Here is a 111,910-nt window from a genome sequence, read left to right on the forward strand (position 1 = left end):
AAGACCCGAAGTCAGTCCGTCGTAGGGTCAGACCCCCGACGGGAGGTGCTCACAAACATCATCTCTGTCCGTCGTGGTCCAGACCGCCGCTCCCGCGGCCTCACCCATCCGCTGTTGGTCGCGCCCACCCCGCCGGCTGCGCCGGCCCGGCCCGCGCCCCCATCCGGGCGGACGGGGGCAAATATGCCTGAAGATCTTTGGCTAGCGCTCCAGCGTCCAGCCGGACGGGGTGCCGTCGGTCAGTGAGCCGTCGTTGAAGCGTCGCGTCGCCGGCGCGGGCCAGGCGCGGTCCGGGAAGGCCTCGTGGTCGAGCAGGCGGTGGCGGATGGTGGTGATGGCGTCGCTGACCCACTCGACCAGGGCGGCCAGCGCGGCCGCCCCGCCCGCCACCGCGGCGCAGGCCGTCGCCACGCTCGTCGTGGCCAGGACGAGGCCGGCGGGGGTGCCGACGCCGGTGGCGGTGGCGATCGCGGCGCCGACGAGCTGGATCACGGCGGAGCAGAGGGCGGCCGCGATCGCCGCCCACAGGCCGCAGATGCCGATCGCCAGGCGGGCCAGGGCGGTGTCCACCTCGGTGCCGATGGCCTGGAGCGCGCTGAGCGCGCCGCGCTGGCGGGCGGCGGCGTCGAGGTAGGCGTCGGCGGCGCGGCCCTCCCACTCGTAGCCGGCGGCGAGGTGGTCGGGGTCGACCTTGCCGACCTTTTCGCTGAGCGGGCCGCCGAAGTCGTGCACCCAGCGGCGGCCGGTCTCCCACACGCGGACCGGGTTGCCATACGGCGCGAGCAGGTCGCCGACCAGGTCGAGCAGCCGGCGGACGATCGCCACGAACTCGTCGAGCAGCCGGACCACCTGCCCGGCGAGAAACGAGGGCAGCCCGCGCGCGACGCGCAGCGCGCCCTCGATGATGCGGTCGGCGGTGTCGCCGACCCGGTCGAGCAGGCGGAGCACGCGCGCGATCAGGGCATCGAAGCCGGCGGCGTCGATCGGCAGGGGCAGGGGCAGCGGGGCCGTCACGGCTACCACACCCCGCGCAGGCGGTGGACCGCGTCGCGCTCGTCGCGCTCGTAGCCGTCGGCGGCCTCGGCCAGCGCGTCGGCCACCTCGGCGAAGCGCAGCGAGCCCTGCACGGCCAGCATGTGGGCGTGGTGCCGGAGCGTGGCATACGCCTCCGGGAGGCCGACCACCGCGCTCAGCGCGCACATGTCGCTGACCGAGAGGCCCAGCTCGTCGACCACAGTGGAGGCTCGGGCCAGCGTGCCGGCCCACTCGCGCCAGTCGTCGGCGTCGGAACGGAGAGCCGCTATCGCGACCCGGATCTCCTCATCGGTAGGCGGCACGCGACGACGCTACAAACCAACCCCGAACCCGGCAACCCCATCGACGCCGATCAAGGAATGGTCAGTGTGTCGTGAACTCCGCGATCCGCGCCAGCATGCCGTTGAGGAAGCGGGGCGAGTCGTCCGTGGACATCTGCCGGGCCAGCTCGACCGCCTCCGTGATGGCCACCGCGTCGTCGATCTCGTCGACGTAGAGCAGCTCGTAGACGGCGATGCGGGCCAGGTTGCGGTCGACCACCGGCATGCGGTCGAGGGTCCAGCCCTCGGCGTAGCTGGCGATCAGCTCGTCGATCCGGTCGAGGTGGGCGTTTACCCCCTCGATCAGGCCGATCGCGTAACCGAGGTGCTCGGGGCGCGGCTGCTCGAGCCGCTTGATGTACGCCTGGAGCACCTCGTCGACCGGCAGGTCGCGCAGGTCGGCCTCGAAGAGCACGTCGAGCGCCCGCTTACGCGCCTTGCGGCGCGCGGGCATCTGCGACTTGGGCGCCTCAGCCATGCCCGTGCGCCCCACAAGCGGAAAGGGACATCACGCGCGGCCGAGGTAACGGCCGTCGCGCGTGTCGACCTTGATCTTTTCGCCGGTGGTGATGAAGAGCGGCACCTGCACCGTCGCGCCGGTCTCCACCGTCGCCGGCTTGTTGCCGCCCGTGGAGCGGTCGCCCTGAAGGCCCGGCTCCGTGTAGGTCACCTCGAGCACCACGCTGGTCGGCAGCTCGATGTACAGCGGGACACCCTCGTGCGTCGCCACCGTCGCCTCGGCCTCGGGGAGCAGGTAGTTGGCCGCTTCGCCCACCGTGCCGCCGGCGACGTGGATCTGGTCGTAGGTGTCCAGATCCATGAAGACGTAGTCTTCGCCATCCGCGTAGAGGTATTGCATCGTGCGCTTGTCGACGGTCGCGGTGTCGACCTTGGTGCCCGCGTTGAACGTCTTGTCGACCACCTTGCCGGAGAGCACGTTCTTCAGCGTGGTGCGCACGAACGCGCCGCCCTTGCCGGGCTTGACGTGCTGGAACTCCACGACGGACCACAGCTCGCCGTCGAGGTTGAGCACCAGTCCGTTCTTCAGGTCGTTCGTGGTGGCCATGTCCTGCCTTGATCTTCATCCGAATGATTGACCCACCAAGTCTACTGGTACGCCCGGCGCGCGGCAGAGCACGCCCTGGGGCTGGAGACGTAACGAAGACGTCAACCGATGTCTGTTTCCAGGACACCAATCGCTGACACCCTGCACCCGTGTTGACCAACTGCCGCGCACTGGGACTGGGGGGCTCGGTTCTCCTCGCGGCGGGCGGCCTGGCCGCCGGCGCGCTGCCGGCGCAGGACCCGTTCGGGCTGGCGATCCTGCGACGCCACCCGGGGTGGGGAGTCGTCGTCGCGTACGCCGGACTGGTCCTGCTCATCGCGGCCTGGTGGCGCCTCGGGCACGTGGTGCGCGCCGCCGACGACAAGCCGAGCCCGCGGCAGCTCATGATCACGCTCGCCATCTGGTCGGCCCCGCTGCTCCTCGCTCCCCCGCTCTTCAGCCGCGACGTGTACAGCTACCTCGCGCAGGGCGCGATGGTCGGCTCCGGCCTCGACGTCTACGAGCACGGGCCGGCCTACTACGGTGGGCCGGTGGCCGCGGAGGTGCCGGCGATCTGGCAGCACACCCCTACGCCGTACGGGCCGTTCTTCCTGCTGGTCGCCACCGGCGTGACCGCGGCCGCGGGGGCGCACCTGGCCGCCGGGGTGCTCGGCATGCGGCTCGTCGCGGTGCTCGGCGTGGTGCTGCTGACCGCCGCCCTGCCCGGACTCGCGCGCAGCTGCGGCGTCGACCCGGCCGCCGCCCTGTGGCTCGGCGCGCTCAACCCGCTGGTCCTCGCCCACCTCGTCGCCGGCGCGCACAACGACGCGATCATGGTGGGCCTGCTGGTCGCCGGCCTGGCCGCCTCGGTCGCCCGCCACCCGGCCGCGGGCGCCGCGCTCGTCGCGCTCGCCGCGCTGGTCAAGGCGCCGGCGGCGGTCGCGCTCCTCTTCGTGGCGTCCATCTGGGCGGAACAGTCCACCGGGCGCTGGCGCCGCGCCCGCACCATGCTCTACGCGGCCGCCGTCGCCGCGGCCACCACCGTCGTGGTCACGGCCGTCGCCGGCACCGGGTACGGGTGGGTGCGCGCCCTCGACACCCCCGTCTCCACCGGCAACTGGTCACCGATGAGCGTGCTCGGCCGCCTCACGGGCGCGATCCTGGGCACCGCGCACGCTGTTCCGATGTGGCGGTGGATCGGCCTCGCGGCGGCCATGGCCGTCGGGGTGGTGCTGTGGCTGCGCCGCACGCACATCGGCCCGGTGTACGCGGTCGGCCTCGGCCTCAGCGCGATCGTCCTCTTCGGACCGGCGCTGCGCCCGTGGTACCTGCTGTGGGGCCTGGTCCCCCTCGCCGCCGCGGCGACCGACGGGCGGGTGCGGCGCGTGGCGGCCGTGTCCTGCGCGGCGCTCGCGGTGGTGGTGCTGCCGAGCGGCTTCGCCTTCGGCGCCGAGCAGGTGGCGCAGGCGGTCTTCGGGTGCGTGCTCGCCGCCGGCCTCGCCGCCGCGCTCCTCACGCCCAGCCAGGCGCCGGTGGTCGCACGGTGAAGGACCTGGACCGCCGGTGGTACATCATCGCCGGGCTGGCCGTCGCCACGGCCGTCTTCCTCGCGTACGTGCCGGCCCACCGCGGCTTCTTCGACGTCGGTGTCTACCACGGTGCCGTGCACTACTGGCTGCGCGACGGCGGCCAGCTGTACGACTTCCTGCGCCCGCCGACGAACTACGGCTTCACCTACCCGCCGTTCGCCGCGCTGGTGCTCAGCCCGCTCGCGCTGCTGCCGTGGCACCCCGCGATCGCGCTCAGCCTCGTGATCAACACGGCCGCCGGCGCCGCGCTGCTCGGCCTGCTGATCGACCCGATCGCGAAGCGGCAGGGCTGGCACCGCGGCCTCACATTCGGGCTGGCGGCGTGCGCGGTGGCGGTGTTCGAGCCGGTGCGCGACACGTTCAGCTTCGGGCAGGTCAACCTCGTGCTGCTCCTGCTCGTCGTGGCCGACACCCGGCTGCTGCGGCAGACCCGGTGGTCCGGCGTGGGCATCGGGCTGGCCACCGCGATCAAGCTGACGCCGGGCATCTTCATCGTGTACCTGCTGGTCACCGGCCAGCGCCGGGCCGCCGCGGTGGCGGGCGGCACGGCCGGCGCGGCGACGCTGGTGGGGCTGGCGATCGCGCCGGACGCCTCGCGCACGTTCTGGACCGAGGCGCTGTGGGACACCAACCGGATCGGCAACCTCGCCTACGTGTCCAACCAGTCGCTCCAGGGCGTCGTCGCCCGCCTCGACCCGACCGAGCCGAGCAAGCTGGGGTGGCTGCTGCTGGTAGTCGCCGCGCTGGCCGTGTGGGTCTACCGGATCCGCCGCGTCGACCCGCTCACCGGCGCCGCGCTCACCGGCGTGGTCGGCTGCCTGGTCAGCCCGATCACCTGGGTGCACCACCTCGTGTGGGTGCTGCCCGCGCTGGTGCTGCTCGCCGACTCGCGCCACCGCCGCTACGCGGCCGCCGCCTACGTGGTGCTGTGCAGCAGCTTCGTGTGGCTGTGGTGGGACGGGCGGGCACCGGGCGAGTTCGTCGGCGCCAACGCCTACGTGTGGATCTGCGTCGCGCTATTGGTCGGCCTGCCGGCGCGCCAGATGGTGGAGGGCGAGCCGGTAGCCGTCGACGCCGAGGCCGCAGATGACTCCGGTCGCTACGGCGGACACGACCGAGTGGTGACGAAACTCCTCGCGCGCGTGGATATTCGAGATGTGGACCTCGACCAGCGGCGCGCGGAGGAGCGCGCAGGCGTCGCGCACCGCGTACGAGTAATGTGACCACCCCGCGGGGTTGAGCACCACGGCCGCCTGCTCGTCGGCGGCCGCGTGGATCCAGCCCAGCATCTCGTGCTCGGCGTCGGTCTGCCGCACCTCGACGTCGAGGCCGAGCTCCTTGCCGGTCGCCTCGCAGAGCTCGACAAGCCCCGCGTACGACGTCAGCCCGTAGACGTCGACCTGGCGGGTGCCGAGCCGGCCGAGGTTGGGTCCATTGAGGACGTACACCTTCATGCCTCGACCTCCTCGTAGGCGGCGCGCAACAGCTCGTCACTCGGGCCGTCCAGGATGGACGGTTTGGCGAGCCCGTCGAGCACCACGAAGCGCAGCCGCGAGCCGCGCGCCTTCTTGTCGACCCGCATCGTGGCGAGAAGATCCGGCCAGGCCTTCCTGGCGTATGCGGTGGGCAACCCGAGCGCGTCGAGCACGTCGCGGTGCCGCTTCGCCGTCGCCTCGTCGAGCCGCCCGGCGAGCCGCCCGAGCGCCGCCGCGTAGACCAGGCCGACGGAGACCGCGTGGCCGTGGCGCCACGTGTATCCCTCGACCTTTTCGATCGCGTGGGCGAGCGTGTGCCCGTAGTTGAGCACCTCGCGCACCCCACCCTCGCGCAGGTCGGCGCCGACGACGTCGGCCTTGACCCGCACCGCCCGCTCGACGAGCTCGCGCAGGCTGCCCTCGTCGGCGCCCTTGGCCTCGATGAGGTCGAGGATCGCGGGGTCGGCGATGAACCCGCACTTGACCACCTCGGCCAGCCCGGCCACGAGGTCGACGGGCGGCAGCGTGTCGAGCAGCGCCAGGTCGCAGAGCACGCCGGCCGGCGGGTGGAACGCGCCGACAAGGTTCTTACCCGCGGCCGTGTTGACGCCGGTCTTGCCGCCCACGGCCGCGTCGACCATGCCGAGCAGGCTCGTCGACACCGGCACCCACCGCACACCGCGCAGCCAGCACGCCGCGACGAAGCCGGCCAGGTCGGTCACCGCACCACCGCCGACCCCGACCACCGCGTCGGTACGCGTGAAGCCCGCCGCCCCCAACTGGTCCCAGCAGTGCGCGGCCACGTCGATGCTCTTGCCCGCCTCCGCGTCCGGCACGTCGACGGCGAGCGGCTCGACGCCCACGTCCGCGAGGGCGGCGGCGATCGCGTCGGCGTGCGGCTTGAGCGGTGGCGCGTAGAGGACCGCGGCACGCGCGGCCCCGTCGATCAGGCGCGGGAGGTGGCCGAGAAGGTCTCGCCCCACGAGCACGTCGTAGGGACGCTCACCCCCGACCGCAATGGTGGTCACATCGTCCATCGCCGAGCAGCCTAGCCCCGCACCCCACCCGCCCTGCCGCGCCCCTCGCCCGCATCCCACGCCGATTTGGCGTCCGTGGCGAAATGTTGCCCCCATAGGGGCGCGTTCTCGCCACGGACACTCGTGCCCGGTACGGCAGCGCGGTGACCGCGACAAGCAGCGGGCCACGCGGCCTCGGCGGCGAGGCGTCGGGTCCAGCGTGCCCGCCGGTGGGTCAGGCGGAGGTGTGGGCCGGGTGGCGGGTGGCCATCTCGGCGAGGTGCTTCGCGTAGTCGCCGACCGCGTCGCGGAGGTCGTCGGGGCGGAGGACGGTGAAGGGCCAGCCCAGGCCGGCCAGCATGTGGGCCATGCCGTCGAGGCGGTTGGCGCGGCAGCGCAGCAGCACCCCGTCGGCGGTCTCGGTCAGCTCGGCCACGCTCGGGGGGATGCGGCGGCGGGCCTGGTCGAGGTCGGTCTCGAGGAGGACCTCGACCTCCCAGGTGTACGGCACGCCGGCCAGCGAGCGGGTCACGTGGCCGACCGCGTCGAAGCCCTCCGGCACCGCGAAGGTCTCCGTGCCGGCCTCCACCGCGCTGATCCGGTCGAGCCGGAAGGTCCGCACCTCGCCGCGGCGGTGGTCGTGGCCGGTCAGGTACCAGCGGCCGGCGTGGAAGACCAGGCCGTACGGGTCGACCTGGCGCAGCGATACACCGCCCCGCCACGAGCGGTAGGTGAGGCTGACCCGGCGGCGGGAACGGGTGGCGGCGCCGAGCGCCAGCAGCGTGGCGGTGGCGGGGCGGGCGGTGCCCTCCTGGCGGGGGCGGAGCGTGAAGCCGAGCGACTCGCGCACCGCGCCCAGCCGCTCGGCCAGCGCGCGTGGGAGTACCCGCTCGATCTTCGCCAGCGCGACGCCGGTGGCCGGCGCCTCGGTGGTGAGGCCGAGCTGCTCGGCGGCGAGGAGGCCGAGCACGACGGCGGCCGCCTCGTCGTCGGTGAGCATGAGCGGGGGCAGCTTGTAGCCGGGGCTCAGCCGGTAGCCGCCGTACCGCCCGCGGTTGGCGGTGACCGGGATGCCCAGGTCGGCGAGGGTGCCCGCGTACCGCCGCACGGTGCGCTCGTCCACGCCCAGCCGCGCGCCGAGGTCGGCGCCGGTGAGGCGGTGGTGGGTCTGGAGAAGCTCCAGCATGCCCAGTACGCGTGAGGCAGGATGTGACACAGGTCACGCTCCTTAATCGGGCGGTATGCGTCCGGATTCGATCCTAACGTTGCTCGCATGACGACATTTGTGCTGGTACCCGGGTTTTGGATCGGTGGCTGGGCGTGGGACGGGGTGGCCGCCCCGCTGCGCGCCGCCGGACACCAGGTCCACTCGATCACTTTGACCGGTGTTGCGGAGAAGGCGCACCTCGCCACGCCCGAGACCAACCTCGACACCCACACGGACGACATCGTGCGGCTGATCGAAGACGAGGACCTGCGCGACGTGGTGCTGGTCGGCCACTCCGGTGGCGGCATGCCGGTCACCCAGGCGGCCGACCGCGTGCCGGAGCGGATCAAGCGCGTCGTGTACGTCGAGAGCGGCCCGCTACCCGAGGGCGTCTCGCAGTTCGACACCAACGAGCCGGCGGAGCAGGAGCGACTGCGCGCGGAGATCGGCGACGGCCACCTGCTGCCCGCCCGCGACTGGGACGCGGCCGCCGACCCGGTGCTGCTCGCCGGCCTCGACGAGGCGACGCTGGCGATGCTGCGCGAGCGTTCGACGCCGCACCCGCTGGGCGCGGCCACCCAGCCGGTCCGGCGCACCGGTGCCGGTGACGCGCTGCCGGTCGCGCTCGTCGCGTGCGTGTTTCCGCTCGATCAGGTGAAGGCGATGGTGGCCGAGGGCCACCCGTTCTTCGCGGCCTTCCAGGGCGGCGAGATCCGCGGCCTGCCGACCGGCCACTGGCCGATGCTGAGCGAGCCCAAGCGCCTGGCCGAGATCCTCGCCGAGCTGGGCTAGGCCGGCTTCAACAACCCGGCGATCTCCTCGACGATCTGCTCGGGCTCGCGGCCGTCGGTCGCGACGGTGAAGGTCGCGACCTCCTCGTACAGCGGGCGGCGCTGGTCCATCAGGTGCTTCAGCGTCGCCCGCGGGTTTATCGCCAGCAGCGGCCGGCCGGCGCCGAGCCCCACCCGGCTCACCGCGTCGGCCAGGCCGACCGACAGGAAGACCACCGCGTGCCCGGCCAACTCCGCGCGGGTGCGCTCGGAGAGGATCGCGCCGCCGCCGAGGGCGAGCACCCCGTCGAAGGCAGCCAGCGCCGCTTTCACCGCCGCCTCCTCCAGGGAACGGAAGTGCGGCTCGCCCTCGTCGATGAAGATCTCGGAGATGGGCTTGCCCGCGGCGGCCTCGATGTCGGCGTCGGTGTCCCGGAACGTGACGCCCAGCCGCGCGGCGAGCAGCTCGCCCACGGTCGTCTTGCCGGCGCCCATCACGCCCACGAGGACGCAGGCCGGGCGGGTCACCTGATGACCAGGTGTTCGAGGTAGCCGGCGAGGTTGCGGCGGATCTCCGCCACCGAGTCGCCGCCGAACTTCTCGGTCGCCGCCTCCGCCAGTACCAGCGCGACCATGGCCTCGGCCACGACGGCGGCCGCGGGGACCGCGCAGACGTCGGAACGCTGGTTGATCGCGGTGGCCGCCTCGCCGGTGCTCACGTCGACGGTGGAGAGCGCGCGGTTGAGCGAGGAGATGGGCTTCATCGCGGCCTTGACCCGCAGCGGCTCGCCGGTGGTGATGCCGCCCTCCAGGCCGCCGGCGCGGTCGGTCACCCGCCGCACGCCGCTCGCGGTGGGGATGATCTCGTCGTGGGCCACCGAGCCGCGCGAACGGGCCTGTAGCCACGCGTCGCCCATCTCCACGCCCTTGATGGCCTGGATCGACATGAGCGCGGTGGCGAGGCGGGCGTCGAGCTTGCGGTCCCACTGCACGTGGCTGCCGAGGCCCGGCGGCACACCGTAGGCGAGCACCTCGACGATGCCGCCGAGCGTGTCGGCGTCCTTCTTGGCGGCGTCGACCTCGGCGACCATGCGCGCGCTCGCCTCCGGATCGAGGCAGCGCAGCGGGTCGGCGTCGACCCGCTCGGCGTCTTCGGGCCGGGGAGCGAGGCCGGGCTTGGCGGCCACCGAGCCGAGCTCCACCACGTGCGAGACGATCTCGATGCCGAGCGCCTGCTTGACCAGCGCCTTGGCGACCGTGCCGACGGCCACCCGGGCGGCGGTCTCCCGCGCGCTGGCCCGCTCGAGGATCGGGCGGGCGTCGGTGTGCCCGTACTTCTGCATGCCGGCGAGATCCGCGTGGCCGGGCCGCGGGCGGGTCAGCGGCGCGTTGCGGGCCTGCGCGGCGAGCAACTCGGGATCGACCGGGTCGGCGGCCATGACCGTCTCCCACTTGGGCCACTCGGAGTTGCCCACGCGGATGGCCACCGGACTGCCGAGCGTGACGCCGTGGCGGATGCCGCCGATCACCTCGATGACGTCCTGCTCGAACGCCATCCGGGCGCCCCGCCCGTAGCCGAGCCGCCGCCGGGCCAGCTCCCGCCCGATTTCGGCACTCGTCACCTCTACCCCGGCGGGCACGCCCTCCAGGAGAGCGACGAGCGCGGGGCCATGCGACTCACCGGCAGTCAACCAACGCAACACGCTGGAAAGTCTGCCACGAGCCCCGCGGCGGGCTTGCCGCCAGGTCCCTGGTCAACCGCGGGCGGCGGCCAGGGCGGCGCGCATCGCCTCCCGTGGGGCAGGCGCGACGCCCGTGAACTGCTCCCACTGGCCGATCGCCTGGGCGAGCAGGAGGTCGAGGCCGGAGACCACGTGGCAGCCGGCCGCGCTGGCCGACGCCGCGAGCGGGGTGGGCCACGGGTCGTAGAGCGCGTCGAAGAGCACAGTGGACGGTCGCCACGCCACCTCGGCGGCCAGCGGGTCGGCCACGCCCTTCGGCACGGTCGAGATCACCACGTCGGCGGCCGCCACCCACGCCGCCGCGTCGGCCCAACCCGCTCCCTCGAAGGGCACGCCGACCGCCTCGGCGACCGGGCGCAGCTCGGCCACCGCCTCCGGGCGCCGCGCCACCACCGTCACCGCCGCGCCGCCCGCCTGGGCCGCCGCCGCGATCGCCGCGCGCGCCGTGCCGCCCGCACCCAGCACCGTGAACGTCGCGCCGGTGGGCACGCCGCCCAGCGCGTCGACCATCCCCGGGATATCGGTGTTGTCCGCGTGCCAGCCGCCCGCAGCCCGTACCAAAGTGTTGGCGGCACCCACCGCGGCCGCGACCGGGGAGACGTGGGTGGCCACCGACAAGGCCACTTCTTTCAAGGGCATCGTGAGCGACAGGCCGGCCCACTCCGGACCGAGGCCGGCCACGATGCCGGCGAGCTCGGACTCGGCGCACTCGATGGCGGTGTAGGACCACCCGGTCAGGCCGGCCGCGGCGTAGCCGGCGTTGTGGATGACCGGGGAGAGCGAGTGGGCGACCGGCTTACCCAGCACGGCCGCCCGGTGAATCGTGTCGGTCAAAGGACGCCGTTTTCGCGTGCGGTCTGCTGGTTTTTCTGATGCTGGCTGAAATCGTTGGTGAAAGCCGACTTGCCCGACTTGTCGATCGCCACGAAATAGAGCCAGTTGCCCTGCGGCGGCGCCATCGCGCCCTCGAGCGCCTGCTTTCCCGGGTTGTTGATCGGCGTGGGGATGATGCCCTTGAGCTTGCGGTTGTACGGGTTTTTCGGGTCGTCCAGCTCCGACACCGTCATGTCCTTGGACGGCTTGATGGGCAGGCCCTTCAGCTCGCGCCAGTAGTTGACGGTCACGTCCATCTCGAGGCAGCCGCACGGGAAGTCGCCGTAGAGCCGGTTGTAGGCGACCCGGGACACCTTGCCCAGATCCTCCTTGATGCCCGCCTCCGCCTGGGAGAGCGAGGCGACGATCAGGACGTCGTACGGCGCGAGGTTGAGCGCCTGCGCCTTCTCGTCGAACTTCAGCTCGCCGGTCACCGTCAGGAAGCGGTCGACCATCGTGCGCACGATTTCCTTCGCCGTCCACTTAGGATCGATCTCGTACGTGTCCGGGAAAAGGAAGCCCTCGATCGTCGGCGTCTTGACCTGCTTGCCGTCGCTCCGCTTGAACCACCAGTCGGGGATGCCCAGCTCGATCGGGTCCTTGGCCGCCGCTTCGAAGTCCTTCACCGGGATCTTCGTCTTCTCCGACAGGAGCTTGAACGTCGCCTTCGCCGACAGCCCCTCGCGGACCAGCACGCCGTTGACGACCTTGTTCTTCAGGTCGAGCAACGCGGTGAGCGCCGCGGCGCCGCTCATCTGGAGCCGCAGCTTGTACGTGCCCGGCTGGATGTTCTGGCTGCGCGAGTTTTCCTTCGCCGCCTCGGTGAACGCCTTGGCGCTCTTCACCACGTCGGCCGTCACCAGCGCGTTCGCGATGTCTGTCGCGGTGTCGCCCTGCTTGATCTGGATGTTTACCGTGCCCTGGCCGGCGCCCTCGTAGTCGGGGGTGGTGAAGAAGCCCTGCACGCGGTCGTAGCCGTACCACACGCCGGCGCCGAGGCCGCCGAGCAACAGCACCACCACCAGCAACGCGACGACGCTCTTACCAGCGCCGCCACGCTTCTTCTGGCCCCGCTTACGCCCCCGACGATGTCGCCACCGTTCGACGGGTTCGTCGTCGAACGCAAGCTCCAGCTCGTCGATCATCACGCTCGCCTCCGCTGCGCGTCTAGCCAGCCCTGTAGGATCTCCACCGCGGCCGCCTGGTCGACCACCGCACGTTGGCGCTTTCCCCGCACGCCACGTTCGGCCAGCCTACGGGTTGCCGCGACGGTGGACATCCTCTCGTCGGCCAGCCGCACCGGCACCGGTGCGATCGCCCTGCTCAGGCGCTCGGCATATGCCCTGGCCTGCACTGCCGCGGGTCCTTCTTTCCCGGCGAGTGTCACCGGCAACCCGACCACAACCTCTACGGTTTGATACGCATCTACGAGTCGCGCAAGTTCAAAGATATCGGAAGGAATAGCATCAACTTCCGCATTCAGGTCGCGACTCAGGGTGGCCAATGGGGTCGCGAGAATGCCATCGGGGTCGCTCAACGCGACACCCACACGCACCTGCCCCACATCGACACCGAGGCGGGTGCCGCGTACAAACTCGCCCATATGCTCCCTTTGCTCGCGCACGCCTGATCTACTCATCGTCGCGTATGAAGAGGGTGCTCGTGGGGCGGGGGCATGCGTATTTTTCGAGCTACCGCGATGTTCGTCGTGGTTGCTCTCCGTTGCTCCCGCGGCCTTACCCGTCCGCTGTGGGTTGCGGTTACTTCGGCGCCTCCGGCGGGGCCTCGGGCTCCGGCCGGGCCGTCCCCGGCTAGTGCGCTGTTGGTGGGGTGGTTGCGGTGGGAGCGCAGCGTCACCAGCCCCGGGGTAGAGCTTTGAGATCTAGGAGGTTTAGGGCTGAAGCCGAAAGCCCTACGACTCCGTCGCCAATGCCTGCTCCACCGACGCCAGCAGGCGAGGGGCCTCCGTCGCCGGCAGGCCGCCGCCCTGGGCGAGATCGGGACTGCCGCCGCCGCGGCCGGAGAGGGCGCCCTTCACCAGGTCGGAGGCGGACACACCGCGGCCGCGCGCGGCCTGGTTGACCGCGACCACAAGGGACGCCTTGCCGCCGGCGCGGGCGGCTACCGCGACCACCGCGGGGCGGGCCGGGTCGATTTTGCCGCGGATTTCCTGGGCCAGGGTGCGCACGTCGTTGCCGCCGGCGCCCTCCGGGGCCTCGGTGCCCACGTAGGCGATGCCGCCCACCTCGCGGGCCGACGACGCCAGCGACGCCGCGCCGCCGAGCACGAGCTGGGCGCGGAGCTTCTCCAGCTCCTTCTCCGCGTCGCGTAGCTGGGTCACGGTCTGCTCGACGCGCTCGGCGACCTGGTCGTTGGGGACGCGGTAGAGCTCGGCCAGGCGGGACACGAGCAGGTGCTCGCGCGCCAGGTAGCCGAACGCGTCGATGCCGACCAGCGCCTCGACCCGGCGTACGCCCGAGCCGATCGACGCCTCGGACAGGATCTTGACCAGGCCCAGCTGGCCGGAGCGGGACACGTGGGTGCCGCCGCACAGCTCGCGGGCGTAGTCGCCGACCTCGACGACGCGTACCTCGTCGCCATACTTTTCGCCGAACAGTGCCATCGCGCCCAGGCGCCGCGCCTCCTCCTGGGAGGTGATGAACGCGTGCACCTCCAGGTCGCCGAGCAGCACCTCGTTGACCTGTTGCTCGACGTCGTGCAGCACGCTGGGCGGCACCGCGCCGGGCGTGTTGAAGTCGAAGCGGAGCCGGCCCGGCGCGTTGAGCGAGCCCGCCTGGGTCGCCGACTCGCCGAGGAAGTTGCGCATCGTCTGGTGTACCAGGTGGGTCGCGGTGTGTGACCGGGAGATGGCCTTGCGGCGGGTGACGTCGATCTCCGCGTACCCGGTGTCGCCCGGACGGACCTCGCCGCGCACGACGCGGGCCTTGTGGACGATCAGGCCGGGCAGCGGCTGCTGGACGTCGAGCACCTCGACCTGGCCGCCCCCGACGGTGATCAGGCCCTGGTCGGCCTGCTGGCCGCCGCCTTCGGCGTAGAACGGGGTGGCGTCGAGCACCAGCTCGATCGTCTCGCCCTCGCCCGCCGCGGGCAGCGCCACGCCGCCCGAGCTGAGCACGGAGCGCACCCGCGACTCGCGCGTCACCTCGTGGTACCCGGTGAACTCGACCGGGCCGCCGGAGTCGAACGCCGCGCGGTACGACGAGAGGTCGGCGTGGCCGGTCTTGCGCGCCTGCGCGTCCGCCTTCGCCCGCGCCCGCTGGTCGGCCATCAGCCGGCGGAAGCCCTCCTGGTCGACCGAGAGGCCCTGCTCCGCCGCGATCTCGAGAGTGAGGTCGATCGGGAAGCCGTACGTGTCGTGGAGCTGGAAAGCCTTGTCTCCGGAGAGGGACGCCTGACCGGCGCCGCGCGCGTCCGAGATGGCCGTGTCCAGGATCGTCGTGCCCGCCCGCAACGTCGACAGGAACGCGTCCTCCTCCGCGTACGCGTACTGCGAGATGCGGTCGAAGTCGGTCGCCAGCTCGGGGTAGGACGGCGCCATGCAGTCGCGCGCCACCGGCAGCAGCAGCGGCAGCGCCGGCTCCTGCCACCCGAGCAGCCGCATCGCCCGGATCGCGCGGCGCATGATGCGACGCAGCACGTAGCCACGGCCCTCGTTGGAGGGGGTCACGCCGTCGCCGATCAGCATCAGCGCGGTGCGCACGTGGTCGGCGATCACGCGCAGCCGCACGTCGTCGGGGTGCGACTCGCCCGCCACGTGGCCGGACTTCGCGCCGTACTGCCGGCCGGTCAGCTCCGCCGCGAGCGAGAGGATCGGGCGTACCTCGTCGATCTCGTAGAGGTTGTCGACGCCCTGGAGGATCGACGCGATCCGCTCCAGGCCCATGCCGGTGTCGATGTTTTTGCTCGGCAGCTCGCGGACCACCCGGAAGTCTTCCTTGCTGCGTACGTCCGCGATCTCGTACTGCATGAAGACGAGGTTCCAGAACTCGAGGAACCGGTCTTCGTCGACGTCCGGGCCGCCCTCGGGGCCGTAGTCGGAACCGCGGTCGTAGTAGAGCTCCGAGCACGGGCCCGCCGGCCCGGGGATCCCCATCGACCAGTAGTTGTCCTTCTTGCCGCGGCGCACGATGCGGTCGAGCGGGAGGCCGACCGTCTTATGCCAGATCTCGATCGCCTCGTCGTCGTCGAGGTAGACGGTCGCCCAGATCTTGTCGCCGTCGAGGCCGAAGCCGCCCTCGGACACCGGCTTGGTCGACAGCTCCCACGCCAGCGGGATGGCCCCCGCCTTGAAGTAGTCGCCGAACGAGAAGTTGCCGTTCATCTGGAAGAACGTGCCGTGCCTGCTGGTTTTCCCGACCTCGTCGATGTCGGGCGTGCGGATGCACTTCTGCACGCTGGCCGCGCGGTCGTAGGGTGGGGTGCGCTGGCCGAGGAAGTACGGCACGAACTGCACCATGCCCGCGTTGATGAACAGCAGGTTGGGGTCTTCGATGGCGGGCAGCGGAGCGGAGGGCACGACCGTGTGCCCGTTGGCCGCGAAATGGGCCAGGAACCGCCGCTTGATCTCCGCCGTCTTCATCGATTGCCTTCCCGTGTCATGAACTCGTCGCCGGTGAGCTCGTCGTCCTCGAAGTGGACGCCCGCCTCGATCGCCTCGTGGATCTGCTGCTCGCGCTCGGCCATGCCTTCACGGACGTCGTCCACGAAGCTACGCACGGACTCCACGAGCCCGCCAGCGGATTCCGAGAGCGAGGCGGCGATGCCGCCCGGTGTGTACGACTGGGCTTTCTGCGAGACCTTGCGCACGACGAGCGCGCCGACCGCCAGTCCGATACCCAACCAGAGCAACCGCCTCATGGCCTTCATCCTTCCCGTTCCGCCAACCGCGCCCGCGCCCGGGGTCTGTGCCGGCTGGCTCGCTCCGCTCGCCTCGAACCCGGGGGGTCAACCGGTGGCCTGTCCTGCCTTGCGGGCCGCGCGGGCCGCCTTGCGCCGCTGCTTGAGGGTGGTGCGCACCTCGCGCTCCTCGTCCGCGTGGCGGCGGGCGGAGGCGGCGCGACGCACCCCGTATCCGAACGCGGCCACCTTGACGAGCGGGTTGGCCGCGGCGGCGGCCACGACCGTGGCGAGGTTGGCCACGTTGGCCGTGACGCTCTGCGCGTGGCCGGTGATGGTGTCCACCTTGGCCAGTTGGAGGTTTACACCGTCCAACGTGGTGTGCACCTGCCCCAGCGCCGTGTTGACTTCCTCGATCGTGGTGTTGACGTTGCCCAGCAGGGGCGCGGTGCGGTCGTTGATGTCGTTGATGGCGCGGGTCGCCGCGTCCACTGTGTGCCGCAGGCGCAGGATCGGCACCGCCAGCACCAGCACGAGCATCAGAAACGCACCGGCCGCCACCAGCGCCGCGATCTCTCCACCCGACACGCCGTCCTCCTCCGCCCGGAGTCACCCAATCCGCCAACGTGCAGACCCTACCGTCAGTGACGGGTGGCCGCCGGGTCAGGAGGGTGTCGGCGTCGGTTCGTCCAGGAGCGGATCGTCGGTGTACACCGGATCGGGGTCCTCACCGGTCAGCGACGGGTCGGTGCTCGGCCCGGACCGGACCCGGTCGTCGTCGATGGCGTTGCGCACCTTCACCGACACCACCGAGCCTTCACACGTCCCACCCGGCGCGGCCGGCGGCGGCGTGGCACCCTCGGTCTGCTGCTGGTTGGCGCACGAGGGCGGCCGCACCCACAGGTCGAGCGTGAGCTCGTCGCGCGTCCAGCACGTGTAGTGGCCGGCCACCGGCTGCTCGGGGCACAGCTTCGCGGCCTCCCACCGCCGCCAGCCCGCCTCGACGAGCGCCGCCTCGTACACCGACGTGGTCTGCTCGGGCCCCTGCCGCGACTGCGCGGTCCGCTCCCGGAAACGGCAGTCCACAAGGCACCACCGGCTGCCGCTGACCGCGTCCTGGGCGTTCTCCTGGGCCCAGCCCGGGACGTTGAGGGCGTTCAGCGAGTTGAGGACCGGGTCGCGGGTGGCGGTGCGGATGCCGAAGTACAGCGGCAGCGCCCCCAACACGATCAAGCTCGCGACCACAAGAGCGACAAGCCGCCACGTCCGCTGCTCCCGAGCCTCCGCCGGCCCGGCACCACCGTCGTGGTCCAGCTTCTCCTCTGGTACGGAATCAGGTCCGTCCCCGGCCTGGCTGAGCGGCGCCGCCGGCCGCGTCGCCCGCACACCCGGCTCGGGCGGGGGCGCCACCGAGGCGCGCGCGACAGCGACCGGCTCGGGGTCGCCCGCCACCGGACTTCCGGTCGGCGCGACGGGACTGCCAGGCGGCACGACCCGCCCACCGGGTGGCGCGGCACGACCGGCGCGCGCTCCCGCGCCAGGCACAGCCGGCCCCCCGCCCGGCAGCGGAACACCAGCCCGCCCCGGCACGGCGGCGGCTCCAGCCACGCCGGCGGCCCCCGCCGCCACTCCGGGCGGAACGACAGGTGCGGCCGCGGCGGCCCGCACCGGCTGCGCGGCTCCGCGCGCACCGTCGGTGGCTTGGCTCGACCCCGGTGGGCCCCCGGCGGTACCCCGCGCACGTGGCCCTCCGGACCCGCGCGGGCCCGGTCCGTCGAGCCCGCGCCCGTTGACGCCGGGTCCGCCACGCCCGTCAGGCCCTGGTCCCCCGCGGACGTCCTGCCCTGGCGCGCCGCGGACGTCCTGTCCTGGCCCGCCGCGCACATCCGGCCCTGGACCGCGCACGTCCGGGCCTGGACCGCGCACGTCCGGGCCTGGACCGCGCACGTCCGGGCCTGGTCCGCGCATGTCCGGGCCTGGTCCGCTGTGGGGGTCTAGGCCTGGTCCGCCGGGGCCGCCTCTTCCGTCTGGGCCTGGTACGCCGGGGCGGCCGCGTCCGTCCGGCCCGGGGCCTGTCGGGCCGCGTCCGCCGGGGCCGCGTCCCGGTCCACCGGGGCCGGGGACGCTCGCCATCCCGGCGCCGTCCGGTCCAGGGCGATCCGCTGCCGGCCCACGCGGGCCGGCCGGCCGGTTGGCGCCGCCGCCGGGCACCCGCGCCCCGCCCGCGACGCCGGGTCCGCTCGCGACGCCCGGTCCGCCAGGGACGCCGGGTCCGCCGGGAACGGCTGGGCTACCGGGCATTCCGGGCCCGCCGGGCACTCCCGCCGCGCCTGCCACCGCACGGCCGCCGGGCCTACCATCTGCTGGGCCGCCCGATCCGGCCGGAGCTTCACCACCCGATCGGGGCCCGCCCGGCCGTCCCGGTCCGCCCATCGGCGGGCCGTCGGGCATGCCCGGCCGGCCTTGCGGGGCGTCGGATCCGAGCGGTCCCCGGGGCCCTGGCGGGACATCCGGCCCGAAAGGCGGGCGCGACCCGGACTGCCCCTCCGGCCCGAAGCGGGCTCCGGGGCCGGCCTGGTCCATCGGCGGGCGTCCACCACCCGGACGGCCGCCGCCACGGCCGCGTGCGCCACCCGGCGGTGTCGCTCCCTGCCGGCCCGGGACCACGGGTGGCGCGACGGGCGCGGCGCGACCCGCCGGTGCGCCCGGCCCGCCGTCCGAAACGGGGGCGACGCCCGGCCCGCGAGCACCACGCGGGCCAGGTCCGAGATCTGGCCCCGCCTGGCCCATGGGCGCACGGGGCCGGCCTACCCCACGGCTGCCGCGCGGGCGGCCGCCAGGTCCGGCGAAGCCTTCCAGGTCGTCGTCATCCGCCGGCGCCCGCTGGCCACCCCGCCTGCGCCCACCGTCGGGGTCGGCGATGTCGCCGGTGTCGTGGCCACGTGTCCTGCGGCGGCCACCGTCGGGGCCCGCTACATCGCCGGTGTCGTAGCCGGCCGCGCCCCGACGCCCGGCGCCCGGGTCGGCGACGTCGCCCGTGTCGTAGCCCGCGGCACCGCGACGCGGGGCGGCCGGGTCGGCGATGTCGCCGGTGTCGTGGCCGCGCGTCCGGCGGTGACCGCTGTCGTGGCCGGCCACGTCGCCGGTGTCGTAGCCGGCGGGTCCGCCCTGGGCACGGCGGCGGCCGCCTTCCGGGCCGTCGACGAACGCTGGTGGCGGCGAGTCGGGCATCGGCGGGCGCGCGACCGGTGGGCCCGACTGCGCCGCGCGTGCCGGGCCGCGGGTGTCTGGCTCGGCCCAGCCGTTCGTGTCGGCTGGCTGGTCGGGCAGGCGCTGGCCGCCGGTGGCTTCCTGGTCGACCCAGCGCGAGCGGGCGCCTCCGCCCGCTCGGTCGCCGCGCGGGACCGTGCGCTGCCCGCCGCCGCGGGTACGGCCGCGCGGCGGCATGACCGGCTCGGTGGGGGCGTCCTGGACCGGGCCGGCCGGGGGCGCGGCCTGGTTGTCGGCGTGGCGGGACGCGCGGGTGCCCGGCAGCGGCACCTGGGGGCCGTCGATGCGGCCGCCGCCGTCGCGCGGTGGCTCGGTGATGCCGTCGCGGCGGCCGGGTGTGCCGCCACGCGGGAGGTCGGTGGTCTCGCGGGCGGACGGTGGAACGTCGGGCGCGTTGCCGGACTCAGGGACCAGAGTCTCCGCCGGCCGCCCGTGGTCGGAGGCAGCCGGCCGGGCCGCCGCCGCGGCGCCCATCGCCTGGAAGCCGCCGGTGTTGGGCTCACCGTGTGGCGACGGGCCGGAACCCTGCCGGACCGGGACCGGCTCGCCGTGCCGCGGCCCGTCCGCAAAGCGCCCCGGTGCCACCTCGTCGAAGCGACCCGGTGGCACCGGCTCGCCACGGCGGCCCGGCACGGCGGCGGTGCCGTGACGGGGTGGTGCCGCGTCACCGTAAAGCGGCGGGGAGCCGTCGCCGTGGCGTGCTGGGGGCGCTTCGCCAGGGTGGGCGCCACGAGGTGGGGGTGCTTCGCCCGGCCGGGTGGCTTCGTCGTAGCGGGGCGGGACGCTGTCGCCGTGGCGGCCGGGGCCATCGAAGCGGCCGCGCGCGCCGTCGGGGCGTCGCGTCTCGGGCTCGCCCGGGCGGGCGACGGGCGGGACGGCCGCGAAGCCGCCGGTGTCGCTCAGCCGCCCCGGACCGGGACCGCCGCCGTGACGACCGCCGCCCGCGATGTCGCCAGTGGCGCCATGACGACCGCCACCGGTGATGTCACCCGTGCCGCCGTGACGACCACCGCCCATGACGTCACCCGTGCCACCGTGACGACCACCGCCCATGACGTCACCCGTGCCACCGTGACGACCACCGCCCATGACGTCACCCGTGCCACCGTGACGACCACCGCCCATGACGTCACCCGTGCCACCGTGACGACCACCGCCCATGACGTCACCCGTGCCACCGTGACGACCACCGCCCATGACGTCACCCGTGCCGCCATGACGGCCACCGCCTGTGACGTCACCGGTGCCGCCGTGACGGGCGCCGCCCATGACGTCACCGGTGCCGCCATGACGGCCGCCGCCGGTGATGTCGCCCGTGTCGCCGTGACGGCCAGGGCCGCCGCGGCTGCCGGAGCTGGTGATGTCGCCTGTGTCGCCACGCCGGCCGGCGGCGGCTACGTCACCCGTGTCGCCGTGGCGGCCTGGGCCGCCGGCGCCGTCGGGGCCGGGCGCGGGCAGGACCTGATGGAAGCCGCCGGAGTCGCCGTGTCGGGGTGGGCCGGCGGTGCGGGCGCCGGTGGCGGGTTCGTCGAAGCGGCCGCGGGCGCCGCCCTCGCCCCGGCGGCCTACCGGCTCGTCGTAGCGGGCCGGATCGCCGTGACGGGCGGGCGGGGGCGGATCACCGTATCCGCCGGGCGGCATCGGGTCGGCGTGACGGGAGCGGGGCGGCTCACCGCCGGGCATCGGGCCGGCCACGACCGGAGGGCCGGCCGGCGGCGGAACCTCGCGGCCACCCGGACCGCTCCCCCGCCGCACGGTGGACCGGTCGGCGGCACGCGGTGGGACGCCCGCGCCCGGCACGCCAGGACCGGGACCCCCATGACCCCGGCCGCCCGGACCGCCCTGGCCGGGACCCGGACCGCCCTGGCCGGGACCCGGACCGCCCTGGCCGGGACCCGGACCACCTTGGCCGGGCATGCCGGGGCCTGCACCGCCTGGGCCGGGCATGCCAGGACCGGAGCCACCTCGGCCGGGAACGCCAGGGCCCGAGCCACCGTGGCCGGGCGTGCCGGGACCCGGACGGCCGGGACCGGCCATGCCAGGACCTGGGCCGCCTGGGCCACCCGGGCCGGGTGTGCCAGGACCGGAGCTGCCGGGACCAGGACCCGGACCAGGTCCCCCGGGGCCAGCGGGGCCGAAGGGGGCACGTTGGGCGCTGGGCAGCGGCACCGCGGGGCCGGCCGGCTCGTCGGGGCGGCGGGGTGGGTGCGGAGGCCAGCCGTCCTCGTCGGCTTCGTCTTCGTCGCCGGTCGGGAGCTTCGCGTACGCCGACGCGCCGGCCGCGCCTGGGCCGATCGCGGCGCCCTCCTGCTTGGCCGTGCGCAGGTCGTCGAGCCAGCCGGTCTCCTCGCCGCTGACCGGCTCGTCGACGGGCTCCTCGCCCTTTCCGCGGCCCCAGCGCCCCCTAGGCATCCTCACCTCGCACGATCCGGCGCAGCGCGGGCAGGCGGGCCGCCACCGCACGCTCCGAGCCGTGGTCGCTCGGTCGGTAGTAGTCGGTGCCCGCCAGGTCGTCCGGGGCGTACTGCTGGGTGGCCACGCCGCGCGGGTCGTCGTGCGGGTACTTGTAGCCGATGCCGTGGCCCAGCCCCCGCGAGCCCTGGTAGTGGGCGTCGCGCAGGTGCTTGGGGACGGCGCCGCCGCGCCCGGCGCGTACGTCGGCCATCGCCTTGCCGATCGCGACCGTGGCGGAGTTGGACTTTGGGGCGGTGGCCAGGTGGATGACGGCGTGGGCGAGGTTGAGCTGCACCTCGGGAAGCCCCACGTACTCGACCGCGTGGGCGGCCGCCGTCGCCACCGACAGCGCGGTCGGGTCGGCCATGCCCACGTCTTCGCTGGCGAAGATGACCATGCGGCGGGCGATGAAGCGCGCGTCTTCCCCGGCGACCAGCATGCGGGCCAGCCAGTGCAGGGCGGCGTCGACGTCGGAGCCGCGCATGCTCTTGATGAACGCGCTGGTCACGTCGTAGTGCGCGTCGCCGTCGCGGTCGTAGCGGACCGCGGCCACGTCGACCGCCTGCTCGGCCGTGGCCAGGTCGATCGTCGCCGAGCCACGGGCCGACGCGGACGACGCGGCCGCCTCCAGGGCGGTCAGGGCCTTGCGCACGTCGCCGCCCGCGAGCCGTACCAGATGGTCCTCGGCCTCTTGATCAAGGGTGACGGCCCCGCCCAGCCCGCGCTCGTCGGTGGTCGCGCGGCGGATGAGCCCGCGCACCGCGTCGTCGTCGAGGGGCTGGAGGGTGAGCAGCACACACCGGGACAGGAGCGGGGAGATCACGGAAAAATACGGGTTTTCCGTCGTGGCGGCGAGAAGCGTGACAGTGCGGTCTTCGACGGCCGCGAGCAGCGAATCCTGCTGAGTCTTGCTGAAGCGGTGCACCTCGTCGATGAAGAGCACGGTGGGCGGCCCGCCGGCGCGCCGCTCGCGCCGGGCCGTGTCGATCACCGCGCGCACGTCCTTGACGCCGGCCGAGAGAGCCGACATCGCCACGAACCGCCGATCGGTGGCCGCCGCCACCAGGTGCGCGATCGTGGTCTTGCCGCTGCCCGGCGGCCCCCACAGGATCACCGACATCGGCGTCGAGCCGCCGACCAGCTGCCGCAGGGGCGCGCCGGGCGCCAGCAGGTGATCCTGACCGACCAGCTCGTCGAGCGACGCGGGGCGCATCCGCACGGGCAGCGGGGAGTCGGCCCCGGGCGGGGTGAACCCACCCGTGGCGCCACTCCCGGCGGGCGGCGTGCGCACGCCGGTGGCCGCGAGGGGGAACAGGCCGTCGGTCTCCATCACCCACAGACAGTACCGGCCGATCGTCAACCGCGGCCCGGACGCCGACCGCGGTACCACCGTCCGCCGCCGCCGCCACCGGCCGGGCCGCGGCCGATACCGGCGAAGTACAAGGCCAGCAGGAACAGGCCGATGAGGACAAGGGTGTTCCAGTTGAAGAGATCCGGTGCACCCAGATCGGAGTCGAGCAGGTCGAGAAGCAGGGCGAAGCCGAACACCGCGGCAGCAGCGATGGCGAACATGAATCCTCCTTGAGGGGGGTTTTGTGCACGCCTCATGTACCCCGCGCCACAACCGGCCAAGCGTCCACCGTGGACATTTCTCGGCCCGCCTAGGCTGCGCGCATGGAGATGATCACGGGCCGTGAGGCGGTGCTGGCCGCGACCGGTGACTCGCCGTACGCGCGTCTGAACACCCACGGTCAGGTGACCGGGTACCTCCTGCCCGGTACCACGGCATGGGTGGATCGTGGATCGACGGTCCTGATGGCCTGCGCGATGGGTGACCCCGCGCGGGCGGTGGAGATCTTGGCCGGCGCCGGTGCGGAGTGGCTGCACCTTCCCCGCGCCACCGCCGCCGACCTGGGCCCGCTGAGGGTCGCCCACCAGGACGACTAGGAGTTTCTGTGGACCGCCGCCGCCCCGCCGCCGCAGCCCGGCGAGGAGAGCGTGACGCACCTCACGCCCGCCGACTCACCCTGATCGGTTGGTCGCGGTAGCACAACGGGTCGCGGCCCAGCATCTGGGCCGACCATGATCGTTAGCCCTACAGCCGTGTGACACGCCGGGAAGAATGCGGATTTCGGGCTAACGATCATCGCGGCACAGTGCGCGCCCGGCGCCCGCCGAAAGGCGGGGGTCGGGGTTTGGTCGTGAAGCGCGGCGGGCGAGGCTAGTTGCCGTGCTCGACCGGAGCGGCGACGCCGGCGGTGCCGGGCTTGTCTCCAGGGGCCTTGGGCTTGGCGTCGACGCCGGCCTCGGTGCGCTGCTGGGGCGTGATCGGGGTGGGCGCGCCGGTCAGCGGGTCGTAGCCGCCCCGCGTCTTCGGGAAGGCGATCACCTCGCGGATCGAGTCGGCGCCGGCCAGCAGCATGCAGACCCGGTCCCAGCCGAACGCGATCCCGGCGTGCGGCGGCGGGCCGTACTTGAACGCCTCCAGCAGGAAGCCGAACTTGTCGTTGGCCTCCTCCGGCGTGATGCCGAGCAGGTCGAAGACGCGGCGCTGCACGTCGGCCCGGTGGATACGGACGGAGCCGCCGCCGATCTCGTTGCCGTTGCACACGATGTCGTACGCGTACGCCAGCGCGCGGTCGGGCGCCTCCTCGAAACGGTCCATCCAGGTGGAGTTGGGCGAGGTGAAGGGGTGGTGCACGGCCGTCCACCCGCCTTCCTCGGTCGGCTCGAACATCGGGGCGTCGACCACCCAGCAGAACGCCCACGCGTCCTCGTCGACGAGCCCGGAGCGGCGGGCGATCTCGATGCGCGCGGCGCCGAGCAGCTCCTGCGCCTCGCGGCGGTCGGCGGCGGCCGCGAAGAAGATCGCGTCGCCGGGCTTGGCGCCCACGGCGTCGGCCAGGCCGGCCAGGTGGGCCTCGCTCAGGTTCTTCGCGACCGGGCCGCGGGGCTCGCCGGTCTCCGCGTCGAGCACCACGTACGCCAGGCCGCGGGCGCCGCGCGCCTTGGCCCAGTCCTGCCAGCCGTCGAGCTCCTTGCGGGTCTGCGCGGCGCCACCCGGCATGACGACCGCGCCCACGTACCCGCCCGCGTCGATCGCGCCGGCGAACACCCGGAACTCGGTGCCGCGCAGGTAGTCGGTCAGCTCGGTCAGCTCGACGCCGTAGCGCAGGTCGGGCTTGTCCGAGCCGTACCGCGCCATCGCGTCGTGCCAGGTGATCCGCGGGATCGGCGCGGTGATCTCGTGGCCGGCCAGCTCACGCCAGAGCGCGCCGACGATCGTCTCGCCCAGGTCGATCACGTCGTCCTGCGTCACGAAGGACATCTCGATGTCGAGCTGCGTGAACTCCGGCTGCCGGTCGGCCCGGAAGTCTTCGTCGCGGTAGCAGCGGGCGATCTGGTAGTAGCGCTCCATCCCGCCGACCATCAGCAGCTGCTTGAAGAGCTGGGGCGACTGCGGCAACGCGTACCAGGTGCCGGGCTGAAGGCGCACCGGCACCAGGAAGTCGCGCGCGCCCTCGGGCGTGGAACGGGTCAGCGTCGGCGTCTCGATCTCCACGAACTCGCGGTCGTGCAGCACCGTGCGGGCGATCTGGTTGGCCCGCGAACGCAGCCGGATCGCCCGCGCCGGCCCGCCGCGGCGCAGGTCGATGTAGCGGTACTTGAGCCGGATGTCGTCGCCCGCGTCCACGTTGTCGTCGACCGGCAGCGGCAGCGGTGCCGCCTCGGAGAGGATCTCCAGCGCCGAGACGTTGACCTCGATCTCACCGGTGGGCAGCTCCGGGTTGTCGTTGCCCTCGGGGCGGCGCTCGACCGCGCCGGTCACCTTCACGCAGAACTCGTTGCGCAGCGCGTGCGCGAGCTCCATCTCCTCCCGGAACACCACCTGCACCACGCCCGACGCGTCGCGCAGGTCGACGAAGATGACACCCCCGTGGTCGCGCCGGCGGGCCACCCAGCCAGCGAGCGTCACCGTCGTGCCGGCGTCCGCGGCGCGCAGGCTGCCGGCGTCATGGGTACGGATCACGGGTGCATCTCCTTCGCAATGGGTATCCGCGGACATTCTGTCAGGGATACCCGGAGTGACCCGGAGGCACCCGCCCGTCAGCGCGGCTTATCCCAGGCGGCCGCCTTGATCGTCACCGCCCCGCACAACTGAAACGTGCTGGAAACGTTGAGGTGTCAGTGTGACGCTGTGTTTCTGACCCGGCACGAGCAGGACCGGCTGCTGATCCACGTGGCGGCCGACGTGGCCTGGCGGCGGCGCGAGCGCGGCCTCCGGCTCAACCACCCGGAGGCGACCGCGATCATCACCGCTTTCCTGCTGGAGGCGGCCCGGGACGGCCGCACCGTCGGCGAGCTGATGGAGGCGGGCCGACAGGTGCTCACCCGGGAAGACGTGCTCGACGGCGTGCCGGAGATGCTGCCGGAGGTGCAGGTCGAGGCGACGTTCCCGGACGGCACGAAGCTCGTCACCGTCCACGAACCGATCCCATGATCCCCGGGGAGGTCATTCCCGGCGACGGGGATGTGGAGATCAATGTCGGGCGGCCCGTGCTGTCGCTCGCGGTGACCAACACCGGCGATCGCCCGATCCAGGTGGGCTCGCACTACCACTTCGCCGACGCCAACCCGGCACTCGACTTCGACCGCGCGGCCGCACGGGGTCACCGGCTCGCGGTGCCGGCGGGCACGAGCGTCCGCTTCGAGCCCGGCGTGCCGCGCGACGTCGACCTCGTGCCACTCGCCGGCCGCCGGATCGTGCCCGGCCTCCGCGGCGGAGGCCCGCATGAATAGGCAGCGCTACATCTCCCTCTACGGGCCCACCACCGGCGACCGCATCCGGCTCGCCGACACCAACCTGCTGATCGAGGTCGAAGAGGACCGCTGCGCCGGCGGCGACGAGGTGGTCTTCGGCGGCGGCAAGGTGATCCGCGAGTCGATGGGCCAGTCCCGGGCGACCCGCGCCGAGGGCACCCCGGACACCGTGATCACCGGCGCGGTCGTGCTCGACCACTGGGGCGTGGTGAAGGCCGACGTCGGCATCCGCGACGGGCGGATCGTCGCGCTGGGCAAGGCCGGCAACCCGGACACCATGGACGGCGTCCACCCCGACCTGGTGATCGGGCCGGGCACCGAGGTGATCTCCGGCAACGGCAAGATCCTCACGGCCGGCGCGATCGACTCGCACGTCCACTTCATCTGCCCGCAGATCCTCGAAGAGGCCCTCGCCAGCGGCATCACCACGGTGATCGGCGGCGGCACCGGGCCGGCCGAGGGCACCAAGGCCACCACCGTCACGCCGAACTCCTGGCACCTGGCCCGCATGTTCGAGGCGATCGACCCGTGGCCGGTCAACGTGCTGCTGCTCGGCAAGGGCAACACGGTCAGCGCCGAGTCGATGTGGGAGCAGCTGCGCGGCGGGGCGGGCGGCTTCAAGCTGCACGAAGACTGGGGCACCACGCCGGCCGCGATCGACGCCTGCCTCACCGTCGCCGACGCGGCCGGGGTGCAGGTCAACATCCACACCGACACGCTGAACGAGGCCGGCTTCGTCGAGGACACGCTGCGGGCGATCGGCGGGCGCGCCATCCACGCGTACCACACGGAGGGTGCCGGCGGCGGCCACGCGCCCGACATCATCACGGTCGCGTCGCACCCCAACGTGCTGCCGTCCTCGACCAACCCGACCCGGCCGTACACGCGCAACACGCTCGACGAGCACCTCGACATGCTGATGGTCTGCCACCACCTCAACCCGTCGGTGCCGGAAGACCTGGCGTTCGCGGAAAGTCGCATCCGGCCGAGCACGATGGCGGCCGAAGACGTGTTGCACGACCTCGGCGCGATCTCGATGATCGGCTCCGACTCGCAGGCGATGGGTCGGGTCGGCGAGGTCGTGCTGCGCACCTGGCAGACCGCGCACGTGATGAAGGACCGCCGGGGCGCGCTGCCCGGCGACGGCGCGGCCGACAACCACCGCGCCCGCCGCTACGTCGCCAAGTACACGATCTGCCCCGCCGTCGCGCACGGCATCGAGGGCGAGGTGGGCAGCGTCGAGGCGGGCAAGCTGGCCGACCTCGTGCTGTGGGACCCGGTGTTCTTCGGCGTGCGGCCCCACCTGGTGATCAAGGGCGGCATGATCGCGTGGGCGCAGATGGGTGACGCGAACGCCTCGATACCCACGCCCCAGCCGGTGCTCCCCCGCCCGATGTTCGGCGCGTACGGCCGCGTGCCGGCCGCGACGAGCCTCGCGTTCGTGGCGCCGGCCGCGGTCGAAGACGGCCTGGCGTCCCGGCTCGCCGTGGCGCGCGAGCTCAAACCGGTCGCGGACGTGCGCGCCCGCGGCAAGGCCGACCTCCCGCTCAACGACGCCACCCCGCGCATCGAGGTGGAGGCGGACACGTTCACGGTGCGGATCGACGGCGAGGTGGTCGAGCCCCAGCCGGTGACCGAGCTGCCGATGGCCCAGCGCTACTTCCTGTTCTGATGAGCGGCGCGACCCTGCTCCTGCTCGCCGACGGGCGCTTCCCCGCCGGCGGTCACGCCCACTCGGGCGGCCTGGAGGCGGCGGTCACGGCGGGCCGGGTGCGCGACCTGGAGACGCTGGCCGCCTTCCTGAGGGGGCGCCTCGCGACCGCGGGAGTGGTGAGCGCGGCGTTCGCCACGGCCGCCTGCCGCGGCGACGGCCTGCACACGCTCGAAGAGGAGCTCGACGCCCGCACCCCGTCTCCCGCGCTGCGCAAGGCGTCGCGGGCGCAGGGGCGGGCGCTGCTGCGCGCCGGCCGTACACTGTGGACTCTCTCCACAGTGGAGCGCGAGCTGCACCACCCGGTCGCGCTCGGCGTGGTGGCCGCCGCCGCGGGGCTCACGCCCGCCGAGGCCGCGCTCACCGCCGCGTACGGCACGGTCACCGGCCCGGCCGGCGCGGCCGTGCGCCTGCTGGGGCTCGACCCGTACGCGACACACGCGCTCGTCGCCCGGCTCGCGCCCGCGTGCGACGCCGTCGCCGCGCGAGCCACCACAGTGGACGACCTGCCCGCGTGTTCGGCACCGCTGCTGGACATCGGGGCAGAGGCACACGCCACCTGGGAGGTGCGTCTCTTTGCATCCTGAAGCCCACACCCATCCCGATCCGCACGCACCGCGAAACGCCGGCGGCGGGCGGGCGCTGCGGATCGGCATCGGCGGCCCGGTCGGCTCGGGCAAGACCGCGCTGGTCGCCGCGCTGTGCCGTACGCTCGCCGCCGACCTGCGGCTCGCCGTCGTCACCAACGACATCTACACCACCGAGGACGCCGACTTCCTGCTCCGCAACGGGGTGCTGCCGGCCGACCGCATCCGCGCCGTGGAGACCGGCTGCTGCCCGCACACGGCGATCCGCGACGACATCTCCGCCAACCTCGACGCCTGCGAAGACCTGGAGGCCGACCTCGGCCCGCTCGACCTGGTGCTCCTGGAGAGCGGCGGCGACAACCTGACCGCCACGTTCAGCAAAGGGCTCGTCGACCGGCAGATCTTCGTGGTCGACGTGGCCGGCGGCGACAAGGTGCCGCGCAAGGGTGGCCCCGGCGTCACCACCGCCGACCTGCTGGTCGTCAACAAGACCGACCTTGCCCCGCTGGTCGGCGCCGACCTGTCCGTCATGGCCCGCGACGCCGGCGCCCGCCGCGGCGACCTGCCGACCGTCTTCCTCTCGCTGGTGGAGGACCCCGCCGCGACACCGGTGGCCGACTGGGTGCGCGGCCTCGTCAAGGGATGAAGGCCACCGCCCGCATCACCGCGGTCGCGGACGGCCGGCGCACGCGCCTGGTCGCCCTCCGCTCGGAGCCACCGATTCTGGTACGGAGGACAAGTCCACGCCACGCGGACGGTGAGGTCGAGGTGCACCTGGTCGGCGGGGCCGCCGGCCCGCTCGGCGGCGACCGGCTGCGCATCGAGGTGGCTGTCGGGCCCGGCGCCCAGCTGTGCGTGCGCGCGGTCGCGGCCTCGCTCGCCCTGCCCGGCCCGGACGGCGCGCGGTCCACGCTGGACATCCACGCGTCCGTGGCGGCCGGCGGCTCGCTGCGCTGGCTGCCCGAGCCGCTCATCGCCGCCGGGAGCTGCGACCACCTTTCACGATCCCTTGTGGACCTGGAGCCGGACGCCGCCCTCACCTGGCGGGAGGAGCTGGTCTGCGGGCGCCACGCCGAAGAGCCCGGAGACGCCTCGCTGGAGTGCACCGTGCGCCTCGCCGGCCGTACCCTCCTGCGCCAGGACCTGGCGGTCGGACCGCGCGCGGCGGGATGGGCCGGCTCCGCGGTGCTGGGTGGCGGCCGGGCGACCGGCACGCTGCTCGTCGTGGATCCTCTGTGGACGGAAAAGCCGCCGGAGGCGGCGGTGCTCGGGCCGGGCGCGGCGCGGATGCCGCTCGCCGGCGGGCCGGCCGCGCTCGCCCAGGCGGTGGGCCGCGACCTGCGCGAGGTGCGGGAGGCACTCGACCGCGCCTTTGCATAGATGAACATGGATGAGCAGGGCTACACTCTCCGCATGAATCCCGCACGCATGCCCGCGAGGGCCCGGCGCGCTCTCGGCGCGCTGACGCTGGCCGGCGCGCTCCTGCTCGTCGGCACACCGGCCGCGACGGCGAGCGCCGCCGGCGACACCGAGTTCGAGATCTACAGCGTGTCCGGCACGGTGACGATCACCTGTGACCCGGTCGGCGGCACCCACCCGCACGCCAAGGAGGCCTGCGCCGAGATCGACGCGGCCGGCGGCGACATCGCGGCCGTGCCCCGGTACCCCGGCGTCGGCTGCGTCGACGAGTGGGACCCGGTGCTGATCGGCGTGACCGGCACGTGGCGCGGCAAGGAGGTGCTGTACAGCTCCTTCGAGTCCAACCGCTGCTACGGCGCGATCCGCCACGGCCACATCTTCTGGTACTGACACTGCCTGAAACCATTTCGAGTCCGGTTGGGATCGCGGGGTCGGCGGCGACTTATACTGATGCCCGACGATCTATGAAGACACACGTTCGCAACAACCGGGCAAAACGCGGGCAACGGTCGGCGGTTCTACTGCCTCTGACTCACCACCGGTGAGGCGCGCCTAGGGTTCCGCCGCCCGTTCGCGTGGGCGGGGCTGGTCCGAGAGACGCAGGCGCGTGCGTCGCGACACCGCGGCGCGCGCGTTCCACGGCGGGACAAAAGCCCGGGAGACAGCCGGTCCTGGCTGTGCTCCAGCCAGGCCTCCCTCGCCTGGAGGTGCCCGTGGCCCACATCCATGACAACTACGGTCCCGAAGCGCGCTACGCCGTGGAACGCGAGGCGGAGCTGCCCACGACCAAGTGGGACGAGGAGGTCGCGCGCGGCCTCGAGCTCGGCCTGCCCGGCGCGGACTCCATCGTGGACCGTCGCATCCCCACGTTCAGCCGCGGCGAGCTGCCGCACTTCGCCGGCATCAACACGTTCCTGAAGGCGCCCTACCTGGAAGACGTGCGCCGCTGCGGGGAGTACGACGTGGCGGTGCTCGGCGCGCCCTTCGACGGCGGCACGACGTACCGCTCGGGCACCCGCTTCGGGCCGCAGGGCATCCGCAAGATCTCGGCGCTCTACGGGCCGTACTCGTTCGAGCTCGGCGTCGACCTGCGCGAGTCGATCACGATCGCCGACCTCGGCGACGTCTTCACGATCCCGGCCAACATCGAGAAGACGTTCGACCAGATCTCCAAGGCGGTCGGCCACGTCTACGCCTCGGGCGCCTTCCCGGTCGTGCTCGGCGGCGACCACTCGATCGGCTACCCCACGGTGCGGGGCGTGGCCGAGCACCTCGACGGCAACCTCGGCATCATCCACTTCGACCGCCACGTCGACACCCAGGAGACCGACCTCGACGAGCGGATGCACACCACGCCCTGGTTTCACGCCACCGACATCCCCAACGTGCCGCCGAAAAACCTCGTGCAGATCGGCATCGGCGGCTGGCAGGCGCCCCGCCCCGGCGTCAAGGTGGGTCGGGAGCGGGGCACCACCATCATGACGGTCACCGACTGCGTCGAGATGGGCATCGAGGCGGCCGCCGCGAAGGCGCTGGAAGTGGCCTGGGACGGCGCCGACGCGGTGTGGCTGTCGTTCGACGTCGACTGCCTGGACGCCGCGTTCGTACCGGGCACCGGCTGGCCCGAGCCGGGCGGCTTCCTCCCCCGCGAGGTGCTCAAGTTCATCCAGCTCGTCGCCGAGCGGCCGCTCGCCGGCATCGAGGTCGTGGAGTGCTCCCCGCCGTACGACAACGCCGAGATCACCTCCCTCATCGCCACCCGGGTCATCTGCGACACGCTCGGCTGCCTCGTGCGGGCCGGTCACCTTCCCCAGAGGAGCAAGCCATGAGAAGGGCCATCGCCGCGCTCGCCGCACTCATCCTGCTCGCCGCGTGTGGATCCACGGAGGAGGACCCGGCGGCACCCACCACCGTCCGCATCGGCTTCAGCGCGTGGCCGGGCTGGTTTCCCTGGCAGGTCGCGCAGGAGCAGGGCCTCTTCGCCAAAAACGGCGTGACCGTCGAGCTCACCTACTTCGACAGCTACACCGACAGCCTCACCGCGCTCTCCACCGGCAACCTCGACGCCAACAGCCAGACGCTCAACGACACGCTCTCCTCGGTCAGCGGCGGGGCGCGGCAGACGATCGTGCTGGTCAACGACAACTCCACCGGCAACGACCAGATCATCGCCCGCCCCGGCATCGCGAGCGTGGCCGACCTCAAGGGCAAGACGGTGGCGGTCGAGCAGGGCACGGTCGACCACTACCTGCTGCTGCTCGCGCTCCGGAAGGCCGGACTGTCCGAAGGGGACATCACGGTCAAGCCGCTGCTGACCGACGCCGCCGCGGCGGCGTTCGTGGCCGGGCAGGTCGACGCGGTGGGCGCGTTCGCCCCGTTCACCACGACCGCGCTGGGGCTCGCCGGCAGCAAGGCGATCGCCACCTCGGCCGACTTTCCCGGCGCGATCCCCGACCACCTGGTCTTCGAAGCCGACTTCGTGAAGGAACACCCGAAGGAGGTGCAGGCGATGGTGGACACCTGGTTCGACACGCTCGCGTGGATCGAAGACAACAAGGACGCGGCCATCGCCATCATGGCCAAGAAGGGCGGCGTCAGCGACGCCGACTACAAGACCTACGACGCGGGTACCACGATCTTCTCCCACGAGCAGAACATCGCCGCCTTCACGCCCGGCGAGACGCCCGCAAACCTCGACTTCCAGGCCCGGTCGATCGCCGCGTTCCTGGTCGAGGCGAAGCTCGTCGACGAGGCGCCTCCGCTCGACGGGCTCTTCGACCCGACGTTCGTCAAAGCGGTGACACCGTGAGCGAGCGAGTTGGCGCGGCGGGGGGTCTGGACGGACCCGCCCACCTCCCCAAGCCGCAGGCGACCGCCGACGAAGTCGGGGTTTCGGGGCGGCGGAGGAAGACGTCGCCTTTGGCGCCGCACGAGCGAGCGAACCAGGAGACACCGTGACGATGGTGGCTGACCCGGCTCCGCCCCGCTCGCTCCCCCGCCGCCGGCCGGCGCGGGCGGGCGGCCTGTGGGGCATCCGCACGCCGCTGCCCCGCGGCGCGCGGTGGACGTTGATGGCGCTGTCGGTGCTCGTCCCGCTGGTCGCGTGGCAGGCGTTCAGCATGGTCGTCGACGGGCGGCCCGACTACCTGCCGGGGCCCTACGAGGCGGTCGGCGCGGGCGTCGAGATGGCGCGGTCCGGGATGCTCTTCACCGACGCGTGGGCGACGGTCGCGCGGGTGCTCCAGGGTTTCGGGCTGGCGGTGCTGGTGTCGGTGCCGCTGGGCATCGTGATGGGCAGCTTCCCGGCCGGGCAGGCGCTGCTGGAGCCGCTCGTCGGCCTGCTGCGCTACCTGCCGGCGAGCGCGTTCATCCCGCTGCTGATCATCTGGCTCGGGCTGGGCGAGCCGTCCAAAGTGGCGCTGCTCTTCCTGGCCGCGTTCTTCTTCAACACGCTGATGACCGCCGACGCCGTACGGCAGGTGCCGCTCAGCCTCATCGACGTGTCGTACACGCTCGGCGCCCGCCGGGGCGAGGTGCTGCGCAAGGTGATCGTCCCCTACGCGCTGCCGGGCATGCTCGACTCGATCCGGGTAAACGCGGCCGCCTCCTGGAGCTTCGTCGTGGTCGCCGAGCTGATCGCCTCCGAGTCGGGGCTGGGCTACCGCATCGTGCGGGCCCAGCGCTTCAACCAGATCGACCGCATCTTCGCGGCCCTCGTGGTGATCGCTCTCATCGGCCTGGCGATCGACCTGCTGCTGCGGCTGGCACGCGACCGGGTGGGGAGGTGGGTCTGATGTCTCTCCTCGTCCTCTCGGGCGTCGGCAAGTCCTTCCCCCGGCGGGGTGGCGCTGTCCGGGCGCTCGACGGCGTCGACCTGTCGGTGCCGCGTGGCCAGTTCTTGTGCGTGGTCGGCGCGAGCGGCTCGGGCAAGTCGACGCTGCTGTCGCTGATCGCCGGCCTGGTCCGCCCCACCGCCGGCGAGGTGCGCCTCGACGGGCACCCGGTCACCGGCCCCGGGCCCGACCGGGGGCTCGTCTTCCAGCAGGGCGCGATCTACCCGTGGCGCACCGTCGAGCGCAACGTCGCGTTCGGACTGGAGCTGCTCCCCCTGGGGCGGGCCGAGCGGGACCGGCGGGTCGCCTGGTACCTCGCCGAGACCGGCCTCACCGCCCTCCGCCACGTGCTGCCCAAACAGCTGTCCGGCGGGCAGCGCCAGCGGGTGGCCATCGCCCGCGCCCTGGCCTGCGAGCCGGAGGTGCTGCTGCTGGACGAGCCGTTCGGTGCGCTCGACGTGCAGACCAAGGAGGACATGCAGCTGTTCATCCGGCGGGTGTGGCAGGACACCGGCACCACCGTCGTGATGGTCACCCACGACGTGGAGGAGGCCGTCTTCCTGGGCCAGCGGGTGGTGGTGCTCGCCAGTGACCCCGGCCGGGTCGCCGCCGACCTGCCCGTCAACCTCCCGGCCGAACGTGAACTGTCGGCAAAACGACTCCCCGAATTCCTCTCAATACGTGCGCGGGTGGAGGACCTCGTCCGCGCGTACCACCGCCGTCACCAGGAAAAACAAGCCGTCTGAACCGCGGTAATCGGAGCATCGGCCGATGCCAGGCCGTACGGATCTGCGATGGCTCGCCTCCCTAACTAGTGCTGGAGTATCCATGCTGCGGTAGCACGGGAGGATCAGGCGTGGCGTCGTCGGGGCACGTCGTTGGGGGACGGTACCGGCTAGATTCGGTGCTGGGTTCTGGCGGGATGGGTGTGGTGTGGCGCGCGTTCGATGAGCGCCTCGCCCGCTGGGTGGCGGTCAAAGAGATCCGCTTCACCCAGCCCATGTCGCCGGAAGAACGTGAAGAGGTCAAGTATCGGGCGATGGTGGAGGCGCTGAGCGCCGGCCGCCTCGTCCATCCGAACGTCGTCGCGATCTACGACGCGGTGGACGACGCCGACCAGCCATGGGTGATCATGCGGCTGGTCGAGGGTCGTTCGCTGCGCGAGATGGTGGCGCAAGAAGGGCCGCTCGACAGCGTCAAAGCCGCCCAGCTGGGGCTGGGGCTGCTCGACGCGCTGGACGCGGCGCACGGTGCCGGGGTGGTGCACCGCGACGTCAAGCCGTCCAACGTGCTGATCGCCAACGGCCGCCCGCTGCTCACCGACTTCTCCATCGCCACGGTGGCCGGTGCGCCGGTGCCGCTGCGCGGCGCGGCGGTGATGGGCAGCCCCGGATACGTGGCGCCGGAGCGGCTGCACGGCGAAGAGGGCGGGATGCCGGCCGACCTGTTCGGCCTCGGCGCGACGCTCTTCTACGCCGCGGAGGGTTACGGCCCGTTCGCCCGCGAGGACGCGATGGCCTGCCTCATCGCCACCGTCTGCGACCCACACCCCCGCCCGGTGCGGGGCATGGCGCTCGCCGCGGTGATCGACGGCCTGCTGGCCAAGGACGTGGCCGACCGCATGGACTCGGCCGCCGCCCGCACCGCCCTGCTCGCCGCCGCCCGCCCGCGCACCCGCTCGGTGTACCGGGTGCCGCTGACCTCGCGGCGGGCGTACACCGGGCACCACAGCGTGGCGGTCCTGCCCAGCAGCCCGCCGCCCGCTTCTTCGGCCGCGCCCGTCCCGGCGGCCAAGCGGGCCCGCCCGCCACGCCGGCGGCGGGTCACCATCCTCACCGCGGGCGCCGCGCTGCTCGTGCCGGTGGTGGCCACCCTGGCCAGCGCCGCCGGCGGCCCCAACACCCCCGGCCTGGCCGGCCGCGCCGACGCGGCGGTGCGGCCGGCACCTCCCGGCGTCGACCCCTCGGCCGCCCCAGCGGGCGACGCGCGGGCGCTCGGCATGCCCAGGGTGCTGTTCTCGCCCTCGGCGGGCGGCCCGCTCTCCACGGGCGGCCCCGTCCAGCCACCCATCGGCGGCGGCCTGGCCACCGACCCGGTCTCCGGCACCACCGACCCCGGCAACGGCCCGGCGACCGAGCCCAGCGGCGGTGGCGGCGGCGAGACCGGCGGCTCCACCACGCCACCACCCCCGCCGGCCACGGTCACCGGCCTGACGGTCGCCGTCACGGTCGACCCGAACGCGTGCACCTACTCGGCGTCCGCGCTGGTCACGGTCTCCGCACCGACCACGGTCACCTACCGCGTGACCTGGTCGGACGGCGCAAACGGCACGGCGAGCGCCGACTTCGCGGCGGCCGGCGGCGGCACGCTGCACGCGCCGTCCGGCGTGTCGCACGGCGCCGGGCCGGTGTGGGTGCAGGTCGAGGTGCTCACGCCGACGGCGGTCACCCAGCGCGGCGAGGGTGAGCTGCCGGCGTCCTGCACGCCGACGACCACCCCGCCCCCGGAGCCGGACCCCTCGCCGATGACGTCGCCGTCGTCCCCCAACCCGGCGGCGCCCGCCGACAACGGGTCGCCGGCCGGCAACACCGAGCCGACACTCAGCCAGCCCGCCGTCGAGCCGGCCTCGGCCGCGCCGTAGATCGCTCACCCTTCGTCGCGGGTCGCGCTTTCGCCCGCCTGGTGCCGCCAATGTCGCTCGCTGGCGTCGTCGGCCCGGGGCCTTCGTCGCCCTGAGTAACCGCTGCCGCCGCCGCGCGGCGCGAGATTCGAGATCTAGGACGGTTTGGGCGCCATATCAACCCTAACCGTCCTAGATCTCGAAGTTCTCAGCTGATCCGCTGACGCCGCGTCACAGACGGTGGCCGGCGAGGCCCGCGCCACAGGCACCCGGACCGTGACCAACGGCGGACGGGTGAGGCCGCGGGAGCAACGGCATAGACCACGACGGACATCGCGGTAGCCCAAGAATTGGAGATCTTCAAAAGGTCGTGGCGGGTGCCGGTCGGCACCCGCCACGCTATGCCGAGCTGGCGTCAGGCGACGGTCAGCGTCTTGATGTCGATGTCGTTCTTGGGGTGGCCGCCACCCGGCTGGGGGTCGAAGGCGCCGTCGTGGCCCTTCGCGGTGGCCTTCTTGATGACCTCGAGGCCGGCCTCGTCGACCTTGCCGATGATGGTGTAGTCGGGCTGGAGCTCGACGTCCTGGTAGATGAAGAAGAACTGGCTGCCGTTGGAGTCGGGGCCGCTGTTGGCCAGCGCGACCACGCCCGCCGGATAGGCCGGGCGCTCGTTGGCCGGCAGGTACTCGTTGGCGTAGCGGTACGAGGGGCCGCCGGTGCCGTCGGACTCGCGGTAGCCCTTGCCCTTGGCGCTCGGGTCGCCGCACTGGAGCATGCCGGGGAACATGCGGTGGCACTTGGTGCCGTCGAAGAACTTCTTGCTGGCCAGGAACGAGAAGCTCTCGGCCGCGCAGGGGGACTTCGACAGGTCCATGTTGATGTTGACCTTGCCGAAGTTGGTGTCGACGGTCATCGTCTTGTTGCCGGTGTTGGGCGGTGTGGTGGTCGGCGGGAGGCCCACGTCCTTGGTGGTCTTGGTGCGCTCCGCCTTGGGCACCTCATTCCACACGCAGCTCGCCGGGCCGGCCGAGGCGTCGGCGGCGGTGCCGGTGGAGTCGTCGTCGCCGGCGATGTTGACGAGCAGCACCACGCCGACGGCGAGCACGAGCACCGCGACCCCCGCGCCGATGCTCACCTGCCACTGGCGGCGCTTTCTGGCCGTCGCGGCGCGCTCGGCCATCTCCCTTTCGAGCCGGGCCCGCGCCGCGGCGCGCTGCCGCTCCCTTGTGGACGTCACGCTCTTCCTCCTGGGGTGTGGTGCTCCTACCTAAGCTTCTCAGGACTGGCTGGGCGTCGCCGCGGGGGTCGGCGACTGGGTGGCGGACGGTGCGCCGGTGGTCGGGGTGGACGGCTCGGGTGACACCGGGTCCATCTCGCCGACCGTGAGGCTCTGGATCGTGATGTCCTTATCCGGCTTGACGTTGGCGCCCGAGCCGTTGTCGACCGTCTTGATCTTGCCGATCTTCTCCACCACGTCGAGGCCGCTGGTCACGCGCCCGACGATCGGGTACGCCGGGGCGTCGGTCGGGCTGAAGTCCTTGAAGAAGATCAGGAACTGGCTGCCATTGCTGCCCGGCGGGTTGCCGACCAACGCCACGGTGCCCTTCGGGTATAGCGCCGGCTGGCCGGCGGCGGGGCTCGGCGACGGGGAGGGGGCCGAGGGCACGTTTTCGTTGTAGAACGTATACGTGGGGCCGCCCGTGCCGGTGCCGCCCGGGTCGCCGCAGCGCAGCGCGCCGTCCGCGGTGATCTCGGTGCACTTGGTGTTGTCGTAGAAGCCGTTGGACGCCAGGTGGGCGAGGCTCGCGCTCGCGCACGGCGCGCTGGCCACGTCGAGCGAGACCGTGATCGGGGCACCCTGGTCGGTGGTGATGGTCATCGGCCGCGTGCCGGTGGTCGGCAGGTCTTTGGTGGCCGGCTTGCCGACGTCTTTGAGGTTGGGGTTGTTGGCGGCGTCCGCGGCGGTCCAGGCGCAGATGTCGGCCGCGGCCTCGTCCTTCGGGTCGGAGTCGAAGCCGCCCAGCACCCACACGGTGCCGACCACGATCAGCGCGAGTGCGACGGCCGCGCCGACGCCGGCCTGGACGCGCCGCTTGCGGCGGGTCTGCGCCGCCTTGCGCGCCATCTGCCGGTCGTACTTGGCCCGGGCCAGCTTGCGCTGCCGAGTCCTGCTGGAAGCCACCCGCGCTCCCCTTCCTCAATCCGCCGACGCCACGAAACCGCAGCGCACGGTGCGCGACACCCGAAACTGTGTAGCGCACGCCACACAACGCCCGCCAGAGTGTACGGGTATCACCTGGGAAAGTGTTGCGTGAGGTCGCCCGTTCTCAATCGGCCGACATCAACACCGATAGGCTTGTGCGCATGTTGGTGAAGGGGTTCCCGGCTGACGTGTTCGGCACCAACTGTTACGTGGTGGCGACCGGGCCGGGCGAGCAGTGTGTCGTCGTCGATCCCGGCATCGGGGTGATCGACCGGCTCAACGCGTTGATCGAGGAGCACCGGCTGCATCCGGCGGCCGTGCTGCTGACCCACGGCCACCTCGACCACACGTTCTCGGTGACGCCGGTGTGCGGCGCGCGGGGTGTGACGGCGTACATCCATCCCGACGACCGTGAGCTGCTCAAGGACCCGAGCAAGGCGATCAACTCGATCGACCCGCGCACGCTGCTGGGCGGCCTGGAGTGGAGCGAGCCCGACGACGTCGCGGAGCTCACCGACGGCGCGGTGGTGAGCCTCGCGGGGCTGGAGTTCACGATCGACCACGCGCCGGGCCACACGCGCGGCTCCGTGCTCATCCGGGTGCCCGGGCCCGACTCGGTCGAGGTCTGCCTCTCCGGCGACGTGCTATTCGCCGGCTCGGTCGGCCGCGTCGACCTGCCCGGCGGCAGCATGGACGCCATGGTCGCGAGCCTGCGCGACAAGATCCTGCCGCTCGCCGACGAGACCGTCGTGCTGCCCGGCCACGGACCGGCGACGACGATCGGGCGCGAGCGCGCCACCAACCCGTACCTTCTACAAGTCGCCGAGGCTGGAACAGTTTTATGAGCAAGCCGACGCCGATCTCCGGCTTTCCCGAGTGGCTCCCGCCGCAGCGGATGATCGAGCAGTACGTCATCGACCACATCCGCCGCACCTTCGAGCTTTACGGCTTCGCACCACTGGAGACCCGTGCCGTCGAGCCGCTCGACCAGCTGCTGCGCAAGGGCGAGACCTCGAAAGAGGTGTACGTGCTGCGCCGGCTCCAGGCCGCCGAGGGCGAACGCGACGACGAGCTGGGGCTGCACTTCGACCTGACCGTCCCGTTCGCCCGATTTATCCTTGAAAACGCCGGCAAGCTCACCTTCCCCTTCCGGCGTTACCAGATCCAGAAGGTGTGGCGGGGCGAGCGGCCGCAGGAGGGGCGCTACCGCGAGTTTCTCCAGGCCGACATCGACATCGTCGACCGCGACACGCTGCCGCCGCACTACGAGGCCGAGATCCCGCTGGTGATCGGCGACGCGCTCGGCTCGCTGCCGATTCCCAAGATCCGCATCCAGGTCAACAACCGCAAGGTGTGCGAGGGCTTCTACCGCGGCCTCGGGCTGACCGACCCGGACGCGGCGCTGCGCGCGATCGACAGGCTCGACCGGATCGGCCCGGACAAGGTGGCCGACCTGCTGATCGAGACCGCCGGCGCCGACGAAAAGCAGGCCGCCGCCTGCCTGAGCCTCGCCGAGATCTCCGCGCCGGACGGGTCGTTCGCCGACCGGGTCCGTGCCCTCGGCGTCACCCACCCGCAGCTCGACGAGGGCCTCGACGAGCTGCTGCGCGTGGTCGAGGCGGCCGCCGAGCACGCGCCCGGCCTCTGCGTCGCCGACCTGCGGATCGCCCGCGGCCTCGACTACTACACCGGCACCGTCTACGAGACCCAGATGATCGGGTACGAGAAGTTCGGCTCGATCTGCTCCGGCGGCCGATACGACAACCTCGCCACCGCGGGCAACGACCGCTTCCCCGGCGTGGGCATCTCGATCGGGGTGTCCCGCCTGCTCGGCCTCCTCTTCGGGGCGGACGCGCTCACGGTCAGCCGCGCGGTGCCGACGGCGGTGCTTGTCGCGCTGCCGACCGAAGAGCGGCGCGGCGAGTGCGACCGGATCGCCGCCACGCTGCGCCGGCGCGGCATCGCCACGGAGGTGGCGCCGAGCGCCGCCAAGTACGGCAAGCAGATCCGCTTCGCCGAGCGGCGCGGCATCCCGTTCGTGTGGTTTCCGGGCGCCGAGGGCGAGGCCGACACGGTCAAGGACATCCGCTCCGGCGAGCAGGTCGAAGCCGACGCCGCGGCCTGGACCCCACCGGATGCCGACCTGCGGCCGAGCGTGCGCTAATGCGGCGGCCACAAGCCTTCACCGGGTGAGCCGGCCAACGTTTGGGCGGGCACGGCGGCGCGGCGGCCCCTAACTGCTACGCCGCCGTGCCCGCGGCTTCACTGGATCTCGAATAGCAGGCAGGACGACGTGGCGTGCGCGACGAGCCGGCCGGACCCGTCGGTGAGCCGTGCCTCGGCCAGGGCGGTCCGCCGGCCCTGGGAGATCACCGTGCCCTCGCACCGCAGCAGGCCGGAGGCGATGGTCACCGGCCGGAGAAACTTCACGTTGAGGTCGAGCGTGGTGTAGCCGACCCCGGCCGGGAGCGTCGAGTGCACCGCGCAGCCGGCCGCCGTGTCCAGCAGCGTCGAGAGCACACCGCCGTGCACCGAGCCCAGCGGGTTGTAGTGGAACTCCTGGGGCTCCATCTCGACGATCACGCGCCCCTCGTCGGGCACGAAGCGGGACATCCCGAGCAGGTGCATCACCGGCGGGGCGGGCAGCTCGCCCGCGGCCATCGCCCGCAGCAGATCCAGCCCGGAACGCCGCCCGACCAGCGCCGCGTTGCCAGCGGGGTCGGACCACTCGAACGTCCGGCTCCGCACGCCGGTGTCCTCGCCGGGCGCTGCCTGAGTCTGCGTCATGGACGCAGCCTGTCACTCATTTGCTGGGTCTGTCAATGAGACTTAGGCTCGGCGTTGTGAGACCTCAGGCACTCGACTGGTCGGTGGAAAACTGCACGATCGCCCGCGCGATGACCATCTTGGGCGAAAAGTGGACGTTCGTCGTGCTCCGCGACATCTTCGCCGGCATCCGCCGCTTCGACGACATGCGCCACCGCACCGGCATCCCCCGCCAGGTGCTGACCAACCGCCTGGCCATGCTCGTCGACAACGGCGTGCTGCGCCGCGTGCCCTACCGCGAGCCGGGTGCCCGCCCCCGCCACGAGTACCGCCTGACGGAGAAGGGCTTCGACCTCTATCCGGTGCTGGTCGCCATCGCCGAGTGGGGCAACCGCTACCTCGCCGACCCGGAAGGCCCACCGGTGGCCATCGTCCACCGCGACTGCGGCGAGGAGGTCCACTCGGTGATGCGCTGCGCCGGCGGCCACGAGGCACTCAAGCCCCGCGAGGTGGTCACCGCCCCGGGCAAGGGCGCCCACCGTCGCTGACCCGCGCTTTTTAGCGCGATTTCCAGACGCCCGCGGTAGCTCAAATGACGAAGCCGGTCGGCTTACGCTCCCGACGTGACGCGGTATGCGTCGAAGACGCCGTCGACCTTGCGGACCGCGGCCAGCAGATGACCAAGGTGCTTCGGGTCGGCCATCTCGAAGGAGAAGCGGCTTACCGCCACGCGGTCGCGGGTCGTGGTGACCGTGGCGGACAGGATGTTGACGCGCTCGTCGGACAGGACGCGGGTGACGTCGGCCAGCAGCTTGTGCCGATCCAACGCCTCGACCTGGATCGCCACCAGGAACGTGGACGCCGAGGTCGGCTTCCAGGTCACCTCGACGATGCGGTCGGTCTGTGCCTTGAGGTCTTCGGCGTTGGCGCAGTCGTCGCGGTGGACGCTGATGCCGCCCGAGCGGGTGACGAAGCCGAACACCGCGTCGCCCGGCACCGGCGTGCAGCAGCGCGCCAGCTTGATCCAGACGTCGCTCACGCCGCGGACGACCACGCCCGGGTCCTGCACCGACTGGCGGGCCCTCGGCGGGCGGGTGGCGACGGCGGTCTCGGCGATGTCTTCGACCGCGCCCTCCTCGCCGCCGTAGCCCTGGACGAGCCGCTGGACCACCGACTGGGCGGAGACCTGGTTTTCGCCGACCGCCGCGTACAGGGACGCCACGTCGGCCAGGTGCAGGTCGCGGGCGATCGCCATCAGCGCTTCGGTGGTGAGCATGCGGGTCAGCGGCAGGCCCTGGCGGCGCATCGCCTTGACGATCGACTCCTTGCCGGCCTCGATCGCCTCCTCGCGGCGCTCCTTGTTGAAGTACTGCCGGATCTTCGTGCGGGCGCGGGGGCTCTTGACGAAGCCGAGCCAGTCTTGCGAGGGGCCGGCCGTCTCCGACTTGGACGTGAAGATCTCGATCACGTCGCCGTTGGACAGCGTCGACTCCAGCGGCACGAGCTTGCCGTTGACCCGCGCGCCGATGCACTTGTGTCCGACCTCGGTGTGCACCGCGTACGCGAAGTCGACCGGCGTGGAGCCCGTCGGCAGCGGGATCACGTCGCCCTTGGGCGTGAAGACGTAGACCTCCTGGCTGGAGAGGTCGAACCGGAGCGCGTCGAGGAACTCGCTCGGGTCGCTCGCCTCCCGCTGCCAGTCGAGCAGCTGCCGCAGCCACGTCATCTCGTCGATGTGGGCCGGCGGCCCGACGATCGTGGCGCCCTTCTGCTCTTTGTACTTCCAGTGGGCGGCGATGCCGAACTCCGCCGTGCGGTGCATGCCCAGCGTGCGGATCTGCATCTCCACTGGCTTGCCGGTCGGGCCGATCACGGTGGTGTGCAGCGACTGGTACATGTTGAACTTCGGCATCGCGATGTAGTCCTTGAACCGGCCCGGCACCGGCTGCCAGTTGGCGTGGATGACACCCAACGCCGCGTAGCAGTCGCGCACCGTGTCGACAAGGATCCGGACGCCGATCAGGTCGTAGATGTCGTTGAAGTCGCGGCCCCGCACGATCATCTTCTGGTAGATCGAATACAGGTGCTTGGGGCGGCCGGTCGTCTCCGCCTTGATCTTGGCGGCCTTGAGATCCATCTGGACCTTCTGCGTCACCTGGCGCAGCAGCGTGTCACGCTGCGGCTGGTGCTCGCCGATCAGCCTGTTGATCTCCTCGAACCGCTTGGGAAACAGCGTGCCGAACGCGAGGTCTTCGAGCTCCCACTTGATGGTGTTCATGCCCAGGCGATGGGCCAGCGGGGCGAGGATCTCCAGCGTCTCCTTGGCCTTCTGCTCCTGCTTGGGGCGCGGGAGGAAGGTCAGCGTGCGCATGTTGTGCAGGCGGTCGGCGAGCTTGATGACGAGCACGCGCGGGTCTTTGGCCATCGCGACGACCATCTTGCGGATGGTCTCGGCCTTGGCCGCGTCGCCCAGCTTGACCTTGTCGAGCTTGGTCACGCCGTCGACCAGCAGGGCCACCTCGCCGCCGAACTCGGTGCGCATCTCGTCGAGCCCGTACTCGGTGTCTTCGATCGTGTCGTGCAGCAGCGCCGCCACCAGCGTGGTGGTGTCCATGCCCAGGTTGGCCAGGATGGTGGCCACGGCCAGCGGATGCGTGATGTACGGATCGCCGGACTTGCGGTATTGCCCCGAGTGCCACTGGGCGGCGACGTCGAAGGCACGCTGCAACAGCCGCGCGTCGGCCTTGGGATGGCACGCGCGGTGGGTAGCGATCAGCGGCTCGAGCACCTCGCTGACCTGCGGGGTCTGCCAGGGCGCGTTGAACCGGGCCAGCCGCGCCCGCACCCGGCGCCCGGTCGGCGCGACGGCCCAACCGGACGCGGTGGCCGCCTCGGCCGACTCGTCGTCGTGGTCGTCATGGTTGGCAGACTCAGCCGGGAACGGCACGACCACACCGGCGCCCTCCGCGCCGCTGTCGACGGCCTCGGCGGGTGCGTTGCTAGCGGCGGTCGCCACCTCTTGCTGACCGGGCTGCGCCTCGCCAGTCGGATGCACGCTGCCCTCCACTGAATGGGCGACGTCCTGCTGAGACACCGGCCTCCTCACCCTCGCCGGGGAATGACACCGACCGTATCCGGCCAGCACCACCCTCCGCTACCCACGCCCGTACCGATCCTGGCCGGCCGCGGAACGCAATCCTACCCGTCGGCCCAGGCCAGAGCCGCTTTAGACGGTCAGGAGGGCATGAACCTCACGGGGTGCCAGCCTCTCCCGCCCGGGCAGGAACGACAACTCCAGCAACACGGTGAACCCGACGACTGTTCCCCCGGCGCGCTCCACCAGCTCCAGTGTGGTGGCGGCGGTGCCGCCGGTGGCCAGCACGTCGTCGACCACCAGCACCCGCTCGCCCGGCCGGAAGGCGTCCTGGTGTACCTCCAGCGTGGCCTCGCCGTACTCCAGCTCGTACGACCCGCGGTGGGTGGCGCGGGGCAGCTTGCCGGCCTTGCGCACCGGCACCACACCGACCCCGGTGGCGTACGCGATGCCGGCGGCGATCAGGAAGCCACGCGCCTCGATGCCGGCCACCACGTCGAACGAGCCGGCCCCGTAGTGCGCCGCGATCCCGTCGACGACCTCGCGAAAGACCGGCCCGTTCGCGAACAGCGGGGTCAGGTCCTTGAAGAGGATGCCCGGCTTGGGAAAGTCGGGCACGTCCACGGTGTTGCTCGCCACGATCTCCGCGAGGTCAGCCACGCGAAACTCCTTCGCTCATGGTCAGGGCGCCCCTCGACCTACTCGAAGGACGCCCTGATCGCGGATGAACTCAGTGTCGCTTGCCGCCCCGCGGCCGGCTGCCGGAGCGGCCGCCCCGGTTGCCGGACGGGCGCTTGGCGGTCGGCCGGGCGCCCACCTTCGGCGCGGCGCCGGCCAGCGCCGCCACCTCGGCGTCGTCGTGCTGCTCGGCCGGCTTCGACTGCTTCGGCGAGCGGCTCGTCTTCGGCGCCACCTCGCCACGGGCGATCGCCGAGCGGCGGGCCAGCACGCGCTGGGTGTGCGCCTGGTACTTCGGCTCGAAGCTCTTGAGCGTGGTCAGCACCGGAGTCGCGAAGAAGATCGACGAGTACACCGCGATGCCCATACCCACGAAGAGCACGAGGCCGAGGTCGCGGAGGGTACCCGCGCCAAGGAGGCCGGCCCCGATGAACAGGAGGCCACCGACGGGCAGCAGCGCGACGAGGCCGGTGTTGATCGACCGCATCAGCGTCTGGTTGACCGCGAGGTTGGCCGCCTCGGCGTACGTCTGTGTGCTGCTCGCCGTGATGCCGCGGGTATTTTCCTGCACCTTGTCGAACACCACCACGACGTCGTACAGCGCGAAGCCGAGGATGGTGAGGAAACCGATGATCGTCGACGGGGTGATCTCGAAGCCGACGATCGAGTAGATGCCGGCGGTGAGCACAAGGTTGAACAGCAGCGAGGAGACCGCGGCGACGGACATCCGCCACTCGAACCGGACGATCAGGTAGAGCATCACGACCGCGATGAAGATGACCAGGCCGAGCAGCGCCCGCTCGGTCACCTGGGCGCCCCACGCGCCGCTCACCCGGCTGTTGCTGATCTCGCCCGCCGGGATGCCGAACGCCTGGACGAGGTGCTCCTTGACCGCCTCGGACTGCTCCGGCTCCATCTCCGAGGTGCGGATCAGGTAGGTGCCGTCGCCGCCGCCGACCTGCTGGGTGGAGGCCACACGCAGCGGGTCGCCGTCGGGGTTGGGCACGCTGGCGAGCGCCTCCTCGACCGTGCTCTCCGCGTGCTGAAGCGTGCCCACCGAGGCCGGCACCTGGAACTCGTTGCCACCGGAGAACTCGATACCCAGCGTGAAGCCGCGCGCGAAGAAGCTGATCACGGCGATCAGCACGGCCACCGCGGCGACGGTGAACCAGATCCTGCGCTTGCCGACGATGTTGAGGTCGGCGTCGCCCTTGTAGAGCCTGGTAGCGAGACCACTCATGGGGTCACGCCTCCTTCACGCGCGTGCGGGGTTTCGCCGGCTGGTCGGCGGGTTCCTTTTCGAGGACCCGGCCGAGGCCGCTGACCCGCGGCGAGAGGAACGCGCGGGTCCGCGCGAACATCGCCATGATCGGATGACGGAAGAGGAACACGACCACCAGGTCGAGCACGGTGGCGAGGCCGAGGGCGAACGCGAAGCCCTTCACCGTGCCGACGGACACGATGTAGAGGACCACGGCCGCCATGATCGTGATCGCGTTGGCCGAGATGATCGTGCGGCGGGCCCGGGCCCACGCGCGCGGGACGGCGCTGCGCGGACTTCGACCCTCGCGTATCTCGTCTTTGAGTCGCTCGAAGTAGATGACGAACGAGTCCGCCGCCACACCTAGCGACACGATGAAGCCCGCGATGCCGGCGAGGTTGAGCGTGTAGCCGATCTGCCGGCCGAGCACGATCAGCGCGCCGAAGACCAGCAGGCCGGACAGGATCAGGCTCAGGAAGATCACGGTGCCGAGCAGGCGGTAGTAGAAGAACGAGTAGATGATGACCAGCAGCATGCCGATGCCCGCGGCCAGCAGACCGGCCTTCAGGTGCTCGGTGCCGAGCGTCGCGGAGACGTTCTGCACCTCCTGCTGGGTGAAGGTCAGCGGCAGCGCGCCGTAGCGGAGCTTGCCGGCGAGCTCGTTGGCCGACTTGGAGCTGAAGCTGCCGGTGATCTGCGAGTCGCCGGTCAGCACGCCCTGGATCTCCGGCGAAGAGATCACCTGGTTGTCGAGCACCACCGCGACGCGGCACTTGCCCTGGTCGCCGAGCGCGGACGCGTCGCAGCCGCCGCCGGTGTTTTCGAACGCCTCGCGGGTCAGCGCGGTCCACTTCTTCTGGCCGTCGCCGGTGAAGTCGAGCGAGACGACCCAGTCGCCGCCCTGCTGGTCGAGCACGCCGCTGGCGTCGGAGACGTCGGTGCCGAGCACCTTCGCCACGTCGAGGAACATCTTCTGCGACGCCTCGCACGAGACCGCCTGCTTGGCCGGGTCCTGGATCGAACCCGGCGGGCGGCTGTCGAGCTGGGCGCAGCCGATGGTCGGCACGTTGAACTGCATCTTGGGGTCGAGGACCGACACCTCCGGCCCGTCGAGCTTGGTGAACGCCTCGAACGACTTCGCCGCCGTCGGGTCGGTGCTCAGGTCCGGCGGGGCCTCCAGCGCGCTGGCCGCGGCCCACGCGGCGTCGCCGACCTTGCGCTTGGCGTCGGCCAGCAGCTGCTCGGGCGTCCGGGTGCCGCTCTGGTCCTCCTCGGTCGCGGCGGTGCCGGTCGCGCTCGGCGTGGGCGTCGGCGTCGCCGACGGAGACCCGGACGGTGCCGGTGCGCCGCCACCCTGGCCGCCGCTCGCCGACGCGCTCGGCGTCGGCGTCGCGCCGGTGGCCGAGGGCGTGGGCGTCGCGGTGCCGGACGGGGTCGCGCTCGGCGCCACCGCCGCCGCGGACGCGTCACCCGTGACCTTGAGGACCTTGCGGAACCGCAGCTCCGCCGCCTGGCCGAGGTTGGCCAGCGCGTCATCGCTCTCGCCGGCCAGCGAGACCACGATGTTTCGGTCGCCCTCGGTCACCACCTCGGCCTCGGAGACGCCGTACGCGTTTGCCCGGCTCTCGATGATCTGGCGGGCCTCTTCGAGCTGGTCTGCCTGGGGCGCCTGGCCGTTCGACGTGGTGGCCGTGTAGGTCACCCGGCTGCCGCCGATGAGGTCGAGGCCGAGCTTGGGCTCCAGCCGATCCGTGATGCTGCCGCTACCGCCGAGGAAGACCAGCAGGTAGAGGACGACGAAGATCAGGCCGAGCACGGCCAGCTGCCGCCCTGGGCGCATCTGTCCCTGAGGTGGTGCCACGGCTGTCGGGTCTCCTGTGCGGTATAGATGTGGGCCGGCCGGCGAGCCGGCGGCTGGGCAGGGTCGAACGGGTGGTGTGGGGACGCCGCCCGCTCAGCGGATCAGTCTTTGTTGGCGTCGGCCTCGTCGACGACCTTTTCGGCCGCGGGGGCCTCCTGCGGCGTCGCGCCGCTGACGACGCGGGCGATGGCGGGGCGGGCGTAGCGGTTTTGCACGCCGGGCGCGACCTCGAGCGTGACGGTGTCGTCGTCGACGCTCACCACGTGACCGTAGAGGCCGCCGATCGTCACCACCTCGGCGCCGGGGCCGAGCGTCGCCTGCATCTGCTCCGCCTCGCGACGGCGCTTCTGCTGCGGGCGGATCATCATGAAGTACATGACGCCGAACAGCAGGACGATCATGAGAATCGGCATGAAGCTACCGGCGCCGCCGGAGTTTGCTGCCAAAGGCACGATAGATGACCTTCCAATTTTGACCCACACCCGGCGCGGGGGCACCGGAGCGCAGGCGTGATCTCACGTCCTGTACGGACCGCGGCGAAGTCTAATCCCTGTCGCTGTGAACACCGAACTTGGCACAGATCACGTTCAGATCACGGGATATCCAGGGACGACTATGGCTCGGCCGAAAACAGGTCGGGCGCCGGGCCGGCACCCGTGCCGAACGTACCATTTGGTGGGGTTCGTCCAAGATGGTGCCAGGCCGCTTCGGTGGCGACCCGGCCCCGCGGGGTGCGTGCCAGCAGCCCCGCACGCACCAGGAACGGCTCGCACACCTCCTCCACCGTGTCGGGCTGCTCCCCCACCGCGACCGCCAGCGTCGAGAGCCCCACCGGCCCGCCTCGAAACGAGTCGACCAGCGCGACGAGCACCGCCCGGTCGAGCCGGTCCAGGCCGAGGCCGTCCACGTCGTACACCTGGAGGGCGGCCCGAGCCGTCTCCAGGCTGACGATGCCGTCGGCCCGCACCTCCGCGAAGTCGCGCACCCGGCGCAGCAGCCGGTTGGCGATGCGCGGCGTGCCCCGCGACCGCCCGGCGATCTCCACGGCGCCCTCTTCGGTGATCGGCACGCCGAGGATGCGCGCCGACCGGTGCAGCAGCGTGCGCAGGTCGTCCGCGGAGTAGAAGTCGAGGTGCGCGACGAACCCGAACCTGTCGCGCATCGGCCCGGTCAGCAGCCCCGACCGCGTGGTGGCGCCGACCAGCGTGAACGGCTCCACGTCGAGCGGGATCGCGGTCGCGCCCGGCCCCTTGCCGACCACCACGTCGACCCGGAAGTCTTCCATCGCGCTGTACAGCAGCTCCTCCGCCGGCTTCGCGATGCGGTGGATCTCGTCGATGAAGAGCACGTCTCCCTCGGCGAGGCTGGTCACGATCGCGGCCAGGTCGCCGGAGCGCTCGATCGCCGGCCCGCTCGTCACCCGGATGCCGACGCCGAGCTCCGCCGCCACGATGTTCGCCAGCGTGGTCTTCCCCAACCCGGGCGGGCCGGACAAAAGGATGTGGTCGGGTGGGGTGCCGCGGCCCATCGCGCCGCGCAGGAGCAGGTCGAGCTGGTCGCGTACCCGATGCTGGGCGATGAAGTCGGCCAGGCGCTTCGGGCGGACGCTGACCTCGGCGTCGCGCTCCGCTTCGGAGGCCAGCGCGGAGACGATCCCCGGATCGGTCATCGGGTCTTACCGAGCAGGCGGATCGCCTGCTTGAGCAGGACCGGCACCGGCGGCGTGGTGCCGTCGACGGTCTCGGCCACCGCGGCGACCGCCTGATCGGCCTGCGACGCGGTCCAGCCGAGCCCGACCAGGCCCTGCCGCACCTGCTCCTGCCACGCGCCGACCAGCACGCCGGCGCTCTCGTCGGTGCCCACCGCGACCGGACCGATGCGGTCGCGCAGCTCCAGGACCAGCCGCTCGGCGCCCTTCTTGCCGATGCCCGGCACCCGGGTCAGCGTCGCGGTGTCGCCGGTGGCGATCGCCTTGCGCACCGTGTCGGGCGAGTGCACGGCCAGCACCGCCTGGGCCAGCCGCGGGCCGACGCCGCTCGCGGTCTGGAGCAGCTCGAAGAGCATCTTCTCCTCGTCGTCGGCGAAGCCGTACAGCGTCAGCGAGTCTTCCCGCACGACGAGGCTCGTGGCGAGCCGGGCCTCGGCGCCCTGCCGCAGCCCGGCGAGGGTGCCGGGTGCGCAGTGCACGGCGAGGCCCACCCCGCCCACCTCGATGACGGCGCCGTCGGGCGACACCGCCGCGACCCTCCCCCGCACGCTGGCGATCATCTACTACCCCTCCGTCTCATGGCTCGCCCCCGCGGTCGCTAGCGCGCCCGGCGATGCTCACTCGCTGTCGCCGAGCGTTGGTGCCTCGACGCGGCGGCCGCCAGCTTGGAGCGTGTGCCGCCGCGCCAGATGTGACAGATGGCCAGGGCGAGGGCGTCGGCGGCGTCCGCCGGCTTGGGTGGCGCGTCAAGCTTGAGCAGGCGGGTCACCATCGACGTGACCTGCGCCTTGTCCGCCTGGCCCGACCCGGTGATGGCCGCTTTGACCTCGCTCGGCGTGTACGTGCTGACCGGCAGCCCGGCCCGGGCACCGGCGAGCACCGCGACGGCGCTGGCCTGGGCGGTGCCCATCACGGTGCGCACGTTGTGCTGGCTGAACACCCGCTCGACCGCCACGCTGCGTGGCTGGTGCTCGGCGACGAGGTCGGTGAGCGAGCGGTCGAGGTGAAGCAGGCGGAGCGAGAGGTCGTCGGCCGGGTCGGTGTAGACCACGTAGTAGGCCACCAGCGTGCACGGCCGGCCGGGCACGCCCTCCACGACGCCGACCCCGCACCGGGTCAGCCCCGGGTCGACGCCGAGCACGCGCATGCGACGACCCCTCCCGCTACACACCACGTACGTGTGTTCGACACACTAGCGGGTGGCCGCCTCAGCGCCGCGCAATGCCCGCCAGCAGCGTGTCGACCACCCGCTCGGGCAGGTTGTCACTGTCGAGGTCGGGGTCCCAGGTGAAGACCTTCTGCATCACCACCGGACCGGTGAGCATGACCATGGCCAGCTCGACGTCGAGGTCGGCGCGGAGCTCCCCGGTCGCTATGCCGCGGCGCAGCACCTCGCGGGTCAGCTCCCGCCGGGGCTGCACGATCTCCTGATATATCGCGTACTGCTCCGGGCTGCGGTGCAGCTCCGGCACGAGACACGGCATGATCTTGGCGGCGCGGGGGTCGGCGTTGCGCCCGACGCCGCTCATCAGCAGCACCAGGTCTTCGCGGACCGAGTCGCCCTTGGGCTTGGCCGGCTGCCCCTTGAGCGTGCGGAGAGCGTCGACGAGCAGCGCCTGCTTGCCCGACCAGCGCCGGTAGATGGTGGCCTTGCCGACGCCGGCCCTGGCCGCGATCGCCTCGATGGACAGCGACTCGATCGTGCTGCCCTCGGCGAGCAGGTCGAGCACCGCCTCGATGATCGCCTCATCCACGCGGGCGCTCCGCGGTCGCCCAGGCGACCGCGGAGCACTCTCGACACCCTCACTCACCGTAGTCACGGTATGCATTGTCGCCGATCCTAAGAGGCCGCTGCCAGTTCCGGCCGCTCCGCTGGCGCGTCGACCGGCTGCGGCTCCGGCGCCGGCTTGCCCGGCATCCAGCGCAGCACCATGAGCACGCCCAGCGCCGCGAGGATCGCACCGATCGCCGCGGTCCAGTGCATGGCCGTGACGAACGCGTGGTTCGCCGCGTCGATCACCGCGCCGCCGGCCGGGCCGAGCCGGTCGGCCACGCCGTAGGCACCCGAGATCGACTCCTCCGCCGCCTCCCGTGCCGGGCCGGGCAGCGCCTGGGCGGCGCCGTCGACCTGGCCGCGGTACACGCTGGCCAGCACCGAGCCGAGCACGGCCACGCCGAGCGCGCCGCCGACCTGGCGGACGGTGTTGGCCACCGCCGAGCCCACGCCGGCCCGCTCACGCGGCAGCGCGGACATGATCGACTCCATCGCCGGCGGCATGAGGTTGGCCATCCCGACGCCCTGGATGAAGAAGAGCACCCCGACCACCCAGATCGGCGTGTCCACACCGAGGAAGGCGAAGCCGGCGATGCCGACCGTGGCCAGCGTCAGGCCGACCGCGGAGACGGCCTTCGCGCCGTACCGCTTGACCATGACCGCACTGCGCGGCGCGAACGCCATCTGCGCCGCCGCGAACGGCAGGAGCAGCAGGCCGGTCTCCAGCGGGCTGTAGCCGCGCACCAGCTGGAGGTAGAAGGAGCTGAAGAAGAACACGCCGAGCGCCGCGAAGAAGAGCAGGCCGATCAACGCCACCGGAACCGCGAACCGCGGCACCTTGAACAGGCGCACGTCCAGCGACGGGAACTCGACGCGCCGCTCGTACGCGACGAAGGCCACGAGGACCGCGAGGCCGCCGACGATCGACGCCCAGACGACCGGCCGGCCGAAGCCGTGCTCACCGCCGTCGATGATGCCGTACGAGAGGGCGACGAGGCCCACGACGGACAGCAGCACGCCGACGATGTCGATCTTGCCGGGGCGCGGGTCGCGCGACTCGGGCACCATGATCGCCACCGCGACGAGGCCAGCCAGGATCACCGGCACGTTGATCAGGAAGACCGAGCCCCACCAGAAGGTCTCCAGCAGCGCGCCGCCGAGGATCGGGCCGATCGCGATGCCGAGACCGACCGAGCCGGACCAGATCGCGATGGCGCGGGCGCGCTCGCGCGGGTCGAAGACGTTCGAGATGATCGACAGCGTCACCGGCATGATGAACGCGCCGCCGAGACCCATCAACGCGCGGGCCCAGATCAGCTGGGTGGGCGTCTGGGCGTAGGCGGACAGCAGCGACGCCAGCCCGAAGAGCACCAGGCCGATGGTGAGGAAGCGCTTTCGGCCGTAGCGGTCGCCGAGGATGCCGGCCGTGAAGAGCAGGCCGGCGAAGACCAGCGTGTACGAGTTGATGGACCACTCCAGCTCACCCTGGCTGGCCCCCAGACCGTGCTGCGGGTCTGCGAGCGTACGCAGTGCCACGTTGAGCACGGTGTTGTCGAGGACCACCACGAGGAGGCTGACGACGAGGACGCCCAGGATGGCCCAGCGCCTTGGGTGTCCGGTGTTGACTTGCGGTTGCACTAGACGTGCTCCCCCCGATACGGAACGGTCTCGTATTACTCCGCGAGCGACGCTACGCCGACAGGAAGCGATACGGAACCGTCTCGTATCTAAAAGTGGGGGCCGTCACACCAGCGCGTTCAGCGCCATGTCGACGTCGGCTTCCGTGGAGTACACGTGGAAGGACGCCCGCACGCGACCGGCCCGCACGGCCGCGCGGACGCCGGCCTTCGCCAGGCGCTCCTCGGCACCCGGCACGTCGACGGCGACGATGGCGCTGTCGCTCGGCGGGCGGCCGAGCCCGGCGAGAAAGCGGTTGGCCATCGCCACGTTGTGCGCGCCGATCTCCGCCAGGCCGATGCGCTCGATCAGCTCCAGCGAGGGCACCGCGCCCACGCAGCTGAACCACGCCGGCGAGAGGTCGAACCGCCGCGCGTCCGGGGCGAGCCGCAGCGGCGGGCCGTAGTAGGAGTCGTGCACGTCCTCCCCCGCGAACCACCCGGCCGCCGAGGGTGTGAGCCGCTCCCGCAACCCCGGCGCCAGGTAGGCGAAGGCGAGCCCGCGCGGCCCCATCAGCCACTTGTAGGTGGTGACGGCCACCGCGTCCGCGAGCCCCGCGTCGAAGGGCAGCCACCCGCACGCCTGCGACGCGTCCACCACGACAAGGGCACCGTGCGCGCGGGCGGCGGCCACGATCTCCCGGTACGCGGCGACCGCGCCGTCCGCGGACTGCACGAGGCTGAACGCCACGAGGTCGGTGCCCGCGTCGATCGCCTCGACCAGCTTGCCGGCGGGCACGGTGCGGACGCGCACGCCGCGCGCCTCCTGGGCCAGCCAGGGGAAGAGGTTGGAGGTGAACTCGACCTCCGGCACCACCACCCGCGCCCCGGCCGGCAGCGCGGCGGCGACGGGCGCGAGCATCTGCGACACCGTCGCGCCCGTGGCCACGTCGGCGGCGGGCACGGCCATGATGCGGGCGGCGGCTTCGCGGGCCAGGCCGGTCGCCGCGCCCCAGCCCTCCCACGAGGTACGCCCGACGCGCCAGTCCGCGAGCGCCCCTTGCAACGCCTCCCACGCGGGCCGGGGCGGGAGTCCGTAGCTCGCCGTGTTGAGCCAGCCGGGCTCCGCGTCCCAGAGCCCTTGCGCCTCCGCAAGATCCATACCGTCCAGGCTAGGCCGCTCCAGAGCTGTTGCATTCATGATTTTCGACTTCTACCCTGTCCGTACCGCGCGCATTTCTACCCATAGATGTCGAAACCGTCGATCGAAGCGCTTCGAAGCCGTTTTCGACAGTGAGGAGGGCACCCTCATGCGCAGAGCCTCGTTCACCGCACTACTCGTCGCGATCGTCCTCGGCCTCTCGGCGGCGCCCGCACAGGCGGCCGCCTGGTCCTCGAGCGACCGCTGGGGCACGTGGAACAACGGCGGCTACACCCTCTACAACAACATCTGGGGCAGCGGCTACGGGCCACAGACGATCTGGGCGAACTCGTACAGCAACTGGGGCGTCTGGGCCAACCACCCCAACACCGGCGGGATCAAGTCCTACCCCAACTCCACCCGCGCCGTGAACCGCCGGCTCAGCTCGCTGGGCAGCGCGACGAGCAGCTTCAACGTGACCGTGCCGAACGCGGGCGCCTACACCAGCGCGTACGACATCTGGGCCGACGGCCACACCTACGAGATCATGCTGTGGATGAACAAGGTCGGCCCGGTGGGTCCGCTCGGCTCGTTCCAGACCAACGTGTCGGTCGGCGGCCACAGCTGGGCGGTGTACCGCGGGTCGAACGGCTCCAACCAGGTCTTCTCGTTCATCCGCTCGTCGAACACGAACTCGGGCTCGGTCGACATCCGCGCCATCATGAACTGGATCCGCGGCCGAGGCTGGTTCGGCGACGTCACGCTGAGCACCGTCCAGTTCGGCTACGAGATCACCAGCTCGAGCGGCGGCATGGACTTCCGCACGAACAGCTTCTCGGTGGCCTACAGCTGAGGCCGTCAGCGCAACGCGCGCGGGTCGGGGTGGAGGGACTCGGGCAGGCGTACACGGATGAACTCGTTGTCGTCGGCGAGGCCCGGCCTGCGCGTCGCGTTCGAGGGGTAGTTGTTGTCGTTGAGCACGCCGATCGTCCGGGCGTCCAGCAGGATCAGGCCCTCGATCGTGAAGAACGGAAACCGGAACACCGGGCCGAACCCGCCCAGCCCGTCCGGGTTGGCGATGTCGAGCAGGTCCGCGACCAGCGTCTTGTCCAGCTTGCCGTCGCCGTTCCGGTCGCGGCGGTCGGCCAGGTACACCTTCTTGAACACCGCGGCGTCACCGGACGTGCCGTCCCGCTCGAGGACCAGGAAGCGGTTTGCGTCCACGGTCACGACGTCCGCGGCCGCGTGGGTCGGCGACTCCAGCGCGTAGGTCCACCGCTTGTCCGTGTACGCCCCCGCCTTCAGGTCGAACTCGTACATCCGCAGCTCGCCCGCCGGGTCGCCGGTCACCGTGCCCTCGAGCACCGGGTAGAGGTAACGGCCGTCCGGCGAGATCGCGAGGCTCTCGTATCCGCGGCTACCGCCGAGGTTCGGGGTGCCACCGCCGAGGTCGGGGTTCTCCGGTGCGAAGACGCCGGGCGTCGGGATCGGCGCGGAGAGCAGGCGGCCGGTGCGGTCGACGTGGAGCAGGAAGGGCCCGAACTCGTCGCCCAGCCAGTACGTGCCGTCCACCGCCCGCACGATCGACTCCACGTCGAAGTCGGCACCGGTGAGCACCCGGTCCGGGCGGGTCAGGGCGAAGGGCACCTTGCCGTCCGGGTCGGTGAGGTGGAAGCCGCCCAGCACGTCGATCGCGCCGGTGCCGAAGACCGGGGCGATCCGCTGTACCCGCAGCGCGAAGTCGGCGCTGTTCGCCTTGGTGCCGTACCCGTTGTCGGAAAGCACCTCGAAGGTCCCGCCACCGCCGCGGACGATGCCGGAGAAGCCCTGCACCGGCTGGTCCGCGAACGGCGGCCGCACCCCGTTGACGGGTGCGGTGCCGAGCGCCGCGCCGGAGGGTTCGCTGGCCGGCACGTACGTCTGGGCCGGCAGGGCCGCGAAACCCGTGAGCGTGGGCACGTCGACGTCGCCGTCGTGTGCTCGGGTGGGGGCGGAGACGAGGCCGAGGACGAGTGCGGCGGCCCCCGCGGCGGCCGCCGTCCGGCGGGCATTCGATCGCATGGCCGCTCACGATAGCGCTGACCTCTTTCACAAACCTTTCACCGATGCGGCCGGGCCAACCAACCCGCACACCGACGCCGCTTCCGAGGTTGGGTCCCGGGGCCGGCCGCGGCGCAGAGCGGCGGCCCCGGGGGTCGGTGGGTCAGGCCCGCGACGCGGCTGGCACCGCCGGGGCGGGCGAGACCGGTGCCGGGGTGGCGGGCTCGTCGTCGTCGAGCATCGTTGTCTCGTCGAAGGGGTCGTCGCCGGCCAGGACCGCGCGGGCGCGGTCGCGGTCGAACTCGCCGGTCCAGGTTCCGATGAGGACGGTCGCGACGGCGTTGCCGGCGAAGTTGGTCAGGGCTCGCGCCTCGGACATGAAGCGGTCGATGCCGACGATCAGGCCGACGCCGTCGACCAGGTCGGGGCGGTGGCTCTGTAGGCCGCCGGCCAGCGTGGCCAGGCCCGCTCCGGTGATGCCGGCCGCGCCTTTGGACGCGATGATCATGAACAGCAGCAGGGAGATCTGCTCGCCGACCGACAGCGGGTCGCCCATGGCCTCCGCGACGAACAGTGACGCCATCGTCAGGTAGATGGCCGTGCCGTCGAGGTTGAAGGAGTAGCCGGTCGGCACCGTGATGCCGACGACCGGCTTGCTGACGCCGAAGTGCTCCATCTTCGCGATCAAGCGCGGCAGCGCCGACTCGGACGAGGACGTGGAGAGGATCAGCAGGAACTCGCGGCCCAGGTAGCGCAGCAGCGCGAAGATGTTGATCCGCGCGACCACCCACAGCAGGGTCGAAAGGATCACGAAGACGAAGATGGCGCAGGTGGCGTAGAAGCCGAACATGATCTGGGCGAGGCTCTTGAGCGCGTCCACGCCGGTGGCGCCGACCACGGCGGCCATCGCACCGAAGGCGCCGATCGGTGCCAGCCACATGATCATGGTGAGGATGCGAAACACCAGCCGCTGGATCACGCCGACGGCGCGCAGCACCGGCTCGCCGCGGGTACCCATCGCCTGCACGGCGAAGCCGACCAGCAGGGCCACGAGCAGCGTCTGGAGCACCTCGCCCTCGGTCAGCGCGGAGACGAGCGAGGTCGGGATGATGCCGAGTACGAAGTCGGCCAGGCCTTCGTCGGGCGCGTTGCCGGCCTGCTCCCGCCCGGCCTCGGCGGCGGTGCCGGTCAGGTCCAGGCCCGAGCCGGGGTGGATGAGGTTGCCGACGACCAGGCCGATCGCCAGCGCCACGGTGGACATGGCCAGGAAGTAGCCGAGCGCGAGCCCGCCGACGCGGCCGACCTTGGCCGCCTGGCGCACCGAGCCGACGCCGAGCACGATCGTGCAGAAGATGACCGGGCTGATCATCATCTTGATCAGCGCGACGAAGCCAGTGCCGAGCGGCTTGAGCTCCTTGGCCACGTCCGGCACCAGCAGGCCGAGGGTCACGCCGGCGACGACGGCGACGACCACGGCTATGTAGAGGAAGTGCGTGCGGTCCCGCCGGACCCGGGGGACGGGGGTCTGGGTGTCCATGCCGCAGACTGTGGTCTGGGTCTCACCGGAAAGCACCGTTACGTTCATTCTGTTCACCGGCGGTACCCGGATCGGAAACAGCTCGATGACACGCAGATGGAGCATCGCGGGGCAGCTCTTCGCCCTCCAGGTGCTGGTCGTGACGCTCCTCGTGGCGGGCGGCACGGCCGCCGCCGTGCTGCTCGCGCGCGACGACGCCCGCGACGCCGCGGCCGACGAGGTGACCGCTGTGGCGGAGACGGTGGCACACGCGCCCTTCGTCGCCGAGGCGCTCGCCTCCCCCGACCCGACGCGCCGCCTCCAGCCGTACGCGGAGGCCACCCGGCTCGCGACCGAGACCGACTTCGTCGTGGTGATGGCGCCCGACCGCACCCGCTACACGCATCCCAACCGCGACCTGATCGGCAAGCCGTTCATCGGCACGATCGACGCGGCGCTGGCCGGCGACCAGATCGTCGAGGAGTACACCGGCACGCTGGGCCCGTCGGTACGCGCCGTCGTCCCGGTGCGCGGCGACGGCGGCGCCGTCGTGGGGCTCGTCTCCGTCGGCATCACCACCGAGGCGATCAACCGCGAGCTGCTGCGCCAGGCGCCCGCGGTCGGCACGGCCACCGCGGCCGCGCTCGCCCTCGCCGGGGTCGGGGCGTGGCTGCTCAGCCGCCGCCTCCGCCGCCAGACGCACGGGCTCGGACCGGCCGAGATGACGAGGATGTACGAGTACTACGACGCCGTACTCCACTCCGTGCGCGAAGGCCTCGTGGTCGTGGACCGGGGCGGGCGGGTGGCCCTGGTCAACGACGAGGGGCGGCGCCTGCTCGGCCTGCCCGAGGCGGTGGCCGACCGCCGCGTCGAGGAGCTCGACCTGCCGCCCGCGGTCGGCGACCTGCTCGCCTCCGGCCGGCCCGCCGCCGACGAGCCGCTGCTGGCCGGCCACCGGGTGCTTGTCGCCAACCAGCAGGTGACCCGATTCGAGGGGCGGCCGCTCGGCACGGTCCTCACGCTGCGCGACCATACCGAGCTGCGCGCGCTGACCGGCGAGCTCGACTCGGTACGCGGGCTGACCGAGGCGCTGCGCGCCCAGGCGCACGAGGCGGCCAACCGGCTGCACACCGTGCTCACGCTGGTCGAGCTGGGACGCACGGACGACGCGGTGCGGCTGGCGACCGAGGAGCTGGCCCTCGCCCAGCAGCTCACCGACCGGGTGGTGGGCGCGGTGACCGAGCCGGCGCTGGCCGCGCTGCTGCTCGGCAAGTCGTCGCAGGCCAGCGAACGCGGCGTGGAGCTGGTCGTCGACGAGGAGTCGCGGCTGGACGGCGAGCCGCTACCCACCCGCGACCTGCTGACCGTCGTCGGCAACCTCGTCGACAACGCCCTGGAGGCGGTGACCGGCACCGACCCGCCGCGCCGCGTCACCGTGCTCGTGCGGGGCACCGCCGAGCAGGTGCTCGTGCGGGTCACCGACACCGGGCCGGGGGTGCCGGCGGACCAGGTGGCGGACGCGTTCCGGCGGGGTTGGTCGACCAAACGCGAGGGCCGCGGCCTCGGGCTCGCACTGGTGGGGCAGGTGATCCAGCGGTACGGCGGCACCTACGAGGTGTCGGCCGCGCCGACGGTCTTCACGGTGCGGCTTCCGGTGCCATGACGATTCGGGTTCTCGTCGTGGAGGACGAGCCGCTGATCGCGGACGCGCATCGGGAGTACACCGAGCGGGTCGCCGGGTTCGCGGTCGTGGGCGTCGCGCACTCGGCCCGCGACGCGCTCGCCGTGCTGCGGGCCGAGCCCGTCGACCTCGTACTCCTGGATCTCAACCTGCCGGACCGGCACGGCCTGGAGGTGTGCCGGGCGCTGCGGGCGGCCGGGAGCGCCACCGACGTGCTGGCGGTGACGTCCGCACGCGACATCGCGATGGTGCGGGCGGCGGTGGCACTGGGGGTGACGCACTACCTGCTCAAGCCGTTCACGTTCGCGGCGTTCCACGACAAGCTGCTGGCGTACGCGCGCTACCGCGCCCAGGTGCAGGCGGCCGGTGAGGTGGCGGCGCAGCACGAGGTGGACCGGGTCTTCGCCGCGTTGCGTGGCGGCGCGGCGGCGTCGCTGCCGAAAGGGCTCGACGCGGGCACGCTCGACCGGGTGCTGGCCGCGCTGCGGGCGTCGGTGACGCCGCTGTCCGCGGCCGAGGTGGCGGCGCTCACCGGCACGTCGCGGGTCACCGCGCGCCGATACCTGGAGCACCTCGCGGAGACCGGCCGGGTGGAACGCTCCTCGCGGTACGGCGGCCCGGGGCGGCCCGAGGTGGAGTACGTGATCGCGTAGCGCTTCAGCCGGTGGCCGCGCTCGCGGCCAGCGGCTTCAGCGGATGTTGCCCGTGTGCCCCAGCGAGTAGCGGCCCGGCTGCGGCCAGATCGTGAGGCCGTGCGGGCCGGCGCCGACCGGGATGCGCGCGAGGAGCCGACCGTCCTTTGTGCTCATCGCGTAGACCTCGCCGTCGTACCGCCCGGAAAGCCACAACACCGTGCCATCGGCGGAGACGCCACCCATATCCGGACTGCCTCCGCCCGGAATCCGCCACTTGGTGACCGGCTTGAGCGTGGCCGTGTCGAGCACCGTGACCGAGCCCTCGCCCCGGTTCGAGACGAACGCCCGACCGCCGTCCCGGCTGAAGTAGATGCCGTGCGTCCCCTTGCCGGTGCGGATGAAGCCGGTGCGCCTGGTGGCGGCGCCGTCGAAGACGTACACCCCGTCGGCGTGCATGTCGGCGACCAGAAAGTGCCGCCCGTCCGGCGTGAGCCGGGTGTCCTGCGGCATCCCGTGCGCCGCCACGTCGAGGTCGAACTGGCGCAACTTCTTGTGCGACACCCCGTCGAGCACGATCATGCGGTTGGCGAACTCGCAGCTCACCAGCATCGTCGTGAGGTCGGCCGAGTAGTCGAGGTGGTTGATGCCGGCACACTCCGGAAAGCTCAGCGACTTGGTGCGCCGCCATGTGGCGGGGTCGTAGAAGTCCAGCCGCTTGTACGCCTCGGCGACCACGATCGCCCGCTTGCCGTCGGGTGTGAAGTACAGGTTGTACACGTCCTGCACGTTGATCAGCTTGCCGGAGCGCCCGGTCTTCGGGTCGATCGGCACCAGCCCACCGGTCGGCACCCGGCTGGAGGCGACGTAGAGCGTGCCCATGTCGTAGGCCGGCACCACGTGCTGCGGCTCGGGACCGCCGTAGAAGCGATCCACCACCTTGTACGTCTTGGGGTCGATCACGGTCACGTCGTCGCTGTTGGTGTTGGGCACGTAGACGAGCTCGCGGTGACCGCGCACGGCCTCGCTGAGCATGCCGGGCCCGGCGGCGGCGTAGACGTTGGTGCCGGTCGCGGCGGCGGCCGTGGCGGTGGCGCTCGGGCTGGCCGCGACGGTCGGGGCGGGAGCGGCCGCGCCCCGGTCGCCGTTCTCGCCGCAGCCGGCGAGAACGGCGAGCACGAGACATCCGGCCACCGCCGGCCTGATCGTCGACACGACCCGACCCTAACTAAAATGCCGGGTTTGTCCCTGGGGAACGGGAAACGTCGCGGGTCAGCGGATGGGGATGGTGACGGTCAGGGGTGCGCTGCGGTCCGAGAAGTCGCCGTCGGCGCTCAACGCCCGCACGGTCAGGGTGTACGTGCCACCCGGCTCGACCGCGCAGTCGACGTGCACGAGCTGGAAAACGCTGACGCTGGTGGTGGAGACGCTCGACAGCACCGTCTCGCCGGACAGCAGCAGGTACGAGACGGGCGTGCCGTGCGGGGACGCGTCCCACGCGATCCGGTCGAGCACGCCGCCCACGTGCACGCCGCGCAGGTTGGTGGGCGTCGTCGGTGGCGGCAGCGTGCGGGCCGGCGTGCTGGCCTGGACGGAGACCGCCGCGGAGGCGTTGCCGGCCAGGTCGACCGCCCGCACCGACGCGGTGTACGTGGTGCCCGGGGTGAGCCCGCCGAAGCCCTGAGTCGGGGTGAACGCGCGCTGCTGGAGCGGGCCGCCCGCCGCCTGGAGGGTCGCGTCGTAGAGCACGGTCCCGGAGTTGTCGGTGGACGGGTTCCACGCCAGCGACACCCAGGTGAATCCCACGCTGTGCACGCGCAGGTCAGTCGGCACGGTGGGCGGCACGCGGTCCGGCGGCCCGGCCACGGCGGCTGTGGCGGGCATGACCAGGACGGCGCAGGCGGCGAGCGCCAGCCCGATCACGGTCGAGCGGGTACGTCGGTGCGGGATGGACATGCGGACCCCTTTCGTGACGGCCGTACACCCGGTAGTCGTTCCAATCCGTTCCACGGGTGTCAGCCGGCCGGCCGGTACCAGCACCGCATTCCACTGTGTACACCCGCGCGCAGGTGCGCGCCGATGACCGGGTCGGCACGGTCGATCCGGGCCACCGCGCGCCGGATGGCCCGGCCGACCGCGAGCCGCGCGCGCTCGCCGTCGTCGGCGAAGGAGCGGCGCCGTCCGGCCAGGCCCGTACCGGCGCCGAGCTGTGCCTGTACCCAGTCCCGCTCCCGCTCCATCGCGGTGACCGCCGCGGCGTCGCCGCGGCGCCCAGCCGCCTCGATGGCCTCGGCAAGCTCGGCCGCCCGCTGCCGGTAGCTGCGCGCGGCCGCCTCGTCGAGCAGCGCCTGGGCGGATCTGGCGTCGGTGGCGGCGGCCCGGCCGAGCGCCTCCACACCCGCCACCAGCTCGATCGACGGGATCTCGACGCCGGGGTTGGCGGTGAGCACGGCCAGGTGCAGCATGCCGACCATGTGGGCGACGACCACCGATCGCGTCCCCAGCTCGACCCGCCACCCGCGGCCCTGACGCACGCAGACCACCATCGCGGCGGATGTCCGCCGCGGCGCGAACCGCCCTGCGACGGCGCGCTGTGCCGCGGCCGCCGCGCCGTCACCTGGGCCCCCACGGCGTTCCAGGGCCTCGGCGAACCGGAGACGCGAGGCCCGCACCGCCGGCCAGTGCCCGAGCGCCAGGTTGCGATGCACCGCCTCACGCAGATGCCCGACCGCCCGCCCGGCATCACCCATCGTCAGGGCGGCCACACCAAGGGCGTGCTCGACGGAACCGAAACACGACATGCCGAGACTGGCCACCATCGGCAGATGCGCGAACGGCAGCAGCAGCTCGTGGACCCGTGCCGCCGCCGCCCGGTTGTCCAGCAGGTACGCCGCCTCGACGATGCCGTACATCGTCACCAGCCAGCTGGAGGACCGCGGCAGGCGGTCGAGGCCGGCCCCGCGCAGCGACGCCAGCGCGTTTTCCGCCGTCCGGCGGTCGCCGGCCAGGGCCGCGGCGACCGCGACGGCGCTGAGCAGCGAGTTGTCGACCGCACTCAGCGTGGGCGCGTGAGCCGCCGCGCCGAGCGTCGGCAGCAGCTCCGGCAGCCGGCCCTGGTACCAGCGGATCGTCACGAGCTGGGCCGCGTACCAGCCATCGGCGTCCGCGTCGCCGGCCTTGGTGCCCAGCTCGTAGCAGTGCTGTGCCCGCTGCTCCGCCGCCTCCAGCCGGCCGGCGCGGACGGCGAGCATGACCTCGACGGCGCTGACCACGAAGTCGACGGCCAGGTACGGCCCATCGGCGAGCGCCGCACGCAGCTCCGCCAGCCGCCGCCCGGCGTGCGGGTCGCCGGCGAGCAGCAGGTCGACGACCTGCCAGAGCAGGCTCATCAGGATGGGGCCGCGCCGACCCGCGCGGGCCGCCTCCCGCCTCAGCTCGTCGGCCAGGCGGCGACGCACGGGCCCGTGCTCCGGGCCGAGGACGCACTGGTGGGCGATGCTTAGCGCCTCGATGCGGGCGACCGGATCCGTACCGGCTCGCGCCTCGTCGAGCAATGCCAGGATCGTCTCCGACCGGCCCGCGCGGTAGTCGGCCTCACCGGCGGCCCGCACCCGCAGGCGAACCGCTAGGTCGCGATACCTGTCCGGCTCGGCGGCGACCAGCGCCCGCACGTGCGCGAGCCGGGCCTCGAAGAGTCCCGCGGCGACGGCGGTGCGGTGCTCGTGCACCCACAGCCCCCCGTACCCGACCAAGGCACGCGCCATGACCGCCACGTCGCCCGCGCGCTCGGCCTCCACGTAGGCGGCCTCGAACCAGCGCCGCGCACCCCCCAGGTCACCCTCGTGCTCCAGAGCGTGGTCACCGCACTCGCACAACGACCCGGCGGACTCGCACCGTGGCGAATCCCCTCTCACCGACACATCCAGTCCCCCATACCGGTCACACGGATCGATCCGTTCCCCGGCTTATTGAGGGCGCAACCACCCCGCGTCGTACACGGCGGGCGCCGAAAGTGTCAGCCGACGGCGGCCATCACCTCGTCGGAGACGTCGAAGTTGGCGTACACGTTTTGCACGTCGTCGCAGTCTTCGAGCACGTCGATCAGCTTGAAGACCTTGCGGGCGCCGTCTTCGTCCAGCGGCACGTTGACCGACGGCACGAAGGACGACTCGGCCGACTCGTACTCGATGCCGGCGTCCTGCAAGGCCGTGCGGACCGCGAGCAGGTCGGTCGGCTCGCTGACCACCTCGAAGGCCTCGCCCAGGTCGTTGACCTCCTCGGCGCCCGCGTCGAGCACCGCGGTCAGCACGTCGTCCTCGCTCGGGCCGCCCGTGGCCTTCGGGACGATGACCACGCCCTTGCGGCTGAACATGTACGCCACCGAGCCGGCGTCGGCCAGCGAGCCGCCGTTGCGGGTCAGGGCGGTGCGCACCTCGGTCGCGGCGCGGTTGCGGTTGTCCGTCAGGCACTCGATGAGGATGGCGACGCCGTTCGGGCCGTACCCCTCGTACATGACCGTCTGCCAGTCGGCGCCGCCGGCCTCGAGGCCGGAGCCGCGTTTGACGGCGCGGTCGATGTTGTCGTTGGGGACGGAGTTCTTCTTCGCCTTCTGGATGGCGTCGAAAAGCGTCGGGTTTCCGGCCGGGTCGCCGCCGCCGGTGCGGGCCGCCACCTCGACGTTTTTGATGAGGCGGGCGAAGAGCTTGCCGCGCTTGGCGTCGATGACAGCTTTCTTGTGCTTGGTCGTCGCCCACTTTGAGTGGCCGGACATTACCCCTCCGTCACGTTAAGCCCCGCGCGCACCATTTCCACGAAGTGGCGGTGGACCCTGAGGTCGCCGGTCAGCTCCGGGTGGAAGGCGGTGGCGAGCAGACTGCCCTGCCGAACCGCGACAATCCTACCGGCGGCACGCCCCAGCACCTCCACCCCCTCGCCGACGCTCTCGACCCAGGGTGCGCGGATGAAGACCGCGTGGAAGGGCTCCTCGAACGGGCTGAGCGTGACCGGCCCCTCGAACGAGTCGACCTGCCGCCCGAAGGCGTTGCGCCGCACGGTCATGTCGATGCCGCCGAACTGCTCCTGGTCGGGGCGGCCGTCGAGCACGCGCTCGGCCAGCATGATCATGCCGGCGCAGGAGCCGTAGACGGGCATGCCGCCGGCGATGCGCTTGCGGATCGGCTCGAGCAGGCCGAACTCGATCGACAGCTTGCTCATCGTCGTCGACTCGCCGCCCGGGACCACCAGGCCGTCGACGGAGTCCAGCTCGGAGGGGCGGCGCACGGCAACACCGGAGGCGCCACACGAATCGAGCGCACGGAGATGCTCGCGCACGTCGCCCTGGAGGGCGAAGACGCCGATCCGCGCCGGACCCGCCCCGACCGCGGGAGAGCCGGACGCGCTCACCAACCGCGCTCCGCCAACCGGTGCGGCTGCGGGATGTCGTCGACGTTGATGCCCACCATCGCCTCGCCGAGCCCGCGCGAGACCTTCGCGATCACGTCGGGGTCGTCGTGGAACGTGGTGGCCTTGACGATCGCGGCCGCGCGCCGTGCCGGGTTGCCGGACTTGAAGATGCCCGACCCGACGAAGACGCCCTCGGCGCCGAGCTGCATCATCATCGCCGCGTCGGCCGGGGTGGCGATGCCGCCCGCGGTGAAGAGCACGACCGGCAGCTTGCCGGCCTGGGCGACCTCGCGGACCAGCTCGTACGGCGCCTGGAGCTCCTTGGCCGCCACGTACAGCTCGTCTTCGGGCAGCGACGTGAGCCGCTTGATCTCGCCCCGGATCTGGCGCATGTGCGTGGTCGCGTTGGAGACGTCGCCGGTGCCCGCCTCGCCCTTGGAGCGGATCATCGCGGCGCCCTCGGTGATCCGGCGCAGCGCCTCGCCAAGGTTGGTGGCGCCGCACACGAACGGCACCGTGAACGCCCACTTGTCGATGTGGTTGGCGTAGTCGGCGGGCGTGAGCACCTCGGACTCGTCGACGTAGTCGACGCCGAGCGCCTGGAGCACCCGCGCCTCGACGAAGTGCCCGATGCGGGCCTTGGCCATCACCGGGATGGAGACGGCGCTGATGATGCCGTCGATCATGTCGGGGTCGCTCATCCGCGAGACGCCACCCTGGGCACGGATGTCGGCGGGCACCCGCTCCAACGCCATGACCGCGACCGCGCCGGCGTCCTCCGCGATCTTGGCCTGCTCGGGGGTGACCACGTCCATGATGACGCCGCCCTTGAGCATCTCGGCCATGCCCCGCTTGACGCGGGCGGTGCCGGTGGCGGGCGCGCTTGACTCAGCAGTGATCTCGGCCATGACCTGGAGTTTAGTGGCGATTGGACCGGGCTCCCACGGCCAATCGACCCCCAGGTGGCCTGCTTACCCCACCCATGATCAAGGGATTTTGAGCTACCGCGACGTCCGCGGTGGTCCGGGCCGTCGCTCCCGCGGCCTCACCCGTCCGCCGCTGGTCGCGCTCACCCCTTTTACGGGAGCGGCGTCGGCACGGGCGCGGGCGCGAGGACCGGGTCGTCGATGTCGAAGTACGCGGGCGGGGGGTGCCGGCGCGTCATCCGCAACACCCGCACCACCGGTCGCCGCCGGGCCGACAGCGCGTCGCGTACCAGGTCGGTGTGCACCTGGCGGGCGACCGCGAGCCGCCGGCTCGCCGCGACCAGCGACTCGGCGTCCGCGTCCAGTGGCACGGCCCGCAGCTGGCGGGTGAGGTCGTTTTCCGCGGCCTCGCGCTCCTCCGGGGCGGCGTCCAGCGCGATCCGGGCCGCCGCGTACAGCTCCATTGCCCCGCGCTCCTCGGCGAGCACCGCCGCCGCGGCCGCCCGGCGCAGCAAATGCGCGTCGAGCCCCTTGGCCGCGGCCGCCGCGCGGGCGTGCAGGCGGTCGACCCGGCTGGCGGTCCAGGTCAGGTATGTCGACACGAGCACCACCACGGTGACGACGCCGACCACCCACCACATGACCGCATGGTAGAGGGGCTACACCGGCTCGTCGTCGATCACCCTTCCGTCGGTGGCCTCGATCGCTGTCGCGTACACCTCCAGGACACGCTCCGCGACCACCGGCCAGTCGAACTCGATGACCACCTGCCGGGCCGCCTCGGCCAGCGCGGACCGCCGCGCCGGGTTGTCGAGCAGCTCGCCCGCGCAGGCCGCCAGCGCGGCGACGTCGCCGACGGGGAAGAGGGCACCGGCCCGACCGCCGTCCAGCACGCGGCGGAACGCGTCGAGGTCGCTGGCCAGGATCGCGGTGCCGGCGGCCATCGCCTCGGTCAGGATCATGCCGAACGACTCGCCGCCGGTGTTCGGCGCCACGTACACGTCGACGCTGCGCAGCATCCGCGCCTTGTCCTCTTCGGACACCTTGCCGAGGTACGTGACCCGCTCGTGCAGGTCGGCCGGCAGCCCCTCCAGCAGCTCGTCACGCTCTCCCGGCCCGGCCACCAGCAGGCGCAGCCCGGGGCGGGCGGCGGCCAGGTCGGCGAACGCGGCGCGCAGCAGCCCGAAACCCTTGCGCGGCTCGGTGAACCGCCCCAGGAACCCGATCGCCCCGCCCTCGCCGGGCCACCCGGGCAGCGGCTCAGCCGTCTCGAACCGCGCCACCGCCACCCCGTTCGGGATCTCCACCGCGCCGCCGCCGACGTGCTCGACCTGCACCTTGCGGGCCAGCGCGCTGACCGCGATGCGGGCGGTGATGCGTTCCAGGACGAGCTGGAGCAGGCCCTGCGCGGCGGCCATCGCCCGCGACCGGGTCATGGCCGTGTGGAAGGTGGCCACCACGGGCCCGCGCGCCGACAGCACCGCGAGCATCGACAGGCTGAGCGAGAACGGCTCGTGCACGTGCAGCACGTCGAAGTCGCCCCGGGCCAGCCACCGCCGTACCCGCGCGGTCGACACCGGGCCGAAGCTGATCCGGGCCACCGAGCCGTTGTACGGGAACGGGACCGAGCGGCCGGCCGGCACCACGTACGGCGGGAGCGGCACGTCGTCGTCGGCCGGTGCCAGCACGCTCACCTCGTGTCCGAGGGCGATCAGCGCCTCGGCGAGGTCCATGACGTGGTTTTGCACGCCGCCGGGTACGTCGAAGGAGTACGGGCTCACGATGCCGACGCGCATGCGGCCCCTTCCCCGGTCACACCCGTTGCGCGGTCGCCGGGCTGTCCAGCCACAGGCGCTGAAGCATGTGCCAGTCTTCCGGATGCTTGGCGATACCCGCGGCGAGGCCGTCGGCGACTTTCTGGGTGAGCTCGCGTACCCGCTGGTCGAGCGGCCCCTCGGTGGGCACCTCCAGCGGCTGGGAGAGCGCGCAGCGGGCTCGCTCCGGCTCGTACCACATGGTGACCGTGTAGAGCGGCGCGCCGGTGCGGAGGGCGAGCAGCGCGGGGCCGGCGGGCATCCGCGCGCGGCCGCCGAAAAACGTCACCTCGATGCCGCGCGGGGAGAGGTCGCGGTCGGCGAGCAGCGGGACCAGGTAACCCCGCTGGAGGCGGTCGACGAGCTGGTCGAAGGGAGCCTCGTCGGTGGGGATGATCTCCATGCCCAATCCCCGCCGGTACGCGAGGAAGCGCTGGTAGACGGCCTCCGGCTTGAGCCGCTCGGCGACGGTGGCGATCGGCCAGCCCATGGCCGCGACCCACGCGCCGGCCGCGTCCCAGTTGCCGGCGTGCGGCAGCGCGACGACCGCGCCCCGCCCGGAGGCCACGTCGGCGCGGAGCCGGTCTTCGCCGTCGAGGGCGAAGTCGGTCAGCAGCTGCCGCTTCGAGCGGGACGGCAGCCGGAACGCCTCCATCCAGTACCGCGCGTACGAGCGCAGCCCCCGGCGTACCAGGTCGTCGAGATCGGCCGGCGACATGTCGGGGCCGACGACGCGGCGCAAGTTGTCGGCCAGGCGGGTGGCGCCCTTTCCCCGCTTGCGTGCCGCCCAGTCGGCGCCGGCCCGGAAGGCCGCCGCCGCGACCGGCCGGGGCGTCGCCCGGACCAGCCGCCAGCCGGCCGCGTATCCGAGGTCGGCCGCGTTCATACGTTGGTCGGCGCTTGCGCTTGCTTGTATACGTGTGCGATGCGCTGGCCCACGGTGATCACCGAGAGGCCGGCCAGGATCCACAGCGCGGCCGGCAGCGCCCACTCCAGCCCGATGATCGTGAGCAGCCCGCCCACGCCGATGCTGAGCAGCCGCTCGGGCCGCTCGGCGATGCCGACGTTGCAGGTCATGCCGAGCCCTTCGGCGCGCGCCTTCACGTACGACACGATCTGCCCCACGCCCAGGCACAGCAGCGCGGCGACCATGCCCCACCGGTCGTCTTGCGTGGCCAGGTAGTACGCGACCGAGCCGAAGATGCCGGCGTCGGCGACCCGGTCCATCGACGAGTCGAGGAACGCGCCGAAGCGGGTCGACCCGCCCTTCATGCGCGCCATCGTGCCGTCGAGGAAGTCGGTGAGCGCGAAGACCACCACCAGCACGAGTGCGATCAGCAGATGGCCGCGCGCGGCGAAGCCGACGGCGCCGACGAGCACGCCGACGGTGCCGGCGACCGTCACGGTGTTCGGCGAGATGCCCATCCGGAGAAGGGCGCGGGCGATGGGCTCGACGACGGAACCGAGGGCCGTCCGAGCGGATACACGGAAGATCTTCGCCATGGCGGCTCTCACGATACGGCGTTCTCGGTCCATGCCGGCTTCGGGCCGCGCCGGGTTACTTCGCGCGTCGGGGTTGTGTACGGCGTGTTGCGGGTGTGGGATCGAAGGGCGAACGTGACATGGCTCACGGGTTTAGGGAGGTCTCGCCATGGCGCAGAAGGGTCAGGAGAAGGGAGTCACCGGCCCCGCGCCGGTGGTGGACGCACCCGGCAGGGTACGCAACGTGGTGCTGGTCGGTCATTCCGGCGCCGGGAAGACGACTCTGGTCGAGGCGTTGCTCGCCGCGACCGGCACGATCCCCCGGGCGGGTGTGGTGACCGAGGGCACCACGGTCTGCGACCACGACCCGGCCGCGGTCAAACAGCAGCGGTCGGTGAGCCTGGCCTGCGCGCCGCTGATGCACGAGGGCATCAAGGTCAACCTGCTCGACTCCCCCGGCTACGCGGACTTCGTGGGCGAGCTGCGCGCCGGGCTCCGCGCGGCCGACGCCGCCCTCTTCGTGGTCTCCTCGGTCGACGGCATGGACGCCGCCACCGCCACCCTGTGGGAGGAGTGCGCCTCCGTCGGCATGCCCCGCGCGGTGGCCGTGACCCGCCTCGACCACCAGCGGGCCGACTTCGACGAGACGGTGGCGCTGTGCCAGCGGGTGTTCGGCGACAACGTGCTGCCGCTCTACCTGCCGATGCTCGGCGACGACGGCGAGTCGACCGTGGGCCTGATGGGCCTGATCACCAAGCGGGTCTTCGACTACACGGACGGCTACCCGCCGGCGGTGCGCGACCCCGACCCCGAGCACCTGCCCGCCATCGAGGAGGCGCGCAACGAGCTGATCGAGGGCATCATCGCCGAGAGCGAAGACGAGACGCTGATGGACCGCTACCTCGGTGGCGAGGACATCGAGGTCGAGGTGCTGATCGCCGACCTGGAGAAGGCGGTCGCGCGCGGCCACTTCTACCCCGTCGTGCCGGTCTGCGCGGAGACCAAGGTCGGCCTCGACGCGCTGCTGGAGCTGCTCACCGCCGCGTTCCCGACGCCCGAGGAGCACGACCTGCCCGCGGTCACCCACATCGACGGCTCGCCGCAGCCGCCCCTGACCTGCGACCCCAACGGCCCGCTGGTCGCCGAGGTGGTCAAGACCACCATCGACCGCCACGTCGGGCGCGTCTCCCTGGTACGCGTCTTCTCCGGCACCCTCCGCCCGGAAGCGGTGGTACACGTGTCGGGCCACGGCATGGAGGAGCGCGGCCACCCCGACCACGACGCCGACGAGCGGATCGCGCACATCTACTCGCCGCTCGGCGCCACCCTGCGCGAGGTGCCCGCCGCGATCGCCGGCGACATCTGCGCGATCACCAAGTCGGGCAGCGCGGAGACCGGCGACACGATCTCCGCCAAGGAGCAGCCGCTGCTGGTCGAGCCCTGGGAGATGCCCGAGCCGCTGCTGCCGGTGGCGATCGTGGCGAAGAGCCGCGCCGACGAGGACGCCATGGCCAAAAACCTCGCCCGGCTCGTCGCCGGCGACCCCACCATGCGCCTCGAACGCAACCCCGAAACACACCAGCTCGTGCTCTGGTGCATGGGCGAGGCGCACGCCGACGTGGTGCTCGACCGGCTGCGGGCCGGCGGCGTCGAGCTGGAGACCGAGCCGGTGCGGGTGGCGCTGCGCGAGACGTTCGGCACCGAGTCGTCCGGGCACGGGCGGCACGTCAAGCAGTCCGGCGGCCACGGCCAGTACGCGGTCTGCGACATCAAGGTCGAGCCACTGCCCCGCGGCAGCGGCTTCGAGTTCGTCGACAAGATCGTGGGCGGCGTCGTCCCGCACAACTACATCCCGTCCGTGGAAAAGGGCGTACGAGCCCAGATGGAACGCGGCATCGTGGCCGGCTACCCCGTGGTCGACCTGCGGATCACCCTCTTCGACGGCAAGGCACACAGCGTCGACTCCTCCGACGCGGCGTTCCAGACGGCGGGCTCGATGGCGCTCAAGGACGCCGCCGAAAAGGGCCAGCTGACTCTCCTGGAGCCGGTCGACGAGATCGTGATCCGCGTGCCCGACTCCTTCGTCGGCGCGGTCATGAGCGACATGTCCGGCCGCCGCGGCCGCGTGCTCGGCACCGAGCCCGACCAGAGCGGCGGCGAACGCACCCTGGTCCGCGCCGAGGTCCCAGCGACCGAGCTGGTCCGCTACGCGGTCGAGCTGCGCTCCATGACCAGCGGCTCCGGCACCTTCACCCGCACCTTCGCACGGCACGAGCCCATGCCCAGCCACCTCGCCGAGCAGGTCAAGAAAGAGCACGCCTCCAGCTAGCCCGCGGTTGACCAGGGAGTTCGTCGCGCGTCGCGCTACGAACTCCCTGATCCATTTCCTAGATCTCGAAGTTCTCACCTGAGCCCGCCTTATGACGGGCGAACGTCTCACCTCGTCAGGAGGGCCGTGACCAGCGCGGCGGCGTCCGCCGGCAGCGGGCCCTTGGCGAGCGCGCCCGCGTTCTCCTCGACCTGGGCGACCGTGCGGCAGCCGGGGATCGGGATCGTGCGGTCGCTGCGGGCCCACAGCCAGCCGAGCGCGCCCTGCGCCAGCGTGCGGCCGTCCGAGGTGAGCGCGTCGCGGACGGCGGCCACCCGGTCGAGCCACTCCGGCGCCGGCCGGCCGTCCTGGAAGAACGCGAGCCACTCCGGTGAGATGCCGCGCACGTCGTCCGCGCCGAGAGTCGACGAGCGGGTGTACTTGCCGGTCAGCAGGCCCATCGCGAGCGGGCCGCGGTTGATGCTCGCCAGCTCGTGCTTCTCGACCACCGCGAGCACCTCCGGCGAGTCCTCCAGCACCGACATCGCGTGCTGGATGGCCGCCACGTGCGAGCCGACGCTCGCGATCGCCGAAGCACGCTCGGCGAAGTCGGTGCTCCAGCCGTACGAGCGGATCTTCCCGGCGGCGACAAGGTCCTCCAGCGTCTCGACGAGACCGAGCGCGTCCTCGATCGGCAGGTCGTTGAGGTGCAGCTGGTACAGGTCGATGCGGTCCGTGCCCAGCCGCCGCAGCGAGCCCTCGACCGCCGCGCGGAGGTACTCCGGGGTCGCGTCGCGGCCGGTGAGCTGGCGGGTGGCCTCGTCGAACGTGTTGCCCCACTTGGTGGCGATCACGACCTCGTCGCGGTGCCCGGCGAACGCCCGCCCCAGGATCCGCTCGCTGTGGCCGGCGCCGTACACGTCGGCGGTGTCGAAGAACGTCACGCCCAGCTCCAGCGCGCGGCGCAGCGCCCGGATCGACTCGTCGTCGTCGACCTCACCCCACCCGAGGGGCTGCGCGCCCTGCCAGAGCAGCCCGCCGATCGCCCAGCAGCCCACGCCCAGGGCGGAGACTTCGATGCCGCTGTTTCCCAGAGTTCGTCTCATGGGGCCAACGGTGCCAATTAGAGCGCGCTATAAGTCAACCCACGCCGACGCGAGCAGCTCACGCGTGTCGGTGAGCAGCTGCGGCAGCACCTTGGTCTGCCCGACCACCGGCATGAAGTTGCTGTCGCCGCCCCACCGCGGCACCACGTGCTGGTGCAGGTGGGCGGCGATGCCGGCGCCGGCGATCGCGCCCTGGTTCATCCCGATGTTGAACCCGTGCGCGCCGCTCACCTGCCGCACCACCCGCATCGCCGTCTGCGTGAAGGCGGCCAGCTCGGCGGTCTCGTCCGCGTCGATCTCGGTGTAGTCGGCCACGTGCCGGTAGGGGCAGACGAGCAGGTGTCCCGGGTTGTACGGGTACAGGTTGAGCACCGCGTACACGAGCTTGCCCCGCGCGACGACGAGGCTCCCCTCCTCCATGCCGGGAGCCACGCAGAATGGGCAACCGGGCGGCTGGTCCTTGCCTGCGATGTACGTCATCCGGTGCGGCGTCCACAGCCGCTCCAAGCCGTCGGTCACGTAAGCAATCCTAGGCGGCCGAGGGACCCGCATTGGTGCGCGATTTGACCACCTCGACCACGTGCGCGACCGCCTCGGCGAGCGGCACGCCGTTGCGCTGCGACCCGTCCCGGTACCGGAAGGAGACCGTGCCCGCCTCGACGTCCGCGTCGCCGGCGATGGCCATGAACGGGATCTTCTGCTGCTGCGCCGTACGGATCTTCTTCTGCATGCGGTCGTCGGAGGTGTCGACCTCGGCCCGGATCCCCTGCTCACGCAGCAGCGCCACGAAGGAGTCGAGGTACGCGGCGTGGTCGTCGCGGATCGGGATGCCGACCACCTGCACCGGCGCCAGCCAGGCCGGGAACGCGCCCGCGTAGTGCTCGGTCAGGATGCCGAAGAACCGCTCGATCGACCCGAAGAGCGCCCGATGGATCATGATCGGCTGCTGGCGGGTGCCGTCGGCGGCCTGGTACTCCAGCTCGAAGCGCTTCGGCTGGTTGAAGTCGAGCTGGATCGTCGACATCTGCCAGGTGCGGCCGATCGCGTCGCGCGCCTGCACCGAGATCTTCGGACCGTAGAAGGCCGCCCCGCCCGGATCCGGCACGAGCTCCAGCCCGGAGTCTTCGGCCGCCCGGCGCAGGATCTCGGTCGCCTCGGCCCACTCCTCGTCGGAGCCGATGAACTTCTCCGAGTCGCCCCGCGTCGACAGCTCCAGGTAGAAGTCGTCGAGCCCGTAGTCGCCGAGCAGGTCGAGCACGAACTTCAGCAGCGCGGCCAGCTCGCCCGGCATCTGCTCGCGGGTGCAGTAGATGTGCGAGTCGTCCATGGTCAGGCCGCGCACCCGGGTGAGCCCGTGCACCACGCCCGACTTCTCGTACCGGTACACCGAGCCGAACTCGAACAGCCGCAGCGGCAGCTCCCGGTAGGACCGCCCGCGCGCCCGGAAGATCAGGTTGTGCATCGGGCAGTTCATGGCCTTCAGGTAGTACTGCGCGCCTTCCAGCTCCATGGGCGGAAACATGGTCTCCGCGTAGTACGGCAGGTGGCCCGAGGTCTCGAAGAGGTGCGCCTTGGTGATGTGCGGCGTGTTGACGAACTCGTAGCCCGACTCCTCGTGCCGCCGCCGCGAGTAGGCCTCCATCTCGCGGCGGATGATCCCGCCCTTCGGGTGGAAGACCGGAAGACCCGAGCCGATCTCGTCGGGGAACGAGAAGAGGTCGAGCTCCGCGCCGAGCTTGCGGTGGTCGCGGCGTGCGGCCTCTTCCAACAGCCGCAGGTACGCCTTGAGCGCGTCGCGGGTCGGCCACGCGGTGCCGTAGACGCGCTGGAGCTGGGGGTTCTTCTCCGAGCCGCGCCAGTACGCCGCGGCGCTGCGCATCAGCTTGAACGCGCCGATCAGCCGGGTGTTGGGCAGGTGCGGCCCGCGGCACAGGTCGGACCAGCACACCTTTTCGGACGCGGCGTCCACGTTGTCGTAGATGGTCAGCTCGCCGCCGCCGACCTCCATGACCTCGTCGGTGTCGACGTCGCTTTTGAGATCGACGAGCTCCAGCTTGAACGGCTCGTCGGCCAGCTCCGCGCGCGCCTCGTCGAGGCTGTCGAAGCGCCGCCGGCGGAAGCGCTGCCCCGACTTGACGATCTCCTGCATGCGCTTTTCGAGCTTGTCCAGGTCGTCCGGCTGAAACGGCTTCGGCACCGCGAAGTCGTAGTAGAAGCCGTTGTCGATCGGCGGCCCGATGCCGAGCTTCGCCTCCGGGTAGAGGTCCTGCACCGCCTGGGCGAGCACGTGCGCGGTGGAGTGGCGCAGCACGTTGAGCCCGTCCGGCTCGTCGAGCGCCACCGGCGTCACCGTCTCGTCCGCCTCCGGCACCCAGTCGAGGTCGCGGAGGCGGCCCGCGCCGTCGCGTACCACGACGATGGCCTTGGGCCCCGCGGCCGGAAGGCCGGCGGCGGAGACCGCGTCGGCCGCCGTCGTCCCGGCCGGGACGACGAGGTCGGCCACAGCGGGGGTACGGGGTGCGGACACGGCGATCTCCTCAAGGTGGGCTAGGCGGTAACCGGTGCCATGCTATAGAGCCGAGCCGTCGGCGCCGCGCAGCGGTAGATTGCCGGTGTGGCAGTCTCGGATCTGATCAACGCGCTCCAGCGCAGGTACCAGGAGTTTTTCGCATCGCGGACGCCCGTGCCGTTCGCGGTGGCGGCCGCCGGCGGGCCCGCCCACCGGTTCGGCGCGGGTGACCCCGTTTTCACCATCACCGTGAAGGACGAGCGCGGTGCCAAGGCACTCGCCGGCCTCGACCAGTTCGGCGTCGCCGTCGCCTATCTCAAGGGCTGGCTCGACGTCGACGGCGACCTCGCCGAGGCGCTCAAGATGCGCGCCTTCTTCAAGGACTTCCACCCGATCGCGTTCCTCTCCCGCTTCACCCCGGCCGCCATCTGGCGGGGCCGCAAGGAGGACGACCGGCGGGCGATCTCGCACCACTACGACGAAGACCCCGAGTTCTTCCTCAGCTTCCTCGACGGGCGGCACCGCTGCTACACCGAGGGCGTCTTCGCGGCCGACGACGAGCCGCTCGAAGACGCGATGACCCGCAAGATGGACCTCGCGATCGACGCGCTCGGTGTCAAACCCGGCGACCGCGTGCTGGAGGTCGGCGGCGGCTGGGGCGCGTTCTCCGAGCACGCCGCCCGCCGCGGCATCGACGTCACCACCACCACGCTCTCCAAGGAGTCCGAGCGCTACCTGCTCGAGCTCTTCGAGCGCGAAAAGCTCCCGGTCACGGTCGTCCGCCAGCACATCTTCGGCTACAAAAACCCCGACCGCTTCGACGCGATCGTCAACATGGGCGTCACCGAGCACCTGCCTGACTACCGCACCACGCTGGCCAAGTACGCCGAGCTGCTCCGCCCCGGCGGCCGCGTCTACCTCGACGCGCTGGCCATGCGCCGCAAGCACATGGTCTCTACGTTCATGAAGCGGTACGTCTACCCCGGCAACTCCGCGCCGCTGCTGCTCCACCAGTACCTGCGGCACGTGGCCAAGTCACCGTTCGAGCTGCTCAGCGTCACCGACGACCGCCACAACTACTTCCTCACCTGCCGCGAGTGGGCCAAGCGCCTGGACGCCGCCCGCGAGGAGGTGGTGGCCCGCTGGGGCGAGCCGCTGTACCGCCGCTTCCGCCTCTTCCTGTGGGGCTCGGCGGCCGGCTTCGACACCGGCCTGGTCCAGGCGTACCGCTGGGTGCTCCAACTCCCCGCCCGCCCCGCCTGACGCCCTCGGAGCGTTGGTCAGGGACTTCGCACCCTGATCAACGCTCCGGCACGGGCCCTGGCCGATTCATCAAACAAATTTTGAGCTACCGCGACGCCCGTCGTGGTCCCGACCGTCGCTCCCGCGGCGAGCCCCAGGTTCGGTCCGAAATATCCCGTGATGGGTTGGCGCAAGCCTGGTGACGCTGCGTGTCGGCCGCGCGGGGTCTACGGCGTGGCGGCCATCAGGTCCAGGGCGAGCGCCGCCGTCCAGCTGAAGGCCGCCGCCCCGATGCCCGCGCCGTTGATCGGGTCGAAGTACTCGTAGCATCCACTCCGCCGGATCACCCCGAGCATCGCCGCGCGCAGGCCGGCGGCCTCCCGGTCGTGGCCGTACGCCCGCAGGCCCTGCCACAGCATCCAGTTCACGTTGATCCAGATGGGGCCGCGCCAGTAGCGGAGCCGGTCGAAGTCGGCGGCCGTGCGGTCGTACGACGGGAGCGGGAGCTCACCGCCCAGGCCGAACGCCTCCGACCCGGCGACCGCCAGCAGCGACGAGCGGTGTGCCTCGGGCAGGCCGGGCAGGATCAGCGGGATCAGGCCGCTCACGCAACGGGCCGGGCTCAGCTCGCCGGTGCGGACGTCGCGGACGTGGAACATCCCCGTCGACGGGTTGAACAGGCGGTCCACCAGCACCTTCGTGATGTGCTCGGCCCGGTCGCGGTGGGGTGCGGGGTCGGCGCCGACCGCCTCGGCGATGTCCGCCAGGGCGAGCTCGGCCGCGGCCAGGATGGAGTTGAAAGACGGGCACTCCACCAGAAAAGGGTGCCGCTCCAGCAGGCCCTGGTCGAGGTAGCCGCCGTCGCGGTAGGCGGCCGCGATCGCGATGTACCGCGCGTAGTCGGTGTCGGTGGGGCGATGCGAGTGGACCGCCACCTGCGTGTCCTGGCGGCGGTGGCTGCGCAGCAGCGAAAGGTCGACCGGCACGGCGGCGAGCGCGTCGTCCCAGGCCGGGCTGTTGTCGAGGCCGGACTCCCAGGGGTGGACGATGCTGGCCAGCCCGTCGCCGCCGGCGTCGCGCCCCTCGAAAAGGTAGGTCTGCTGCTTGACCAGCCGCGGGTAGAGCCACTCCAGCTCGCGCCGGGCGGCGTCGCGGTCGGGGCAGCGCAGGTAGATGTCGCGGGCGGCGACCGCGTGCACCGGCGGCTGCACGATGCCGGTGGTGAGCCCGCCGAGGCGGCCCGGCGAGGCGGGCGCGTCCCAAAAAGCGGGACCTGGGAAGTAGTCGCGCTCGGACACGTCCGGGTCGAAGACGATGTGCGGCACGCGCCCGTCGTACCACTGGGCGGCGAACAGGCTGCGCAGGTCGCGCCACGCCCGCTCCGGCCGGTGGTGGGCGAGGCCGACCGCGATGAACGCGGCGTCCCAACTCCACTGGTGCGGGTACAGCGCCCGTGATGGCACCGTGTGGTCCCGTTCCCAGTTGGCGTCCAGGACCTCGACGGCCTGCTGGCGCAACGCTTCCTCGGTCATGACGGCGCCGGCCTCGTGGGCCGGCGCGAGGTGGGTGTCCGTGGCGCTCACGAAGCCCATTTTTGCAGCTCACTGCTCGTGTCGCAGGGCGTCGCGGATTGTGTCCCGATTATCGGAACGAACCGAGATCACATATCCGGGATCGTCCACTGCTTGCCAGGGGCAGTACCGTCTTCGCATGGCCACCGTGCTCCTGGTCGAAGACGACCACGTCGTGCGCAGCGCGATGCTGCGTTCGCTGGCGGATCGGGGTCACGCCGTCCACGCTGTCGGCACCGCGCTCGACGCGCTGCGCCGGGTCGCCTCCGAGACCCCCGATCTTGTGGTCCTCGACCTCGGCCTGCCCGACCTCGACGGTGCCGACGCGCTGCGCATGCTGCGCGGCATCACCGACATCCCGATCATCATCGCGACGGCCCGCGACGACGAGCAGGCGATCGTGCGGCTGCTCCGGGCGGGCGCCGACGACTACATGGTCAAGCCTTTCACGGGTGCCCACCTCGACGCGCGCATCACCAGCGTGCTGCGCCGCGCCGGGCGGGCGAGCCGCACCGTGCAGCCGGCCGTGCACGAGGTCGGCGGCCTCAAGGTCGACGTCGGCGAGCGGAGCGCCCATCTCGACGGGGTGCCGCTGGCACTGACCCGCAAGGAGTTCGACCTGCTGGCATACCTGGCGGCGCGTCCCGGCCGCGTGGTGTCCCGCCGGGAGCTGTTGGAGGAGGTATGGCGGCAACCGTCGGTCGGCGAGGACCAGACCATCGACGTTCATCTGTATTGGCTACGCCGCAAGCTGGGCGAGTCCGCGGCGAAGCCCCGCTACCTGCGCACCGTGCGGGGGGTCGGATTCCGGTTGGTGGCACCGGACTGAGGCGGGCGTTCGCCTACGTCACCGCAGCACTCACCACCATCGCCGCCCTGGCCTTCATGATCCCGCTCGGCCTCGAGCAGCGGGCCGACGCCCACGACTCGGCGGTGGCGGAAGCGCAGCGGCGCACGGCCGCCGTGGCCGGCGCGCTCACCGTCGCCGCCAACGACGACCAGGTGCGGCGCGCCACGCTCGCCGCCGGCGAGGGTGAACCCGCGGTGGTACACGGCCTCAAAACACCCGCCGAGGGCGCCCGTGCCAAGCCCGAGGACGTCACCCGCGCCACCCGCGGCACCCAGCCGATCCTGGCGGACGCCGAGGGCGGCAAGGTCTACCTCCAGCCGGTACCCATGGAAGGTGCCACCGCCGTCGTGGAGGTATTCGTGCCCGACGGCGCGTTGGGCGGCGCCAACTGGTGGCTTTTGATCGGTCTCACCTTCGGCCTGGTCGCGGCCTCGGTCGTGGTGGTCGACCGCCTCGCCACCGTCGCGGTCGGCTCGGCGCGTTCGCTGGTCGAGGCCGCGAAGGCGGTCGGCGCCGGCGACCTGGCCGTCCGTGTCCAGCCCAGCGGCCCGCGCGAGCTGGCCGAGGCGGGCTACGCGTTCAACCTCATGGCCGACAAGCTCGTCGCCTCCCGCAGCAACGAACGCGAGCTGGTCGCCGACCTGTCCCACCGCCTGCGTACGCCACTCACGGTGCTGCGCCTGGACGCGGACGCGCTCGACTCCGACGACACGAGCGTGGGCCAGTTCAGCGCGGCGGAGCTCGACCGCCGGCGCACGATCCGCCGCATCCGCCAGGCGATCGTGACACTGGAGGGCGAAGTCGATGTGCTCATCAAGACCAGCCGCAAGGTGGTCGAGCAGGCCGAGGTGCCCGAGGAGAGCATCTGCGACGCCGCCGAGGTGGTCCGCGACCGCATGGTCTTCTGGTCCGCGCTCGCCAGCGACCAGCAGCGCGCCAACCAGGTCATCGGCGCGCACACCCGCATCCCGGTGCCACTGCCCCGCGCCGAGCTCGCGGCAGCGCTGGACGCGGTGCTGGGCAACGTCTTCCGGTACACCCCCCAGGGCACCGCCTTCGAGGTCGCCATCTCCCGCCGGGACGGCTACGTGGCGGTACGCGTCGACGACGCCGGCCCCGGCATCGCCAACCCCGACCGCGCCCTGCGCCGCGGCGCCAGCGACCGTGGCTCGACCGGCCTCGGCCTCGACATCGCCCGGCGTGCCGCCCAGCAGGCCCGCGGCTCGGTGAGCATCGACCGCGCCCGCCTCGGCGGCGCCAGCGTGGTCATGCTGCTGGCCGACGCGGAGGCGGTTCCCAAGCAGGTGAGCCGCTTCGGCCTAGTCGGCCGCCTGGCCCGCGAGCCCGGCGCCCGCCGCTGGCCCCGCCAACGCTCCAATGGCGAATGAGGCCCAGCGCTAGTTCTCCTTACGTCTGGGTTAATCGGACGGTCCACACCGGAGCCGGATGGCAGCATCGATCGCGATCCCATCCTGGTTCCACCGGACCACCACCCGCAGTTTGTCCACCCACCCGGTCCGGTGGGACCACTTTGCGCGCGCGGCGGGAAATGGTCCCCCAACCCTGATCCCGCCGCGCGCCCACCTACGAGGAGGGCACGTGACGGAACGCAGCCGCGCGGCAACGCCCTCACCCTGGCGCCGGCCGGGCCCCTCGGTCCAGCTCCCACCACCGCCGCCCCCGGCAGCCACGATGGATATCGAGCCCGAAGAGCGGCGGCGCGGCTCCCGCCGGCTCATCCGCTGGTTCGCGGTCGTGGTCGGCATCATCCTGGCCGTCCTGGCCTGCTGGCAGGACCCCCTCTACGCCCTTTAGAAGATCTATTTGCCCACGTCCGCGTCAGCTGTGGACCGCATGCTCCCGCGGGCCGCCGGGTCCGCGGTGCAAGCCCAAGACGGCAAAGGACAATGTGGACGCGGAGGCCGCCCCGACCGCGGAGGCGTTACGGCGCGCGGTGAGCGGCCAAGTAGGCGTCGATCTCGGCGGAGATTCGGGCTTTGTCGGCCGCGGGCATGAAGGACGCGGCGACCGCGTCGCGCGCCAGGTCCGCTACCCCGGCCTCGTCCAGGTCGAGCAGGCGGGCCGCGACCGCGTACTCGTCGTTGAGCGTCGTGCCGAACATCGGGGGGTCGTCGGAGTTGACCGTGACCGGCACGCCGGCCGCGCGCAGGACAGGCAGCGGGTGCTCGTCCAGGGAGGCGACCGCCCGGGTGCGCACATTGGACGTCGGGCAGACCTCCAGCGGGATGCGGTGCTCGGCCAGGTAGGCCATCAGCCGCTCGTCCTTGGCCGCCGCGATGCCGTGGCCGATCCGCTCGGCGCCCAGCTCGCGCACCGCGTCCCAGATCGTCTCCGGGCCGGTGGTCTCGCCCGCGTGTGGCACCGAGCGCAGGCCTGCCGCGCGGGCCTTGTCGAAGTAGGGCTTGAACTGGGGGCGCGGCACGCCGACCTCGGGCCCGCCCAGCCCGAAGCTGACGAGCCCGTCCGGCCGGTGGTCGAGCGCGATGGCCAGCGTCTCCTCGGCCGAGGGCAGGCCGGCCTCGCCGGGGATGTCGAAGCACCAGCGCAGCACGATGCCCAGCTCGGCCTCGGCCCGCACCCGCGCGTCTTCGATCGCCGCGCAGAACTCGGCCGCGGGGATGCCGCGCGAGACGTGCGAGTAAGGCGTGACGGTCAGCTCGGCGTAGCGCACCTGCTGGCGGGCGAGCTCACGGCCCACCTCGTAGGTCAGGATGCGCACGTCCTCGGGCTCGCGGATGAGGTCGACGACGCTCAGGTAGATCTCGATGAAGTGGGCGAAGTCGCGGAACTCGAAATAGCGAGCCACCGCCTGCGGGTCGGCCGGCACCGGCGTGCGGCCCTCGTGGCGGGCGGCGAGCTCGGCCACGATCCGGGGCGCCGCCGAGCCGACGTGGTGGACGTGCAGCTCCACCTTGGGCAACCCGGCGATGAACGACTCCAGCATCAGTCCCCCTGCGTACGTGCCACGAAGAAGATCCGTCGGAACGGGAAGGAGACGACGTTACCGCGCGCCGGGTAGGCCGACGCGAGGCGTCTGGCGAGCGTGTCGCGGAACACTGCCCAGCCGTCCGGGCTGAGCGCCGCGCGTACCGGTCGCAGCGCGGTGCCCTCCATCCAGGTCAGCACCGGGTGGTCGGCGCCGGGCACGACGGGCAGCCGGTGCAGGTAGGTGGTCTCCCACGCGTCGACCGCGCACCCGGCGCCGGCAAGCACGTCGGCGTAGCCGGCCGGGTCGAGCACGGGGGCGTCGCGCGCGAGGTCGCCCAGGCCGGCCTCGACGGTCAGCGCGCGCAGCGCGACGTGGGAGGGGGCGTCGAAGTTGCCGGGCACCTGCACGGCCAGCCACGCCCCGGCCGGCAGCGCCGCCACCCAGCGGGGCAGCAGCTCCTCGTGGCCGGGCACCCACTGGAGCGCGGCGTTGGAGACGACCACGTCGTGGTCGGCCTCCGGGGTCCACTCGCGCAGGTCGCCCACCTCGAAATCCACCGGGTACCGCTCGGCGCGCGCCTTTTCGATCATCTCGGCCGACGAGTCGACGCCGCGCAGGCGGGCGCCTGGCCAGCGTGCGGCGAGCGTGGCCGTGAGGTTGCCCGGGCCGCAGCCGAGGTCGACGACCGCGCGCGGCTCGGCGGCGCCGACGCGGGCCATCAGGTCGAAGAACGGCCGTGAGCGCTCGTCACCGAACCGCAGGTAGGTAGCCGGATCCCACACGTCAAACCCCCAAACCGTACGTACGTCTTGCTTAGACTACCGCTACTGTGTCCGCGTGGAGAAGCGCAACTTCGGGCGGCTCGGCCGCGACGCGGGAGTGATCGGACTCGGTGCCTGGCAGCTCGGGGCGGACTGGGGCGAGGTGAGCGAGGAGGCCGCCTTCGCCACCCTGGCGGCCGCGGTCGACGCCGGCGTCACGTTCCTGGACACCGCCGACGTCTACGGCGACGGGCGCAGCGAGCAGATCATCGGCCGTTTCCTGCGCCAGCACAAGGCCGCGGGGTCGGCAACGTCCGACCCGAGGAGCGCAGCGACGAGGGCGGACGGCGCCGGCCGCCCGGGGCCGTCAGCGAGCGAAGCGAGCGCCAACCAACAGCGCGGGCCGGGCCTGACCGTGGCCACCAAGATGGGCCGGCGCGTGCCGCAGGAGCTGTCCGCGTACAACCTCGACGCCTTCCGGGCCTGGAACGACCGCTCCCGCGCCAACCTCGGCGTCGACACCCTCGACCTGGTGCAGCTGCACTGCCCGCCCACGCCGGTGTACTCGACGGACGCCGTCTTCGACGCGCTCGACACGCTGGTGCAGGAGAAGCGGATCGCGGCGTACGGGGTGAGCGTCGAGCGGGTCGACGAGGCGCTCACCGCCATCGCCCGCCCCGGTGTGGCGAGCGTCCAGATCATCCTCAACGCCCTGCGCCACAAGCCCCTCGAGGCGGTGCTGCCCGCCGCGGCCGCCGCCGGCGTGGGCATCATCGCCCGGGTGCCGCTCGCCAGCGGGCTGCTCTCCGGGCGGTACGACGAGCACACCACGTTCGGCGCCGACGACCACCGCAACTACAACCGGCACGGCGAGTCGTTCGACGTGGGTGAGACGTTCTCCGGCGTGCCGTACGAGGTGGGCCTGGAAGCCGTGCGCCGGCTGAAGCCGCTGGTCCCGCCGGGTGCCACGATGGCCCAGTGGGCGCTGCGGTGGATCGTCGACCAGCCGGGCGTGACCGTGGTGATCCCCGGTGCCCGCGGCCCGGAGCAGGCAAGGGCCAACGCGGCGGCCGCCGACCTGGCACCCTTGACCCCTGAGGCGCACGCCGCCGTCGCCGAGGTGTACGACAGTCTGATCCGCCCCCTAATCCACGACCGCTGGTAAGGGAGGCAAGGCCGTGAAGGCGTGGTTGCCACTCGCGCTCGGCATGCTCGCCATCGTGGTGGGCGCCGTCTGGACGTTGCAGGGGCTGGGCTACCTGTCCGGCAGCGTGATGACCGACGATCGCACCTGGGCGGTCATCGGCCCGATCGTGGCCCTGGCCGGGCTGACGCTGGTCGGGATCGGCCTGCGCATCCGGCGGCGCCAGATCCCGCCGGAGAGTCGATAGCATCGAGCCCCCACGACCGGCTGGCCGTGGGGGCTCGATGCGGTCGAGGCTCGATCAGATGGGGCGGACCTGCTCGGCCTGCGGGCCCTTCTGGCCCTGGGCGATCTCGAACTCCACCCGCTGGTTTTCCTCCAGCGTCCGGTAACCGCTGGTCTGGATCGCCGAGAAGTGGACGAAGACGTCGGAACCCCCGCCGTCAACGGTGATGAAGCCGAAGCCCTTGTCTGCGTTGAACCACTTCACGGTTCCCTGCGCCATGCTGTATCTCCTTCTGAAACTGGCGGCCGAGCACACCGTGCGGCGGCCGGTTGGCCGTTTTCGAGCACTGGCGCCGAGAAGGAGTCTTCCCAACCACGCCGTGTCTAGAACAGCGTGGAACAGCAAACCACGTACGCAAAAACTTCGCACAGTCTACCGGAGGAAATTCTCCGACATGTGACCTGATCCGCCGTTAACAAGGGGAAACCCGAGACAGTTTCAGGCCGGCCATCGACCGGTCAGACGGCGCACGCCGCTCGCCCCGCCCCGGTCCACAGCGGCCTTGACCACGGCGAATATCGCTCCCTGGAGGGCCGCGGCGGCCAGGATCTCGCCCCAGCCGCGCTCCTCGTCGGTCGCGTCCGGTGCCTCGTCGTCGCCCGCCGCGATTTTCCAGATCTGCTTGAAGATCGCCCCGGCCACGATGCCGGCACCGATGCCCAGCAGCATCCCCACCGGCTTGTACGCCACCTTGCTCACCTTGGCCACCGGGTCCTCCCCCTCCTGACTGGACTGCTCGCTCTCAGCGCGAGCGCTTACGCACCACCATGAGCACCACGATCGCGGCCAGCACACCTGTCACGGCCGTCGCGGCCGCCACGAGCTGGGCGCGGTTTTCCCGGGCCCGCTCGGCGGTGTGCGCCACCGAGCCGCGTACCCGGGCCTTGACGTCGGCCTTCGCGGCCAGGGCCTGGACCGTCTCGCCCAGCTCCGCCCGCGTCTGCCGGATCTCCGCCCGCAAGGCCTCGGTGTCCACCTTGCCGTTGGTGGAGACCTTGCCGTTCGTCGAAACCATCACGCCCCCTCGCCATGGCCGTTGGCCCGCGTCCGCACGGCCTCCTTGACCGTGTCGACGTCGGCCTTCAGCCCGGACGCGGCCGCCTCGGGTACGGGCGGCACGGCCCGGCTCACCTGCCGCTTGCCGACGAAAGCCATTATCCCAGCGCAGAGGAAGAGCGCGACGGTCACGATCAGCGCGGCGAGCCACGCCGGCATGACGAGCGCGAGCAGGAGGATGCCGGTGGCGATCAGCGCACCGACGCCGTAGAAGGCGAACGCGCCCGCGCCGCCGAAGAGGCCGATGCCGATCCCGGCGTGCTTGCCCTTCTCGGCGAGCTCGGCCTTGGCGAGCGCCAGCTCGTCGCGGACCAGCAAAGAGATCTGTTCGCTGGCACGTTGCACCAGCTCGGCGGTGGACTGCTCACTCAACGGGCGGGCCGGACCGCGTTCGAGAACATCAGCCATGGCGTCCTCCTTCACCCTCCGTGGTGCTATGAACCTTTTTGAACCTCAACTTACGGTTCGTGCGCGACGCGGGCGCCGCGCCGTTCGGGTTCAAAAAAGTTCAATGCCCAGCTTAGGAGGCCTCCAACCACGCTGGCTCAGGTTCGCGACTCGTCCGCGTCCGACCGTTCGGGCGGGCCCGAGTTGGCTGCGCTCGCTCCGCTCGCTGTGGGGTCGGGCTGCCGAGTCCCGCCGTCCTCGTCGCCGCGCTCGTCGGAGCGGCGGTCGTCGGCCACCGGCCCCTCGAAGTCGGCCGCCCGCGCCTCCGCCTCGGGGCTGCCGCCGAAGACCCTGGCGTCGTCGTCCGGCTCGGTCGGTAGGCCGCGCCGGCTGGGGCGGACGTCGTGCGCGGTCGACGGGCGCACCCACTGCCAGGCCAGCCGGTTGGCGCCGTCGCCGACCTCGGCCCGCACCCGGGGCAGCGAGGTGGGCTGGCGGTCGCGGATCCAGCCGACGAAGTGCTCGCGGACCAGGCAGCGCAGGTCCCAGAGCGTGGGCGCGTCGTTGGCGCTCACCAGCGCGCGTACCCGGATCATGCCGCCGACCGCGTCGGTCACCTGGAGCACGCACACCCGGCCGTCCCACAGCTGGCTGCCCTCCAGCAGCGTGCGCAGCTCCTCGCGCATGTCCTGCACCGGGACGGCCCAGTCCAGGTCGAACTCGGCCGTGCCGAGGACCGCCGAGCCGGTACGCGTCCAGTTCTGGAACGGCCGCGTGGTGAAGTACGTGGTCGGCATGATCAGCCGCCGGTCGTCCCAGATCTGCACGACGACGGTCGTCAGCGTGAGCTCCTCGATCCGCCCCCACTCGTCTTCGACCACCACCACGTCGTCGAGGCGCAGCGCGTCGCTGAACGTGAGCTGGAGCCCGGCGAAGATGTTGCCGAGGGTGCTCTGCGCGGCCAGGGCGGCCACCACGCCGATGATGCCGGCCGAGGCGAGCAGGCTGGCGCCCACCGCGCGCACGTGCGGGAAGGTCATCAGCATCACGCCGAACGTGATCACCACTACCGCCGCCACCGTCACCCGGCGCAGCAGCCGCACCTGCGTCTGGAGCTTGCGGGCGCGCAGGTTGTCCGGCACGTCGGTGCGTACCCGGGACAGGGCGACGTCCTCGACCACCAGCGCCAGCGCGCCGAGCAGCCAGGCGAAACCGGCGATCGTGGCGAGGACGAGCAGGTGCACCACGACGGAGCGGCCGGCGAAGTCGCCGCCGGTGGCGCGCACCCCGGCCTCTACGGCGAGGGCGGTCATCGCCACCTGGAACGGGCGGTGGGCGTGGTCGGAAAGCTCGCGCAGGAGGACCGAACGCCGCCCGAGCCGCCGCACGACCCGGTGGACCACCTCCACCGCCGCCAGGGCGAGCGCGGCGGCGCCGAGCGTCGCCAGGACCGCCCACAGCAGGGTATCCACGTCCCATCCCCTTCGAATCAGGCCAGGAAGCTACGATGCCCGATCAAACAGGGACCAACCAGCCTAAGGTCGGGCGATCTTCACCACTACGTTGCTGTCGGTCACGCTCTCCAGCGTGACGTTGAGGCCGGCCACCTCCGTGCCGCCCTGGCCGGTGGTCAGCGTGAGCTGCTCTCCGGCCACCTCGAGGGTCACCTTGTCGCCCTCCGCGTTGACCAGCTTGGCGTCCACACCCAGCACACTGGCCTGGGCGTCCACCCCTCTGTCGAACGTCACCGTGCACTGGTCGAGGCCACAGTCGGTGTCGGCACCCTCGGAACTACACCCGGCCAGAACGGCGGCGGCGAGTGCCAGGCCGATCGCCACGCGGGCGGTCAGTCGCTTCGTCACGCCGCCAAGGGTACGGGGCGATCAAACCGCGTGCTCTGGCGCCGGTAGATCGTCGAAGGGAAAGCGGCGGGCGAACGACGGCCAGGCCACCGTGATCCGCACCCGATCGCGCGCCACGTCGGGCGGCGGCTCGACTTGGAGGCCGGCGAGCTCACTGAGCTGGGCGAGCGCCCGCCGCACCTCGGCCTCCGGCATGCGCAGCGCCCTCGCGAACGCCCGCAGGTCGGCGGCCACCTGCCGGCGCCGCCACCGCGGGCGGCTCCGCTCGGCCAGCTCGCGAAGGGTGATCGCGACGAGCACGGTGCGGTCGTCGCGCTGGGCCCGCTCCTCGTCGACGATCTCCTCGCCGGCGAGCGGCAGCACCTCGATCGGGTTTCGCTCCAGGCGCGGCGTCAGCCACTCACCGTCCATCTCGAACAGTCCGAACCCGACGAGGCAGGAGAGCAGCTCCTCCAGCGTGTACGGCACCGGGAGGCCGCGGCGGCGGCACATCTCGGCGAACAGCTCGACCCGCGCGGCGCGCACCCGCACCACCCGGTCGTAGTGCTCGCGCGCCTGAAGCTCGGCGTGGTCGGCCTCGCGGCGGGGGTGGTGGCGCTGGGCCTGCGCGACCCACTCGTCGACCGAGCCGGGGTCGCACCAGACCGCCTTGTCCCACGGCAGCATCGACCAGGCCTTGCGGGAGAAACGGTGCTGGTCGGGCACGACCGTGAGGTAGGCGAACGAGCAAGGCAGCCAACGGATCCACGACGGCACCATGACCGCGCGCTGCCATTCGGTGGCCACGGGAAGGACGATAGCGCCACAGCGCGTATCCGTGGGGGCACTATCCGCTGTGGACGAAGCTGCCCGCCAGCACCTCCGCCGCCGCCTCGGCGTTGGCCCGGGTGGCGCCGAAGGTGGCCAGGTGGGTCGCGCCCAGCACCGACGCCGGCACCCCCATCTCCACGACCACCGCGTCCGGCCGGGCGGCCAGCGCGGTGGTCACGGCGCGCGCCATCCACTCGTACCGGTGGACGTCGCGGACGACGAGCACCAGCGGCCGTCCGCGTGCGGCGGTGAGGAAGTCGGCGCCGGCCTCGTCGGCGGAGAGCCGCGCCGCGGTCGTGCCGGGCAGCAGCGCCGCGAGCGGCACGGCCACGCCCCACGGGGTCTCCGGGCCGATCGCGAAGTTGCGCGGCGGCTCGAACTCCACCACGTGCGGCGCCTCGGCCAGCGGCAGGGCGGGCGCGGCACCGGAGACGCGGACCGCGCGGCGCGCGCCGGCGAGGCCGACCGGGATCCCGTCCGGCCGGTCGGGCACGGCGGTGGCCCGCGCCTGCGCGGTCCAGGCGGCCAGCTGCTCGACCCGCTTGGCCGCCTCGGCCAGCCGCTCCTCGGGCAACTCGCCCGCGGTGACCGCGGCGACGATCGCGTCCCGCAGCCGGGTGGCGGTCGCCTCGTCGGCGTGGTCGCCGCCCACACAGATCGCGTCGACGCCGGCGGCGAGGGCCTGGACGGCCGCGCCCTCCAGCCCGTACCGCGACCGCAGCGCCCGCATCTCGATGCCGTCGGTGATCACCGTGCCGGCGAAGCCCAGCTCGTCGCGGAGCAGGTCGGTGAGGACCAGGCGGCTCAGCGTCGCCGGCCGGTCCGGGTCGACGGCCGGGACGAGCAGGTGGCCGGTCATGATCGCCTGTACGCCCGCCGCGATCGCCGCCCGGAACGGCGGCAGCTCCCGCTCGTCCAGCTCGGCCCGCGAGGACCCGATCCGCGGCACGTCCACATGCGAGTCGACGCTCGTGTCGCCGTGCCCGGGGAAGTGCTTGGCGCAGGCCGCGACCCCGGCCGACTGGAGCCCGGTGATCCAGGCGGCGGTGTGCCGCGCGACGAGGTCCGGGTCGGCGCCGAAGGCCCGCACGCCGATGACCGGGTTGTCCGGGTTGTTGTTGACGTCGGCGTCCGGCGCGTAGTCGAGCGTGATCCCGGCGGCGGCGAGGTCGTGGCCCAGGTCGCGGGCGACCGCCTCGGTCAGCACCACGTCGTCGACCGCGCCGAGCGCCAGGTTGCCGGGCCGCGAGCTGCCCTGCCACGTCTCGAAGCGGGTGACGTCGCCGGCCTCCTCGTCGACCGCGACGATCACGTCCGGCCGCTCGGCGCGGAGCGCGGCGGTGAGCTCGGCGACCTGGGCGGGGCTGGCGAAGTTGCGGCCGAAGAGGGCCACGCCGCCCAGGCCCTCGCCCAGCCAGCGGCACACCCAGGGCGGAGGGAGCGTTCCCTCGAACCCCGGCTGCAACACGGCACCGGCGAGGCGAAGCAGGTCCCGGCTGGTCTCCGACATGTGGCCCCCGTACTCCATAGTGGACAGACACCGCCGCTCCGGCGGGTAGATGCCATGGTCACACCGGATCCAGGAAATAGTCAATAAACCTTTCTATTAAGTCTCACCGGCCGGGCCAGCCTTTGTGGTGATATGCCCTCTTGCCCCGCCATGAGAGAGTCCGAGGATGGACGCGTTGCTCTCGGCCGTCACGATCGCCGCCGAGGACCGGAGCTGGTTCGACATCCCGGCCGTCCGCGTCGTCGGGTCGATCCTCGGCGCGCTCCTGCTGCTGGCCGCGATCCGGTCGATGTTCGGCAAGGGCAAATGACCCGGTTAAGGATCCGCTGAGAAACCCGCCGCGCATCTGTGACTGTCTCGCCACGTTCCGCCGGAGTAACGTGACGGCCGGTACGGGTGGCGCGTACCCCCTCCCCCATGTGTCGCCAACCCCAGGGATAGATAGGCGTGGACCTGGAAAACTCTGCCCGCCAGCTGGCCACGGGCCTGACCCGAGTGGCGGTAGCCGTCCAGGCCGCCGAACGCCCGGCCGAGCTGGAGCGCACCATCGCACAGCAGCAGGTGCTGCTGCTGTTGAGCCGCCGCAGTGAGGTCTACCCGCTGTCCGAGCTCTCGGCCGACGTCGGCCTGACCACCCACGCGACGATGTCGGCGATCGCGACACTGGCCCGCGAGGGCCTCGTCTCGGTCGACCCCTCCCCGTCGTACGCCCCGCACGCGGTGCGCATCGCACTGACCGAAAAGGGCCGCGCGCAGGCACCGGAGCTGCTCAACTGGGCCGCCGACCTGCTCGCCGAGCTGCACAACCTCGACCACGAGGGCCAGCACCAGCTGCTCGGCGTGGTCGCCGGCCATATCCGCCGGATGCAGCGCGAAGGCCAGATCCCGGTCACCAAGATGTGCGTCACCTGCCGCTTCTTCGACGGATACGCCCATCCCGGCACCGACGAGCCACACCACTGTTGGCTGATCGACAAGCCCTTCGGCCACCAGTACCTGCGCCTCCGCTGTCCCGAAGGCCAGCCCGGCGAAGGCCCCGTCCGCCCCGACAACGCCGCCTAGACAAAGATCCGAGCTACCGCGACGCCCGTCGTGGTCCCGACCGCCGCGCGGGGTCCCCGGGAAACGGTTACTCAGGGCGACGACGCCCCGTTTTTGATCTCCCACCGCCCATTCGGCAACGGGCATTGTGGACAAACACCGCTCCACCGCGTGGCGCGGGCCGCGCACCCGCCGGAGGCAAAGGGGCGACCGCGACCAGCAGCGGACGGGTGAGGCCGCGGGAGCGACGGTCTGGACCACGGCGGACATCGCGGTAGCTCGGATCCTGCTCTTGATCCTGTTTGGGTCGGGTGGCATCGACCCCGGCCGTTTGCGGGTGGCATCGCCGGGGCACGATGGGCCCGCCATGAGACTTCCTCTCCCCCTCTCCCGGCGGCTACGCCGTGCCGCCCGCACCCACTTCGGCTGGCGGCGCCTGCGCCCGGGCCAGCTCGCCCCCATGCGCGCGGTGCTGCGCGGCCGGGACGCGCTGGTCGTGTTGCCGACCGGCGGCGGCAAGTCCGCCGTCTATCAGGTCCCGGCCATGATGCTGTCCGGGCCGACCGTGGTGATCTCGCCGCTGCTGGCCCTCCAGCAGGACCAGATCAACGCGCTCAACGACCGCCCCGGCATGGCCGCGGTCCGGGTCAGCTCCGCGGAGACGCCCGGCCAGCGGTCGGCGGCCCTGGAGGCGGTGCGCAAGGGGCTCGCCCGGTTTCTGTTCATCACGCCGGAGCAGCTCACCGACCCGGCGCGGCTGGCCGAGGTGAAGGCGCTCCGGCCCGCGCTGGTGGCGGTCGACGAGGCGCACTGCATCTCCGCGTGGGGGTACGACTTCCGCCCCGACTACCTCGCGCTCGGCCACCTCATCGAGGGCATCGGCCGGCCGCCGGTCGTGGCGTTGACCGCCACCGCCTCGCCGCCGGTGCGCGACGACATCGTCGAGCGGCTCCGGCTGCGCGACCCGCTCGTGGGGGTTTCCGGGCTCGACCGGCCCAACCTGTTCCTCGAGGTGGCGCACTGCCCGGACGAGGAGTACCGGTGGCGCCGCCTGCTCGCCCTCCTGCGCGAGGACACCGGCACCGGCATCGTCTACGTGCCGACCCGCCGCACCGCCGAGGAGCTGGGTGAGCGGCTGTCGGCGGCCGGGTTCGCCGCGGAGGCATACCACGGTGGCATGGCCGCGGGTGTGCGCGAGCGGCGGCACGAGGACTTCCTGGCCGGGCGGGTGCCCGTGATGGTCGCGACCTCGGCGTTCGGCATGGGCATCGACAAGCCGGACATCCGGTGGGTGGCGCACGTGGCGCTCCCCGACTCGCCGGACAGCTACCAGCAGGAGATCGGCCGCGCCGGGCGGGACGGCGCGCCGGCTCGCGCGCTGCTGCTGTGGCGGGCCGAGGACATGGCGCTCCAGCGGTTCTTCACCGGTGGCGCGCCGGACCAGACCGAGCTGCGCGACCTGGCCGCGGTGCTGCGTACCGACAAGCTCACCCGCACCGCCCTGCGCGAGCGCACCGGGCTCGGCACCCGCAAGCTGGGCCAGCTGCTCGGCCTGCTGGAGCAGGTGGGCGCGGCGACCACCGTGGGTCAGAAGCTGACCGCGCCGCGCTACGCCCCCGAGCCGGTCGACGCCGCCCGCGCCGCGCTGGCCGAGGCGGAGCGGCAGCAGGCGGTACAGCGGTCGCGCACCGACATGATGCGTGCGTTCGCGGAGAGCGGGTCGTGTCGCGGGCAGGCGCTGCTGGCGTACTTCGGCGAGCACCTCCCCCGCCCGTGCGGCCACTGCGACAACTGCGCCGCGGGCCCGGCCAGGCAGCCCAGGGTCCGCGGCCCGTTTCCCCTGCACAGCACCGTGCGACACGCCGAGTGGGGGGTGGGTATGGTGCTCGCGTACGAGTCGGACAAGATGACGGTTCTGTTCGACGACGTCGGGTACAAGACTCTGTCGGTGCCGGTCGTCCGTGACCAAGGGCTGCTGGTGGCAGAGACAGGATGAAAGGCGCTCCCGTGACCGAACAACCGGTGTACTCGTCCCTCGGCTTCTCCGACGAGGAGTGGGGCCTGCTCACCGGCCTCCCGCTCGCGGTGCTGACCGCCGCGAGCGCGGCCGAGTCCGACGGCACCCGCCGCACGCTCGCCGAGAGCGCGGCCGGCCTGGAGGCGGTGGCCGGCGGCCGCGAGGGCGCCAGCCCGCTCGTCGCCGCCGTGGCGCAGGAGGTCGTGACGCGGGCGGGTGACCCGGAGGCCGGCGAAGAGCTGCCCGTGCTCAGCCCGCAGGACCCGGAGGCGTACATCGCGGACGTGCTCGACCGGGCCGCCGCGGCCGCGGCGCTGCTGCGCGGCAAGGTCGACGAGGGCGAGGCCGGCGCCTACGCGCACTGGCTCGTCAGCGTGGCCGAGCAGGTGGTCACCGCGGCGCCCTCGGGCGGCATGCTGGGCATCGGCGGCGACATCGTCACCGAGCCCGAGCGCCGGTTCCGCGACGCCCTCGCCAAGGTCTTCAACGACTAATCGACGCTCTTAGATGTAAGATGACCCGGTGCGCCGTGCAGCGCATCTCGTCCGGCCGCGCCTTCCACGTCCGCCGCGAGGGGCACGTGGCGCAAGACCGAGATCCCGGTGGCGTTGGGGGCTTTCGGGCGCTCGCGGATCGTGCTTGACGCGGCCGGCGATGGCCGTGCGGGTGGTGGACTTCCGCCTCGGCTAGTCTCCTGCTGGTGTTGGCGGGCGAGTCTTTCCTGAGCTTCTGGCGTGAGCGGCACCTCGGCACGCTCACCACCCTCCGCCCGGACGGCTCGCCACACGTGACCCCGGTCGGCGTGACGCTCGACCCGGAGGCCGGCATCGCCCGCGTCATCACCTCCCGCGACTCCCGCAAGGCCCGCAACGCCGCCGCCACCGGACGGGTCGCCGTCTGCCAACTGGACGGCCGCCGCTGGTCGACGCTGGAGGGCCGCGCGGTGGTCCGCGACGACCCGGCCGCCGTCGCCGAGGCCGAACGCCGCTACGCCGAGCGCTACCGCGTCCCCCGCGCCAATCCCAAGCGCGTCGTCATCGAGATCACGGTGACGCGGGTGCTCGGCAATGCCTGAGGTCTGCGTGGTCGGCATCGGCGCGGACGGCTGGCCCGGCCTGTCGCCGGCCGCCCATTCCCTTCTCCGCGAAGCGGATGCCCTGATGGGAAGTCGCCGCCAGCTCGACCTGCTCCCCGAGCTCGTGCCCGGCGAGCGGGTCGCGTGGCCCTCGCCGCTGATGCCCGCCCTACCGGGGCTGTTGGCGGCACACCGCGGCCGGCGGGTGTGCGTCCTGGCCAGCGGCGACCCCATGCACCACGGCATCGGCGCCGCCGTCCTGCGCATCCTCGGCCCCGGCAACGTCACCGTGCTCCCGGCCGCGTCGTCCATCTCCCTCGCCTGCGCCCGCCTGGGCTGGGCCATGGAGGAGGTCGAGGTGGTCGGTCTGGTCGGCCGCCCGGTCGAGCTCCTCAACCCACACATCACCCCCGGCCGCCGCATCCTGATCCTGGGGGCGGCCGCCACCTCCGTCGGGGTCCTTCTTTCCAGCCGGGGGTACGAAGCGAGTAGGTTGACGGTTCTGGAACAGCTGGGCGGCCCGGGTGAGCGGGTGACGCGGGGCACGCCACTGTCCATATGGGACGCTCTCGATCCGCTGACCATCGTGGCGGTGGAGTGCGTCGGCGACGCCTTCCTGCCGCCCGTGCCCGGTCTGCCCGACGACGCCTACGTCCACGATGGACAGCTGACCAAGCGCGAGGTCCGCGCTGTCACGCTGGCCCGCTTGGCACCGGCCCCCGGCCAGCTTCTGTGGGACGTCGGCGCCGGCGCGGGAAGCGTCGCCATCGAGTGGATGCGCACCCACCCCTCCTGCCGCGCGGTGGCCGTCGAGGCCGAGCCGTCCCGCGCCGCCCGGATCCGCGAAAACTCGTTGTCCCTGGGCGTTCCCACGCTGTCCATCGTGGAAGGTCAGGCACCGGCCGCGCTTGCCGGCCTGCCGCCTCCGGACGCCGTCTTCATCGGCGGCGGCGTCACCGAGCCCGGCATGGTCGAAGCCTGCTGGGCCGCCCTCTCCCCCGGCGCCCGCCTGGTCGCCAACGCGGTGACGCTCGAATCCGAGGCGGTGCTGGCCACGTGGCACGCCAAGGTCGGCGGCGACCTGACCCGGATCGAGGTGAGCCGCGCCGGCGCGGTGGGCGGCTTCACCGCGTGGCGCCCCGCGCTGCCGGTCGTGCAATGGTCGGCGGTGCGCTGATGACCGTCCACTTCATCGGCGCCGGCCCCGGCGCCGCGGATCTCATCACGGTGCGCGGCCGCGACCTCGTCGCCGCCAGCCCGGTCTGCCTCTACGCCGGCAGCCTGGTCCCGGCCGCCCTGCTGGACGTCTGCCCACCCGGCGCCCGCAAGGTGGACACGGCGAGGCTGACGCTCGACGAGATCGTCGCCGAGCTGGTCGCCGCCCACGCGGCCGGCCACGACGTCGCCCGCCTCCACTCCGGCGACCCGTCCATCTACAGCGCGATGGCCGAGCAGATGCGCCGCCTGGACGCCGCCGGCATCCCCTACGACGTCACGCCGGGCGTGCCCGCCTTCGCCGCGGCCGCCGCTTCTCTCGGCCGCGAGCTCACCGTGCCCGGCGTCGGCCAGACCGTGATCCTCACAAGGGTGACCGGGCAGGCTACCCCCATGCCCCCCGGCGAAGACCTCGCCACGCTGGCGGCGAGCCGCGCGGTGCTGGTGCTCCACCTGGCCGTCCAGCGCGTCGACGAGGTGGTGGCGACGCTGACGCCCTTCTACGGCCCCGACTGCCCGGCGGCCGTGGTCGCCTACGCCTCCCGCGACGACGAGATGATCCTCCGCGGCCCACTGTCCACGATGGCCGAACAGGTGGCCGCCGCGGGCGTCAAGCGCACGGCGGTCATCGTGGTCGGCCGCACGCTGACGGCCGCCGACTTCCCCGACAGCCACCTCTACTCCGCCGCCCGCGCACGCTGAGCGGCCGCGCGAGCCGGAATCAGTGGGCTGTCCGGCCCGCGAAGGCCTTGATCGGCGGACGGCTGGATGGGCGGTGTCGCGGCGAGTAGTTCCGGTTGGCCGCCGCGAGCGGACCTTCGCTTCGGTAAGCGCCGCCATCCGCGCCCGCGAACAGGATCAATGACCGACGGTGATCAACGCGTATGCGCATTACCGTACGTGCCCTGACATCTACGGAGGGTCTAAACATGAGGGTACGAAAGGTCCTGCTCCGGGTCGCCGCCGTCGCCTGTGTCGCCGGTGCGTCGATAGCGTGCGCGCCTTCCGAGCCGGAGCGAACACAGGTCGCCGAGTCGTCCGCCATCCCCGTGGAGGAGACACCCAGCGCGGAACCGACGCCCAGCGCGGAACCGACGCCACCGCCCACGCCGGCCGTCGAGGTCAAGACGGTGACGGTAACGGAGAAGATCCCGTTCAAGCGCACGACCGTCAAGGACTCGTCCCTCACCGAGGGCACCCGCAAGGTACGGACCAAGGGCGTCACCGGCGTCAAGACGCTGACCTACGAGGTGACGTACACCGGTGGACAGGAGACGGCGCGCAAGCTGCTCCGGCAGGTCGTCACCAAGCAGCCGGTCACCGAGGTGACCGCCGTCGGCACGAAGAAGAACGCGCCGACGCGGCAGTGCGACCCCAACTACAGCGGCTGCGTGCCGATCGCCAGCGACGTCGACTGCGCGGGCGGCAGCGGCAACGGCCCGGCCTACGTCAGCGGACCGATCGAGGTGATCGGCGACGACATCTACGATCTCGACCGGGACAACGACGGGACCGCGTGCGAATAACCTGACAGGAGGTGTCAGCCATCACCGGCAGGATGGCAGGCATGACAGGAATCGCCAGCCTCATCATGGTCAACGTTGACAGCCCCGACCCGGCCGCGCTCGCCGAGTTCTACCGCCAGGTGCTGGGCTGGGAGGTGACCCACAGCCAGGCCGAGTACGCGATGATCAGCGACGGGACCACGTCGGTCGGTTTCGGGCTGGTCGACGACTACCAGGCGCCGGCGTGGCCCAACCCGGGCGGCACCAAGCAGTTCCACTTCGACCTCCGCGTCGACGACCTCGACAAGGCCGAGGAGCTGTGCCTGGCCGCCGGCGCCACCAAGCCCGACTTCCAGCCGGGCGGCGAGCGGTGGCGTGTCTTCATCGACCCGGCCGGCCACCCCTTCTGCCTCTGCCCGCGCGGCTGAAGAAGCCCGGCCGACGACGCCGCCTCCGCGGCCGAGAAGCACGACCGACAGCTAGGAAGCGCGGCCGACGACCGTACCGGCGCGGTCGATCACCACGACGTCGACGGTGACGGGCGCCTCGCGGAGCACCTCGACGGCGGTCCGCCGGGCCTTCTCCGCGATCAGGTCGCCCAGTGGCAGCCCGGCGGCCTGGCAGTGGCCGAGCGCCTCGAGCGCGGTGTTGGCGGCGGCGACGCGGGCGACGAGCTCGGGGTCGCCGCCCGCCGCGCGCACCGTCTCGGCCATCGCCGCCGGGTCCACCTGGGAACGTCCAGAGTGGAGGTCGAGATGCCCCTCGGCCAGTTTGGACAGTTTGCCGATGCCGCCGGCGATCGTCAGGCGGGGCACCGGGTGGCGGCGCAGGTACTTGAGCACCGCGCCGGCGAAGTCGCCCATGTCGAGCAGCGCGTCCTCGGGCAGCCCGTACAGCTCGGCGGCCACCCGCTCGGACGTGCTGCCCGTGCACCCGGCCACGTGCGGGCGGCCGGCCGCGCGGGCCACGTCGATGCCGCGCCGGATGCTGTCGATCCAGGCCGAGCAGGAGTACGGCACCACGATCCCGGTCGTGCCCAGGATGGAGAGGCCGCCGAGGATGCCGAGGCGCGGGTTCCAGGTCTTCTTGGCCAGCTCCTCGCCGTTGTCGACGGAGATCTCCACCAGCGCGTCGCCGGTGCCGCCGTGGCGGGCGGCGACCTCCGCGACCGCCTCGCGCATCATGCGGCGGGGCACCGGGTTGATGGCCGGCTCGCCCATCGCGAGCGGGAGGCCGGGCTTGGTGACCGTGCCGACGCCGCGCCCGGCCCGAAATAGCACGCCGCTGCCCGCCGGGGCCGGCGTCACCGTGCTGCGGATGAGCGCACCGTGCGTGACGTCCGGGTCGTCGCCCGCGTCCTTCACGACGCCCGCCGTCGCGCTGCCGCCCGAGAGCGACTCGACCGCGAGCGCGAAGGATGGGCGCTGGCCCTTGGGGAGCACGATCTCCACCGGGTCCGGGAAGGCCCCGGTGAGCAGCGCCGTGTACGCGGCCGTGGTGGCCGCCGTCGCGCACGCCCCGGTGGTCCAGCCGTAGCGCAAAGTCACCGCCACAGCATGCCAGACTGGCCCCGTGCGAACCCTGCTCATCCTCGGTGGCACGGGCGAGGCCCGCGCGCTGGCGGCCCGCGCGGCCGGCTGGCGGGTGGTCACGTCGCTCGCCGGCCGGGTGCGCGACCCGCGCCTCCCCGAGGGCGAGGTCCGGGTCGGTGGCTTCGGCGGGCCGGAAGGGCTTGCCGGGTGGCTGCTGGCGGAGGGCGTCGGGGCGGTGGTCGACGCCACGCACCCGTTCGCGAGCCGGATCAGCGCCTCGGCGGTCGCCGCCGCGCGGGCGGCCGGTGTGCCGCTGCTGGCGCTACACCGTCCCGGCTGGACGGAGGGGCCGGGCGACGACTGGCGGCGCGTGCCGAGCGTCGAGGCGGCCGCCGGGGCGCTCCCGGCGCTGGGTGAGCGCATCATGCTCACCACGGGGCGCCAGAGCCTGGACGCCTTCGCCGACCTGGGGTTGTTCTTCCTGATCCGCACGGTCGACCCGCCGTCGACGCGGCTCCCGGAGCGCCATCGGCTGGTGCTCGACCGCGGACCGTACACGGTGGAGGGTGAGGCGGCGCTGATGCGGGAGCACACGATCGACGTGCTCGTCACGAAGGACAGTGGCGGCGCGATGACGGCGGCCAAGCTCGTCGCCGCTCGCCGGCGGGAAATCCCCGTCGTGATGGTCGACCGTCCACCGATGCCCGACGGCGTTCCGGCGGTGTCCACAGTAGACGACGCGGAAGGCTGGCTCAGGGGTATCGGCGCGGGGTGAACACCGCGCCGCCGCTCCCCCGCCGCGTGGTGGACGAGCCGACGATCAGCATGCACCGCATGTCCACACCGGACGGGTCGAGGTCGGCGAGGCGCACCACCCGCACGTCCTCGGCCGGTCCGCCCACATCCCGCCCGACGACCACGGGAGTGTCCGGCGCGCGGTGTTCGAGCAGCAGGTCGCGGGCCTTCTCCACCTGCCAGGTGCGGGTCCGCGACGCCGGGTTGTAGATGGCGATGACCAGGTCGGTGCGGGCGGCCGCGGTGAGCCGATCGGCGATGACGTCCCAGGACTTGAGCCGGTCCGAAAGGGACAGCACGCAGTAGTCGTGCCCGAGCGGCGCGCCGGCGCGGCTCGCCACGGCCTGCGCGGCGGTGAGCCCCGGCACGACGCGGACCGGCACCTCCGCGTACCGGGGCTGCGCCGCCACCTCCAGCACCGCGCTCGCCATCGCGAACACCCCCGGGTCGCCCGACGAGACCACCGCCACGCGCGAGCCGGCTGCGGCGAGGTCGAGCGCGTAGGCCGCCCGCGCCCCCTCCTCGGTGTTGCCGGAGGGGTGCCGGGTCTGGCGCGGGTTGGGCGGCACCCGGTCGAGGTACGGCCCGTAGCCGACGAGGTCGTCCGCCTCCGCCAGCACCGCCTGCGCCTCCGGTGTCGTCCACTCCCGGCCGGCGGGGCCCAGCCCGACGACGGAAAGCTCCCCGCGGCCGGACCGGGCCGGAGCCACCGTGGGCGGTGGCACGGCGGCGACCCGGCTGGGCAGCATCGCGAGCGAGAAGTACGGCACCGTCGCCGGATCCACATCGGACAGTGGCGCGACTCGCTCGCGGTCGGTGGTGGCCCGCTCGACGTACCACGCCTCGTCGAGCCGACCCGCCGCGGCCAGCGCCTCGCGCACGGCGCCGAACGTCCGGCCCAGCTTGAGGATCGCCGCCGGACCCTCGCCTTCGAGCCGGCGCGCCAGCTCGTCCGGCGGCAGCGTACCGGGCAGCACGGTGAGCACCTCGTCACGCTCCACGAGCGGGCGGCCGAGCACGGCCGACGCCCCGCTGACCGACGTGACGCCGGGCACCACCTCCGTGGTGTACCGCGGCGACAGTCGCTTGTGGATGTGCATGTACGACCCGTAGAAGAACGGGTCTCCCTCGCACAGCACCACCACGTCACGGCCCGCGTCGAGGTGAGCGGCGAGGCGCGCGGCGCACTCCGCGTAGAACTCGTCGAGGGCCCCGCGGTAGCCGTCCCGGTGGGCGGTCGTCTCCGTCGTCACCGGGTAGACCAACGCCTCCTCGATCTGGCCCGCGCGCAGGTACGGCTCGGCGACCGCCCGCGCGATGCTGCGGCCGTGCCGGGCGCTGTGGTAGGCCACGACGTCCGCCGACTGCACGAGCCGGGCGGCCTTGACGGTCATCAGCTCCGGGTCGCCGGGCCCGAGCCCCACACCGAAAAGCCGCCCCGTGCCCATCACTCCTCCTCGCTGGCGATGGCGTTGATGGCCGCCGCCGTCATCGCGCTGCCGCCGCGGCGGCCGTGCACCACAAGGTGTTCCAGGTCGGTGGCGGCGAGCGCCATTTTGGACTCGGCCGCGCCGATGAAGCCCACCGGGATGCCGAGCACCGCCGCCGGCCGGCCCGCGCCTTCGGCGACCAGCTCCAGCAGGCGGAAGAGGGCGGTCGGCGCGTTGCCCACCGCGACGAGGGCGCCGCCGAGCCGGTCGCGCCACAGCTCCAGCGCGGCGGCGCTGCGGGTGGTGCCGAGCCGGGCGGCGAGCTCCGGCACGCGCGGGTCGCCGAGCGTGCAGACCACCTCGTTGCCCGCGGGCAGCCGGCGACGGGTCACCCCGGCGGCCACCATCGCGGCGTCGCAGAGGATGGGCGCGCCCGCCCGAAGCGCCGCCCGACCGGCCGCGATCGCGCCCGCCGACCACGCCAGGTCCGTGACGAGGTCGACCATCCCGCAGGAGTGGATCATGCGAACGGCCACCCGCGCCACGTCGTCCGGCAGCCCCGACAGGTCCGCCTCGGCGCGGATCGTCGCGAACGACCGCCGGTAGATCTCGGCGCCGTCCTTGATGTACTCGCTCACAGCGTCACGTATCCCTCCGGCGTGGCTTCCAGCCGCAGGTGTTCGCCGGCAGGGCTCCCGCAGGCCCGCTCGCAGCCGACCCAGTGCACCGGCAGCCCGTGCGACGGGTGTCCACTGTGGTGGGTGATGGCGTCCGCCCGTACGTCGGCGTGCGCGCGGGCGCATCCCGGTGAGCCGACGCAGGCGGTCACCCCCACCCACGGCGAGTCGGGGTCGGTGGCGAAGCCGGCCTCGCCGAGCGTGGCGAGGAAGCCTTCGTCGGGCAGGTCCGGCACCACAACACCGCGCCACGGCGTGACGACGACGCTCGGCGCTCCACAGAGGACCCGCGCCTGCGCGGGAGAAAGCCGACCCAACGGCGGCGCCGCCGCGACCGCCACCCGGCCGTCCACCTGCGGCGTGGCGCCGATCGGGCCCCACGAAACGGGTCGCGCGGCCGGCAGCCCGGGCGGGATCGCGCCGAGCCGCGCCGCGATCCGCGCCACACCATCGTCCAGTTCGGACAGTCGCCAGTGTCCGTCCCGCTCGGCCAGAAACGCGTGCGCGGCCGCCACCAGCGCCGCCACGGCATCGCCGGGCCTCACCCGTAGCCCGCTGTCACGGCCGGCGAGCAGCACGGTCGACCCGCGCAGGCCCACGTCGGCGCCGAGCCCGGCCACGTCGCCCCGCCCGTCGTCGAGCCCGAAGAGGAAGCGCCCGGGCAGATCCGCCAGCGCGGCGTCGGCACACAGCGCGGCGTCGAGGTCGGCGACGAGCGGGCGCACGTCGAGCACGCCCCGACCGTCCCGCCCGCTGAGCGGCGAGGCGACGATGTTCCGTACCCGATCATGGGTGACCGACGGCAGCAGACCGGCCGCCGACAGTCGCTCGGCGAGCGGCACCTCCGCGCCGGCCGCCAGGCCGCGGATCTGGATGTTGCCCCGCGAGGTCAGCTCCAGCCCGCCGGCCCCGAGATCCGCCGACGCCTCCGCGACCGCCTGCCACTGGTCGCCGGTGAGGACGCCGCCGGGCACCCGGACCCGGGCCAGCCCGCCGTCGCGCGCCGGGTGCACCTGGATCGCACCCGGGCAGGAGTCCGGCCCGGAGCGGCCGGGTGCGGGTGAGGGCTGGTCGGGCACGCGCCGGATACTACGGGCAGCTAGGCTGGTCTCCGCAACCCGCGGCGACAAGCGGAGGAAGCCGGTGCGAGTCCGGCGCGGTCCCGCCACTGTCACTGGGCACGTGTCGAAAAGGCGCTGCTCAGGAGCCAGACACTCCCGTCGCCGCGACCCCTGAGTCGGGACGCGGATCCCGAGGGAGGCTGTGGCCGTGTTCGTGCTTCTGTCGACGTCCGACACCGACCTGTTGAGCGCGCGGGCGAGCGGCGCGCCGTTCCGGCTGGCAAACCCGGCGCGCACCGCGGCGGCCGACCTCCCCGACCTGCTGGAGGGCGCCGACCTCGTGGTCGTCCGCCTCCTGGGCGGCCGCCGCGCGTGGGAGGAAGGGCTGGACGCGCTGCTCGCCGGCCCCCGCCCGGTCGTGGTGCTCGGCGGCGAGCAGGCTCCCGACGCCGAGCTGATGCGGCTCTCGACCGTGCCGAGCGGGGTCGCGGCGGAGGCGCACGCCTACCTCGCGCACGGCGGGCCGGACAACCTCGCCCACCTGCACAATTTCCTCTCCGACACCGTCCTGCTGACCGGGCACGGCTTCGCGCCGCCCGAGCCGGCACCGGTGTGGGGCGCCGGCGACCTGCCGGACGGCGACGGACCGGTGGTCGCCGTGCTCTACTACCGGGCGCACCACATGGCCGGCAACACGGCGTTCGTCGAGGTGCTCCGCGACGCGATCACCGCCGCCGGCGGGCGGCCGCTGCCCGTCTACTGCGCGTCGCTGCGCACCCCCGACCCCGACTTGCTGGCCGCGCTCGGCCGGGCCGACGCGCTGGTGGTCACGGTGCTCGCGGCCGGCGGCACCCGCCCCGCGGAGGTGAGCGCGGGCGGCGACGACGAGGCCTGGGACGTGGGCGCGCTTGCCGCGCTCGACGTGCCGATCCTGCAAGGGCTCTGCCTCACCGGGGGCCGCGAGGCATGGGCCGCCGGCGACGACGGACTGTCCCCGTTGGACGCCGCGACGCAGGTGGCGATCCCCGAGTTCGACGGGCGCATCATCACGGTGCCGTTCTCGTTCAAGGAGATCGACCCGGACGGCCTGACCGTGTACGTGGCCGATCCCGAGCGCGCCGCCCGGGTCGCCGGGATCGCCGTGGCGCACGCCCGCCTCCGCCACGTGCCGGCGGCGGAAAAGCGGGTGGCGCTGATGCTGTCGGCATACCCGACCAAGCACTCCCGGATCGGCAACGCGGTGGGCCTCGACACCCCGGCGAGCACGGTGCGGCTGCTGGACGCCTTGCGCGAGCGCGGATACGAGGTCGGCGACCTGCCGGACGACGGCGACGCGCTGATGCACGCGCTCATCGCCGCCGGCGGGCAGGACCCCGACTGGCTGACCGAAGACCAGATCGAGGGCAACCCGGTGCGCATCCCGGCCGCCGACTACCTCGCGTACTACGCGACGCTCCCCGCCGAGCTGCGCGCGGAGATCGAGCGGCACTGGGGGCCGCCGCCCGGCGAGCTCTACGTCGACGCCAACGGTGACATCGTGCTGGCGGCCCTTCGCGCCGGCAACGTGGTCGTGATGGTGCAGCCGCCGCGCGGCTTCGGCGCCAACCCGATCGCCATCTACCACGACCCCGACCTGCCGCCGAGCCATCACTACCTCGCCGCGTACCGCTGGGTGGCCAGCGGCTTCGGCGCGCACGCGATCGTCCACATCGGAAAGCACGGCAACCTCGAGTGGCTGCCCGGCAAGACGGTCGGCATGTCCGCGTCGTGCGGGCCGGACGCCGCGCTGGGCGACCTCCCGCTCGTGTATCCCTTCCTGGTCAACGACCCGGGCGAGGGTACGCAGGCCAAGCGCCGCGCGCACGCCACGCTCGTCGACCATCTCGTGCCGCCGATGGCGCGCGCCGAGACGTACGGCGACATCGCCCGCCTGGAGCAGCTGCTCGACGAGCACGCCACCATCGCCGCGCTCGACCCGGCAAAGCTGCCGGCGATCCGGGCCCAAATCTGGACGCTCATCCAGGCCGCCCGGCTCGACCACGACCTGGGCCTGGAAGACCGGCCACACGACGCCGAGTTCGACGAGTTCATCCTGCACGTCGACGGCTGGCTGTGCGAGGTGAAGGACGCGCAGATCCGCGACGGCCTGCACGTGCTCGGCGTGCCGCCGGTCGGCGAGGCCCGGGTCAACCTCGTGCTCGCGATACTGCGGGCACGGCAGATGTGGGGCGGCAAGGTGGCCGCGCTGCCGGGGCTGCGCGAGGCGTTGGGCATGGGCGACGGGCTCAAGGAGGTCGACCGCGTCGAGGCGGAGGCACGCGAGCTGGTGGCCGCGATGGAGGCCGCCGCGTGGGACGTGACGAAAGTCCCCGACGGGCCCGCCGCCGAAGTGCTGCGCTTCGCCGCCACCGAGATCGTGCCGCGACTCGCCCGCACCACCGACGAGCTCACCAACGTGCTCCGCGCGCTCGACGGCCGCTACATCCCCGCCGGGCCGAGCGGCTCGCCGCTGCGCGGGCTCGTCAACGTGCTTCCCACCGGCCGCAACTTCTACTCCGTCGACCCCAAGGCCGTGCCGAGCCGCCTGGCGTGGGAGACCGGGCAGGCGATGGCCGACTCGCTGCTGGACCGCTACCGTGCGGACACCGGCGAATGGCCCCGCTCGGTGGGGCTGTCGGTGTGGGGCACGAGCGCGATGCGCACGGCCGGCGACGACGTGGCCGAGGTGCTCGCGCTGCTCGGCGTCCGTCCACAGTGGGACGAGGCGTCCCGCCGCGTCAACGGCATCGCGGCCATCCCCCTCGACGAGCTCGGCCGGCCCCGCATCGACGTGACGGTGCGGATCAGCGGCTTCTTCCGCGACGCGTTCCCCCATGTGGTGGTGATGCTCGACGACGCCGTGCGGTTGGTCGCGGGCCTGGACGAGCCTTCGGATGTCAACTTCGTCCGCGCCCACGTCCAGCAGGACCTCGCCGACCACGGCGACGAGCGGCGGGCCACCGCGCGGGTGTTCGGCTCCAAGCCCGGGGCGTACGGCGCCGGCCTGCTCCCCCTCATCGACAGCCGAAACTGGCGCGACGACGCCGACCTCGCCGAGGTGTACGCCGCGTGGGGCGGCTTCGCCTACGGTCGCGACCTCGACGGCGTGCCGGCTCGCGCCGACATGGAAACCGCCTACCGCCGGATCGCGGTCGCCGCGAAGAACGTGGACACCCGCGAGCACGACATCGCCGACTCCGACGACTACTTCCAGTACCACGGCGGCATGATCGCCACGGTGCGCGCGCTCACCGGCAGCGCGCCCGCCGCGTACATCGGCGACAGCACGCAGCCCGAGGCGGTGCGCACCCGCAGCCTGCACGAGGAGACCGCGCGCGTGTTTCGGGCCCGCGTAGTCAACCCGCGGTGGCTGGAGGCGATGCGCCGCCACGGATACAAGGGCGCCTTCGAGCTGGCCGCCACTGTGGACTACCTGTTCGGCTACGACGCGACGGCCGGCGTAGTCGCCGACTGGATGTACGACAAGCTCGGCGAGGCATACGTGCTCGACCCGGAAAACCGCGCCTTCCTGGAGCGCGCCAACCCGTGGGCCCTACACGCCATCGCCGAACGCCTGCTGGAGGCGGCCGACCGCAAGATGTGGGAGTATCCGGACCCCACCGTGCTGGAGGGCCTCCGCGAGGCCTACCTCAGCACCGAGGGCGACCTGGAGGGCCGCTAGCCCTCCTCCAGGTCCAGGTACTGGATGCCGGCTTCGAGCGCCGCGCGGGCCAGCTCGTCGCACTGCTCGTGGGTCAGGGTGAGACCAAGCTCGTGGGCACGCCGCGCCACCGCGACCGCACCCACCGAGATGGCGACGTCAGAAAGTTCGTTGGCAGGATCGTTCACGGAGTTGTCCCCCTCGCTGAACGGGCTTTGGCAATACTGCCAACGAGGGTTCAGTTGGTACAAGGACACCAATTCGCGTCAGTCGGCAGACCACGGAAAGTTGATCCAGCGGTCGGTGTGCTTCCAGACGTACTCGCAACGCACGCTCGTGTGCGGCTTCTCGTAGAGCACAGCACAGCGCACCTCGGCCACGTGGTCGCCGCAGAAGTCGTGCACGAGCTTGAGCGTGGCGCCCGTGTCGGCGACGTCGTCGGCGATCAGCACGCGGGCGCCGGCCAGGTCGACCACCTGCGGCACCGGCGGCAGCATCACCGGCATCTCCAGGCGCTCGTCGACGCCGGTGTAGAACTCCACGTTCATCGTGTGCAGGTTTTTGACCTCGAGCGCGTAGCCCAGCGCGCCGGCGACGAAGAGGCCGCCACGGGCGATGCCCAGGATCAGGTCGGGGCGGTATCCGTCGTCCGACACCCGGCGGGCCAGCTCGCGGCTGGCGGTGCCGAACGTGGCCCAGTCGAGCACCTCGCGCTCCTCCGTCATGCCGCCCACCCTAAATGTCGTACCTGCCTGTTTGGCTGCGGTCATGAGTGACGAACTGATTCTCGTGCTCGGCGCCACCGGCACCACCGGCCGCCGCCTGACCCGGCGGCTCCGCGCCGCCGGCGTGGCGGTGCGGGCGGCTTCCCGGCACGGCGAGGCAAGGTTCGACTGGTCCGACCCCACCACCTGGGATGCGGCGGTGACCGGCGTCACACGGATCTACCTGATGGCGCCACACGAGGTGCCGATCGACCCGCTGTTCGTGCGCCGCGCGGTCGAGCACGGCGTGCGACACATCACGCTGCTCTCCAGCCGCGGCATCGAGGCGATGGGCGACGAGCGGCTGATGGCCGCCGAGCGCACGGTGCGCGAGTCCGGCGTCGACTGGACCATCCTGCGGCCAGACTGGTTCGACCAAAACTTCGACGAGGGCTTCCTCCAGCCCGCGGTGATGGCCGGCGGGTTCGCGCTGCCGGTCGGCGAGACAGGCTTCGCCTTCGTCGACGCCGACGACATCGCCGCGGTCGCCGCCGCGGTGCTCACCACCGACGGCCACGCCGGGCAGAGCTACGAGCTGACCGGCCCCGACTCACTGCCGTTCGCCGAGGCTGTGCGGATCATCAGCGAGACGTCCGGGCGCCCGGTCCGCTTCGGCGGCACCGACGACGACTACCTGGCGCAGCAGGCGCAGCTCGGCGAGCCCGAGGAGCAGGCCCGGCAGGCGCTGGCCGCCTTCACCGCCCTACGCGAGCTGGGCGACCAGCCACCCACCGACGCGGTCCACCGGATCGCGGGACATCCGCCGAAGGCCTTCCGCGCCTACGCCGAGGAGGCAGCGGCCCGCGGCGCCTGGGACACGGCTCATTGATCGAGCTACCGCGACGTCCAGGGCGAGGCCGGCATCCTGCCGTCCGCCGTGGTCGCCGCCCGTGGTGCGTCTCCCTTATTTAGACAGAGATTTGAGCTACCGCGACGTCCGTCGTGGTCCAGACCGTTGCTCCCGCGGCCTCACCCGTCCGCCGCTGGTCGCGATCACCCCTGCGCGCGACCGGCCGGGGGGAAAGGGAGGCGGGGTGACGGAGCTCGCGCCACCGCTCCCGGCGGTCTTCGCCGGGCCTACCTCCGCCATCCTGACGCAGCGTCACCAGCCAAGGGGCGAGACTTCGAGATCTAGGAGACTTAGGGTTGAAATAGCGCCCCAACTCTCCTAGATCTGGAATCTCGCGCCGCTCATACCGCCGCGGCGGTTACCCGCGGCGACGAAACCCCTGTTGCTTTCCCAGAGCGCCGATCCGGGGATAGGCATTGTGGACAAACAGCGACCGTCGCGGCGGCCCAACGGGGTGAGCGCGGCCAGCGGCGGACGGTGAGGCCGCGGGAGCAGCGGTCTGGACCACGACGGACATCGCGGTAGCTCAAATCTCTGTCCTAAAAGGAACTCAGCGCCCCGCCACCTCGACTCCGAAAAGGCTCCAGAGGAGAGGGACTAAGGACGCTCTAGGCGGAGGCGGCCGCGACGAGGCGGATGGCGATCTCGGGGTGGCCGGCCCAGTGCAGGTGGAGGTAGGAGGCGTGCACGCCGCCCGCCACGAAGCCCTCCGGCTCGGCACCGCGCCAGGCCCAGGCGGGCGCGGCGCCGGCGCGGGGCGTTACCGCCGTGCGGTGAAACTCGTGCCCGGTGACCCGGGTGCCGGCCGGCGCGACTGAGCTGTCGGTCAGGGCGACCGCGTCGCGGTAGCCGAGCGTCAGGCGGTCGGTCATCGTGGCGTCGGCGTCGAGCACGCCGCACATCTCGGCGCCGTCGAGCGTGCGGCACAGCCAGAGCAGGCCGGCGCATTCGGCCGCGATGGGGGCGCCGCTCGCCGCGAGGGCGGCCACCGCGGCGCGGAGTGGGGCGTTGGCGGCGAGCCGGTCGGCGTACACCTCGGGAAAGCCGCCACCCACGACAAGCGCCCGCGTCCCCGCGGGCAGTGCCTCGTCGCGGAGCGGGTCCACTGTGGACACGGTCGCACCGGCCGCCCGCAGGAGCTCGGCCGTCTCCGGGTAGCCGAAGCTGAAGGCCGGGCCGCCGGCGACGGCGACGACCGGACCACGCTCGGCCGAAAAGGCCGGCGCCCAGGGCGTAGTGGCGAGCGGCGGCGCGGTCCGGGCCACCGCCAGCACCGCGTCCAGGTCGACGCCGCCCGCCACCAGTGCGGCGAGCGCGGCCACCGACTCCGCCGCCTCCGCCGAACGCTCGACCACCGGCACCAGGCCGAGGTGCCGCGACGGCGTTGCCACGGCTGAGTGGCGGCGCAGCACACCGAGTACGGGCGCGCCCACCTCCTCGCACGCGTCCCGCAGCAGCGCCTCGTGGCGGTCGGAGCCGACCCGGTTGAGGATGACACCGGCCAGCCGCACGCTGCCGAACGACCGGAACCCGTGCACCAGCGCCGCCACCGACCGGCCCTGCGCGGACGCGTCGACCACGAGCACGACCGGCGCGGCGAGCAGCGCGGCCACGTGGGCGGTGGAACCGAAGTCGCCGGCGCCCACGCGGCCGTCGTAGAGGCCCATCACGCCCTCGACCACGGCCAGGTCGGCGCCCGCGCTCCCGTGCGCGAAGAGCGGGCCGATCAGCTCCTCCCCCACCAGCACCGGGTCGAGGTTGCGGCCGGGGCGGCCGGCGGCGAGCGCGTGGTAGCCCGGGTCGATGTAGTCCGGCCCCACCTTGAAGCCGGCGACCCGCGTGCCCCGCGCGGCGAACGCGGCCAGCAGACCCGTCGCGACCGTCGTCTTGCCGTGCCCCGACGCGGGCGCGGCGATGACCAGCCTAGGAATATCGGTTACCACGCCGAGCCTGTCACCATTCCAACCCCTGCTGCCCCTTGCGCCCCGCGTCCATCGGATGCTTGACCTTCGTCATGTCGGTGACCAGATCGGCGGCCGCGAGCAGCTCGGTGTGTGCGTCCCGCCCGGTGACGACGACGTGTTGGGAGCCGGGCCGCTCGCGCAGCGTCGCGACGACGTCCGCGACGTCGACCCAGCCCCACTTCATCGGATACGTGAACTCGTCGAGCACGTAGAACCGGTAGGCTTCCGCGGCCAGGTCGCGTTTGATCTGCGCCCAGCCCTCGGCGGCCTCGGCGGCGTGGTCGCGTTCGGTGCCGGGGCGCTGGATCCACGACCAGCCCTCGCCCATCTTGTGCCAGGTGACCGCGCCGCCCTTGCCGGTCTCGCCGAGCGCGCGGAGGGCCGCCTCCTCGCCCACCTTCCACTTCGGACTCTTCACGAACTGGTACACCACGATGGGCCACCCGGCGTTCCACGCGCGCAGCGCCATCCCGAAGGCCGCCGTCGACTTGCCCTTGCCCTGTCCGGTGTGGACGGCGAGCACAGGCTGGCGCCGCCGCTCGCGGGTGGTGAGCCCGTCGTCCGGGACGGCCTCCGGCTTTCCCTGTGGCATCAGGCCGCCCTCCCCAGCGCGGCGAGCGGCACGCACGACGCGTCGAGCGCGGTGGCCAGCCGGCGGGCCAGCCCCAGCCGCACCGGGCCGGCCTCGCAGTCGACCACGACCGCGGCCGTGCCGGCCAGCGACGGCACCACGGTGAGTGGGTCGGCGCCCGCCGTGTTGCGACCGTCGGTGACGAGCACGAGCAGCGGACGGCGGCGGGGATCGCGGCGGCGCTCGGCCCGGAGCGTGCGGGCCGCCGCCTCCAGCCCGGCCGCGAGCGGGGTGCGGCCACCGGTGCCCAGGCGGGCCAGCCGCTGCACGCCCACCTCGTGGCTGGACGTCGGCGGGAGCACCTCGTCGGCGCCGGCGCCGCGGAATGTGATCATGCCCACCCGGTCACGCCGCTGGTACGCGTCGCGCAGCAGTGACAGCACCGCCGCCTTCACGGTGGTCATCCGCTGCCGGGCCGCCATCGAGCCGGAGGCGTCGACGACGAACAGCACGAGGTTTGCCTCCCGCCCGACGTGCACCGCCTCGCGCAGGTCGGCCGGTGCGACCGTGCGGCTCCCCCGCGCGGCTGCGGCCCGGAGCGTGGCGGGCAGGTGTGGCGCGCCGGCTCCCTGTGGCAGGCGGGCGCCGACCACCCGACCCCGCCGGGCGTACGCGAGCGACCGGCGCCCGGCGTGGGCCCGCTCCCCCGTCTTCGGCAGGGTGAGGACGCGTGGCCGGTAAGGCTGTCCCGGTGCGGCCGGCGGCTGGGTCTCACCGTCCTCGGAAGGACCCGGTGGCACACCCCCGCCATCCGGTGGCTCCGGATCGGGATCCTCATTGGACAGTGTCTCCTCCAGCCGCTCCTCGTCCGTGCCGGGCGGGTCGAGCGGGTCGCGCCGGCGCCGGTGCGGCAACGCCAGCCGGGCCGCGTCCTTCACGTCCTCGACCGTTACCACGCCTCGCCCGTGCCACGCCGCCAGCGTGAGCGCCGCCCGCGCCACGACGATGTCGGCGCGCAGCCCGTCCACCCCGTACGCCAGGCAGATGCGCGCGATCCGGTCCAGCTCCCCGTCCGGAAGCTCCACGGTGGACAGACGCTCCCGCGCACCCGTGATCTGGCG

General features: G+C 72.5%; 109 protein-coding genes, 1 pseudogene and 2 riboswitches (1 of these 112 cut by a window edge). Of the genes and pseudogenes, 41 read left to right on the forward strand and 69 right to left on the reverse strand.

All coding sequences use genetic code 11. The features are described 5' to 3' along the window. Window positions 1-201: 201 nt before the first annotated feature. The 4 genes from ACTMTJ_RS35890 to efp form a co-directional block, all read right to left on the reverse strand. On the reverse strand, window positions 202-1,014 hold the full coding sequence (locus ACTMTJ_RS35890; protein WP_441223149.1) for a hypothetical protein: 813 nt from the start codon (window positions 1,012-1,014) through the stop codon (window positions 202-204). Between the two features lie 2 nt (window positions 1,015-1,016). Then, on the reverse strand, window positions 1,017-1,337 hold the full coding sequence (locus ACTMTJ_RS35895; protein WP_441223150.1) for a hypothetical protein: 321 nt from the start codon (window positions 1,335-1,337) through the stop codon (window positions 1,017-1,019). Window positions 1,338-1,398: 61 nt separating this feature from the next. Then, window positions 1,399-1,809 carry a transcription antitermination factor NusB gene (nusB, locus tag ACTMTJ_RS35900; RefSeq protein WP_441223304.1) on the reverse strand — a complete coding sequence of 137 codons (411 nt, stop codon included), beginning with the start codon at window positions 1,807-1,809 and terminating at the stop codon, window positions 1,399-1,401. A gap of 54 nt (window positions 1,810-1,863) precedes the next feature. Next, window positions 1,864-2,421 carry an elongation factor P gene (gene efp / locus ACTMTJ_RS35905; protein ID WP_377250163.1) on the reverse strand — a complete coding sequence of 186 codons (558 nt, stop codon included), beginning with the start codon at window positions 2,419-2,421 and terminating at the stop codon, window positions 1,864-1,866. A 149-nt stretch (window positions 2,422-2,570) separates the two neighbouring features. Between efp and mptB the strand changes: the two genes are divergently transcribed. Together mptB and ACTMTJ_RS35915 are read left to right on the forward strand one after the other, a co-directional pair. Continuing rightward, entirely contained in the window at window positions 2,571-3,947 is a 1,377-nt protein-coding gene (mptB, locus tag ACTMTJ_RS35910) for a polyprenol phosphomannose-dependent alpha 1,6 mannosyltransferase MptB (RefSeq protein ID WP_441223151.1), read from the forward strand. Then, a pseudogene (locus ACTMTJ_RS35915) lies at window positions 3,944-5,080 on the forward strand (glycosyltransferase 87 family protein); the annotation flags it as partial. The gene mptB and the pseudogene ACTMTJ_RS35915, both read left to right, overlap by 4 nt. Here ACTMTJ_RS35915 and aroQ read toward each other — a convergent pair. From aroQ to ACTMTJ_RS35930, 3 genes are all read right to left on the reverse strand, one after another. Continuing rightward, window positions 5,006-5,443 carry a type II 3-dehydroquinate dehydratase gene (aroQ, locus tag ACTMTJ_RS35920; RefSeq protein ID WP_441223152.1) on the reverse strand — a complete coding sequence of 146 codons (438 nt, stop codon included), beginning with the start codon at window positions 5,441-5,443 and terminating at the stop codon, window positions 5,006-5,008. The pseudogene ACTMTJ_RS35915 and the gene aroQ overlap by 75 nt on opposite strands. Continuing rightward, entirely contained in the window at window positions 5,440-6,501 is a 1,062-nt protein-coding gene (gene aroB / locus ACTMTJ_RS35925; RefSeq protein WP_441223153.1) for a 3-dehydroquinate synthase, read from the reverse strand. The genes aroQ and aroB overlap by 4 nt, the downstream gene beginning before the upstream one ends. Window positions 6,502-6,715: 214 nt before the next feature. Further along, window positions 6,716-7,696, reverse strand: a complete 981-nt coding sequence (locus tag ACTMTJ_RS35930) for a helix-turn-helix transcriptional regulator (RefSeq protein WP_441223154.1) — start codon at window positions 7,694-7,696, stop codon at window positions 6,716-6,718. A gap of 57 nt (window positions 7,697-7,753) precedes the next feature. Here ACTMTJ_RS35930 and ACTMTJ_RS35935 point away from each other — a divergent pair, with 57 nt between their 5' ends. Continuing rightward, entirely contained in the window at window positions 7,754-8,479 is a 726-nt protein-coding gene (locus tag ACTMTJ_RS35935) for an alpha/beta fold hydrolase (protein WP_441223155.1), read from the forward strand. Here the strand turns inward: ACTMTJ_RS35935 and ACTMTJ_RS35940 are convergent. The 12 genes from ACTMTJ_RS35940 to ACTMTJ_RS35995 form a co-directional block, all read right to left on the reverse strand. Beyond that, complete coding sequence (locus ACTMTJ_RS35940) at window positions 8,476-8,952, reverse strand: shikimate kinase (RefSeq protein WP_441223305.1); 477 nt, start codon at window positions 8,950-8,952, stop codon at window positions 8,476-8,478. The genes ACTMTJ_RS35935 and ACTMTJ_RS35940 overlap by 4 nt on opposite strands. 29 nt (window positions 8,953-8,981) lie before the next feature. Next, entirely contained in the window at window positions 8,982-10,160 is a 1,179-nt protein-coding gene (aroC, locus tag ACTMTJ_RS35945; protein WP_441223156.1) for a chorismate synthase, read from the reverse strand. A 51-nt stretch (window positions 10,161-10,211) separates the two neighbouring features. After that, window positions 10,212-11,033: a shikimate dehydrogenase gene (locus tag ACTMTJ_RS35950; protein WP_441223157.1), complete on the reverse strand. Its 822-nt coding sequence runs from the start codon at window positions 11,031-11,033 to the stop codon at window positions 10,212-10,214. Further along, window positions 11,030-12,217: an endolytic transglycosylase MltG gene (gene mltG / locus ACTMTJ_RS35955; protein WP_441223306.1), complete on the reverse strand. Its 1,188-nt coding sequence runs from the start codon at window positions 12,215-12,217 to the stop codon at window positions 11,030-11,032. The genes ACTMTJ_RS35950 and mltG overlap by 4 nt, the downstream gene beginning before the upstream one ends. Continuing rightward, window positions 12,217-12,675, reverse strand: coding sequence for a Holliday junction resolvase RuvX (gene ruvX / locus ACTMTJ_RS35960; RefSeq protein ID WP_441223307.1), 459 nt, complete (start codon window positions 12,673-12,675; stop codon window positions 12,217-12,219). The genes mltG and ruvX overlap by 1 nt, the downstream gene beginning before the upstream one ends. 309 nt (window positions 12,676-12,984) lie before the next feature. Then, the gene (gene alaS / locus ACTMTJ_RS35965; RefSeq protein ID WP_441223158.1) at window positions 12,985-15,672 is read right to left on the reverse strand and encodes an alanine--tRNA ligase; all 2,688 of its coding nucleotides are present in this window, start codon (window positions 15,670-15,672) and stop codon (window positions 12,985-12,987) included. Next, complete coding sequence (locus ACTMTJ_RS35970) at window positions 15,669-15,950, reverse strand: hypothetical protein (protein WP_441223159.1); 282 nt, start codon at window positions 15,948-15,950, stop codon at window positions 15,669-15,671. Before ACTMTJ_RS35970 ends, alaS begins: the two co-directional genes overlap by 4 nt. Window positions 15,951-16,037: 87 nt before the next feature. Beyond that, window positions 16,038-16,517 (reverse strand): DUF948 domain-containing protein, encoded by a 480-nt coding sequence (locus ACTMTJ_RS35975; protein ID WP_441223160.1) that lies wholly within the window; start codon window positions 16,515-16,517, stop codon window positions 16,038-16,040. Between the two features lie 75 nt (window positions 16,518-16,592). After that, complete coding sequence (locus ACTMTJ_RS35980) at window positions 16,593-17,243, reverse strand: hypothetical protein (RefSeq protein ID WP_441223308.1); 651 nt, start codon at window positions 17,241-17,243, stop codon at window positions 16,593-16,595. A gap of 2,855 nt (window positions 17,244-20,098) precedes the next feature. Continuing rightward, entirely contained in the window at window positions 20,099-20,416 is a 318-nt protein-coding gene (locus ACTMTJ_RS35985) for a hypothetical protein (protein WP_441223161.1), read from the reverse strand. Between the two features lie 1,187 nt (window positions 20,417-21,603). Beyond that, window positions 21,604-22,983, reverse strand: a complete 1,380-nt coding sequence (locus ACTMTJ_RS35990; protein WP_441223309.1) for a replication-associated recombination protein A — start codon at window positions 22,981-22,983, stop codon at window positions 21,604-21,606. 26 nt (window positions 22,984-23,009) lie between these two features. After that, window positions 23,010-23,225: a hypothetical protein gene (locus tag ACTMTJ_RS35995; protein WP_441223162.1), complete on the reverse strand. Its 216-nt coding sequence runs from the start codon at window positions 23,223-23,225 to the stop codon at window positions 23,010-23,012. A gap of 102 nt (window positions 23,226-23,327) precedes the next feature. Here ACTMTJ_RS35995 and ACTMTJ_RS36000 point away from each other — a divergent pair, with 102 nt between their 5' ends. Further along, entirely contained in the window at window positions 23,328-23,600 is a 273-nt protein-coding gene (locus ACTMTJ_RS36000; protein WP_441223163.1) for a hypothetical protein, read from the forward strand. 274 nt (window positions 23,601-23,874) lie between these two features. Here ACTMTJ_RS36000 and aspS read toward each other — a convergent pair whose 3' ends face one another. Then, on the reverse strand, window positions 23,875-25,683 hold the full coding sequence (aspS, locus tag ACTMTJ_RS36005) for an aspartate--tRNA ligase (RefSeq protein ID WP_441223164.1): 1,809 nt from the start codon (window positions 25,681-25,683) through the stop codon (window positions 23,875-23,877). 168 nt (window positions 25,684-25,851) lie between these two features. Here aspS and ACTMTJ_RS36010 point away from each other — a divergent pair, with 168 nt between their 5' ends. The 12 genes from ACTMTJ_RS36010 to ACTMTJ_RS36065 all read left to right on the forward strand — a co-directional run bounded on the left by ACTMTJ_RS36010 (window position 25,852) and on the right by ACTMTJ_RS36065 (window position 36,665). Next, window positions 25,852-26,154 (forward strand): urease subunit gamma, encoded by a 303-nt coding sequence (locus tag ACTMTJ_RS36010; protein ID WP_441223165.1) that lies wholly within the window; start codon window positions 25,852-25,854, stop codon window positions 26,152-26,154. Continuing rightward, window positions 26,151-26,453, forward strand: coding sequence for an urease subunit beta (locus tag ACTMTJ_RS36015; RefSeq protein ID WP_441223166.1), 303 nt, complete (start codon window positions 26,151-26,153; stop codon window positions 26,451-26,453). Before ACTMTJ_RS36010 ends, ACTMTJ_RS36015 begins: the two co-directional genes overlap by 4 nt. After that, the gene (locus tag ACTMTJ_RS36020; protein WP_441223167.1) at window positions 26,446-28,146 is read left to right on the forward strand and encodes an urease subunit alpha; all 1,701 of its coding nucleotides are present in this window, start codon (window positions 26,446-26,448) and stop codon (window positions 28,144-28,146) included. Before ACTMTJ_RS36015 ends, ACTMTJ_RS36020 begins: the two co-directional genes overlap by 8 nt. Next, on the forward strand, window positions 28,146-28,772 hold the full coding sequence (locus ACTMTJ_RS36025) for an urease accessory protein UreF (RefSeq protein ID WP_441223168.1): 627 nt from the start codon (window positions 28,146-28,148) through the stop codon (window positions 28,770-28,772). The genes ACTMTJ_RS36020 and ACTMTJ_RS36025 overlap by 1 nt, the downstream gene beginning before the upstream one ends. Next, on the forward strand, window positions 28,762-29,418 hold the full coding sequence (gene ureG / locus ACTMTJ_RS36030; RefSeq protein ID WP_441223169.1) for an urease accessory protein UreG: 657 nt from the start codon (window positions 28,762-28,764) through the stop codon (window positions 29,416-29,418). The genes ACTMTJ_RS36025 and ureG overlap by 11 nt, the downstream gene beginning before the upstream one ends. Further along, entirely contained in the window at window positions 29,415-30,152 is a 738-nt protein-coding gene (locus ACTMTJ_RS36035; protein ID WP_441223170.1) for an urease accessory protein UreD, read from the forward strand. Before ureG ends, ACTMTJ_RS36035 begins: the two co-directional genes overlap by 4 nt. Before the next feature lie 33 nt (window positions 30,153-30,185). Next, window positions 30,186-30,581: an SSI family serine proteinase inhibitor gene (locus ACTMTJ_RS36040; protein WP_441223171.1), complete on the forward strand. Its 396-nt coding sequence runs from the start codon at window positions 30,186-30,188 to the stop codon at window positions 30,579-30,581. Window positions 30,582-30,732: 151 nt separating this feature from the next. After that, window positions 30,733-30,854, forward strand: a riboswitch (guanidine-I (ykkC/yxkD leader). A gap of 50 nt (window positions 30,855-30,904) precedes the next feature. Further along, on the forward strand, window positions 30,905-32,020 hold the full coding sequence (locus tag ACTMTJ_RS36045) for an agmatinase family protein (RefSeq protein WP_441223172.1): 1,116 nt from the start codon (window positions 30,905-30,907) through the stop codon (window positions 32,018-32,020). Next, on the forward strand, window positions 32,017-33,000 hold the full coding sequence (locus tag ACTMTJ_RS36050) for an ABC transporter substrate-binding protein (RefSeq protein ID WP_441223173.1): 984 nt from the start codon (window positions 32,017-32,019) through the stop codon (window positions 32,998-33,000). Before ACTMTJ_RS36045 ends, ACTMTJ_RS36050 begins: the two co-directional genes overlap by 4 nt. Before the next feature lie 151 nt (window positions 33,001-33,151). Further along, complete coding sequence (locus ACTMTJ_RS36055; protein WP_441223310.1) at window positions 33,152-33,985, forward strand: ABC transporter permease; 834 nt, start codon at window positions 33,152-33,154, stop codon at window positions 33,983-33,985. Beyond that, the gene (locus ACTMTJ_RS36060) at window positions 33,985-34,770 is read left to right on the forward strand and encodes an ABC transporter ATP-binding protein (protein WP_441223174.1); all 786 of its coding nucleotides are present in this window, start codon (window positions 33,985-33,987) and stop codon (window positions 34,768-34,770) included. Before ACTMTJ_RS36055 ends, ACTMTJ_RS36060 begins: the two co-directional genes overlap by 1 nt. A 110-nt stretch (window positions 34,771-34,880) precedes the next feature. Then, complete coding sequence (locus ACTMTJ_RS36065) at window positions 34,881-36,665, forward strand: serine/threonine-protein kinase (RefSeq protein ID WP_441223175.1); 1,785 nt, start codon at window positions 34,881-34,883, stop codon at window positions 36,663-36,665. 394 nt (window positions 36,666-37,059) lie between these two features. Here the strand turns inward: ACTMTJ_RS36065 and ACTMTJ_RS36070 are convergent, their stop codons facing one another. Together ACTMTJ_RS36070 and ACTMTJ_RS36075 are read right to left on the reverse strand one after the other, a co-directional pair. Next, window positions 37,060-37,881, reverse strand: coding sequence for a peptidylprolyl isomerase (locus ACTMTJ_RS36070; RefSeq protein WP_441223176.1), 822 nt, complete (start codon window positions 37,879-37,881; stop codon window positions 37,060-37,062). A gap of 39 nt (window positions 37,882-37,920) precedes the next feature. Continuing rightward, window positions 37,921-38,826, reverse strand: coding sequence for a peptidylprolyl isomerase (locus tag ACTMTJ_RS36075; RefSeq protein ID WP_441223177.1), 906 nt, complete (start codon window positions 38,824-38,826; stop codon window positions 37,921-37,923). 182 nt (window positions 38,827-39,008) lie between these two features. On the opposite strand from ACTMTJ_RS36075, the gene ACTMTJ_RS36080 reads away from it, so the two are divergent. After that, entirely contained in the window at window positions 39,009-39,692 is a 684-nt protein-coding gene (locus ACTMTJ_RS36080) for an MBL fold metallo-hydrolase (RefSeq protein ID WP_441223178.1), read from the forward strand. Then, window positions 39,689-41,011, forward strand: coding sequence for a histidine--tRNA ligase (gene hisS, locus ACTMTJ_RS36085; RefSeq protein ID WP_441223179.1), 1,323 nt, complete (start codon window positions 39,689-39,691; stop codon window positions 41,009-41,011). Before ACTMTJ_RS36080 ends, hisS begins: the two co-directional genes overlap by 4 nt. 98 nt (window positions 41,012-41,109) lie before the next feature. Here the strand turns inward: hisS and ACTMTJ_RS36090 are convergent, their stop codons facing one another. Continuing rightward, a complete protein-coding gene (locus tag ACTMTJ_RS36090) occupies window positions 41,110-41,634 on the reverse strand; it encodes a PaaI family thioesterase (RefSeq protein ID WP_441223180.1) in 525 nt (174 codons plus the stop codon). Between the two features lie 56 nt (window positions 41,635-41,690). On the opposite strand from ACTMTJ_RS36090, the gene ACTMTJ_RS36095 reads away from it, so the two are divergent. Next, entirely contained in the window at window positions 41,691-42,161 is a 471-nt protein-coding gene (locus tag ACTMTJ_RS36095; RefSeq protein ID WP_441223181.1) for a winged helix-turn-helix transcriptional regulator, read from the forward strand. Window positions 42,162-42,223: 62 nt separating this feature from the next. Here ACTMTJ_RS36095 and ACTMTJ_RS36100 read toward each other — a convergent pair whose 3' ends face one another. The 11 genes from ACTMTJ_RS36100 to ACTMTJ_RS36150 all read right to left on the reverse strand — a co-directional run bounded on the left by ACTMTJ_RS36100 (window position 42,224) and on the right by ACTMTJ_RS36150 (window position 54,767). Beyond that, complete coding sequence (locus ACTMTJ_RS36100; protein ID WP_441223311.1) at window positions 42,224-44,680, reverse strand: RelA/SpoT family protein; 2,457 nt, start codon at window positions 44,678-44,680, stop codon at window positions 42,224-42,226. Between the two features lie 159 nt (window positions 44,681-44,839). After that, window positions 44,840-45,367, reverse strand: a complete 528-nt coding sequence (locus ACTMTJ_RS36105; protein WP_441223182.1) for an adenine phosphoribosyltransferase — start codon at window positions 45,365-45,367, stop codon at window positions 44,840-44,842. A 70-nt stretch (window positions 45,368-45,437) separates the two neighbouring features. Beyond that, the gene (gene secF / locus ACTMTJ_RS36110; RefSeq protein WP_441223183.1) at window positions 45,438-46,625 is read right to left on the reverse strand and encodes a protein translocase subunit SecF; all 1,188 of its coding nucleotides are present in this window, start codon (window positions 46,623-46,625) and stop codon (window positions 45,438-45,440) included. Between the two features lie 4 nt (window positions 46,626-46,629). Next, window positions 46,630-48,507 carry a protein translocase subunit SecD gene (secD, locus tag ACTMTJ_RS36115; RefSeq protein WP_441223184.1) on the reverse strand — a complete coding sequence of 626 codons (1,878 nt, stop codon included), beginning with the start codon at window positions 48,505-48,507 and terminating at the stop codon, window positions 46,630-46,632. A gap of 101 nt (window positions 48,508-48,608) precedes the next feature. After that, window positions 48,609-48,920, reverse strand: coding sequence for a preprotein translocase subunit YajC (gene yajC / locus ACTMTJ_RS36120; protein ID WP_441223312.1), 312 nt, complete (start codon window positions 48,918-48,920; stop codon window positions 48,609-48,611). Window positions 48,921-49,120: 200 nt separating this feature from the next. After that, window positions 49,121-50,176, reverse strand: coding sequence for a Holliday junction branch migration DNA helicase RuvB (ruvB, locus tag ACTMTJ_RS36125; RefSeq protein ID WP_441223185.1), 1,056 nt, complete (start codon window positions 50,174-50,176; stop codon window positions 49,121-49,123). After that, window positions 50,173-50,775, reverse strand: coding sequence for a Holliday junction branch migration protein RuvA (gene ruvA, locus ACTMTJ_RS36130; protein WP_441223186.1), 603 nt, complete (start codon window positions 50,773-50,775; stop codon window positions 50,173-50,175). Before ruvA ends, ruvB begins: the two co-directional genes overlap by 4 nt. 38 nt (window positions 50,776-50,813) lie before the next feature. Beyond that, window positions 50,814-51,362 carry a crossover junction endodeoxyribonuclease RuvC gene (gene ruvC / locus ACTMTJ_RS36135; protein WP_441223187.1) on the reverse strand — a complete coding sequence of 183 codons (549 nt, stop codon included), beginning with the start codon at window positions 51,360-51,362 and terminating at the stop codon, window positions 50,814-50,816. A gap of 61 nt (window positions 51,363-51,423) precedes the next feature. Beyond that, window positions 51,424-52,044, reverse strand: coding sequence for a TetR/AcrR family transcriptional regulator (locus ACTMTJ_RS36140; RefSeq protein ID WP_441223188.1), 621 nt, complete (start codon window positions 52,042-52,044; stop codon window positions 51,424-51,426). A gap of 11 nt (window positions 52,045-52,055) precedes the next feature. Next, on the reverse strand, window positions 52,056-53,627 hold the full coding sequence (locus tag ACTMTJ_RS36145; protein ID WP_441223189.1) for an MFS transporter: 1,572 nt from the start codon (window positions 53,625-53,627) through the stop codon (window positions 52,056-52,058). A gap of 105 nt (window positions 53,628-53,732) precedes the next feature. Then, window positions 53,733-54,767: an aminotransferase class V-fold PLP-dependent enzyme gene (locus ACTMTJ_RS36150; RefSeq protein WP_441223190.1), complete on the reverse strand. Its 1,035-nt coding sequence runs from the start codon at window positions 54,765-54,767 to the stop codon at window positions 53,733-53,735. Window positions 54,768-54,915: 148 nt separating this feature from the next. Between ACTMTJ_RS36150 and ACTMTJ_RS36155 the strand changes: the two genes are divergently transcribed. Continuing rightward, the gene (locus tag ACTMTJ_RS36155; RefSeq protein WP_441223191.1) at window positions 54,916-55,599 is read left to right on the forward strand and encodes a GH12 family glycosyl hydrolase domain-containing protein; all 684 of its coding nucleotides are present in this window, start codon (window positions 54,916-54,918) and stop codon (window positions 55,597-55,599) included. A 5-nt stretch (window positions 55,600-55,604) separates the two neighbouring features. On the opposite strand, the gene ACTMTJ_RS36160 is transcribed toward ACTMTJ_RS36155, so the two are convergent. Together ACTMTJ_RS36160 and ACTMTJ_RS36165 are read right to left on the reverse strand one after the other, a co-directional pair. Further along, window positions 55,605-56,807 (reverse strand): esterase-like activity of phytase family protein, encoded by a 1,203-nt coding sequence (locus tag ACTMTJ_RS36160; RefSeq protein WP_441223192.1) that lies wholly within the window; start codon window positions 56,805-56,807, stop codon window positions 55,605-55,607. Window positions 56,808-56,949: 142 nt separating this feature from the next. Continuing rightward, window positions 56,950-58,323: a cation:dicarboxylate symporter family transporter gene (locus ACTMTJ_RS36165; protein ID WP_441223193.1), complete on the reverse strand. Its 1,374-nt coding sequence runs from the start codon at window positions 58,321-58,323 to the stop codon at window positions 56,950-56,952. 85 nt (window positions 58,324-58,408) lie between these two features. On the opposite strand from ACTMTJ_RS36165, the gene ACTMTJ_RS36170 reads away from it, so the two are divergent. Together ACTMTJ_RS36170 and ACTMTJ_RS36175 are read left to right on the forward strand one after the other, a co-directional pair. Next, on the forward strand, window positions 58,409-59,965 hold the full coding sequence (locus tag ACTMTJ_RS36170; protein WP_441223194.1) for a sensor histidine kinase: 1,557 nt from the start codon (window positions 58,409-58,411) through the stop codon (window positions 59,963-59,965). Next, window positions 59,962-60,636: a response regulator gene (locus ACTMTJ_RS36175; RefSeq protein ID WP_441223195.1), complete on the forward strand. Its 675-nt coding sequence runs from the start codon at window positions 59,962-59,964 to the stop codon at window positions 60,634-60,636. Before ACTMTJ_RS36170 ends, ACTMTJ_RS36175 begins: the two co-directional genes overlap by 4 nt. 36 nt (window positions 60,637-60,672) lie before the next feature. Here ACTMTJ_RS36175 and ACTMTJ_RS36180 read toward each other — a convergent pair whose 3' ends face one another. The 10 genes from ACTMTJ_RS36180 to pgsA form a co-directional block, all read right to left on the reverse strand. Then, window positions 60,673-61,830: a YVTN family beta-propeller repeat protein gene (locus ACTMTJ_RS36180; protein WP_441223196.1), complete on the reverse strand. Its 1,158-nt coding sequence runs from the start codon at window positions 61,828-61,830 to the stop codon at window positions 60,673-60,675. 57 nt (window positions 61,831-61,887) lie between these two features. Next, window positions 61,888-62,571 carry a fibronectin type III domain-containing protein gene (locus ACTMTJ_RS36185; RefSeq protein ID WP_441223197.1) on the reverse strand — a complete coding sequence of 228 codons (684 nt, stop codon included), beginning with the start codon at window positions 62,569-62,571 and terminating at the stop codon, window positions 61,888-61,890. Window positions 62,572-62,630: 59 nt separating this feature from the next. Continuing rightward, entirely contained in the window at window positions 62,631-64,529 is a 1,899-nt protein-coding gene (locus ACTMTJ_RS36190) for a hypothetical protein (protein ID WP_441223198.1), read from the reverse strand. Window positions 64,530-64,630: 101 nt separating this feature from the next. Beyond that, window positions 64,631-65,386, reverse strand: coding sequence for a YebC/PmpR family DNA-binding transcriptional regulator (locus tag ACTMTJ_RS36195; protein ID WP_441223199.1), 756 nt, complete (start codon window positions 65,384-65,386; stop codon window positions 64,631-64,633). Continuing rightward, window positions 65,386-66,018: a pyridoxal 5'-phosphate synthase glutaminase subunit PdxT gene (gene pdxT / locus ACTMTJ_RS36200; RefSeq protein WP_441223200.1), complete on the reverse strand. Its 633-nt coding sequence runs from the start codon at window positions 66,016-66,018 to the stop codon at window positions 65,386-65,388. The genes ACTMTJ_RS36195 and pdxT overlap by 1 nt, the downstream gene beginning before the upstream one ends. Then, window positions 66,015-66,926 (reverse strand): pyridoxal 5'-phosphate synthase lyase subunit PdxS, encoded by a 912-nt coding sequence (gene pdxS, locus ACTMTJ_RS36205; RefSeq protein WP_441223201.1) that lies wholly within the window; start codon window positions 66,924-66,926, stop codon window positions 66,015-66,017. Before pdxS ends, pdxT begins: the two co-directional genes overlap by 4 nt. Window positions 66,927-67,096: 170 nt before the next feature. Next, window positions 67,097-67,585: a hypothetical protein gene (locus tag ACTMTJ_RS36210; RefSeq protein ID WP_441223202.1), complete on the reverse strand. Its 489-nt coding sequence runs from the start codon at window positions 67,583-67,585 to the stop codon at window positions 67,097-67,099. An 18-nt stretch (window positions 67,586-67,603) separates the two neighbouring features. Beyond that, window positions 67,604-68,740, reverse strand: a complete 1,137-nt coding sequence (locus ACTMTJ_RS36215; protein WP_441223203.1) for a glycosyltransferase family 4 protein — start codon at window positions 68,738-68,740, stop codon at window positions 67,604-67,606. A gap of 16 nt (window positions 68,741-68,756) precedes the next feature. Further along, entirely contained in the window at window positions 68,757-69,644 is an 888-nt protein-coding gene (locus ACTMTJ_RS36220; RefSeq protein ID WP_441223204.1) for a phosphatidylinositol mannoside acyltransferase, read from the reverse strand. Then, complete coding sequence (gene pgsA, locus ACTMTJ_RS36225; protein ID WP_441223205.1) at window positions 69,641-70,261, reverse strand: phosphatidylinositol phosphate synthase; 621 nt, start codon at window positions 70,259-70,261, stop codon at window positions 69,641-69,643. Before pgsA ends, ACTMTJ_RS36220 begins: the two co-directional genes overlap by 4 nt. Before the next feature lie 148 nt (window positions 70,262-70,409). On the opposite strand from pgsA, the gene ACTMTJ_RS36230 reads away from it, so the two are divergent. Continuing rightward, a complete protein-coding gene (locus tag ACTMTJ_RS36230) occupies window positions 70,410-72,569 on the forward strand; it encodes an elongation factor G-like protein EF-G2 (protein WP_441223206.1) in 2,160 nt (719 codons plus the stop codon). A 107-nt stretch (window positions 72,570-72,676) separates the two neighbouring features. Here the strand turns inward: ACTMTJ_RS36230 and ACTMTJ_RS36235 are convergent, their stop codons facing one another. The 3 genes from ACTMTJ_RS36235 to thrS are packed head-to-tail and all read right to left on the reverse strand — an operon-like array spanning window position 72,677 to window position 76,181. Next, a complete protein-coding gene (locus ACTMTJ_RS36235) occupies window positions 72,677-73,654 on the reverse strand; it encodes an aldo/keto reductase (RefSeq protein ID WP_441223207.1) in 978 nt (325 codons plus the stop codon). Between the two features lie 27 nt (window positions 73,655-73,681). Continuing rightward, window positions 73,682-74,134 (reverse strand): HIT family protein, encoded by a 453-nt coding sequence (locus ACTMTJ_RS36240; protein WP_441223313.1) that lies wholly within the window; start codon window positions 74,132-74,134, stop codon window positions 73,682-73,684. A 49-nt stretch (window positions 74,135-74,183) separates the two neighbouring features. After that, window positions 74,184-76,181, reverse strand: coding sequence for a threonine--tRNA ligase (thrS, locus tag ACTMTJ_RS36245; protein ID WP_441223208.1), 1,998 nt, complete (start codon window positions 76,179-76,181; stop codon window positions 74,184-74,186). Window positions 76,182-76,268: 87 nt separating this feature from the next. Here thrS and ACTMTJ_RS36250 point away from each other — a divergent pair, with 87 nt between their 5' ends. Beyond that, on the forward strand, window positions 76,269-77,426 hold the full coding sequence (locus ACTMTJ_RS36250) for a class I SAM-dependent methyltransferase (protein ID WP_441223209.1): 1,158 nt from the start codon (window positions 76,269-76,271) through the stop codon (window positions 77,424-77,426). Between the two features lie 206 nt (window positions 77,427-77,632). Here ACTMTJ_RS36250 and ACTMTJ_RS36255 read toward each other — a convergent pair whose 3' ends face one another. Continuing rightward, on the reverse strand, window positions 77,633-78,988 hold the full coding sequence (locus ACTMTJ_RS36255; protein WP_441223210.1) for an MGH1-like glycoside hydrolase domain-containing protein: 1,356 nt from the start codon (window positions 78,986-78,988) through the stop codon (window positions 77,633-77,635). Between the two features lie 127 nt (window positions 78,989-79,115). On the opposite strand from ACTMTJ_RS36255, the gene ACTMTJ_RS36260 reads away from it, so the two are divergent. From ACTMTJ_RS36260 to ACTMTJ_RS36270, 3 genes are all read left to right on the forward strand, one after another. Then, complete coding sequence (locus ACTMTJ_RS36260) at window positions 79,116-79,805, forward strand: response regulator transcription factor (protein ID WP_345512377.1); 690 nt, start codon at window positions 79,116-79,118, stop codon at window positions 79,803-79,805. A gap of 56 nt (window positions 79,806-79,861) precedes the next feature. After that, on the forward strand, window positions 79,862-81,214 hold the full coding sequence (locus ACTMTJ_RS36265; protein ID WP_441223211.1) for a sensor histidine kinase: 1,353 nt from the start codon (window positions 79,862-79,864) through the stop codon (window positions 81,212-81,214). A 211-nt stretch (window positions 81,215-81,425) separates the two neighbouring features. After that, on the forward strand, window positions 81,426-81,641 hold the full coding sequence (locus tag ACTMTJ_RS36270; RefSeq protein ID WP_441223212.1) for a hypothetical protein: 216 nt from the start codon (window positions 81,426-81,428) through the stop codon (window positions 81,639-81,641). Window positions 81,642-81,768: 127 nt separating this feature from the next. Here ACTMTJ_RS36270 and ACTMTJ_RS36275 read toward each other — a convergent pair whose 3' ends face one another. Then, the gene (locus ACTMTJ_RS36275) at window positions 81,769-82,791 is read right to left on the reverse strand and encodes an adenosine deaminase (protein ID WP_441223213.1); all 1,023 of its coding nucleotides are present in this window, start codon (window positions 82,789-82,791) and stop codon (window positions 81,769-81,771) included. After that, on the reverse strand, window positions 82,791-83,558 hold the full coding sequence (locus tag ACTMTJ_RS36280; RefSeq protein ID WP_441223214.1) for a trans-aconitate 2-methyltransferase: 768 nt from the start codon (window positions 83,556-83,558) through the stop codon (window positions 82,791-82,793). The genes ACTMTJ_RS36275 and ACTMTJ_RS36280 overlap by 1 nt, the downstream gene beginning before the upstream one ends. Before the next feature lie 55 nt (window positions 83,559-83,613). Between ACTMTJ_RS36280 and ACTMTJ_RS36285 the strand changes: the two genes are divergently transcribed. Both ACTMTJ_RS36285 and ACTMTJ_RS36290 read left to right on the forward strand, forming a co-directional pair. After that, window positions 83,614-84,702: an aldo/keto reductase gene (locus ACTMTJ_RS36285; RefSeq protein ID WP_441223215.1), complete on the forward strand. Its 1,089-nt coding sequence runs from the start codon at window positions 83,614-83,616 to the stop codon at window positions 84,700-84,702. Window positions 84,703-84,745: 43 nt separating this feature from the next. Beyond that, a complete protein-coding gene (locus ACTMTJ_RS36290) occupies window positions 84,746-84,928 on the forward strand; it encodes a hypothetical protein (protein ID WP_441223314.1) in 183 nt (60 codons plus the stop codon). A gap of 54 nt (window positions 84,929-84,982) precedes the next feature. Here the strand turns inward: ACTMTJ_RS36290 and ACTMTJ_RS36295 are convergent, their stop codons facing one another. From ACTMTJ_RS36295 to ACTMTJ_RS36330, 8 genes are all read right to left on the reverse strand, one after another. Next, window positions 84,983-85,186: a cold-shock protein gene (locus ACTMTJ_RS36295; protein ID WP_173033499.1), complete on the reverse strand. Its 204-nt coding sequence runs from the start codon at window positions 85,184-85,186 to the stop codon at window positions 84,983-84,985. A 219-nt stretch (window positions 85,187-85,405) separates the two neighbouring features. Continuing rightward, complete coding sequence (locus ACTMTJ_RS36300; RefSeq protein ID WP_441223315.1) at window positions 85,406-85,666, reverse strand: DUF4235 domain-containing protein; 261 nt, start codon at window positions 85,664-85,666, stop codon at window positions 85,406-85,408. 43 nt (window positions 85,667-85,709) lie between these two features. Beyond that, complete coding sequence (locus tag ACTMTJ_RS36305; RefSeq protein ID WP_441223316.1) at window positions 85,710-85,982, reverse strand: DUF3618 domain-containing protein; 273 nt, start codon at window positions 85,980-85,982, stop codon at window positions 85,710-85,712. Then, on the reverse strand, window positions 85,982-86,431 hold the full coding sequence (locus ACTMTJ_RS36310) for a phage holin family protein (protein WP_441223216.1): 450 nt from the start codon (window positions 86,429-86,431) through the stop codon (window positions 85,982-85,984). The genes ACTMTJ_RS36305 and ACTMTJ_RS36310 overlap by 1 nt, the downstream gene beginning before the upstream one ends. A gap of 137 nt (window positions 86,432-86,568) precedes the next feature. After that, window positions 86,569-87,882, reverse strand: coding sequence for a mechanosensitive ion channel family protein (locus ACTMTJ_RS36315; RefSeq protein ID WP_441223217.1), 1,314 nt, complete (start codon window positions 87,880-87,882; stop codon window positions 86,569-86,571). A gap of 63 nt (window positions 87,883-87,945) precedes the next feature. Beyond that, window positions 87,946-88,272 carry a hypothetical protein gene (locus ACTMTJ_RS36320; protein WP_441223218.1) on the reverse strand — a complete coding sequence of 109 codons (327 nt, stop codon included), beginning with the start codon at window positions 88,270-88,272 and terminating at the stop codon, window positions 87,946-87,948. Between the two features lie 21 nt (window positions 88,273-88,293). Continuing rightward, window positions 88,294-89,058: a DUF6042 family protein gene (locus tag ACTMTJ_RS36325; protein ID WP_441223219.1), complete on the reverse strand. Its 765-nt coding sequence runs from the start codon at window positions 89,056-89,058 to the stop codon at window positions 88,294-88,296. A 40-nt stretch (window positions 89,059-89,098) separates the two neighbouring features. Then, window positions 89,099-90,592 carry a glycoside hydrolase family 3 protein gene (locus ACTMTJ_RS36330; protein ID WP_441223220.1) on the reverse strand — a complete coding sequence of 498 codons (1,494 nt, stop codon included), beginning with the start codon at window positions 90,590-90,592 and terminating at the stop codon, window positions 89,099-89,101. 166 nt (window positions 90,593-90,758) lie between these two features. Here ACTMTJ_RS36330 and ACTMTJ_RS36335 point away from each other — a divergent pair, with 166 nt between their 5' ends. From ACTMTJ_RS36335 to ACTMTJ_RS36375, 9 genes are all read left to right on the forward strand, one after another. Beyond that, window positions 90,759-90,902: a hypothetical protein gene (locus ACTMTJ_RS36335; RefSeq protein ID WP_441223221.1), complete on the forward strand. Its 144-nt coding sequence runs from the start codon at window positions 90,759-90,761 to the stop codon at window positions 90,900-90,902. A gap of 137 nt (window positions 90,903-91,039) precedes the next feature. Then, window positions 91,040-91,654, forward strand: a complete 615-nt coding sequence (locus tag ACTMTJ_RS36340) for a MarR family winged helix-turn-helix transcriptional regulator (RefSeq protein WP_441223222.1) — start codon at window positions 91,040-91,042, stop codon at window positions 91,652-91,654. Window positions 91,655-92,000: 346 nt separating this feature from the next. Beyond that, complete coding sequence (locus ACTMTJ_RS36345; protein WP_441223223.1) at window positions 92,001-93,629, forward strand: RecQ family ATP-dependent DNA helicase; 1,629 nt, start codon at window positions 92,001-92,003, stop codon at window positions 93,627-93,629. A gap of 11 nt (window positions 93,630-93,640) precedes the next feature. Then, window positions 93,641-94,144, forward strand: coding sequence for a hypothetical protein (locus ACTMTJ_RS36350; RefSeq protein ID WP_441223224.1), 504 nt, complete (start codon window positions 93,641-93,643; stop codon window positions 94,142-94,144). A 206-nt stretch (window positions 94,145-94,350) separates the two neighbouring features. Continuing rightward, window positions 94,351-94,725 (forward strand): PPOX class F420-dependent oxidoreductase, encoded by a 375-nt coding sequence (locus ACTMTJ_RS36355; protein WP_441223225.1) that lies wholly within the window; start codon window positions 94,351-94,353, stop codon window positions 94,723-94,725. Then, complete coding sequence (cbiE, locus tag ACTMTJ_RS36360) at window positions 94,718-95,902, forward strand: precorrin-6y C5,15-methyltransferase (decarboxylating) subunit CbiE (protein WP_441223226.1); 1,185 nt, start codon at window positions 94,718-94,720, stop codon at window positions 95,900-95,902. The genes ACTMTJ_RS36355 and cbiE overlap by 8 nt, the downstream gene beginning before the upstream one ends. Continuing rightward, window positions 95,902-96,642 (forward strand): precorrin-4 C(11)-methyltransferase, encoded by a 741-nt coding sequence (cobM, locus tag ACTMTJ_RS36365; RefSeq protein ID WP_441223227.1) that lies wholly within the window; start codon window positions 95,902-95,904, stop codon window positions 96,640-96,642. The genes cbiE and cobM overlap by 1 nt, the downstream gene beginning before the upstream one ends. A gap of 227 nt (window positions 96,643-96,869) precedes the next feature. Further along, window positions 96,870-97,466, forward strand: a complete 597-nt coding sequence (locus ACTMTJ_RS36370; protein WP_441223228.1) for a G5 domain-containing protein — start codon at window positions 96,870-96,872, stop codon at window positions 97,464-97,466. A gap of 41 nt (window positions 97,467-97,507) precedes the next feature. Next, window positions 97,508-97,873: a VOC family protein gene (locus tag ACTMTJ_RS36375; protein ID WP_441223229.1), complete on the forward strand. Its 366-nt coding sequence runs from the start codon at window positions 97,508-97,510 to the stop codon at window positions 97,871-97,873. A gap of 51 nt (window positions 97,874-97,924) precedes the next feature. On the opposite strand, the gene ACTMTJ_RS36380 is transcribed toward ACTMTJ_RS36375, so the two are convergent. Beyond that, on the reverse strand, window positions 97,925-98,992 hold the full coding sequence (locus ACTMTJ_RS36380; protein ID WP_441223230.1) for a cobalt-precorrin-5B (C(1))-methyltransferase: 1,068 nt from the start codon (window positions 98,990-98,992) through the stop codon (window positions 97,925-97,927). 25 nt (window positions 98,993-99,017) lie between these two features. On the opposite strand from ACTMTJ_RS36380, the gene ACTMTJ_RS36385 reads away from it, so the two are divergent. Then, window positions 99,018-99,752: a cobalt-precorrin-6A reductase gene (locus ACTMTJ_RS36385; RefSeq protein ID WP_441223231.1), complete on the forward strand. Its 735-nt coding sequence runs from the start codon at window positions 99,018-99,020 to the stop codon at window positions 99,750-99,752. On the opposite strand, the gene ACTMTJ_RS36390 is transcribed toward ACTMTJ_RS36385, so the two are convergent. The 3 genes from ACTMTJ_RS36390 to cobG are packed head-to-tail and all read right to left on the reverse strand — an operon-like array spanning window position 99,730 to window position 102,958. After that, window positions 99,730-101,220 carry a precorrin-2 C(20)-methyltransferase gene (locus tag ACTMTJ_RS36390; RefSeq protein ID WP_441223232.1) on the reverse strand — a complete coding sequence of 497 codons (1,491 nt, stop codon included), beginning with the start codon at window positions 101,218-101,220 and terminating at the stop codon, window positions 99,730-99,732. The two genes, ACTMTJ_RS36385 and ACTMTJ_RS36390, sit on opposite strands and share 23 nt — an antisense overlap. Then, window positions 101,220-101,840, reverse strand: a complete 621-nt coding sequence (locus tag ACTMTJ_RS36395) for a precorrin-8X methylmutase (protein ID WP_441223233.1) — start codon at window positions 101,838-101,840, stop codon at window positions 101,220-101,222. The genes ACTMTJ_RS36390 and ACTMTJ_RS36395 overlap by 1 nt, the downstream gene beginning before the upstream one ends. Next, window positions 101,837-102,958 carry a precorrin-3B synthase gene (gene cobG, locus ACTMTJ_RS36400; protein ID WP_441223234.1) on the reverse strand — a complete coding sequence of 374 codons (1,122 nt, stop codon included), beginning with the start codon at window positions 102,956-102,958 and terminating at the stop codon, window positions 101,837-101,839. Before cobG ends, ACTMTJ_RS36395 begins: the two co-directional genes overlap by 4 nt. A 54-nt stretch (window positions 102,959-103,012) precedes the next feature. Next, window positions 103,013-103,096: riboswitch (cobalamin riboswitch) on the forward strand. Between the two features lie 46 nt (window positions 103,097-103,142). Here cobG and ACTMTJ_RS36405 point away from each other — a divergent pair. After that, complete coding sequence (locus ACTMTJ_RS36405) at window positions 103,143-106,661, forward strand: cobaltochelatase subunit CobN (RefSeq protein ID WP_441223235.1); 3,519 nt, start codon at window positions 103,143-103,145, stop codon at window positions 106,659-106,661. Here ACTMTJ_RS36405 and ACTMTJ_RS36410 read toward each other — a convergent pair. Both ACTMTJ_RS36410 and ACTMTJ_RS36415 read right to left on the reverse strand, forming a co-directional pair. After that, the gene (locus ACTMTJ_RS36410) at window positions 106,658-106,828 is read right to left on the reverse strand and encodes a hypothetical protein (protein WP_441223236.1); all 171 of its coding nucleotides are present in this window, start codon (window positions 106,826-106,828) and stop codon (window positions 106,658-106,660) included. The two genes, ACTMTJ_RS36405 and ACTMTJ_RS36410, sit on opposite strands and share 4 nt — an antisense overlap. A gap of 78 nt (window positions 106,829-106,906) precedes the next feature. Continuing rightward, window positions 106,907-107,365: a phosphoribosyltransferase gene (locus ACTMTJ_RS36415; RefSeq protein WP_441223237.1), complete on the reverse strand. Its 459-nt coding sequence runs from the start codon at window positions 107,363-107,365 to the stop codon at window positions 106,907-106,909. A gap of 43 nt (window positions 107,366-107,408) precedes the next feature. Here ACTMTJ_RS36415 and ACTMTJ_RS36420 point away from each other — a divergent pair, with 43 nt between their 5' ends. Beyond that, on the forward strand, window positions 107,409-108,233 hold the full coding sequence (locus ACTMTJ_RS36420; protein WP_441223238.1) for an NAD(P)H-binding protein: 825 nt from the start codon (window positions 107,409-107,411) through the stop codon (window positions 108,231-108,233). Between the two features lie 629 nt (window positions 108,234-108,862). Here the strand turns inward: ACTMTJ_RS36420 and ACTMTJ_RS36425 are convergent. The 3 genes in view from ACTMTJ_RS36425 to ACTMTJ_RS36435 are tightly spaced (at most 10 nt apart) and all read right to left on the reverse strand, a layout consistent with a single transcriptional unit that may run on beyond the window. Further along, window positions 108,863-110,197, reverse strand: a complete 1,335-nt coding sequence (locus ACTMTJ_RS36425) for a cobyrinate a,c-diamide synthase (protein ID WP_441223239.1) — start codon at window positions 110,195-110,197, stop codon at window positions 108,863-108,865. A gap of 10 nt (window positions 110,198-110,207) precedes the next feature. Beyond that, entirely contained in the window at window positions 110,208-110,810 is a 603-nt protein-coding gene (gene cobO, locus ACTMTJ_RS36430; RefSeq protein WP_441223240.1) for a cob(I)yrinic acid a,c-diamide adenosyltransferase, read from the reverse strand. After that, window positions 110,810-111,910, reverse strand: the 3' portion of a protein-coding gene (locus ACTMTJ_RS36435; RefSeq protein ID WP_441223241.1) for a magnesium chelatase subunit D family protein. The gene runs 720 nt beyond the window's last position; the window shows 1,101 of its 1,821 coding nt (coding positions 721-1,821); its start codon lies off the right edge, out of view; its stop codon occupies window positions 110,810-110,812. The genes cobO and ACTMTJ_RS36435 overlap by 1 nt, the downstream gene beginning before the upstream one ends.

The organism is Phytohabitans sp. LJ34, assembly GCF_052068095.1.
In the GTDB taxonomy this organism is placed as follows: domain Bacteria; phylum Actinomycetota; class Actinomycetes; order Mycobacteriales; family Micromonosporaceae; genus Phytohabitans.

Excerpts from the sequence above, each read along its gene's own strand:
- nusB (WP_441223304.1), bottom strand. The coding sequence starts at position 1,809 with ATGCCCGCGCGCCGCAAGGCGCGTAAGCGGGCGCTCGACGTGCTCTTC.
- efp (WP_377250163.1), bottom strand. The coding sequence starts at position 2,421 with ATGGCCACCACGAACGACCTGAAGAACGGACTGGTGCTCAACCTCGAC.
- aroQ (WP_441223152.1), bottom strand. The coding sequence starts at position 5,443 with ATGAAGGTGTACGTCCTCAATGGACCCAACCTCGGCCGGCTCGGCACC.
- aroB (WP_441223153.1), bottom strand. The coding sequence starts at position 6,501 with ATGGACGATGTGACCACCATTGCGGTCGGGGGTGAGCGTCCCTACGAC.
- ACTMTJ_RS35935 (WP_441223155.1), top strand. The coding sequence starts at position 7,754 with ATGACGACATTTGTGCTGGTACCCGGGTTTTGGATCGGTGGCTGGGCG.
- ACTMTJ_RS35940 (WP_441223305.1), bottom strand. The coding sequence starts at position 8,952 with ATGGGCGCCGGCAAGACGACCGTGGGCGAGCTGCTCGCCGCGCGGCTG.
- mltG (WP_441223306.1), bottom strand. The coding sequence starts at position 12,217 with ATGATCGACGAGCTGGAGCTTGCGTTCGACGACGAACCCGTCGAACGG.
- ruvX (WP_441223307.1), bottom strand. The coding sequence starts at position 12,675 with ATGGGCGAGTTTGTACGCGGCACCCGCCTCGGTGTCGATGTGGGGCAG.
- alaS (WP_441223158.1), bottom strand. The coding sequence starts at position 15,672 with ATGAAGACGGCGGAGATCAAGCGGCGGTTCCTGGCCCATTTCGCGGCC.
- ACTMTJ_RS35970 (WP_441223159.1), bottom strand. The coding sequence starts at position 15,950 with ATGAGGCGGTTGCTCTGGTTGGGTATCGGACTGGCGGTCGGCGCGCTC.
- ACTMTJ_RS35985 (WP_441223161.1), bottom strand. The coding sequence starts at position 20,416 with ATGGCGGCACGGGTGACGTCATGGGCGGTGGTCGTCACGGTGGCACGG.
- ACTMTJ_RS35990 (WP_441223309.1), bottom strand. The coding sequence starts at position 22,983 with ATGGAGACCGACGGCCTGTTCCCCCTCGCGGCCACCGGCGTGCGCACG.
- ACTMTJ_RS35995 (WP_441223162.1), bottom strand. The coding sequence starts at position 23,225 with ATGTTCGCCATCGCTGCTGCCGCGGTGTTCGGCTTCGCCCTGCTTCTC.
- ACTMTJ_RS36000 (WP_441223163.1), top strand. The coding sequence starts at position 23,328 with ATGGAGATGATCACGGGCCGTGAGGCGGTGCTGGCCGCGACCGGTGAC.
- ACTMTJ_RS36015 (WP_441223166.1), top strand. The coding sequence starts at position 26,151 with ATGATCCCCGGGGAGGTCATTCCCGGCGACGGGGATGTGGAGATCAAT.
- ACTMTJ_RS36020 (WP_441223167.1), top strand. The coding sequence starts at position 26,446 with ATGAATAGGCAGCGCTACATCTCCCTCTACGGGCCCACCACCGGCGAC.
- ACTMTJ_RS36025 (WP_441223168.1), top strand. The coding sequence starts at position 28,146 with ATGAGCGGCGCGACCCTGCTCCTGCTCGCCGACGGGCGCTTCCCCGCC.
- ACTMTJ_RS36035 (WP_441223170.1), top strand. The coding sequence starts at position 29,415 with ATGAAGGCCACCGCCCGCATCACCGCGGTCGCGGACGGCCGGCGCACG.
- ACTMTJ_RS36040 (WP_441223171.1), top strand. The coding sequence starts at position 30,186 with ATGAATCCCGCACGCATGCCCGCGAGGGCCCGGCGCGCTCTCGGCGCG.
- ACTMTJ_RS36050 (WP_441223173.1), top strand. The coding sequence starts at position 32,017 with ATGAGAAGGGCCATCGCCGCGCTCGCCGCACTCATCCTGCTCGCCGCG.
- ACTMTJ_RS36055 (WP_441223310.1), top strand. The coding sequence starts at position 33,152 with ATGGTGGCTGACCCGGCTCCGCCCCGCTCGCTCCCCCGCCGCCGGCCG.
- ACTMTJ_RS36060 (WP_441223174.1), top strand. The coding sequence starts at position 33,985 with ATGTCTCTCCTCGTCCTCTCGGGCGTCGGCAAGTCCTTCCCCCGGCGG.
- ACTMTJ_RS36080 (WP_441223178.1), top strand. The coding sequence starts at position 39,009 with ATGTTGGTGAAGGGGTTCCCGGCTGACGTGTTCGGCACCAACTGTTAC.
- hisS (WP_441223179.1), top strand. The coding sequence starts at position 39,689 with ATGAGCAAGCCGACGCCGATCTCCGGCTTTCCCGAGTGGCTCCCGCCG.
- ACTMTJ_RS36090 (WP_441223180.1), bottom strand. The coding sequence starts at position 41,634 with ATGACGCAGACTCAGGCAGCGCCCGGCGAGGACACCGGCGTGCGGAGC.
- secF (WP_441223183.1), bottom strand. The coding sequence starts at position 46,625 with ATGAGTGGTCTCGCTACCAGGCTCTACAAGGGCGACGCCGACCTCAAC.
- yajC (WP_441223312.1), bottom strand. The coding sequence starts at position 48,920 with ATGCCGATTCTCATGATCGTCCTGCTGTTCGGCGTCATGTACTTCATG.
- ruvB (WP_441223185.1), bottom strand. The coding sequence starts at position 50,176 with ATGACCGATCCGGGGATCGTCTCCGCGCTGGCCTCCGAAGCGGAGCGC.
- ruvA (WP_441223186.1), bottom strand. The coding sequence starts at position 50,775 with ATGATCGCCAGCGTGCGGGGGAGGGTCGCGGCGGTGTCGCCCGACGGC.
- ruvC (WP_441223187.1), bottom strand. The coding sequence starts at position 51,362 with ATGCGCGTGCTCGGCGTCGACCCGGGGCTGACCCGGTGCGGGGTCGGC.
- ACTMTJ_RS36140 (WP_441223188.1), bottom strand. The coding sequence starts at position 52,044 with ATGCATACCGTGACTACGGTGAGTGAGGGTGTCGAGAGTGCTCCGCGG.
- ACTMTJ_RS36150 (WP_441223190.1), bottom strand. The coding sequence starts at position 54,767 with ATGGATCTTGCGGAGGCGCAAGGGCTCTGGGACGCGGAGCCCGGCTGG.
- ACTMTJ_RS36155 (WP_441223191.1), top strand. The coding sequence starts at position 54,916 with ATGCGCAGAGCCTCGTTCACCGCACTACTCGTCGCGATCGTCCTCGGC.
- ACTMTJ_RS36160 (WP_441223192.1), bottom strand. The coding sequence starts at position 56,807 with ATGCGATCGAATGCCCGCCGGACGGCGGCCGCCGCGGGGGCCGCCGCA.
- ACTMTJ_RS36165 (WP_441223193.1), bottom strand. The coding sequence starts at position 58,323 with ATGGACACCCAGACCCCCGTCCCCCGGGTCCGGCGGGACCGCACGCAC.
- ACTMTJ_RS36170 (WP_441223194.1), top strand. The coding sequence starts at position 58,409 with ATGACACGCAGATGGAGCATCGCGGGGCAGCTCTTCGCCCTCCAGGTG.
- ACTMTJ_RS36175 (WP_441223195.1), top strand. The coding sequence starts at position 59,962 with ATGACGATTCGGGTTCTCGTCGTGGAGGACGAGCCGCTGATCGCGGAC.
- ACTMTJ_RS36185 (WP_441223197.1), bottom strand. The coding sequence starts at position 62,571 with ATGTCCATCCCGCACCGACGTACCCGCTCGACCGTGATCGGGCTGGCG.
- ACTMTJ_RS36195 (WP_441223199.1), bottom strand. The coding sequence starts at position 65,386 with ATGTCCGGCCACTCAAAGTGGGCGACGACCAAGCACAAGAAAGCTGTC.
- pdxS (WP_441223201.1), bottom strand. The coding sequence starts at position 66,926 with ATGGCCGAGATCACTGCTGAGTCAAGCGCGCCCGCCACCGGCACCGCC.
- ACTMTJ_RS36210 (WP_441223202.1), bottom strand. The coding sequence starts at position 67,585 with ATGTGGTGGGTGGTCGGCGTCGTCACCGTGGTGGTGCTCGTGTCGACA.
- ACTMTJ_RS36215 (WP_441223203.1), bottom strand. The coding sequence starts at position 68,740 with ATGCGCGTCGGCATCGTGAGCCCGTACTCCTTCGACGTACCCGGCGGC.
- ACTMTJ_RS36220 (WP_441223204.1), bottom strand. The coding sequence starts at position 69,644 with ATGAACGCGGCCGACCTCGGATACGCGGCCGGCTGGCGGCTGGTCCGG.
- pgsA (WP_441223205.1), bottom strand. The coding sequence starts at position 70,261 with ATGGCGAAGATCTTCCGTGTATCCGCTCGGACGGCCCTCGGTTCCGTC.
- ACTMTJ_RS36230 (WP_441223206.1), top strand. The coding sequence starts at position 70,410 with ATGGCGCAGAAGGGTCAGGAGAAGGGAGTCACCGGCCCCGCGCCGGTG.
- ACTMTJ_RS36235 (WP_441223207.1), bottom strand. The coding sequence starts at position 73,654 with ATGAGACGAACTCTGGGAAACAGCGGCATCGAAGTCTCCGCCCTGGGC.
- ACTMTJ_RS36240 (WP_441223313.1), bottom strand. The coding sequence starts at position 74,134 with ATGACGTACATCGCAGGCAAGGACCAGCCGCCCGGTTGCCCATTCTGC.
- ACTMTJ_RS36260 (WP_345512377.1), top strand. The coding sequence starts at position 79,116 with ATGGCCACCGTGCTCCTGGTCGAAGACGACCACGTCGTGCGCAGCGCG.
- ACTMTJ_RS36265 (WP_441223211.1), top strand. The coding sequence starts at position 79,862 with ATGATCCCGCTCGGCCTCGAGCAGCGGGCCGACGCCCACGACTCGGCG.
- ACTMTJ_RS36275 (WP_441223213.1), bottom strand. The coding sequence starts at position 82,791 with ATGCTGGAGTCGTTCATCGCCGGGTTGCCCAAGGTGGAGCTGCACGTC.
- ACTMTJ_RS36290 (WP_441223314.1), top strand. The coding sequence starts at position 84,746 with ATGCTCGCCATCGTGGTGGGCGCCGTCTGGACGTTGCAGGGGCTGGGC.
- ACTMTJ_RS36295 (WP_173033499.1), bottom strand. The coding sequence starts at position 85,186 with ATGGCGCAGGGAACCGTGAAGTGGTTCAACGCAGACAAGGGCTTCGGC.
- ACTMTJ_RS36305 (WP_441223316.1), bottom strand. The coding sequence starts at position 85,982 with ATGGTTTCGACGAACGGCAAGGTCTCCACCAACGGCAAGGTGGACACC.
- ACTMTJ_RS36310 (WP_441223216.1), bottom strand. The coding sequence starts at position 86,431 with ATGGCTGATGTTCTCGAACGCGGTCCGGCCCGCCCGTTGAGTGAGCAG.
- ACTMTJ_RS36330 (WP_441223220.1), bottom strand. The coding sequence starts at position 90,592 with ATGTCGGAGACCAGCCGGGACCTGCTTCGCCTCGCCGGTGCCGTGTTG.
- ACTMTJ_RS36335 (WP_441223221.1), top strand. The coding sequence starts at position 90,759 with ATGGACGCGTTGCTCTCGGCCGTCACGATCGCCGCCGAGGACCGGAGC.
- ACTMTJ_RS36345 (WP_441223223.1), top strand. The coding sequence starts at position 92,001 with ATGAGACTTCCTCTCCCCCTCTCCCGGCGGCTACGCCGTGCCGCCCGC.
- cbiE (WP_441223226.1), top strand. The coding sequence starts at position 94,718 with ATGCCTGAGGTCTGCGTGGTCGGCATCGGCGCGGACGGCTGGCCCGGC.
- cobM (WP_441223227.1), top strand. The coding sequence starts at position 95,902 with ATGACCGTCCACTTCATCGGCGCCGGCCCCGGCGCCGCGGATCTCATC.
- ACTMTJ_RS36370 (WP_441223228.1), top strand. The coding sequence starts at position 96,870 with ATGAGGGTACGAAAGGTCCTGCTCCGGGTCGCCGCCGTCGCCTGTGTC.
- ACTMTJ_RS36375 (WP_441223229.1), top strand. The coding sequence starts at position 97,508 with ATGACAGGAATCGCCAGCCTCATCATGGTCAACGTTGACAGCCCCGAC.
- ACTMTJ_RS36390 (WP_441223232.1), bottom strand. The coding sequence starts at position 101,220 with ATGGGCACGGGGCGGCTTTTCGGTGTGGGGCTCGGGCCCGGCGACCCG.
- ACTMTJ_RS36415 (WP_441223237.1), bottom strand. The coding sequence starts at position 107,365 with ATGACGGAGGAGCGCGAGGTGCTCGACTGGGCCACGTTCGGCACCGCC.
- ACTMTJ_RS36420 (WP_441223238.1), top strand. The coding sequence starts at position 107,409 with ATGAGTGACGAACTGATTCTCGTGCTCGGCGCCACCGGCACCACCGGC.
- cobO (WP_441223240.1), bottom strand. The coding sequence starts at position 110,810 with ATGCCACAGGGAAAGCCGGAGGCCGTCCCGGACGACGGGCTCACCACC.